Source organism: Methanobrevibacter sp. TMH8, assembly GCF_020148105.1.
Taxonomy (GTDB): Archaea; Methanobacteriota; Methanobacteria; order Methanobacteriales; family Methanobacteriaceae; genus Methanobinarius.
In genome coordinates this window covers 1-102,361 of sequence record NZ_JAHLZE010000001.1, presented here as the reverse complement: position 1 = coordinate 102,361, position 102,361 = coordinate 1, and the positions used below count along the sequence as shown (strand labels likewise).

General features: G+C 26.1%; 92 protein-coding genes and 6 tRNA genes. 77 read left to right on the top strand and 21 right to left on the bottom strand.

The annotated features are described in order from the left end of the window. From KQY27_RS00480 to KQY27_RS00475, 3 genes are all read left to right on the top strand, one after another. The coding region (locus KQY27_RS00480; RefSeq protein ID WP_224424610.1) for a carboxypeptidase-like regulatory domain-containing protein at positions 1-778 on the top strand (778 nt) is incomplete at its 5' end. A gap of 571 nt (positions 779-1,349) precedes the next feature. Next, positions 1,350-1,481 carry a hypothetical protein gene (locus KQY27_RS09190; RefSeq protein ID WP_255596572.1) on the top strand — a complete coding sequence of 44 codons (132 nt, stop codon included), beginning with the start codon at positions 1,350-1,352 and terminating at the stop codon, positions 1,479-1,481. A gap of 146 nt (positions 1,482-1,627) precedes the next feature. Continuing rightward, a complete protein-coding gene (locus KQY27_RS00475; protein ID WP_224424617.1) occupies positions 1,628-2,863 on the top strand; it encodes a phosphoglycerate kinase in 1,236 nt (411 codons plus the stop codon). Between the two features lie 150 nt (positions 2,864-3,013). On the opposite strand, the gene thiE is transcribed toward KQY27_RS00475, so the two are convergent. From thiE to KQY27_RS00460, 3 genes are all read right to left on the bottom strand, one after another. After that, positions 3,014-3,637, bottom strand: a complete 624-nt coding sequence (thiE, locus tag KQY27_RS00470) for a thiamine phosphate synthase (RefSeq protein ID WP_224424609.1) — start codon at positions 3,635-3,637, stop codon at positions 3,014-3,016. Between the two features lie 81 nt (positions 3,638-3,718). Continuing rightward, entirely contained in the window at positions 3,719-4,609 is an 891-nt protein-coding gene (gene thiM / locus KQY27_RS00465; protein ID WP_224424608.1) for a hydroxyethylthiazole kinase, read from the bottom strand. Between the two features lie 99 nt (positions 4,610-4,708). Continuing rightward, complete coding sequence (locus tag KQY27_RS00460) at positions 4,709-6,460, bottom strand: hypothetical protein (protein ID WP_224424607.1); 1,752 nt, start codon at positions 6,458-6,460, stop codon at positions 4,709-4,711. A 765-nt stretch (positions 6,461-7,225) separates the two neighbouring features. Here KQY27_RS00460 and KQY27_RS00455 point away from each other — a divergent pair. From KQY27_RS00455 to cobK, 23 genes are all read left to right on the top strand, one after another. Beyond that, positions 7,226-7,299, top strand: a tRNA-Thr gene (locus tag KQY27_RS00455). A 289-nt stretch (positions 7,300-7,588) separates the two neighbouring features. After that, a tRNA-Pro gene (locus tag KQY27_RS00450) sits at positions 7,589-7,663 on the top strand. A gap of 9 nt (positions 7,664-7,672) precedes the next feature. After that, positions 7,673-7,746 (top strand) — tRNA-Tyr (locus KQY27_RS00445). Positions 7,747-8,051: 305 nt separating this feature from the next. Then, a tRNA-Asp gene (locus KQY27_RS00440) sits at positions 8,052-8,123 on the top strand. A gap of 225 nt (positions 8,124-8,348) precedes the next feature. Then, positions 8,349-8,422, top strand: a tRNA-Lys gene (locus KQY27_RS00435). Between the two features lie 94 nt (positions 8,423-8,516). Then, positions 8,517-8,750, top strand: coding sequence for a DNA-directed RNA polymerase subunit H (locus KQY27_RS00430; RefSeq protein ID WP_224424606.1), 234 nt, complete (start codon positions 8,517-8,519; stop codon positions 8,748-8,750). An 836-nt stretch (positions 8,751-9,586) separates the two neighbouring features. Next, positions 9,587-11,128: a DNA-directed RNA polymerase subunit B'' gene (locus KQY27_RS00425; RefSeq protein WP_224424605.1), complete on the top strand. Its 1,542-nt coding sequence runs from the start codon at positions 9,587-9,589 to the stop codon at positions 11,126-11,128. 139 nt (positions 11,129-11,267) lie between these two features. Next, complete coding sequence (gene rpoB / locus KQY27_RS00420; RefSeq protein WP_224424604.1) at positions 11,268-13,079, top strand: DNA-directed RNA polymerase subunit B; 1,812 nt, start codon at positions 11,268-11,270, stop codon at positions 13,077-13,079. 85 nt (positions 13,080-13,164) lie between these two features. Beyond that, positions 13,165-15,765 carry a DNA-directed RNA polymerase subunit A' gene (locus KQY27_RS00415; RefSeq protein WP_224424603.1) on the top strand — a complete coding sequence of 867 codons (2,601 nt, stop codon included), beginning with the start codon at positions 13,165-13,167 and terminating at the stop codon, positions 15,763-15,765. 50 nt (positions 15,766-15,815) lie between these two features. Then, positions 15,816-16,973: a DNA-directed RNA polymerase subunit A'' gene (rpoA2, locus tag KQY27_RS00410; RefSeq protein ID WP_224424616.1), complete on the top strand. Its 1,158-nt coding sequence runs from the start codon at positions 15,816-15,818 to the stop codon at positions 16,971-16,973. Positions 16,974-16,986: 13 nt separating this feature from the next. Continuing rightward, positions 16,987-17,289 carry a 50S ribosomal protein L30e gene (locus tag KQY27_RS00405; protein WP_224424602.1) on the top strand — a complete coding sequence of 101 codons (303 nt, stop codon included), beginning with the start codon at positions 16,987-16,989 and terminating at the stop codon, positions 17,287-17,289. 13 nt (positions 17,290-17,302) lie between these two features. Then, positions 17,303-17,734, top strand: coding sequence for a NusA-like transcription termination signal-binding factor (locus KQY27_RS00400; protein ID WP_224424601.1), 432 nt, complete (start codon positions 17,303-17,305; stop codon positions 17,732-17,734). 302 nt (positions 17,735-18,036) lie between these two features. After that, complete coding sequence (locus KQY27_RS00395; RefSeq protein WP_224424600.1) at positions 18,037-18,843, top strand: class I SAM-dependent methyltransferase; 807 nt, start codon at positions 18,037-18,039, stop codon at positions 18,841-18,843. A 1,123-nt stretch (positions 18,844-19,966) separates the two neighbouring features. Then, positions 19,967-20,392, top strand: a complete 426-nt coding sequence (locus KQY27_RS00390) for a 30S ribosomal protein S12 (protein ID WP_042703270.1) — start codon at positions 19,967-19,969, stop codon at positions 20,390-20,392. A 19-nt stretch (positions 20,393-20,411) separates the two neighbouring features. Next, positions 20,412-20,972: a 30S ribosomal protein S7 gene (locus KQY27_RS00385; protein ID WP_224424599.1), complete on the top strand. Its 561-nt coding sequence runs from the start codon at positions 20,412-20,414 to the stop codon at positions 20,970-20,972. 102 nt (positions 20,973-21,074) lie between these two features. Continuing rightward, positions 21,075-23,270 (top strand): elongation factor EF-2, encoded by a 2,196-nt coding sequence (locus tag KQY27_RS00380; protein ID WP_224424598.1) that lies wholly within the window; start codon positions 21,075-21,077, stop codon positions 23,268-23,270. A gap of 355 nt (positions 23,271-23,625) precedes the next feature. Continuing rightward, positions 23,626-24,867: a translation elongation factor EF-1 subunit alpha gene (gene tuf / locus KQY27_RS00375; protein WP_224424597.1), complete on the top strand. Its 1,242-nt coding sequence runs from the start codon at positions 23,626-23,628 to the stop codon at positions 24,865-24,867. Positions 24,868-24,962: 95 nt separating this feature from the next. Beyond that, complete coding sequence (gene rpsJ, locus KQY27_RS00370) at positions 24,963-25,271, top strand: 30S ribosomal protein S10 (protein ID WP_224424596.1); 309 nt, start codon at positions 24,963-24,965, stop codon at positions 25,269-25,271. A 198-nt stretch (positions 25,272-25,469) separates the two neighbouring features. Further along, positions 25,470-25,554 (top strand) — tRNA-Ser (locus KQY27_RS00365). A 396-nt stretch (positions 25,555-25,950) separates the two neighbouring features. Continuing rightward, positions 25,951-26,400 (top strand): UPF0146 family protein, encoded by a 450-nt coding sequence (locus tag KQY27_RS00360; RefSeq protein ID WP_224424595.1) that lies wholly within the window; start codon positions 25,951-25,953, stop codon positions 26,398-26,400. A gap of 106 nt (positions 26,401-26,506) precedes the next feature. Next, the gene (locus tag KQY27_RS00355; RefSeq protein ID WP_224424594.1) at positions 26,507-27,481 is read left to right on the top strand and encodes a CPBP family intramembrane glutamic endopeptidase; all 975 of its coding nucleotides are present in this window, start codon (positions 26,507-26,509) and stop codon (positions 27,479-27,481) included. 453 nt (positions 27,482-27,934) lie between these two features. Then, positions 27,935-30,538 (top strand): cation-translocating P-type ATPase, encoded by a 2,604-nt coding sequence (locus KQY27_RS00350; RefSeq protein ID WP_224424593.1) that lies wholly within the window; start codon positions 27,935-27,937, stop codon positions 30,536-30,538. A gap of 132 nt (positions 30,539-30,670) precedes the next feature. Beyond that, positions 30,671-31,531 (top strand): precorrin-6A reductase, encoded by an 861-nt coding sequence (gene cobK / locus KQY27_RS00345; protein WP_224424592.1) that lies wholly within the window; start codon positions 30,671-30,673, stop codon positions 31,529-31,531. 867 nt (positions 31,532-32,398) lie between these two features. Here the strand turns inward: cobK and KQY27_RS00340 are convergent. Further along, positions 32,399-32,716, bottom strand: coding sequence for a multidrug efflux SMR transporter (locus KQY27_RS00340; protein WP_224424591.1), 318 nt, complete (start codon positions 32,714-32,716; stop codon positions 32,399-32,401). Between the two features lie 274 nt (positions 32,717-32,990). Here KQY27_RS00340 and rimI point away from each other — a divergent pair, with 274 nt between their 5' ends. The 8 genes from rimI (at position 32,991) to KQY27_RS00300 (ending at position 45,339) form a co-directional block, all read left to right on the top strand. Beyond that, entirely contained in the window at positions 32,991-33,476 is a 486-nt protein-coding gene (rimI, locus tag KQY27_RS00335) for a ribosomal protein S18-alanine N-acetyltransferase (RefSeq protein ID WP_224424590.1), read from the top strand. 440 nt (positions 33,477-33,916) lie between these two features. After that, positions 33,917-35,023 (top strand): glutamine-hydrolyzing carbamoyl-phosphate synthase small subunit, encoded by a 1,107-nt coding sequence (gene carA, locus KQY27_RS00330; protein WP_224424589.1) that lies wholly within the window; start codon positions 33,917-33,919, stop codon positions 35,021-35,023. A gap of 17 nt (positions 35,024-35,040) precedes the next feature. After that, positions 35,041-38,238, top strand: a complete 3,198-nt coding sequence (carB, locus tag KQY27_RS00325; RefSeq protein WP_224424588.1) for a carbamoyl-phosphate synthase large subunit — start codon at positions 35,041-35,043, stop codon at positions 38,236-38,238. A gap of 672 nt (positions 38,239-38,910) precedes the next feature. Further along, positions 38,911-40,965 carry an Ig-like domain-containing protein gene (locus KQY27_RS00320; RefSeq protein ID WP_224424587.1) on the top strand — a complete coding sequence of 685 codons (2,055 nt, stop codon included), beginning with the start codon at positions 38,911-38,913 and terminating at the stop codon, positions 40,963-40,965. Between the two features lie 543 nt (positions 40,966-41,508). After that, the gene (locus KQY27_RS00315; protein WP_224424586.1) at positions 41,509-42,756 is read left to right on the top strand and encodes an amidohydrolase family protein; all 1,248 of its coding nucleotides are present in this window, start codon (positions 41,509-41,511) and stop codon (positions 42,754-42,756) included. Between the two features lie 195 nt (positions 42,757-42,951). Further along, complete coding sequence (locus tag KQY27_RS00310; protein ID WP_224424585.1) at positions 42,952-43,383, top strand: universal stress protein; 432 nt, start codon at positions 42,952-42,954, stop codon at positions 43,381-43,383. 286 nt (positions 43,384-43,669) lie between these two features. After that, on the top strand, positions 43,670-44,506 hold the full coding sequence (locus KQY27_RS00305; protein WP_224424584.1) for a CBS domain-containing protein: 837 nt from the start codon (positions 43,670-43,672) through the stop codon (positions 44,504-44,506). Between the two features lie 404 nt (positions 44,507-44,910). Continuing rightward, positions 44,911-45,339: a hypothetical protein gene (locus KQY27_RS00300; RefSeq protein ID WP_224424583.1), complete on the top strand. Its 429-nt coding sequence runs from the start codon at positions 44,911-44,913 to the stop codon at positions 45,337-45,339. Between the two features lie 129 nt (positions 45,340-45,468). On the opposite strand, the gene larE is transcribed toward KQY27_RS00300, so the two are convergent. The 4 genes from larE to KQY27_RS00280 all read right to left on the bottom strand — a co-directional run bounded on the left by larE (position 45,469) and on the right by KQY27_RS00280 (position 49,530). Continuing rightward, the gene (gene larE / locus KQY27_RS00295; protein WP_224424582.1) at positions 45,469-46,521 is read right to left on the bottom strand and encodes an ATP-dependent sacrificial sulfur transferase LarE; all 1,053 of its coding nucleotides are present in this window, start codon (positions 46,519-46,521) and stop codon (positions 45,469-45,471) included. A gap of 181 nt (positions 46,522-46,702) precedes the next feature. Then, positions 46,703-47,341 carry a TfuA-related McrA-glycine thioamidation protein gene (locus KQY27_RS00290; RefSeq protein ID WP_224424581.1) on the bottom strand — a complete coding sequence of 213 codons (639 nt, stop codon included), beginning with the start codon at positions 47,339-47,341 and terminating at the stop codon, positions 46,703-46,705. A gap of 144 nt (positions 47,342-47,485) precedes the next feature. Then, positions 47,486-48,775, bottom strand: a complete 1,290-nt coding sequence (locus tag KQY27_RS00285) for a YcaO-related McrA-glycine thioamidation protein (RefSeq protein ID WP_224424580.1) — start codon at positions 48,773-48,775, stop codon at positions 47,486-47,488. 116 nt (positions 48,776-48,891) lie between these two features. Beyond that, entirely contained in the window at positions 48,892-49,530 is a 639-nt protein-coding gene (locus tag KQY27_RS00280; RefSeq protein ID WP_224424579.1) for a site-2 protease family protein, read from the bottom strand. 341 nt (positions 49,531-49,871) lie between these two features. On the opposite strand from KQY27_RS00280, the gene KQY27_RS00275 reads away from it, so the two are divergent. From KQY27_RS00275 to KQY27_RS00245, 7 genes are all read left to right on the top strand, one after another. Next, positions 49,872-50,459 carry an HIT family protein gene (locus KQY27_RS00275; protein ID WP_224424578.1) on the top strand — a complete coding sequence of 196 codons (588 nt, stop codon included), beginning with the start codon at positions 49,872-49,874 and terminating at the stop codon, positions 50,457-50,459. Positions 50,460-50,656: 197 nt separating this feature from the next. After that, a complete protein-coding gene (locus KQY27_RS00270; protein WP_342765731.1) occupies positions 50,657-51,694 on the top strand; it encodes an aminopeptidase P family protein in 1,038 nt (345 codons plus the stop codon). Between the two features lie 887 nt (positions 51,695-52,581). Further along, positions 52,582-54,804: an Ig-like domain-containing protein gene (locus KQY27_RS00265; RefSeq protein WP_224424576.1), complete on the top strand. Its 2,223-nt coding sequence runs from the start codon at positions 52,582-52,584 to the stop codon at positions 54,802-54,804. Positions 54,805-55,300: 496 nt separating this feature from the next. Then, a complete protein-coding gene (locus KQY27_RS00260) occupies positions 55,301-56,260 on the top strand; it encodes a hypothetical protein (RefSeq protein ID WP_224424575.1) in 960 nt (319 codons plus the stop codon). Positions 56,261-56,262: 2 nt separating this feature from the next. Further along, the gene (locus tag KQY27_RS00255) at positions 56,263-56,817 is read left to right on the top strand and encodes a hypothetical protein (RefSeq protein ID WP_224424574.1); all 555 of its coding nucleotides are present in this window, start codon (positions 56,263-56,265) and stop codon (positions 56,815-56,817) included. 17 nt (positions 56,818-56,834) lie between these two features. Further along, positions 56,835-57,095 (top strand): HNH endonuclease, encoded by a 261-nt coding sequence (locus KQY27_RS09305; protein ID WP_342765730.1) that lies wholly within the window; start codon positions 56,835-56,837, stop codon positions 57,093-57,095. A gap of 6 nt (positions 57,096-57,101) precedes the next feature. Next, complete coding sequence (locus tag KQY27_RS00245; RefSeq protein WP_224424573.1) at positions 57,102-57,386, top strand: hypothetical protein; 285 nt, start codon at positions 57,102-57,104, stop codon at positions 57,384-57,386. Positions 57,387-57,443: 57 nt separating this feature from the next. On the opposite strand, the gene KQY27_RS00240 is transcribed toward KQY27_RS00245, so the two are convergent. Then, positions 57,444-57,908, bottom strand: coding sequence for a hypothetical protein (locus tag KQY27_RS00240; protein WP_224424572.1), 465 nt, complete (start codon positions 57,906-57,908; stop codon positions 57,444-57,446). Positions 57,909-58,140: 232 nt separating this feature from the next. On the opposite strand from KQY27_RS00240, the gene KQY27_RS00235 reads away from it, so the two are divergent. The 4 genes from KQY27_RS00235 (at position 58,141) to KQY27_RS00220 (ending at position 59,786) form a co-directional block, all read left to right on the top strand. Next, a complete protein-coding gene (locus KQY27_RS00235) occupies positions 58,141-58,428 on the top strand; it encodes a TFIIB-type zinc ribbon-containing protein (protein ID WP_224424571.1) in 288 nt (95 codons plus the stop codon). A 447-nt stretch (positions 58,429-58,875) separates the two neighbouring features. Next, positions 58,876-59,169, top strand: a complete 294-nt coding sequence (locus KQY27_RS00230) for a hypothetical protein (RefSeq protein WP_224424570.1) — start codon at positions 58,876-58,878, stop codon at positions 59,167-59,169. Further along, positions 59,159-59,524, top strand: coding sequence for a hypothetical protein (locus tag KQY27_RS00225; protein WP_224424569.1), 366 nt, complete (start codon positions 59,159-59,161; stop codon positions 59,522-59,524). Before KQY27_RS00230 ends, KQY27_RS00225 begins: the two co-directional genes overlap by 11 nt. A gap of 124 nt (positions 59,525-59,648) precedes the next feature. Further along, complete coding sequence (locus KQY27_RS00220) at positions 59,649-59,786, top strand: hypothetical protein (protein ID WP_224424568.1); 138 nt, start codon at positions 59,649-59,651, stop codon at positions 59,784-59,786. Between the two features lie 14 nt (positions 59,787-59,800). On the opposite strand, the gene KQY27_RS09185 is transcribed toward KQY27_RS00220, so the two are convergent. Both KQY27_RS09185 and KQY27_RS00215 read right to left on the bottom strand, forming a co-directional pair. Continuing rightward, a complete protein-coding gene (locus KQY27_RS09185; RefSeq protein ID WP_255596570.1) occupies positions 59,801-59,932 on the bottom strand; it encodes a hypothetical protein in 132 nt (43 codons plus the stop codon). A gap of 138 nt (positions 59,933-60,070) precedes the next feature. Continuing rightward, positions 60,071-60,235: a hypothetical protein gene (locus KQY27_RS00215; RefSeq protein ID WP_224424567.1), complete on the bottom strand. Its 165-nt coding sequence runs from the start codon at positions 60,233-60,235 to the stop codon at positions 60,071-60,073. Positions 60,236-60,457: 222 nt separating this feature from the next. Between KQY27_RS00215 and KQY27_RS00210 the strand changes: the two genes are divergently transcribed. The 3 genes from KQY27_RS00210 to KQY27_RS00200 are packed head-to-tail and all read left to right on the top strand — an operon-like array spanning position 60,458 to position 61,882. Continuing rightward, a complete protein-coding gene (locus tag KQY27_RS00210; protein WP_224424566.1) occupies positions 60,458-61,285 on the top strand; it encodes a ParB N-terminal domain-containing protein in 828 nt (275 codons plus the stop codon). Between the two features lie 24 nt (positions 61,286-61,309). After that, complete coding sequence (locus tag KQY27_RS00205) at positions 61,310-61,675, top strand: DNA methyltransferase (protein ID WP_224424565.1); 366 nt, start codon at positions 61,310-61,312, stop codon at positions 61,673-61,675. A gap of 27 nt (positions 61,676-61,702) precedes the next feature. Continuing rightward, positions 61,703-61,882, top strand: a complete 180-nt coding sequence (locus tag KQY27_RS00200) for a hypothetical protein (RefSeq protein ID WP_224424564.1) — start codon at positions 61,703-61,705, stop codon at positions 61,880-61,882. On the opposite strand, the gene KQY27_RS00195 is transcribed toward KQY27_RS00200, so the two are convergent. After that, entirely contained in the window at positions 61,883-62,143 is a 261-nt protein-coding gene (locus KQY27_RS00195; RefSeq protein WP_224424563.1) for a hypothetical protein, read from the bottom strand. It lies immediately after the preceding gene. Positions 62,144-62,224: 81 nt separating this feature from the next. Then, entirely contained in the window at positions 62,225-62,494 is a 270-nt protein-coding gene (locus KQY27_RS00190) for a hypothetical protein (protein WP_224424562.1), read from the bottom strand. A gap of 720 nt (positions 62,495-63,214) precedes the next feature. Here KQY27_RS00190 and KQY27_RS00185 point away from each other — a divergent pair. Continuing rightward, positions 63,215-63,553 (top strand): hypothetical protein, encoded by a 339-nt coding sequence (locus tag KQY27_RS00185; protein WP_255596569.1) that lies wholly within the window; start codon positions 63,215-63,217, stop codon positions 63,551-63,553. 146 nt (positions 63,554-63,699) lie between these two features. Here KQY27_RS00185 and KQY27_RS00180 read toward each other — a convergent pair whose 3' ends face one another. Next, the gene (locus tag KQY27_RS00180; RefSeq protein ID WP_224424561.1) at positions 63,700-64,560 is read right to left on the bottom strand and encodes a hypothetical protein; all 861 of its coding nucleotides are present in this window, start codon (positions 64,558-64,560) and stop codon (positions 63,700-63,702) included. A gap of 416 nt (positions 64,561-64,976) precedes the next feature. On the opposite strand from KQY27_RS00180, the gene KQY27_RS00175 reads away from it, so the two are divergent. The 5 genes from KQY27_RS00175 (at position 64,977) to KQY27_RS00155 (ending at position 68,497) form a co-directional block, all read left to right on the top strand. Further along, a complete protein-coding gene (locus tag KQY27_RS00175; protein WP_224424560.1) occupies positions 64,977-65,906 on the top strand; it encodes a type II secretion system F family protein in 930 nt (309 codons plus the stop codon). A 148-nt stretch (positions 65,907-66,054) separates the two neighbouring features. Further along, positions 66,055-66,255 carry a class III signal peptide-containing protein gene (locus KQY27_RS00170; RefSeq protein ID WP_224424559.1) on the top strand — a complete coding sequence of 67 codons (201 nt, stop codon included), beginning with the start codon at positions 66,055-66,057 and terminating at the stop codon, positions 66,253-66,255. Positions 66,256-66,352: 97 nt separating this feature from the next. Further along, the gene (locus KQY27_RS00165; protein WP_224424558.1) at positions 66,353-66,601 is read left to right on the top strand and encodes a hypothetical protein; all 249 of its coding nucleotides are present in this window, start codon (positions 66,353-66,355) and stop codon (positions 66,599-66,601) included. Continuing rightward, entirely contained in the window at positions 66,601-67,050 is a 450-nt protein-coding gene (locus KQY27_RS00160; RefSeq protein WP_224424557.1) for a hypothetical protein, read from the top strand. Before KQY27_RS00165 ends, KQY27_RS00160 begins: the two co-directional genes overlap by 1 nt. 34 nt (positions 67,051-67,084) lie before the next feature. Beyond that, positions 67,085-68,497, top strand: coding sequence for a lactaldehyde dehydrogenase (locus tag KQY27_RS00155; protein WP_224424556.1), 1,413 nt, complete (start codon positions 67,085-67,087; stop codon positions 68,495-68,497). Between the two features lie 190 nt (positions 68,498-68,687). Here the strand turns inward: KQY27_RS00155 and KQY27_RS00150 are convergent, their stop codons facing one another. Continuing rightward, positions 68,688-69,371, bottom strand: a complete 684-nt coding sequence (locus tag KQY27_RS00150) for a TIGR00266 family protein (RefSeq protein ID WP_224424555.1) — start codon at positions 69,369-69,371, stop codon at positions 68,688-68,690. 342 nt (positions 69,372-69,713) lie between these two features. Between KQY27_RS00150 and KQY27_RS00145 the strand changes: the two genes are divergently transcribed. Beyond that, complete coding sequence (locus tag KQY27_RS00145) at positions 69,714-70,685, top strand: transcriptional regulator (protein ID WP_224424613.1); 972 nt, start codon at positions 69,714-69,716, stop codon at positions 70,683-70,685. Positions 70,686-70,759: 74 nt separating this feature from the next. Here KQY27_RS00145 and KQY27_RS00140 read toward each other — a convergent pair whose 3' ends face one another. Next, a complete protein-coding gene (locus KQY27_RS00140; protein ID WP_224424554.1) occupies positions 70,760-71,551 on the bottom strand; it encodes a hypothetical protein in 792 nt (263 codons plus the stop codon). 155 nt (positions 71,552-71,706) lie between these two features. After that, a complete protein-coding gene (locus tag KQY27_RS00135; RefSeq protein ID WP_224424553.1) occupies positions 71,707-72,045 on the bottom strand; it encodes a heavy metal-binding domain-containing protein in 339 nt (112 codons plus the stop codon). A gap of 408 nt (positions 72,046-72,453) precedes the next feature. On the opposite strand from KQY27_RS00135, the gene serA reads away from it, so the two are divergent. The 7 genes from serA to KQY27_RS00100 all read left to right on the top strand — a co-directional run bounded on the left by serA (position 72,454) and on the right by KQY27_RS00100 (position 80,244). Continuing rightward, positions 72,454-74,025: a phosphoglycerate dehydrogenase gene (serA, locus tag KQY27_RS00130; protein ID WP_224424552.1), complete on the top strand. Its 1,572-nt coding sequence runs from the start codon at positions 72,454-72,456 to the stop codon at positions 74,023-74,025. 672 nt (positions 74,026-74,697) lie between these two features. Next, entirely contained in the window at positions 74,698-75,129 is a 432-nt protein-coding gene (locus KQY27_RS00125) for a PRC-barrel domain-containing protein (RefSeq protein WP_224424551.1), read from the top strand. A 575-nt stretch (positions 75,130-75,704) separates the two neighbouring features. Continuing rightward, on the top strand, positions 75,705-76,469 hold the full coding sequence (locus KQY27_RS00120) for an aspartate dehydrogenase (protein ID WP_224424612.1): 765 nt from the start codon (positions 75,705-75,707) through the stop codon (positions 76,467-76,469). 108 nt (positions 76,470-76,577) lie between these two features. After that, positions 76,578-77,333: a tRNA(His) guanylyltransferase Thg1 family protein gene (locus KQY27_RS00115; protein ID WP_255596566.1), complete on the top strand. Its 756-nt coding sequence runs from the start codon at positions 76,578-76,580 to the stop codon at positions 77,331-77,333. A 215-nt stretch (positions 77,334-77,548) separates the two neighbouring features. Then, positions 77,549-77,977 (top strand): Mov34/MPN/PAD-1 family protein, encoded by a 429-nt coding sequence (locus KQY27_RS00110; protein WP_224424549.1) that lies wholly within the window; start codon positions 77,549-77,551, stop codon positions 77,975-77,977. 94 nt (positions 77,978-78,071) lie between these two features. Then, positions 78,072-78,797: a tRNA-binding protein gene (locus KQY27_RS00105; RefSeq protein ID WP_224424548.1), complete on the top strand. Its 726-nt coding sequence runs from the start codon at positions 78,072-78,074 to the stop codon at positions 78,795-78,797. A 223-nt stretch (positions 78,798-79,020) separates the two neighbouring features. Further along, on the top strand, positions 79,021-80,244 hold the full coding sequence (locus KQY27_RS00100; protein WP_224424547.1) for a tRNA(Ile)(2)-agmatinylcytidine synthase: 1,224 nt from the start codon (positions 79,021-79,023) through the stop codon (positions 80,242-80,244). A gap of 227 nt (positions 80,245-80,471) precedes the next feature. Here KQY27_RS00100 and KQY27_RS00095 read toward each other — a convergent pair whose 3' ends face one another. Then, the gene (locus tag KQY27_RS00095; RefSeq protein WP_224424546.1) at positions 80,472-82,091 is read right to left on the bottom strand and encodes an FAD-dependent oxidoreductase; all 1,620 of its coding nucleotides are present in this window, start codon (positions 82,089-82,091) and stop codon (positions 80,472-80,474) included. A 481-nt stretch (positions 82,092-82,572) separates the two neighbouring features. Here KQY27_RS00095 and KQY27_RS00090 point away from each other — a divergent pair, with 481 nt between their 5' ends. Beyond that, positions 82,573-82,953, top strand: coding sequence for a desulfoferrodoxin (locus KQY27_RS00090; RefSeq protein WP_224424545.1), 381 nt, complete (start codon positions 82,573-82,575; stop codon positions 82,951-82,953). A 199-nt stretch (positions 82,954-83,152) separates the two neighbouring features. On the opposite strand, the gene KQY27_RS00085 is transcribed toward KQY27_RS00090, so the two are convergent. Continuing rightward, entirely contained in the window at positions 83,153-85,909 is a 2,757-nt protein-coding gene (locus KQY27_RS00085; protein ID WP_224424544.1) for a U32 family peptidase, read from the bottom strand. Positions 85,910-86,167: 258 nt separating this feature from the next. Here KQY27_RS00085 and KQY27_RS00080 point away from each other — a divergent pair, with 258 nt between their 5' ends. Further along, on the top strand, positions 86,168-87,670 hold the full coding sequence (locus KQY27_RS00080) for an MmgE/PrpD family protein (protein ID WP_224424543.1): 1,503 nt from the start codon (positions 86,168-86,170) through the stop codon (positions 87,668-87,670). 27 nt (positions 87,671-87,697) lie between these two features. On the opposite strand, the gene KQY27_RS00075 is transcribed toward KQY27_RS00080, so the two are convergent. Next, positions 87,698-87,994: a rhodanese-like domain-containing protein gene (locus KQY27_RS00075; RefSeq protein WP_224424611.1), complete on the bottom strand. Its 297-nt coding sequence runs from the start codon at positions 87,992-87,994 to the stop codon at positions 87,698-87,700. A gap of 160 nt (positions 87,995-88,154) precedes the next feature. Continuing rightward, a complete protein-coding gene (locus KQY27_RS00070) occupies positions 88,155-88,985 on the bottom strand; it encodes a hypothetical protein (protein ID WP_224424542.1) in 831 nt (276 codons plus the stop codon). A gap of 365 nt (positions 88,986-89,350) precedes the next feature. Here KQY27_RS00070 and KQY27_RS00065 point away from each other — a divergent pair, with 365 nt between their 5' ends. The 13 genes from KQY27_RS00065 to KQY27_RS00005 all read left to right on the top strand — a co-directional run. Beyond that, the gene (locus tag KQY27_RS00065) at positions 89,351-90,217 is read left to right on the top strand and encodes a hypothetical protein (RefSeq protein WP_224424541.1); all 867 of its coding nucleotides are present in this window, start codon (positions 89,351-89,353) and stop codon (positions 90,215-90,217) included. Positions 90,218-90,303: 86 nt separating this feature from the next. After that, positions 90,304-91,182 (top strand): U32 family peptidase, encoded by an 879-nt coding sequence (locus tag KQY27_RS00060; RefSeq protein WP_224424540.1) that lies wholly within the window; start codon positions 90,304-90,306, stop codon positions 91,180-91,182. 69 nt (positions 91,183-91,251) lie between these two features. Further along, positions 91,252-92,178 carry a fumarate hydratase gene (locus KQY27_RS00055; protein ID WP_224424539.1) on the top strand — a complete coding sequence of 309 codons (927 nt, stop codon included), beginning with the start codon at positions 91,252-91,254 and terminating at the stop codon, positions 92,176-92,178. A 229-nt stretch (positions 92,179-92,407) separates the two neighbouring features. Continuing rightward, complete coding sequence (locus tag KQY27_RS00050; protein WP_224424538.1) at positions 92,408-93,262, top strand: citryl-CoA lyase; 855 nt, start codon at positions 92,408-92,410, stop codon at positions 93,260-93,262. 504 nt (positions 93,263-93,766) lie between these two features. After that, positions 93,767-94,852 carry a peptide-methionine (R)-S-oxide reductase MsrB gene (gene msrB, locus KQY27_RS00045; RefSeq protein ID WP_224424537.1) on the top strand — a complete coding sequence of 362 codons (1,086 nt, stop codon included), beginning with the start codon at positions 93,767-93,769 and terminating at the stop codon, positions 94,850-94,852. Between the two features lie 213 nt (positions 94,853-95,065). Then, positions 95,066-96,103 (top strand): hypothetical protein, encoded by a 1,038-nt coding sequence (locus KQY27_RS00040; RefSeq protein WP_224424536.1) that lies wholly within the window; start codon positions 95,066-95,068, stop codon positions 96,101-96,103. A 631-nt stretch (positions 96,104-96,734) separates the two neighbouring features. Further along, on the top strand, positions 96,735-97,244 hold the full coding sequence (locus KQY27_RS00035) for a nitroreductase family protein (RefSeq protein ID WP_224424535.1): 510 nt from the start codon (positions 96,735-96,737) through the stop codon (positions 97,242-97,244). 95 nt (positions 97,245-97,339) lie between these two features. Further along, complete coding sequence (locus KQY27_RS00030) at positions 97,340-97,684, top strand: hypothetical protein (RefSeq protein WP_224424534.1); 345 nt, start codon at positions 97,340-97,342, stop codon at positions 97,682-97,684. A 236-nt stretch (positions 97,685-97,920) separates the two neighbouring features. Continuing rightward, positions 97,921-98,283: a hypothetical protein gene (locus tag KQY27_RS00025; protein WP_224424533.1), complete on the top strand. Its 363-nt coding sequence runs from the start codon at positions 97,921-97,923 to the stop codon at positions 98,281-98,283. 106 nt (positions 98,284-98,389) lie between these two features. Beyond that, positions 98,390-99,061 (top strand): SdpI family protein, encoded by a 672-nt coding sequence (locus KQY27_RS00020; protein WP_224424532.1) that lies wholly within the window; start codon positions 98,390-98,392, stop codon positions 99,059-99,061. Between the two features lie 540 nt (positions 99,062-99,601). Beyond that, positions 99,602-99,916: an ATP synthase archaeal subunit H gene (ahaH, locus tag KQY27_RS00015; RefSeq protein WP_224424531.1), complete on the top strand. Its 315-nt coding sequence runs from the start codon at positions 99,602-99,604 to the stop codon at positions 99,914-99,916. Between the two features lie 10 nt (positions 99,917-99,926). After that, entirely contained in the window at positions 99,927-101,966 is a 2,040-nt protein-coding gene (locus KQY27_RS00010) for a V-type ATP synthase subunit I (protein WP_224424530.1), read from the top strand. 195 nt (positions 101,967-102,161) lie between these two features. Further along, the coding region (locus KQY27_RS00005) for a V-type ATP synthase subunit K (RefSeq protein ID WP_224424529.1) at positions 102,162-102,361 on the top strand (200 nt) is incomplete at its 3' end.

Here is a 102,361-nt window from a genome sequence, read left to right as displayed (position 1 = left end):
TGTTACTGTTAGTTGGATTGGTAATAGTACTTATGAAGGTTTTACTAATACTACTATTTGGGATGTAGTTAAGATAACTTCTAATTCTAGTATTATTGTTTCTAATGGTAAAGTAGGTAAGAGTTCTTCTATATCTGGTGTTGTTAGTGATGGTGGGGGTAATCATTTAGCTAATGCTCAGATTAGTGTTACTGTTGATGGTCACATGTATTATGTAACTACTGATAGTAATGGTGTGTGGAGCCTGAACATTATTCCAACTACTTCTGGTAATTTAACTGTTACTGTTAGTTGGGTTGGAAATATAACATACAATGGTTTTACTAACACTACTACATTGAAGGTATCTAAAATTGTTGTAAAATTAACTATTATTGAGAATGGTGATGGTTCTATTATTATAGTTGCTAATGCAACTTATAATGACGATGATTCGCCTGTAGTTGATTATCCTGTTGATTTTTACTTAGATAATGAAAAAATAGGGAATAATCGTACTGACAATAATGGTATTTCAACATTAACTATACTCTCAAATAAAATCAATAATGGACAACATAAAGTTAAAGTTATAGTATTAGCTGATAATCCTATCAATAATGCTGTTGCATTTGCTGAATTCACAAAAGAAAGCAATAGAACTAATAATACAAACAAAACTAGTAATAATCTAATATTTAGCGCCATTATGAAAAAAACAGGAGTTCCATTAAATATAGTTTTAGTTCTCTTATTAACTATATTTGGATTTGGTATTTGCATAAAACAAAAAAAATAAACAATTTGTTATGAGGATAAAATTATTATTATTTTTATCCTTTCTTATTCTTTTTTTAATTAAATTTAATTATAAAATAATCTTTAGTTTTAGGATTTAGATTAATTTTTTATTTTATATAATTTTTATAACTTTTTATAAAATTTTGTTTTGTTTTATTGATATATTTTTTATTAATTTTAATTCATCATAAATTTATTAATTTTATTATCTAATTTATTTATTAAAATTAAGAAAAATATTTTTATTAGAATATAATCTATATTTTCCTAATTATTATATTATAATACTTAATACTTTTAATTCTATATGAGAAGTAATTAGTATGATATATAAAAAAATTAAAATTACTATAAAAAGATATATTTAGATTAATGCTGTTTAAAAAATATAATATTTTATTTTTATAAAAAATTATATATAGGCTAAAAACATACAAATAAAATTAGAAAAGAGTATACTTATTATAAATTGATATGTGTATTCCTGTTTCTCAAGCTGAATCTGAAGTTGTTGAAGGTACTATAGCTAAATTAGAACATATTAACAAAAAACTATAGTTTTATATTGTGTGAGAACATCAACTGCTGATGATATACATGAGCAACTAAAATTTAAAAGATATGGAGTATGCTTTGATTCTAGAATTATTTTAGCTGATAATTCTAAAGAAACTCTCCTAAATTTAATTAGTAAAATTTAAATCAATAAAATTATTTAATAATTCAAATAAAATATTAGCAATTTACTAACTAATTATTATATTATTAAGTATATATTATTAATTGTTAATTAAAAATTTTATGTAGAAATTAAAATTATAATTTATATATTTTTTTTATGTGGGATATAATGGCAATTGAATTTAATACAATTGATGATTTTAATCTTGAAGGAAAAACTGTTTTAGTTAGGGTTGATATTAATTCTCCTGTTGATCCTAACTCTGGAACTATATTAGATGATACTCGGATGAAATTACATAGTGAAACTCTTAAAGAACTATCTGAAAAAGGAGCAAAAGTTGTTGTTTTAGCTCATCAAAGTAGGCCTGGTAAAAAAGATTTCACTACTCTTGAACAACATAGTAATGTTTTATCAAAAAATTTAGGTATTGATGTTAAATATGTTGATTCTATTTTTTCCCATGAAGCTAAAAAATCTATAAAATCTCTTAAAAATCATGAAATCCTTCTTCTTGAAAATGTAAGATTCTTTTCTGAGGAATCTATAAAAAAATCAGCCGATGAACAATCTAAATCGCTTTTGCCTCGAAATCTTGCACCTTTAGTAGATATTTTTGTCAATGATGCCTTTGCAGCTGCTCATAGATCTCAACCTTCTTTAGTTGGTTTTGCACCACTTGTTCCTTCTGCAGCTGGGAGATTAATGGAAAAAGAACTAAAAATAATTCAAAATGCTCTTGATAATGTTAAAAAACCATGTGTTTTTGTTCTTGGTGGGATGAAAGCTGATGATTCTATTGATGTTATGGAAAATGTTTTAAAAAATGGAACGGCTGATTATGTATTAACTTCAGGTCTTGTAGCTAATATTGTTCTTTTAGCTTCTGGAATTGATATTGGGAAGATAAATAAAAAATTTATTAAAGATAGGGATTATTGTTATTTAGTTAAAAAATCAAAGAAACTTCTTAAAAAATTTGGTTCTAAAATTGTTTATCCTAAGGATGTAGCTATTGAAAATGGAAATAAAGAAAGAGAAGATATTTCAATTGAAAACATTCCAAATTTCCCTATTTTTGATATTGGGATAGAATCTATTAAAGAATATGCAAAGATAATCAGATCTGCAAAAACCATTTTTGCAAATGGTCCAGCTGGTGTATTTGAAGATCCCAAATTTGCAATGGGAACTGAAGATCTTCTTAATGCAATAGCTAGTTCTGATGGATTTTCTATAATTGGTGGAGGACATATTGCAGCTGCTACTATGGCAATGGGATTTGAAGATGATGTCAGTCATGTTAGTAGTGGTGGTGGTGCTTGTATAAATCTTTTATCAGGTAAAAAATTAGCTGCAGTTGAAGCTTTAAAAGAATCGGCTAAAAAAATGAATGAATAATAAAGAAATATAGTAATGAAATATATGATAATGGTAAATGATATTAGGATAATTAATAATATTAATTGATAATAAATTTAATAGTTATAATAATAATTATAATAATAAGTATAATAATAATCATCAGCTGAATTAATCAGCTGAATTCTTTTATAATAATTCAAACTCTGTTTTTAACTTTTGAACAGTTTTTTTGGGATTGTTACTTTCCATAATGGCTGAAACAAGAGAAATTCCACCAATATTTGTATTGACTAATGATTCAATATTATCTTCAGTTAATCCTCCGATAGCTATTATTGGAATATTAACTGCATTAACTATTTCTTTTAAGTAATCTATTGTGATACAATCAGCATCTTTTGTTTGTGTGGGGAATATGGCTCCACTTCCAATATAATCTGCTCCATCCTTTTCTGCTTTTATAGTATCTTTGATTGTAGCTGCTGATATTCCTAATATCTTATTTTTTCCAATAATACTTCTAACAATATCTCCTGGCATATCGCTTTGTCCAACATGAACTCCATCTGCATTAATAGCTAATGCAATATCTAATCTGTCATTTATTATTAATGGAATATCATATTTTGAAGTCAACTCTTTAACTTTACTAGCTAATCTATAAAATTTACCAGTAGATAAGTCTTTCTCACGTAGCTGTACTACAGTAACTCCTCCTAAAATGGCCTGTTCTATTGTAGTTATAAACTCTTCTTCTGTTTTTCCAGCTCTATTTGTAACAAGATATAATGAATAATCAATATTTTTCATAATTTAATCTCTTCATATAATAATTAGTTTAATTTATTTCATTAATTTTAATATTTAATATTGAATTAATTAATTAATTAATTAATTAATTAATTTGATTTCATATAATTTTGTTTCTTTTAAGAGAAGTTTTTCATCCATATTATACAAATAATCGATTAACTTAGATCTAAATGTCCCAGTTCCAGTTTTTTCTTCTCTTACTATTTTTCCAGCTTCTTCACCAGCCACTCCCATAGCTATTGTAGCAGCTATTCCACCTATAAATGGATCATTTGCTCCACAAAAAGTCCCAACAATTGAACTAAGCATACATCCACTTCCTGTTATCTTTGGCATTAATGAGTCTCCATTTTCACAAGCAAAAACTGTTTTTCCATCGGAAATTATATCAATAGCTCCACTAGCTATTATAACTGTATCTATTTCTTTAGCTAATGCTTTAATTATCTTTGCATTTGATTTTAAATTTTCTTTTGTAGTTTCATCCCCTTCAGAGACATCTACTCCTTTACTTAAACTTTTATTTAAGGATTTTACCTCATCTAAATCAATAAGTTGGGCTATAGTTTTAATTTCAGACATATTTCCTCGAACAGCTGATATATTTGATTCTTTAATTAGTTTAAGCACAATTTTATTTCTAAGATTAGTTACTCCAACACCTACTGGATCTAAAACAATTGGTGTGTTGGTTTTTGTTCCATAATCGGCTCCAAGAAGCATAGCTTCAATTTGGCTTTTACTCATTTTACCAATGTTTATCACTAGGGTATCAGCTATTTCAACAAAATCTTCAATTTCTTCAGGATCATCAGCCATCATAGGTGATCCTCCAATAGCTAAAACGGCATTTGCACAATCATTAATTGTTACATAATTAGTTATACAATTTGTAAGTGGGATTTTTTCTTTAACATTTTTTAATGCAATTATAGAGTCTTTTATTATTTTATTATCATTGTTACTCATTTTAATCCTCAATTTTTAAATTTTTAATAAATCTTAATTTTTTTTATATGAAATAGCTCATAATATAATATTATATGAAATTTATAAATTTTGTATTTTCTAAATTTTTAGTTCTTTTTCTATTTCTTGGAAAGATTTCATTTTTGCAACTGATGCATAGTCCATTAATATTCTCATGTTTTTGATGGTTTTTCTTTTAAGATTTTTTCCATCCATGCTTATCATTGTTTTCCTTTTTGGATATTCTTGTGATGATTTTTCTTCAATTAGTTTTTTAATAGCTAATTTAAGAGTGATTTTCTCTTTTCTGTAGGCATTTATAATTTTGTAGATTTTTTTATTTAGAAAGAAGTCTAGTTCGTTTAACCCAATTATTTTAATTATTATTTTACTTTTTAATCCTAATTTTTTATTTAAATTTTCATTTAATATAATTTTTAGATTTTTTCTAACAAATGAATAATCCCATAAAAAGGGTTCTTGTTCATGATTTGATAAATTTTTAGTCAAATATGGTTTTATGTTTGTTTGTGGTAAGTTGTCCCCAAGAATTGGTATTTCTAATAGTTTTGGGTTAGATCTTTTCAGTATTTCATATATAAATTCCTTATAACCTTCTGGATTATTTTTTGTCGTTTCTAATGCGAAAAATATTTCGTTTTCTGTGTAAAACAGGGGGAAAAAGAAATTTTTATCTTGTAGGTATCGTTTTGCAAACCACCTATTACCACTATATATTGAATCCATATCATGTCTTTTATAAGCATCCATCCCATTTATATATAATAAATGTTGATCATTAATATATTTGCGTGATGAATCAAAGTTATTCGAGTCAAAATCACCTTTTCCGATGTAAAAAACAAGCATATAGTCGTTTATGGTTTTAGGACTTTTGTGTTTTCCTCCTGGTGGCTTGTTTTGAGTATGTGGGACATCAACTATTTTTGAAATTTTGTTAGCAATTATAACATCACCATTATCATCGTTGCCATTTACAAATGTTTCAAAGGCAATATTATTTTTTTTACATAGATTACTGAATATGCTTAAGGTTAAACGAGAATCAAAGCCTCCTGTAAGACCTAGAACTATTTTATTTAGTTGTGGTTTTAGATATTTTAGGTTTTTATCTGTAAAATTTATTAAGTCATTATAATATTCATCATAGAGCTTTTCTTTATTCTCTTTATATTTTTTTTTGAAAGATTTTGGAGCTTCAATTTTGATATTTGTATCTATAACAATATTCCCATTAATGAATTTTTTCTTATCATTTGGAAATAGTCTTTTAATTTCTTTGAATATTGTATTTCTTGGAAATTTCCTAACACTCAATTTATTGAAGATACTATCTTCTATAAATTTGATATCATAATGATTAACAAATTTTTTCTCTTTGAACTTTTCTATTCCATCTACAATTAACTTAGGGTCAGTTGATATAACCGAACAGTTCTCGTCTTCATAAAAAAATAATTGTCTGATACTGAAGATAGGGGTTTTAATAAATCCATTTCCGTTTTTATCAATTTTTATTAGTTGATAATCTCCAGTCAATTTAGAAGAATCGTTTAGTTTGTTAAAGAATTTTACTATATCATAGTCTCTTATTTCATTGTCAACATTTATTAACCCATTTACTAAAAGTATTCTGTTTTTATCACAGTAAAATGAATAGTTCTCTTTTTCATGGTCAATATGGGTGTAATTATAACAATATACAATAAAATTTTTTATTTCCATTTTTTTAAATGTTTTTGAAATTAATGTTGGAGCATTATTAGATTTTAAGTATTTATCATTAATCTTAAATGTGTTATTTTTTTTAGATATTATTATAAAATGCACACTATTCACCATTTCGCTTAATTTATTTTCTTTTCTAATATTTTTTAATTTAATTAGGACTTTATATTGAACAAAGATTTTCTTAATTTTAATGCATAATGATTAATAAATTTTTATAATTTTTTTTGCTTTTCATTAATGTTTATTAGCTTTGTAGTAATCTTCTTATAATTTTTTATTAATTTTCTACTTTTTTTATATTGAGCAACATATTATAAATAACATATTATATTATTATATAGTAAATTTAACATTATAATTTTTTATAATATTTTATTATTCATTTTGTTAATACTTTATTGGTTAATTGTTAATCAAAATAAATTACTGTAATATTTATTTATTAAGAAGTATGTCAAATGAGAGTTTAAACCATGCGATTATAAATGAGAATGGATTACTCTCAAAAATAGTAATTATAATAAAAATATTATTGATGATGCAGCTGCAAGAAGTACGTTTTCAAGTGTAACTAATATAGTTTAAATAATATTAAATAATATTAAATTATAATAGTATAAAATATAGAAAAGTTATAAAAAATATTTTATTATATTGGTTCAATAAATATTATAAAAATAATGTTTTTGTTCATTTATTTATAAATAAAAATATAATATTTTTTGTATTATTCTTTTTGATTTTTTTATGTCAAAATCTACTGAAATTATACCATCTTTAGAAAAGTATTTAAGTAGACATGAACCAAGATATTAATGTTGCATGATTTGTAATGTTTTGTGACATTTTGTTGATTAATTTTATGCCTCGGTAGCTCAGTCTGGTGGAGCGCGAGACTTGTAATCTCGTGGTCGCGGGTTCAATTCCCGTCCGGGGCTTTCATAATTTTTATAAAACATAATAGCTGTTTTAAAATAATGTTTATATATTTTCATTATTATATGATTTTATATATTTCATAGTTTATTTAATATTATAAAATAACTTTAGAATTATATGTATATATCATATGTATATATCAAAAGAAATGAAAAAGTATATATAATATTAAAATTAACATAGTATAACGTGATGGATGATAGGAACCTAAGTTTTTAAATGACTCTGATTTTGTTTCTGTATTCATTATTGTGAAATATTTTATAAATATCGTGATATTTTCAATATGGGACCATAGGGTAGCTTGGTCGATCCTTTGGGCTTTGGGAGCCTGAGACTCCGGTTCAAATCCGGGTGGTCCCATTTTCTACACCCGCCTTAGCTCAATTTGGCAGAGCGTTGGACTGTAGATCCAAATGTTGCTGGTTCAAGTCCGGCAGGCGGGATTTAAATACTTATATCATTATTAATTATTATAGTGAAGATAATAAAACTTTTAATGATTTTTAAACTTTAAAAGATATTAATATCTTAAAAAAACAATAATATCAGTATAATAATTAAAATTTCCATTAAATTATCTTTAAATTTCCAATAATAATTCGATTTTTAGAGATTTTAATAAAGTTTTTGTAGGAATTTAATAAGATTTTAATCAAAATTTATAATAAATCGAAAGCTTTATATATGAGTATTTTTATACTTTAATGATGAGTGGATTGTATCCATTGATTTTTCATTAATAATCCCTGCCCTGGTGGTGTAGGGGCTATCATGTGGGCCTGTCGAGCCCGCGACTCGGGTTCAAATCCCGGCCAGGGCGTTAAATATATATTTAAAGTATTAAACTGTTACATTTATATAGTAGTTAGTATTAATAATATAATTATACATATGAAGATAATTCATGTATATAATATTTAATACTTATGTAAATTTTAATACATTTTGTATATGTTTAGTATATTTGAGATAGTATACATATTTGAGATATGTATATTTGAGAAAGTATATTTAAATATAAATTATTTGTCGCATTTTTAATTTAGGGCCCGTAGCTCAGTCTGGCAGAGCGCTTGGCTTTTAACCAAGCGGCCGCGGGTTCAATTCCCGTCGGGCCCGTTCTAATTTTATATTTAAATTTCTAAGTTTCTTAAGACATGAATTCTTTTAGAGTCTTAATGTCTCTTAAATTTTCTTATCCGGAGGAAATATTGTGAGTAAAGATATCTTAAATCATGAACTTGTACCAAGTCATGTTATTTTATCTGAATCTGAAATAAAAAAAGTTTTTAAAGATTTAGATTTTGAAATTGAACATCTTCCTAAAATAAAAACAGATGATCCTGTTGTTAAAGCTATTGATGCTAAAAAGGGAGATATTTTAGAAATTACACGTGACAGCCCTACTGCTGGAACTTTTGTTACTTATAGATTAGTTGAAGGATAGTATATTTATTGTTAATTATCATAGTTAATTAATATTATTTGCCTATATTTTCTATTTTGGCGATTATCAACTATTATTAACTTTTTAACTATTTAATAACTTTTATTAGCTATTATATATTTATTAACTATTATAGCTATTATCAGCTATCTATAGTTACTATCAAGTATTTTATAGCTATTATAAGTAAGTTATTAAATATTTATGATATATTGGCTTTTTAGCTATCTATTAGTTAAGCTATCTATTAATTATTATAATTATTAGTAATTAATCATTAAAAATAATTATTCATTAAAAATATAAAATATTTATCATGAAAATAAGATTCATTTGGCAATAATTATTGAATTCTATATTTTTTATTTTACTGAATTCAATATCGTAACTTGATATTGAAATAAATTTCATAAAATTCTAATATCTATCTTTATAAAGATAGATATAATTTATCAATATTTAAACATATAAAAACTGATTTAAATCATATTATCATTATAATAAAATTATAATATAAAATTTATGCAAATTTAAAAATTATAATTTAAAAATTATAAATAATGCTGATAAATAAATTTATTAATTTGATTAAGTTTAAAATAATTAAATTTATTATAATGTTATTATAAATAACATAATATAATTTAATTATATGTGATATGATATTAAAGGGGTTTTGTTTGTTTTCTTTTATTGGTTGAAATGATGCATTTATTCGTATATTTGTATAAATTGTTATATTTTGATATAACCGATTATATACAATGCAATTGAATATAATTGTAAATAAAATTATTATAAAAATTTATCTATAGATTTTATTCTGGAGGAAGTCCATGAAGAGTAATACATGGGGATTGGTAGACGCATTTTTTGATAAATATGATTTGGTAGATCATCATATCAAATCATACAATGACTTTGTAAACAACCGTATACAAAATATAATTGACATAACTGAGCCTATTGTTTTGGAACAAGGGGAATATACTCTTGAAACAGGTAAAGTTGAGATACAAAAACCATTTACTAAAGAAGCAGATGGTTCAAAAAGTTTGATTTATCCTACTGAAGCTAGGCTTAGAAATTTAACTTATTCTGCACATATGTACCTTGAGATGGCATTAAATCATGGGGAAGAAAAAAATCCTCTTGAAAAAGTGTACATTGGAGAACTTCCACTTATGCTTAAGTCTGATATTTGTCATTTAAATGGCCTTAATCAAGAAGAACTTTTAGTTAAAGGTGAAGATCCTCAGGATCCTGGTGGTTATTTTATTGTTAATGGTTCTGAGAGAGCTGTTGTAACTATGGAAGAGATAGCTCCAAACAAAATTATTCTTGAACGTCTTGGTGAAGTTGAAGATAGACGTGCAAAAGCTATAGTTACCTCTATTAAAAGTGGTTTCAGAGCGAGAATCTCTCTTGAATATAGAAAACCTAGGAAAAGTGGAGTATTTTTAAGAATTTCTTTCCCTTATGTTCCTGGTGAAATACCACTTGTAATTTTACTTAGAGCTTTAGGAATGTCTACTGATGAAGATATTATCACTGCTATTTCTGATGATTTTAATTTCCAAATGGTAATAGCTGATGATATACAAGTTTCAGAAGCAGCATTAAAACTTGATTCTAAAGAGATGGAAGGACTATCTAAAGAAGAAAGAGAAGATTATTTACAGCAAGCAGCTATTAAATACATAGGTAATAGAGTTGCAAAAGGAATGACTGAAGAATATCGTATTAAACGTGCTGAAGATGTTATAGACAGATATTTACTCCCTCATATGGGTGTAGAAAGCGATAGAAGAGATGCTAAAGCGATTTATCTTGCTGAAATGTGTGAAATGTTACTTCAAGTTATTTATGAAATGAGAGAACCTCATGATAAGGATCATTACACTAATAAAAGACTCCGTGTTTCAGGAGATTTAATGGAAGATTTATTCCGTGTTGCATTCACAAGTTTAACAAGAGATATGAGTTATCAACTTGAAAGAAGTATTTCTCGTGGTAAAGAACCTTCAATTAAACAAGCTGTTAGATCTGATGTTTTAACAGAAAATATTAAGCATGCTATAGCTACAGGTAATTGGGTTGGTGGAAGGGCTGGTGTAAGCCAACTTCTTGATAGAACTAGTTACATGGGAACACTTTCACATCTTAGAAGAGTAGTTTCTCCTTTAAGTAGAAGTCAACCTCATTTTGAAGCTAGGGATTTGCACCCAACACAATTTGGTAAAATATGTCCTAATGAGACTCCAGAGGGACCTAATTGTGGTTTGGTAAAGAACTTAGCATTAATGTGTAAAATTTCTGAAGGTTCAGACTCAGAAGAAATTAAGAATGTAATTAAAGAAATGGGTATTATTCAATAATTATTAATCTTATAGATTTATTGTCAATTTTTCTTTTCTTTGTCAATTTATCAATATATTATTAATATTATTATTTTCTATCATTTTATTTACAATTATTGATTATAATTTATATTACTTTATTATTTGGAGGAGTTAGGTGAATAAAGCTAAAATATATATAAACGGGGAATTAATCGGAACTTGTGATGATCCTGATGATTTTGTCAGTGAGATGAGACAAAAAAGAAGATCTGGTGAAGTTTCTGATGAAATGAACATTACTTATTATAATGACACTGATGAGATTTACATATTTAATGATCCTGGAAGAGCTAGAAGGCCATTAATATTAGTTAAAGATGGTGTTCCATTACTTGAAGAAGACCATATTGAAAAAATGGAAAAAGGTGATATTAAATGGGAAGATCTTATAAAATTAGGCATCATTGAATATTTAGATGCTGAAGAAGAAGAAAACTCATATATTGCAATGGGATTAAATTATTTAAATGAAGATCACACTCACTTAGAGATTGATCCTTCAACAATGCTTGGTATCTGTGCAGGGATTATTCCATTTTCTGACCATAATTCTTCTCCAAGGAATACAATGGAAGCAGGTATGACAAAACAAGCACTTGGTCTCTATGTATCTAACTATGGGTTACGTACTGATACAAGAGCTCATCTTTTGCATCATCCACAAACACCACTTGTTAAAACACGAATTATTGATGCAACAAACTATGACAAACGTCCTTCTGGTCAAAACTTTGTAGTGGCTGTTATGTCCTTTGAAGGGTATAACATGGAAGATGCACTTATTTTAAACAAATCTTCGCTTGAACGTGGAATGTCAAGATCTTCATTTTTTAGGTCTTATGAGGCTTCTGAGAGAAGGTATCCTGGTGGACAAGAAGATAAATTTGAAGTTCCAGAAAAAGGTGTAAGAGGGTATCGTTCTGAAGAAGCATATCGTCACTTAGATGAAGATGGTATTGTAAACCCAGAATCTTATGTTGAATCTGGAGATGTTCTTATTGGTAAAACTTCTCCTCCAAGGTTCCTAGAAGAAATTGATGAGTTTGGAACTGTAGCAGAGAGAAGAAGAGAGACTTCTGTTACTGTAAGGCATGGTGAAAAAGGTATTGTTGATGCAGTTCTTCTTACTGAAACTGTAGAAGGAAGTAAATTAGCTAAAATAAGAGTTAGAGATACAAGACAACCTGAATTTGGAGATAAATTTGCTTCAAGGCACGGACAAAAAGGGGTTGTAGGGCTTATTTTATCTCAAGATGATGTTCCATTTACAGAAGAGGGTGTAGTTCCAGATTTAATCGTTAATCCACACGCAATTCCTTCAAGGATGTCTGTAGGTCAGGTAATTGAAATGGTAGCTGGTAAAGCAGGTTGTATGGAAGGGCAAAGGATTGATGGAACTCCATTTAATGATGATCTTGAAGGAGAGATAAAACAAGCTCTTAAAGATAATGGTTTTGAATCAGCTGGTTGTGAATCTCTCTATAATGGTATGAATGGTGAGAGAATAGAAGCTGAGATTTTTGTAGGAGTAGCTTTCTATCAGAAACTCCATCATATGACTACTGATAAAGTTTATGCTCGTTCAAGAGGTCCTGTACAAGTTCTTACACGTCAACCTACTGAAGGTAGGGCTCGTGAAGGTGGTCTCAGATTTGGAGAAATGGAAAGAGATTGTTTGATTGCTCATGGAGCAGCTCTCGCACTTAAAGAAAGACTTTTGGATGAATCTGATAAATATGAAGCTATTATTTGTGGTGACTGTGGTATGATATCTGTTTATGATAAAATAAGAGATAAAAAATACTGCCCAATATGTGGGGATGTTGACTCATACCCTGTTGAAATATCTTATGCATTCAAGCTTCTATTAGATGAACTTAAGAGTTTATGTATATTCCCTAAATTAGTTTTAGAGGATAAAGCATAGTAAGATTGTAGTTAAATTTATTAAAATTACTATATTATTAACGAATTATTAAGATTAATAATGAAATATTTAAGGAGCCAATATTTTGAAAGGAATAATAAAACAGATTTCTCAAATTAACTTTGGACTTATGTCTCCAGAGGATATTAGGAAAATGTCTGTTACTAAGATTGAAACTCCAGATACCTATGATGAAGATGGTTATCCAATTGAAAATGGATTAATGGATCCTCATTTAGGAGTCATCGACCCAAGTTTAAGATGTCGTGCTTGTGGTGCTAAAGGTGGAGAATGTCAAGGACATTTTGGTAGTATAGACCTGGCAAGGCCTGTTATTCATGTTGGATTTGGTGATACAATACATAAAATCTTACGTTCAACATGTAACTCTTGCGGCCGCATTCTTTTAACTGATAGTGAAATTGTAGATTATAAGGCAAGAATTGATGCTTTAAAAGAAAATGAAGAAAGTATCAATGATTTAATTAAAGAAATTTATACCTTGGCTAGAAGAGATAAATGTCCTCATTGCGAAGAAGAACAAGAAGACATTAAAATCGATAAACCTATTTCAATAATTGAAGGAGACTATAAATTAACTCCTAGTGAAGTTAGAGAAAAATTAGAAAAAATTACTGATGATGATGCTTATGTATTAGGAGTTAATCCTGAAGTAGCTAGGCCAGAATGGATGGTTTTAACAGTTCTTCCTGTTCCTCCAGTTACTGTTAGACCTTCTATTACTCTTGAAACTGGGGAACGTTCTGAGGATGATTTAACTCACAAGCTTGTTGATATTCTTAGGATTAACCAAAGATTAGTTGAAAACATGGAGGCTGGGGCTCCTCAGCTTATTGTAGAGGATCTATGGGAACTTTTACAATATCACGTTACTACTTACTTTGATAATGAAGCATCTGGTGTGCCTCCAGCTAGACATAGGTCTGGAAGACCTCTTAAAACATTAGCACAACGTCTTAAAGGGAAAGAAGGAAGATTTAGAAGTAATCTTTCTGGTAAAAGGGTTAATTTCTCTGCACGTACTGTAATATCTCCAGATCCTAATATAAGTATTAATGAAGTCGGGGTTCCTGAGATGATAGCTAAAGAAGTCACTGTTCCTGTCCATGTTAATGACTGGAATATTGATGAAATAAAAGAACATATTAACAATGGTCCTGATGTTCATCCTGGTGCTAACTATGTTATTAGGCTTGATGGAAGAAAAATAAGAGTTTATGATGAAACTAAGGAAGCTATTCTTGAGATGTTAGAACCTGGTTTTGTAGTAGAACGTCATTTAAAAGATGGAGATATTGTTTTATTTAATCGTCAGCCTTCACTTCACAGAATGTCAATGATGGCTCATGAAGTTAAAGTTCTTCCATATAAAACATTCAGACTTAATTTATGTGTATGTCCTCCATACAATGCTGATTTCGATGGAGACGAAATGAACATGCATGTTTTCCAAACAGATGAATCTAGAGCTGAAGCTAAATCTCTTATGAGGGTACAAGAACATATTCTCTCTCCAAGGTTTGGTGGACCAATTATTGGAGCTATTCACGATCATATTTCTGGTGCATATTTACTTACAAGAACTGGATCTACATTTACTGAAGAACAGGCTTTCCAAATTATAAGAAAGGCTAAACTCCCAATTCCCAAAAGAAAAAATAGAGATTGGGAAGGAAAAGAATTATTTAGTCTACTTCTACCAGAAAATCTTAATATGCAATATAAAGCAGAAATTTGTCAAAAATGTGATGAATGTATGCTTAAAGAATGTGAACATGATGCTTATGTTGTTATTGAAGATGGTGAACTTATTTCAGGTGCTATGGATGAGAAAGCATATGGTTCCTTTTCAGGTAAAATATTAGATACAATAATGAAAGAATATGGGCCAAATGAAGCAAGAAAATTCCTTGATGCTTCAACTGATTTAGCTATTTCTGGTATTATGAAAGTAGGTATTACTACTAGTACTAATGATGAAGAAATTCCTGAAGAAGCTAAAGAAAGAATTGAAGCTCATCTTGATAGTGCTGAGGAGAAAGTAGATAAATTAGTAGAAGCTTATGAAAATAATGAACTTGAAGCATTACCTGGAAGAAGTTTAGAAGAAACCCTTGAGATGAAAATTATGCAAGTTCTTGGTGAAGCAAGGGATAAATCTGGGGAAATTGCTGAAAGTTACTTTGGAATGGACAATCATTCTGTTATTATGGCAACTACTGGTGCAAGAGCATCCATGCTTAATTTAACTCAGATTACTGCTTGTGTAGGACAACAGTCTGTTCGTGGTGGACGGATTGATAGGGGTTACATTGAAAGAACCTTACCTCACTTTAGAAAAAATGAACTTGGTGCTAAAGCTCGTGGTTTTGTTCATTCAAGTTATAAAGAAGGACTTGATCCAATTGAATTTTTCTTCCATGCTATGGGAGGAAGAGAGGGTTTAGTTGATACAGCTATTCGTACTGCACAAAGTGGTTATATGCAAAGAAGACTTGTAAATGCTCTTCAAGATCTTAATGTAAGAGAAAATGGATTAGTTACTGATAACCGTGGAATGGTCATTCAAACCATGTTTGGTGAAGATGGTGTAGATCCTGCTAAAAGTGACTATGGTAAAGCTGCTGATTTAGATAAAATCATTGATGAAATGAGGGTAAAATAAGCTATTAATTTATGAGTATTGATTAGGTGGTTTTTGTGGAAGAATTAGGAATTGACAAAAAAATAATTGAAAAAGTAGAAAAGGTAGCTAAAAAGAAAAAAGCAGATTTTCCAGAAAGTTACATTCATGACATTGCAGAAGCTTATGTTAGAAGAGAACTTACTGATGGCGAACTTGAAAAACTTATAATTAAAGTAAGAAAAGCTTACGAACGAGCTAGAGTTGAAGCTGGAGAAGCAGTTGGTACAGTAGCTGCACAATCTGTTGGTGAACCTGGTACTCAGATGACTATGCGTACTTTTCACTATGCAGGGGTAGCTGAATTAAATGTTACCTTGGGCCTTCCAAGACTTATTGAGATTGTAGATGCAAGAAAAAAGATTTCAACACCAACTATGGCGATTTACTTTGATGAAGATCATAAAGATGATGAAGAATTTGTTAAGAAGTTAGCTAATCGCATTGGTAAAAGTACTTTAAATGATATATTAAAAGACTTTTATATCAATTATGCAGAGATGAAAATTGAAGCTGTTCTCGATGCTGAAAAAATTGAAGATAAAAGACTTGATTATGAAGAAATATTAGCTAATGTTGAAAAAGCTTTTAAAAGATCTAATAGAAAAGATAATGTGCTAGTTTTTGAACCTGCAAAACAAACTATAAGAGAACTCAGACTTCTTGCTGATAAAGTCCGTGATTTACAAATAAGTGGTATTAAAAATATCGGAAAAGTAATTATAAGAAGAGAGGATGAATGGATCATCCATACTGAAGGTTCAAATCTTGGTGACATTCTTAAAATTGATGGTGTAGATGGAGTTAGAACCACCACAAATGATATTCATGAAATTGAAACTGTTTTAGGTATTGAAGCTGCTCGTAATTCTATTATTAATGAAGCTCTTCGTACTCTTGAAGAACAGGGTCTTAGTGTTGATGTTAGACATATTATGCTAGTGTCTGATATGATGACTTCTGAAGGAATAGTTCGTTCCATTGGTCGTCATGGTATTAGTGGCGAAAAATCCAGTGTTCTTGCTCGTGCAGCATTTGAAGAAACTGGTAAACATCTTCTCCGTGCAAGTATTAGGGGAGAAGTTGATAAATTAACTGGTATAATTGAAAACATTATCATAGGACAACCTATACCCCTCGGTACCGGTTCAGTCGGTGTCGTCATGAAACCAAATAAATCAAAAAAATAATTAAAGGAGGCAGATGATGGACGTAGATAGAGGAATTAGAGTAGCAGTTGACACAGGTGATGTCACTTTAGGCTCTGAAAAATCAATCCAATCTTTAAAATTAGGAAAAGGACAATTAGTCGTAGTTGCTGAAAATAGTCCTAAAGAAATTTTAGAAGATGTAGAATATTATTCAAAACTTTCAGAAATTCCTGTTTACATTTACGATGGAACCAGTGTAGATTTAGGTTCTGTTTGTGGTAAACCTTTTACTGTGGCTACATTAGTCATAAACGATCCAGGAGATTCTACTATACTAGAAATAATGTCTAAGTAAGGGGTAGATTTTTGTGTCTATTAAGTTTAATGCAAATGAAATAAGATACATAGCTCTTTTTGAGAGTATGACTGGAGCAATGGTCAAAGATTGTATCATTGATGAAGATAATGGCAAAGTAACTTTTGTTGTTAAAAATGGTGATATGGGATTAGCTATTGGTAAAGGTGGAAGTACTGTGACTAAAGTTCAAAAAGCTGTTGATAAAGGTGTTGAAATCATTGAACATTCTGAAGATTCAACTGAATTTATAAAAAATTTAATGGCTCCAGCTGAACTCAAATCAATTAAAGTACTTCAAAAAGAAAGTAAAGAAAAAGTAGCTACTGTAGTTGCTGATTCTACTAATAAACGTATTGCAATTGGTAAAAATGGCCATAATATTGAAAGAGCTAAGTTGTTAGCTAAAAGACAACACAATATTAGTAACATCATTTTAAAATGATGTTTTTCAATATTTTTTCATTTTATCTTTATTTTTATTTATATTTTTTATAATTATTTTTTAGTATTTTTTATATTTTCTATATTTTTTAATTTATTTACATAATTAAATTTATTTTAAATAATTTTTAATAATTTATACATATTAATTTTATATATTGATTATACAATTAATTTTATACATCCATTTTATACATATTAATTTTATTAATAATATTAAATTTATTAATTGAATTTATTATCAGTAATTGAATTTATTTTTCATGATAAATTTTAATTATTAAAATATATATATTTATTATTATGAACAAAAAGAATATCAGTGAAACAAATAGAGCTGCTTGGAATCAAGCATTAGATTATCATAAAAAAGCAAGGAATAACTCATTACAAATAGGATTTAAAGATCCTAATTTCACTTCTTTTGATAGAGATTGTGATGAAATACTATTTGATAAATTAAAAACTATAGATCTTTCTGATAAAATTATTTCACAAATACCTTGTAATAATGGGAGAGAATTATTATCTCTTATGCATTTTGGGGCAAAAAAAGCAATAGGGTTTGATATTTCTGACGTAGCTATATCAGAAGCAAAACAATTAGCTGAAATATCAAAATTAAATGTGGAATTTGAAAGAATTGATATTTTAGAAATTGATGATAAGTATAATAGCTATTTTGATTTTATTTATATTTCTGAAGGATCACTTCAATGGTTTCCTAATCTAAATGATTTTTTTTCTGTCATATCACGACTTTTGAAAAAAGATGGGAAAATATTGATTTTTGAAATGCATCCATTTGCATATTTTTTTGAGAATGGATTCAATCCTAAAGATCAAAATTTTCATGAGATGACTTCATATTTCAATAAAGGCCCTTATAACTATGAAGATGGATTAGATTATGTTGGAGGAGTTAAATATAAAGCAAAAGAATGTTTTTGGTTTATGCATAAATTATCTGATATTTTAAATGCTATAATACAAAATAATATAGAGATAAATGAATTTGATGAGTATAACTTGGAAATGGCAAATAATGATTCAATACATTTTTTAGATAAGTTTCCACTTAGCTATATTCTTATAGGCAAAAAGAAATAATTTTATATAAATTTATATTTATAATTAAATTTATAATTAAAATATATAATATAATAAATCTATAATTAAATAATAATTAAATCTATAATTAAAATATATTATCTTGAGCTAAATCAAGATTTATATGGTAATTATTTATTATATTTTATTTTTTCATAAAAATCTTATGAAAAGATGGTAAAAACATAAGGTTTATAAAGGTCATTATCAATATATTATCATAATAGATATGGTTATGTTAAATAATAAAATACAATTTTCAAACTTAGTTTATCTAATTATCTTATAGATTTAATTAAGTTTAGACTATAACTTCTGTGTGCTTTTTTGTTATAGATCCAAATAATTGCATTTAAAAGAAATAACCTTTATTGACATCTTTTATTTAAAGATATGAGTGGCTGGCTTATATTTTGTATATTTATCTTATAATTGGTGTCTTATGAGTCAATTATCCTTATATTAGTGATAATAGTATCATTAGAGAAATAAAATTCTTATGATATATGATATCATCAAACCATTCTATAAATAATTTCCATTGATATATTTCCATTGATATTTGTATACATTAAGATTTAATTGATATTTAATTCTTATTTTTTACATTCAATGTTTGATAATCTAATTTGATAGCTAGTGTTATCGTTATTTATAGATGTTTGGTATTTAATTAGAACTATTATAATCATATTATACTTACTATGTCTATTAAATATTAATTTAAATTAATAATTAATTAACTTTAATTAATTAACTTGAAATTAATTAATGATTAGTACTTAATAACTGAAATAATTAATTAATGATTAGTACTTAATAACTGAAATAATTAATTAATGATTAGTACTTGGTTAATCGATCATTTGATTAATTAGTATGAATCAAATAAAATGTATTTTATAATCTATCTATTCAATATCTATTATTATATAATTTGATAGATAATGTATTGATAGAGTATATTTTAATATTAGCTAATATGTTAAAATAAATAATTTAAAATAAATTCGAAATAGATTTGAAATAAATTTTGGATTAAATTTTAAAATAAAATTTAAAATAAATAATGATTTACATATCAACTTTAAATCAATTAAAAGGATATACAGAGGAATAAATTATGCCAGGACTTTTTGCTGCAAAAAAGCTTAAAAAGAACAGACAAAACTTTAAATGGAAAGATGTGGATTACAAAAGAAAAGCTTTACGTTTAGATGTTAAAGCTGACCCTCTTGAAGGAGCTCCACAAGCTAGAGGAATTGTTATTGAAAAAGTTGGGATAGAAGCTAAACAGCCTAACTCAGCTATAAGAAAATGTGTCCGTGTTCAATTAATTAAAAATGGTAAACAATTAACTGCATTTGCTCCAGGTGATGGTGCTATTGGTTTTATTGATGAGCACGATGAAGTCATGATTGAAGGAATCGGTGGACCTTCTGGAAGATCTATGGGTGATATTCCAGGTGTTCGTTGGAAAGTAAGTAAAGTTAACAATGTGTCTTTAGAACAAATGGTTATTGGTAAAATAGAAAAACCAGTAAGATAATGTTAAAGAGGTTATTTTAATGAGTCAAGTTTTTGAAAAATGGGACCTAAAAGATATTAAAATCGAAGATTTAGGTTTAATAAATTATATATGCTTAGATGAAACTTTAGTTCCTCATACATTAGGTAGACATGTTAGAAGACAGTTTGCTAAATCTAAAGTTTCTATTGTTGAAAGATTAATGAATAAAATTATGAGAACTGAAAGGAACTCTGGTAAGAAAAATAAAGCTTACAATATTGTTAAAGAGTCTTTTGAAATTATAAACAAAAGAACTAAACAAAATCCTATTCAGATTCTTGTTAAAGCAGTTGAAAATACTTCTCCTCGTGAAGAAACTACAAGAATTAAATATGGTGGTATTGGTTACCAAGTAGCTGTTGATATTGCACCACAAAGAAGAGTAGATCTTTCTTTAGGGTTTTTAACCAGAGGAACTTTGCAATCTGCTTTCAAAAATAAGAGATCAGTAGCTGAATGTTTGGCTGATGAGTTAATTCTCGCTTCTGAACATGATACAAGAAGTTTTGCTATTGGTAAAAAAGAAGAGAAAGAAAGAGTAGCTAGAGCTGCACATTAATTAGTTTAACTAATTAGTTTAACTACTATTATATTAACTAATATATTTTATAATATATTTAACAATATATTTACAATTAAATTTTATATTTAGGTGATTGTTGTGAGTAGACGTACTAAAATGATTGAAAAGATTAAAGAATTAATGTATCAACCTAAATTTATCAGAAACATAGGAATTGTGGCTCACATTGACCACGGTAAAACTACTTTATCTGATAACTTACTTGCAGGCGCAGGAATGATTTCTGAGGAGCTAGCTGGTGATGCAAGAAGTCTTGATTTTGATGAACAAGAATCAGCAAGAGGTATCACTATCGATGCTGCGAGTGTATCTATGGTTCATAAATTTGAGGATAATGATTATTTAATCAACTTAATTGATACTCCAGGGCATGTTGATTTTGGTGGAGATGTTACACGTGCAATGAGGGCTGTAGATGGAGCAGTTGTTGTTGTTTGTGCTGTTGAAGGTATAATGCCTCAAACTGAAACTGTTTTCAGACAAGCTCTAAAAGAAAATGTTAGGCCTGTTTTATTTATTAACAAAGTTGATAGATTAATAAATGAATTAAAACTCGAACCTGAAGAGCTTCAAAATAGATTCCTTAAAATAATAGCTGAAGCAAATAAACTTATTAAAGGAATGGCTCCAGAAGATAAGAAAGATCAATGGAAAGTTGATGTTGCTGATGGTAGTGTTGCTTTTGGTTCTGCTTATCATAATTGGGCAATAAATATTCCTATTATGCAGAAATCTGGAATTAATTTTAAAGATATTATAGATTACTGTAATGAAGAAAGACAAAAAGAATTAGCACAAGAAGTACCAATTACTGAGGTTTTACTTGGTATGGTTGTTAAGCATTTACCAAGTCCTTTAGTTTCACAAGAATATAGGGTTCCAACTATTTGGGATGGAGATATTGAAAGTGAAGAAGGTCAAACAATGATTCATACAGATTCTGAAGGACCTTTAGCTGTAATGGTTACTAATGTTAGTATTGATAAACATGCGGGTGAAATTGCAACTGGAAGAGTTTATGGTGGAACTATTGAAAAAGGTAGTGAAGTATTCCTTGTAGGTTCTCATGCTAAAGCAAGAACTCAACAAGTTGGAGTATTCTTTGGTGCAGAAAGAGTTAATACTGATAAAGTTCCTGCAGGTAACATTGTTGCAATAACTGGTGCTAAAGGAGCAATCGCTGGTGAAACTATCTGTGATGCAGATAAAAAGATAAAAGAGTTCGAAGGTATCGAACATATATCTGAACCTGTTGTTACTGTTGCTGTTGAAGCTAAAAACACTAAAGATCTTCCTAAACTGATTGAAGTTTTAAGACAAGTTTCTAAAGAAGATCCTACTGTTCATGTAAATATTAATGAGGAAACTGGTCAGCATTTAATTTCTGGTATGGGTGAACTTCACTTAGAAATCATCACATACAGAATCAATGAGAAAGGTGTTGAAATAGAAACTTCTGAGCCTATTGTTGTTTACAGAGAAACTGTAGCTGGAAAAATTGATACTCCAGTTGAAGGTAAATCTCCTAACAAACACAACAGATTCTATATTACTGTTGAACCTTTAGAACAGTCTGTATATGATGCAATTGGTGAAGGAACTATTAAAGAAGGTAAAGTCAAAGGAAAAGAAATGGCTACAACCTTTATGGAAGCTGGTTTAGATAAAGAAGAAGCTCGTAGAGTTTGGGATGTCCATAATAGAAGTGTATTCCTTAATATGACTCGTGGTATCCAATACTTAGACGAAGTTAGAGAACTTTTAATTGAAGGTTTTGAATCAGCTTTAGATTCAGGACCAATAGCTAATGAAATAGCTATGGGAATGAAATTTAAACTTATGGATGCAAAACTTCACGAAGATGCGGTTCACAGAGGACCTGCTCAGGTTCTTCCTTCTATAAGAAAAGCAGTTTTCGCTGCAATCATGATGGCTCAACCTACTTTACTTGAACCAATTCAAAAAGTATTTATTAATACTCCTCAAGACTACATGGGTAATGCTACTCGTGAAATCCAAAACAGAAGAGGTCAAATTGTCGATATGGGACAAGAAGGCGACATGGCATCAGTTGAATCTAAGGTTCCTGTTGCTGAAATGTTTGGTTTTGCAGGAGATATCAGATCTGCTACTGAAGGTAGATGTTTATGGTCTACTGAAAATGCAGGTTTTGAAAGATTACCAAATGAATTGCAAAAACAAATAATTAGAGAAATAAGACAAAGAAAAGGATTATCTCCAGAACCTTATGGTCCTGAGCATTATATAGGATAAATTATATAGGATAATTTTCCAATTGTATTATTGGATAATCTTTTTAATTTTTATTTTTTTAATTTTTTCATATTATAAAAATTAAATAAATTATAATAAATTATAAAATTAAAGTAAATTTTAAAAAATAAATTCAAAAATAAATTCAAAATTAAAATTAATTTAAACTATTGTTTAGTTATAACTAATTAATATAATGGGTAAGTTTTTATATAGGAAAGTTCAAATTTAATTAAGTTAAACATTTAACTCAAATTTAACTTAACTAAAAACTTAACTAAATATTAGCTTAATATTCAGATAGAACTGAAAATATTAAGATAATATATTATTATTTAAAAATGAGGTTTTTATTATGGCAAAAGCAAAAGAACATATAAATTTAGCATTTATTGGTCATGTTGACCACGGAAAATCAACTCTCGTAGGGCACGTTTTGTTGCAAGCTGGAGCAGTTGCTGAACAGCAATTAGATGAAGGAGAAAACAAATTTAGGTTTCTCATGGATAAACTCGGCGAAGAAAGAGAAAGAGGGGTAACTATCGATTTAGCTCATGCAAAATTCGAAACTCCAAAATACGAATACACAATTGTGGACTGTCCAGGACACAGAGATTTCGTTAAAAACATGATTACTGGAGCTTCTCAAGCAGATGCTGCAGTATTAGTAGTGGATGTTGTTGATGGTGTTCAACCACAAACAAAGGAACATATTTATTTGTCTATGACTTTAGGAATTAGACAATTAATTATAGCAATTAATAAAATGGATCTTGTTGATTATGCTGAAGATAAATTTAACGCAGTTAAAGATGAAGTTTCTGCATTGATTTCAGGTATTGGATTCAAACCTTCTGAAGTTCCATTTATCCCTATTTCTGCATATGAAGGAGATAATATCTCTGAACCTAGTTCTAACACTCCTTGGTATAAAGGAAAAGCTTTAATACCATCTTTTGATGACTTCAAAGCTCCTGAAAAACCAACTAGCTTACCATTAAGAGTACCTATTCAAGATGTTTACTCTATTACTGGTGTAGGAACTGTACCTGTTGGAAGAGTAGAAACTGGTATAATGAAAAAAGGAGAAGATGTAATATTTGAACCAGCTGGAGCTTCTGGAGAAGTTAAATCTATCGAAATGCACCACGAAATGTTTGATGAAGCTGAACCTGGTGATAACGTTGGATTCAATGTTAGAGGTGTAGGTAAAAACGATATCAGAAGAGGAGACGTTGCTGGACATATCAAAGATGCTCCAACTGTAGCTAAAGAGTTTGATGCTCAAATAGTTGTTTTACAACACCCTGGTGTTATAACTGTTGGATACACTCCTGTATTCCATTGTCACACTTCTCAAGTTGCATGTACTTTCTTAGAATTAACCAAAAAATTAGATCCTAAGACTGGTCAAGTAGCAGAAGAAAACCCTGATTTCCTTAAAACAGGGGACGCAGCTATCGTAAAAGTTAAACCTACCAAACCTATGGTAATTGAAAACATTAAAACTATTCCTCATATGGGTAGATTTGCTATTAGGGATATGGGTCAAACTGTAGCTGCTGGTATGTGTATTAATATTGAGCCTGCTAAATAGATAGATGATTCAGCTTTGATTTAATTAATTAAATCAAAACTTTTTTTCTTTTATTTTAAGGAATTTTATATTTTTTATTTTTTTGGAGGGCGAGAATGCACCAAGCGAGAATTAAACTTACCGGAACCGACCCAGATAAACTTAACTTTGTTTGTGATCAGCTTAGAAAGATTGCTGAACGAACTGGTGTTGATCTTTCAGGTCCAATTCCATTACCAACTAAAAAATTAGTAGTTCCAACCAGAAAATCTCCAGATGGAGAAGGTAAAGCTACTTGGGAAAAATGGGAACTTAGAATCCACAAAAGATTAGTTGGAATTGGAGCAGATGAAAGAGCAATGAGACAAGTTATGAAGGTCAATGTTCCAGATAATGTGAGTATTGAAATAGAACTTAAAGGATGAGTTTAGCTATATTTATAACTAATTCTAAGTTTTTTGCTAATTAGATTAGCTATTAGTAACTATTATTAGTTATTATTAGCTATTTTATTAACTTTTTTCTAAGTTTTACTAATTTTAAATATATTGTAGTTTTCTAATTCAATTATATTGCTATATATTTTATTAATTATTTCAATTTATAATTATTTTAATATATATGCCGAGATAGCCTAGCCAGGTAAGGCGCAGGACTTGAGATCCTGTGGAGATTTTCTCCGCCTGGGTTCAAATCCCAGTCTCGGCGTGTTTTTTATTTTTTATTTTTTTCATTATTCTTATTTTTTTATTATTTTTATTATCTTTTGTTTTCAGTTTTCTTTTTTGTTGAAAGTTATTTTATTTTGAAAACAAAATTCTAATTAAATTATATATTTTTTGTTTATCATATCATTATTTAAATAACATTTATTGTTTACCATTGTAAAATTTAATTTTAATATTATTATTTCATTATTTCTATTGTTATTTCAAGTATTTTTATTTATATCTTATAAAAATACCTCTAATGATAATTTTATAATAATTATTAATAGTAAGGTTTAAATACAGATATTAACAATAATTAAAATAAATAATAATGATATTATTGTTAATATCATTGTTGTATTTGAGTTTATATTTTCATGATTATGAGGATACTATGTGGGATGATTTAGGAGAATACATAATTAATCACTGTAATACTAAGAATATTAATAGTGTAAGTAATGATATGCTCAGTAACAAAGTTAATAAGATGGATTCTTCCTGTAAAGTGGTTGAAATAGCTATTGGAAAGTTTTTTCATGTTTCAGATTATTTAAAAACGTATGATTCTAAAATTATAGAATTCACTGCTACAGATATTGACCCTGATAATTCTGATATTACATTTGATGATATAACTAATCCTAATATGGAAATTTATAATGGTGCTGATATAATATATTCAATTAGGCCCCCACAGGAATTACAACCTTTTATTTCTGATATTATTAAAAAAACAGGAGCTATTTTGATTATTAAACCATTATTTAATGAAGATTTAAATTTAAATTTATCTATGAAACTTATTAATTATAAAAAAGTAGTTTTTTATCAATCAATATAAGTTCAATCAATTTATTAGATTAATATAATGTATTGTTAGTTAAAATAATATTAAATTTTATATATTTGAGAGATTTTTTAATAAATAGATTTTTATAGGGATTGGAATGTTAAACAAATTTTTAAACAATGGTAATGAAGGTAAAAATAATTGGTGGAGATATCTAATTACAATTATCTTATCTTGGGGAGTTGCTGAAATTATAGCAGGATTTACCTTAGGATTTTTGATTGCTTCTTATTTTATTGCTTCTGGAAATTTTGATATAAATTATTTTATAAATTATATAATGGATTATGAATCTAATATTAATTTATTCTTTATAATGACATTTTTTTCATTTTCTTTTTCTATGTTGTTCCTATTTTTTTCTTTAAAACTTATCCATAAGAGAGATTTTATGTCTCTAGTTAACATTTCAAAAAAATATGATGAATTTTCTGGAAAAACTATAAACTGGATTAAAAGAGTAAGATGGAGACAAATAATAAAAGGAGCTTTGATTTGGTTAGTATTTCTTATTGTAATGCTTTTAATTTCAATTATTCTGGATCCTTCTGGGTTTAATATTAATTTTAATATAGGGAATTTATATTTAACTATATTATTATTTATATTGGCTATTCCTATTCAGGTATTATTTGAAGAGCTATTTTTTAGAGGATATATTAATCAAGGTCTCAGTTTAAAAATTAAAAGTCCAATAATTGTTATTTTGATTAGTTCTTTTGTATTTTCTCTTGGTCATATAATTAATGGTGGAACTGACCCTATTTTCATGGTTTCAAATATTGTTATTACATTTATGATGGGAATGATCTTTAGTGTTGCTACATTAGCTACTAATGGAATTGAATGGGCTGTAGGTGCTCATTTAATAAATAACTTCTTTGCTTTCATTATAAGTTCTTCTGAAGGAAGTTTTGGTAGTTTTGAAACTATAATTCAATCAACTAATCTAACTGATCCATTGATTGATTTTATATTTTCTGTTATAGCTTTGCTAATTTTTGCTATAATTCTGTTTTTCTACAAAAAAGAAAAGATTTTAAAAGGTTTGGATACTAAACACAATTTATAATTTTTAATTTTTATTTTACCTTTTATTTTTCAATTCATTAATTTTTAAACATTTTTTATTTTTTTCTATTTTTATTTATATATTTTATCTATTTAACTTGAATAATATTTATAAAATAATTATATATAATATATAATTAAAAATTATAAAATTATAAAATAAAAAATTGTAGAATTATAGAAATGAATGTTTTATAAAGTAATAAAATATATAATGTTTGATAATATAGAATTGTAGAGTTGTGGAATTATAGAAATGAATGATTATAAAATTATAAAAATATAAAAACTATGAAAAATATATTTATTTTGTATTCTTATTTTTAATAATATATCTTTAAGTTTTAGATTAATAAATTGAAAATAATATATGAAAATCATCCATGTTAATATTATATATTTCACTAAAATGTTCAATTTGGTATTTAATAAATTATAAGGAATCAGGGATTCAATGACTAGTTTAGAAAAGATTTTGGATAAATATAAAACTAATTTTAATGGTTTAACTCAAGAAGAAGCTAATGAACGTTTAGCTAAATATGGTAAGAATGAATTGGCTGAAGATAAAAAAGATCATCCAATTAAACTATTTTTAATGCAGTTTGTTGATATTTTAATTGCACTTTTAATAGTAGCTGCAATAGCTGCATTTTTTGTTGGAGAATGGGTAGATTCTGTTGTAATAGTAATTGTTGTTCTATTAAATGCAATAATTGGTTTTATCCAAGAATATCGTGCAGAAAAAGCTATGGAAAAACTTAAAAGTCTTGTTTCCACAGAAGCTGTTGTTAAACGTAATGGGGAATTTGAAAAAGTTCCTGGTAGCGAACTTACAATAGGAGATATTGTAGTTGTAGAAGAAGGAGATAAAATTCCTGCTGATATTATCATGATTGAAACAGTTGATTTAAAAATTGATGAGTCTTCTCTAACTGGTGAATCATTACCTGTTTTAAAGGATAGTAATAGTGATATTGGTGAAAAATTTAATGAAAATGCTATCTTAAATATTGATAAAAGTTCTCATGATGAAAATATCAGAAAAAGATTTGCTTATATGGATTCTAATGTCATTTCAGGTAGAGGTATTGGTGTTGTAATAGCTATCGGTATGGAAACTTCTATTGGTAAAATAGCTGAAATGATTCAGGAAGAAGAAAGTGAAACACCACTTCAAGAAAAAATTGCCTATTTAAGTAAAACATTAGGTCTAATAGCTATTGTTATCTGTTCACTTGTTTTTGCACTTCAATATTTCCAAGGGCATGATATTGTTAGTACATTCATGACTGCTGTTTCTTTAGCTGTGGCTGCAGTTCCAGAAGGGCTTCCTGCAATTCTTACTCTTACTCTTGCATTAGGTATGCAGAAAATGGCTAAATCTAATGCTGTTGTTAGAAAACTTTTAGCTGTTGAAACTCTTGGTTCTTGTACTGTGGTTTGTACTGATAAAACTGGAACTTTAACTCTTAATAAAATGACTGTAAGAGATGCTAGATTAAATAATCAAGAGAAAGCTCTTGAAATCTGTGCATTGTGTAATAATTCTTCAATAAAAGATGGAAAAATCATTGGTGATCCAACTGATGCTGCAGTAATGTTATATGGTGAAGACAATGGTTATATAAAAGGAGAAATTGAAAAAACTTATCCTCGTATTAAAGAGATTCCTTTAGATAGTGTTAGAAAAAGAATGACCACTATTCATGAAAAATTAGAGAGTAATGAAAATGATAATTCTTTATCTCCTGATGTAAATTTATATGCTTTTACTAAAGGTGCTCCTGAAATAATTCTAGATATGTGTAAATATATAGATAATAATGGAAACATTGAAATTATTGATGAAGAAACAAAGGAAACTGTAAGAAATAATATCAATGAGATGACAAATTCTGCACTTAGAGTTTTGGCACTTGCTTATAAAAAAATCGATATTTCTAATAAGGATTCAATAGAAAATCCAGAAGAAGTTGAAAAAGATCTTGTTTTTGTTGGGTTAGCTGGGATGATGGATCCTCCGAGACAAGAAGCTAAAGATGCAGTTGCATCATGTAAAACAGCTGGAATAAAAGTTGTGATGATTACAGGTGACCATCAATCTACTGCTTCTTCTATTGCAAGAGAAATCGGAATATTAACTGATGGTAAGGTTTTAACTGGGGCTGATTTAGAAGGACTTGATGATGACAAATTTATGGCCATGGTTCAAGATGTTCAAGTTTATGCAAGAGTTTATCCAGAACAAAAGGTTAGGATTGTAGAAGCTCTCCAAAAACATAAAAATGTTGTTTCCATGACTGGTGATGGGGTTAATGATGCTCCTGCACTTAAAAAAGCTTCAATTGGTGTAGCTATGGGTAGTGGAACAGATGTTTCTAAAGAATCAGCTGATATGATTATTCAAGATGATAATTTTGCAACTATCATTCAAGCTATTCGTGAAGGCAGGAAGATTTTTGATAATATAAAGCGTTTTGTTAAGTTCCAAGTTTCAACTAACGTTGGAGCTATTCTTACTATAGTTTCTGCCTCTATAATTGGCTTACCAGTTCCATTTAATCCAATACAAATACTTTGGATAAACATTATAATGGATGGGCCTCCAGCTCAATCTCTTGGTACAGAAGGTGCAGAAGAGAATATAATGGACAGAGCTCCTGAGAAGGGAAACATATTATCTAAAAATACTCTAATGAAAATAATTTTTGCAGGTATTGTAATGGCTGTAGGTACATTAGCTTTATATTTCTATGAATTAAGTACTACTGATAATATAGCTTTAGCTACTACAGTTGCTTTCACAGTATTTGTAATGTATCAATTATTTAATGCAATTAATAATCGAGCTAATTCAAAAGAGAAAAATAGCTTCTTTTGGATAGCTATTTTAGCTTCATTCATACTACAATTACTAGTAATTTATCTTCCTTATTTACAAGGAATATTTAGAACAACAGCTATTGGACCTATGGAATGGATATTGATTGTTATTGTAGCAGGAATTATTTTTATTTCTGATAGAATAGTTAATAGAATTGTTGGTAATGGATAATAATTCTAAAATAATTGAATTAATTAAATATTAAAAAATATCAGAAATAAACCAATAATGCTATGATTTGGTTATGTTTGATTAGTTAATTAAATAATTTATTTCAATGAATGACTTAATTAATGGTGGATTATGAATAGTAAAGTAGGTAAATTAGAGTCCAAGTTCTCTAATTTACGAGTTTTTTTAATGGGTGGAACTAAGGATTCTATTAATATAATTAAATTTTTAAAAGAAACCTATAATTCATCATATATATTAACTACAACAACTACCAATTACGGTGGAAAATTAGCTAAAGAAGCAGGATCTGATGATGTAGTTGATAAACCATTGTCTGAATCTGAAATATTGAATCTTTTGAATAATTATTTTGATGAAAATGGTTTTGATGTTTTTATCGATGCTACACATCCTTTTGCATCTCATGTAACATCAACAGCTATTAAAACTTCAAAAATAGCTAATATTCCTTATATTCGTTTTGAAAGGCCTGGAACTGATTATTCAAATTTTGAAAACCATAGTAATAATATATATTTTGTTGATTCTTTTGAAGAAGCAGGAGATTTAATATCTACTAATTTTTTTAATAATAATATTCTTCATTTAGCTGGAGTAAATACAATAGAATCTATTCTTTCATCTTCAAAATCAAAAATTGATAAAAAAAACTTTTTTGTCCGTGTGCTTCCAATTAAATCTTCTATTGAAAAATGTAACAATCTTGGAATTTATGGTGAAAATATAATTGCAATGCAAGGTATTTTCTCAAAAAAATTTAATAAGGCCTTAATGGAAGAATTAAATACTCAAGTTATTATTACAAAAGAAAGTGGGGATATAGGAGGAGTTCATTCAAAAATAGCTGCTGCTATTGACCTAAAAATAGCTGTTATATTAGTTAATAGACCAAAGATAAAAGAATTAGAAAATGAGTTCATTATTAATGATATAGATCAATTAAAAATTTCTTTAGAAAATATTTTATAATCTATGACTTTAAAATATTAGATTATAAAATATATGATTAATATATTTTTTAAATAGAATATTTTTTTTTAAATATAGTTTTTAAATAATGATTTTGTTAAATTATGTTATTTCTTCTAAAATTGAAAGAGTTTTTTTTAAATAGAATAGAGAACATTCAAAAATATAATATTTTGTTAAAATTATACTATTATTTATAAAAATAAATATTTAAAAAAAATAAAAAGAAACATCATTAGATGTTCTTTTTATTTGGTGTTTGATTGATCCGCCTCACAAACAATTATCTTTAAATCACATATAAAATTGAAAAAGAGATAGATAAATAACTCTTATAAAATTTATCACATTTTACAATTCTTATAGCTATGTAATTTAACTTCACTTCTTCTATTAATTCTGCATAGTATATAAAGGTTTTGTTTTAATTTTGAAAAATACCTTTGATTTGCGGTTTTTTTAGCAAATAAAGAGACCTTAAAAGGAATTTAATCAACATCATCAACATCTCTATGATTTACAGTTTATTTTATCAAAATCAGTTTAAAAATAGCTTATTTTACAAAAATACTACTTATAATGTCTTTTTTTAACTGAGTATATGATTTCATATTAATCTTTTCAGTGATAAATAGGGTAAAATCTATTTATATTATATATTATTCATTTTTTTACAAAAATATGCCTGTTTTCACTGTTTTTTAAATATTAAATCATTTTTATCCATTTCTCTAAAAAAGTTATATTTCTTATATTTTTTCCTACATTTTTTATAATTTATATAAATATAATACAATTATGATATTGCACATTTATTTATAAATTATATTATATTATAGATTTTATATATTATAGATTTTATTTTCATTATCCAGAAATTTTTAAACCAATTATTCCTCCGATAACTAGCATAATACAAAAAATTCTGATTAATGTTTTTGTTTCTCCTAGAAATATCATTCCTACAATAGCTACTCCAACAGCACCTATGGCTGTCCATATAGCATAAGCTGTTCCAATTGGTATTTCTTTTAGAGCAAAAGATAAAAATACTATACTTATAACCATAATAATTACAGTTGATATTGACATGATTGTATTAGTAAAACCTTCAGAGAACTTAAGTGAAAGTGCCCATCCGATTTCTGCAATTCCTGCAATTATGAGATATATCCATGGATTCATCCTATTATCTATATTTTTTATTTAATATAAATTTTTACATAATTTTCTATCTGATATTTATTAAAATATTTACAGTATTAGATTATTGGGGCATCTTAGAGTATTATATGACATTAACATGATATTAAAATTGTAGTTCGAAATATATAATAATGAAATATATAATAAGGAATAATATAATAAGGAATAATTACTAAAAATAAATTTATATAAATATATAAACAATTTACTAATAAAATGATGTTTTGGCATTAATTATTGTTTTGGCATTAGTATGATAATTCGAGAATTTCGCCCAAATGATCTTCGTAGAGTTCATGAAATAGAACATATGTCTTTTTCTAATCCTTATGATGTTAATATACTTAAACAACTTTTTGATTTTGGAACAGGTTTTTTAGTAGCTCAAATAGGGGATTATATAGTAGGTTATATCTTATTTTGGATTGTAGAAGAAGATAGAGGGCATATTATTTCATTAGCTGTAGATCAAAACTATAAAAGACAAAAAGTAGGTTCAAAATTAATCAATACAGCTATGGCTAGGTTTATTGATTTTAATATTTATAAAATAACATTAGAGGTCAAAACTCATAATAAGGAAGCAGTTGATTTTTATAAATCTATTGGATTTAAAATAGATAGGAAAGTTTCAAACTATTATGAAGATGGGTCTGATGCTTTTAAAATGTATTTTAACTTTTTTGAAGACACTGAAGATATTGATAATAATCATATTCTTGATGATATTGATAAATAATAATTTTCTGTTTTATTCATATATATTAATACTTTTATATCCATTTTATTTTTTTATTTTTTATTTTTATTTTCTATTATATTCTTTTTTTATTTCAGTAATATTTTTATAGAAATATGTTATATTTTTTCTATATTTTTTCTATAATTTTTAAAAATAGTATACTTTAAATTCTATTAATTGCAAAAGTATTTTAGATATATAATTAAAAAATAAGATAGGATAATATAATGTTAGAATAATATTATGTTAGAATATTTTATGAGAATATGTTATGTAGAATATTTTATGAATATTAATATTTTATCTAAATTAAGATAATTTCATAATTAATAAATAAAATTAATATAATTTAATATAATTTAATAAAATTCAATAAATATATTGAATTAATAAAATACATTGAATTGAATTATTTATATCTTCAATATGGTGATTTAATGGAAAAGGGAGTCAAAAATTCTGATAATCCTACTGCTAAAATAGCTTTAGAGGATGGAACTATAATTAAAGGTGAAGGATTTGGCCATGAAACAACAGCTACTGGTGAGATTGTTTTTTCAACTGGAATGACTGGATATGTTGAAGGATTGACGGATCCTTCATTTAAAGGTCAAATCATGATGTCAACTTATCCTCTTCAAGGAAATTATGGTGTAAGTGAAGAATGGTATCAATCTGGAAAGATTCAAGTTGAGGGATATATTGTAAGGGAACTTTGTAAGGAACCGTCTATGTATTCTTCACAAAAAACATTAGATGAGTTTTTAAAGGAATTTAAAATTCCAGGAATAAGTGGAATTGATACAAGAGATCTTACAATTAAAATTCGTGAAAAAGGAGCAATGAAATGTGCTATAACTACTGAAGAAATTGAGGATAGTGAATTAATAGCCCAAGCAAAAAATCAACTAAGTATTGTAGATATGGATTTAGTTCCTCAAGTTTCAACTAAAGAAATTATAACATTTGGTGAAAACAAAAAACAAAAGGCTGCTATCATTGATTGTGGTGTAAAGAGAAATATAATCAATGGATTTTTGAAAAGAGATATTGGAGTAGTTCTTTTCCCATATGATACTGACTATAAAACAATTCTGGATTATGATATAGATGGTTTAATGATTTCTTGTGGTCCTGGAAATCCTGAAAGAGTTACAGAAACAATTGATACTATGCAAAAAATATCAAATAGGCTCCCTATTTTTGGAATTTGCATGGGTCAACAGATTATAGCTAAATCATTTGGAGCAAAAATATATAAGATGAAATTTGGCCATAGAGGAGCTAATCAACCAGTTAAAGACCTTGAATCTGGTAAAGTCTTTATAACTTCTCAAAACCATGGTTTCACTATTGATACTGAGTCTCTAAAGGACACACCATTAAAATTAACTCAAGTTAATCTTAATGATAATACTCCAGAAGGATTTTCCCATGAAGAATTACCTCTTCATTGTGTACAATACCATCCTGAAGCAGGGCCTGGTCCAAATGATACGAGCTTTATATTTGATAAATTTAAAGAAATGATGGATGATTATTAAAGAAATGAGGATTATAGATGCCAATTGATAAGGATATTAAAAAAGTGCTTATAATCGGTTCCGGGCCGATTCAAATAGGACAAGCAGCCGAGTTTGATTATTCGGGATCTCAGGCTTGTAAATCAATAAGAGAAGAGGGAATTGAAACTGTTCTCATTAACAGTAATCCTGCTACTATTCAAACTGATATGGATATGGCAGATAAAGTTTATGTGGAACCTCTTACTCCTTCCATTGTAGCTAAAATCATTGAAAAAGAGCAAGTTGATGCAATTCTCCCAACTATGGGGGGGCAAACTGGACTAAATATAGCTACTGGTTTAGATGAAATAGGTGCACTTGATGGGATAAAAGTTATAGGGTCTTCTGTTAAAACTATTAAAGATGTAGAGGATAGGGATTTGTTTGGAAATTTCATGAATAAACTAAATGAACCAATTCCTAAATGTCACGCAGTTGAATCTGTTGATAAAGCTCTTGAAGCAGTTGAAGAAATTGGTTTCCCCGTTATTGTAAGGCCGGCTTTTACTTTAGGAGGTACTGGTGGGGGAGTAGCTAATAACAAAGAAGAACTCATTGAAATTGCTTCTCATGGTCTTGATATGAGTTTTATAGGTCAAGTTCTTATTGATGAATCTGTTCTCGGATGGAAAGAATTTGAATATGAAGTTATGAGGGATAAAAACGATACTTGTATAATTATTTGTAGTATGGAAAACATTGATCCAATGGGAATCCATACTGGTGAAAGTATTGTTGTTGCGCCTGCTCAAAACCTTAATGATATTGAAGCACAGCAATTAAGGGATGCTTCAATTAAGATTATAAGAGCTCTGGGAATTGAAGGTGGATGTAATATCCAATTTGCAGTTAATCCTATCACTAGTGAATATAAAGTTATTGAAGTTAATCCAAGAGTAAGTAGAAGTAGTGCATTGGCATCTAAGGCAACTGGATATCCTATAGCTAAAATATCCTCAAAAATAGCTATTGGAATGACTCTTGATGAAATTCAAAATGATATTACTAAAGAAACTCCCGCATCCTTTGAACCAGCTATTGATTATGTAGTATCAAAAGTTCCAAGATGGCCATTTGATAAATTTAAAGGTATAAATAGGAAAATTGGAGTTCAAATGAAATCTACTGGAGAAGTAATGTCTATTGGAAGAACCATAGAAGAAGCTCTTCATAAAGCTATTCGTTCTCTTGATATTGGCCTTTATGGATTTGAAGAAATTGACTTTAGTAAAGATGATTTAAAAAATCCTACTGATGAAAGATTATTCCAAATTTATGCTGCATTAAAGATGGGAATGCCTTTAAGTAAACTTCAAAAACTTACAAATATTGATACATTCTTCTTAAATAAAATTAAAAAAATTGTTGATTTTGAAGATGAAATTAATCTGGAATCTTTAAAAGATAAAGATTTCTTTTTAGAAGCTAAAAAAATGGGTTTTTCAAATGCTACTTTAGCTCAAATTGCAGGAATTGATGAAGAAGAAGTTAGAACAATTGGAAAAGAACACGATATTAAACCTTCCTATAAAATGGTAGATACTTGTGCTGCAGAATTTGAAGCTAAAACTCCTTATTACTATAGTAGTTATGATGGTGGAGATGAACTTAAAGTTTCTGACAAACGTAAAATAATTATTCTTGGTGCAGGACCGATTAGAATTGGTCAAGGTATTGAATTTGATTATTGCTGTGTTCACTCAAGTTTAGCTCTTAAAGATGAGGGAATTGAAACTATAATAATAAATAATAATCCTGAAACTGTAAGTACTGATTATGATATTTCTGATAAGCTTTTCTTTGAACCATTGACTTTTGAAGATGTTATGGCTATTGTCGAAAAAGAAAAACCAGAAGGGGTAGTAGTTCAATTTGGTGGACAAACTTCTATTAATTTAGCTGTTCCTTTAGCTAATGCTGGGGTTGAAATACTTGGTACTCCTTATGAAAGTATTGATAGAGTTGAAGACAGAGAAAGATTCACTGAAGTTCTCAATAAATTAAATATTCCTCAAGCTCCTTATGGATTAGCTATGTCATTTTCTGATGCAAGAGATGCAGCCAAAAAAATAGGTTTCCCAGTTCTTGTCAGACCTTCCTATGTTATTGGTGGAAGGGCTATGGAAATAGTTTATGATGATTATGAGCTTAAAGAATATATGGAAGAAGCTGTGAAGGTTTCTCCAGAACATCCTATTTTAGTTGATAAATTTCTAGAAGATGCTGTTGAAGTTGATGTTGATATATTATCCGATGGTGAAGATGTTTTCATTGGGGGAATAATGGAACATATCGAAGAAGCAGGAGTTCATTCTGGAGATTCTGCTTGTGTAATACCTCCTCAAACAATTCCTGAAGAAGTTCTTGATGTAATTCGTGATTATTCCAGGAAATTAGCTATTGAACTTGATGTTATTGGGCTTATGAATATTCAATATGCTGTAAAGTTAGATGAAGAGGATGAAGGTAGAAAAGGTAAGGTTTATATTATCGAAGCTAATCCTCGAGCAAGTAGAACAATTCCATTTGTAAGTAAAGCTATTGGTCAACCTTTAGCTAAAATTGCAGCATTATTAATTATTGGTAAAAAATTAAAAGACTTTGGATTAACTGATGAGATTAAAATCAATCATGTAGCTGTCAAAGAGTCTGTTTTCCCATTTTTAAAGTTACCTGAAGCAGATACAATTTTAGGTCCTGAAATGAAATCTACTGGTGAAAGTATGGGAATTGATGAAAACTTTGGTCTTGCTTTCTATAAGTCTCAATTATCTGCTAATATGGATTTACCTAAAGAAGGAACTATTTTCATCAGTGTAAAAGATGAAGATAAATCTAAAATTCAAGATATAACTGAAAAAGCTGCTGAACTTGGATTTAAATTAATAGCTACTCCAGGAACTGCAAGAGCTGTTGATGGTGTTGATATTGAGGAAATTAGTAAAATAAGTCAAGATTCTCCAAATGTTAGTGATAAGATATTAGCTAAAAAAGTCGATATGATTATCAATACTCCTTCTGGAAAAGTTTCTGCAGCTGATGGTTACAAAATTAGACGTTTAGCTATTGAACTTGGACTTCCTTATGTTACTACATTAGCTGGTGCTAGAGCTGCTCTAAATGCTATTGAAGCTATTAAAAATAGTGAATTAAAAGTTAAAGCTTTAGATGAATATATTGAAGAAAATAAATGATATATTCACTAATTCTTACTTTTATTATTTTTTATTTTAATTTTCTATAATTTTTTATTATTATTGTATAATTCTTATTTTTATTTTTTTAAGTTCAATTACTTAATAAATTAATATTTTTACTTTTTAACGTTATATTTTGTTACTTCTCTTTATTATTTTATTTTATCGTCTTATTTTATTATTTTATTTTCAATATTATTATTACTATTATTAAAATTATTACTATTATTAATATTATTTTTATTATTATTTATTAATATTTAGAAAAACAGAATATTGAAAAATTGAGCATGTATTTACTTTTTATTGACATATTAATGTTTTCTATATCTTAATTAACTTTATATATAATAGATTCTATAATAAATCTTATTATAATAATATTTATTATGCACAATATAATATTATTATTTACTAATAAATAAATTATATTCAAAACACTCCTATAATTCTTCCTTATTAATGAGAAAAAACTCCAGTTATTTTTTTAGAGAATATCATTATTTTAAAGTTAGAAAATATTTTACGTAATATTAATTTGAATTTAGGGTTTTTTCTGATTAATAAAGAAGAAACTCAGAGATTCGTTATTATTCGCATTATATTAATAACTATATTTCTTTTTGTTCTTAATTAATCTAAAAAAAAATAAATTATAGGAGTGATTAAATGCATAGCAAAAAGCTATTGAAGGTTACCATTTTAGTAGCAATATTGTTATTTATTTGTAGTTTACAAGCTGTTTCTGCAACTACAATAAATAGTAATTCTAATGATGGTATAAGTGGTGGCATAACAGCCACAGAAGATGGAGGTACTCTTTATTTGGATCCTGGAGTTTATAATAAAATAGGAAAAGACAATAAAATTACTATAAGTAAAAACATAACAATAAGAGGTAATGGTCCAACTAAAGATGTTATAATTGATGCAAAAAATAGTGGTCAAATATTTGTTATAAATGGTAATGTTAATGTAAGATTTATTAATATTACATTTATTAATGCAAATACTACTGTTAATGGGGGAGTAATCTTTAATAATGGAGGAACACTTGATATACAAAATTCAGTTTTTTCAAATAATACTGCGAGAAAAGGAGGAGCGATTTATTCAGTTTCAGGAATTGTAAATATAAATAATTGTGTTTTTGATAGGAATAAAGCAAATTTCACAACTACAGATACATATTCTGGAGCTATTCATCAAGATAGTGGAAGTTTTACAATTAAAAATACTAATTTCACAAATAACAGTGCTCTTCGTTCTGGTGCTATGAGGATTGTTGCTGGAACATTAATAATAGATAACTGTAATTTCATTGAAAATACAGCTGATCACAGTGCAGGAGCATTGTATGTTTATGGTGGAAATGTAACAATTGATAATACTAACTTTATTAAAAATTATGGAGCAAATGCTGCAGGAGCCATATATCAAACTAGAGATTCATTGTTAGAGATTACAAACACTAAATTTGATAATAATATAGGTGGTTCTTGGGGTGGTGGAGCTATATATAAAGATGATGATAGATGTGGTTTAAATATTAAAGATTGTAATTTTACAAATAATGGTGCTATTAATGGTGGAGCTATATATGCTGTAGATAATTTAAAAGTGATTGGATCTACATTTTTAGATAATATAAATACCACTATCTATGTTTATGGAGGAAATATAACTGTTAATTACAATAGTATAATTGATAATAATAATGATAAATCTGCTTTATATTTCAATAATAGTTCAGGGGGCAATCCTAATATTGATTATAATTGGTGGGGTAACAACAAATATGATTCTAATATTGTTGTAAATAATTATTATATAGCTAAACTTACAAATACCACTATTCTTAAGGATAAAAAAATAGGTGATACTATTGGTCTTAGATACTATCTAGTCTTAAATGGTACTAATGACAATACTGGTGTTCTTAATTTACCTAAATTTGAAGCTATAATAAAAAATAATGGTGTAATTATTAAAAATATATCTGATGCAAGAATATCTGAAATTTTTACAATTAAACTAACAGCTATTTCTAATAATTTTGCAATAAGTAATGATAATAATGATAATCCAGTAGTAAGTTTATCTATAATTATTAAAAATAAAACAAGTTTAAGTATTTCTACACCTACAATTTATGAAGGTAAAAAAACTACTATTAAAGCTGCAATCAAAAATTCAGCAGGTAAAGCGTTATCAGGTAAGAAAATTTCTATAAACATCAATGGAAAAACTTATATTGTCACTACTAACAGTAAAGGAATAGCTACTTTACAAGTTTCTGGTTTAAAAGCTGGAAAATTTAAAGTCAGATTTAATTATGCAGGAGATTCTAACTATCAGTCATCTACTGCAACTAGCACCCAAACTATTAAAGCAAAAGTAGATTTAGCTATTACTTCAATCAAAAAAGTTAAAACCTCAAATAAAAAAATAGCTGCATACAAAGTAACTATTGCAAACTTTGGAAGTTTAAAATCAAAAGCTACTACTTTAAAATTTTGGCATGTTAGACATGGAAAGGTAATTAAATCCAAATATGCTAAAGTGAAAGCTATTAGTTCAGGTAAAAAGATAACACTCATTGTTAAATATTATCCTGACAGAGCTTTACATAAATATTGTAAAAAAGAATGTTTCTTTGTAAATCCTAAGAAAACAATGAATGAAATATCCTATAAAAACAATTTAAAAGTAGTTAATTTTTAAATATTTAATATTAACTAGCTTTTTGACTTTTCAATAAGTACTATATAAGACCTTAGGTATCTAGGATTTTTAGTTCTAAAATTCTTTAGTTCTAAATTTAAATTTAATAGTTTAAATTTTCATAGTTCTAAGATTTTTATGGTAAGCTTTTATTGAATAGAAAAATTTAATAAATTGAAAATGGGAGTTTTAGATTTATTTTTAAAACAGATTATAATTTCTATAAATTAAATGATCTTAATTTTAATCTAAAACTCCTAAATTTATTTTAAATTTTAACTTTTAAAGTTAAAAGCATTAGTTTCTTTTTTAATAGCTTTAAATTCATTATTTTATTAACATTAAATAGCTTTAATTAAAATTAAATTAATTATTTTATTAAAAATTTTATAAAATATTTAAAAATATCTAGAATATATAGGATATATAGAATATCTAAATATCTAGAATATCTAGAATATTTAAAATATTTAAAGCATCGAATTTTAATAGAATATCTATTTTTACTAAATAATAAATATAAGATTAAACATAATATCTCTAATGATAACAATATCTAATGGAACAGTATTATTTGGTCCAGATTTAATAGCTAAAAACACAAACATCTTAATTGATAATGGTAGAATAATTGAAATTTCTAATGATGTTGTGGAAGGAGAAATTATTGATGCTACTGACTGTATAGTTTGTCCCAGTTTTTTGAATGCTCATACTCACATTGGAGACTCTATTATAAAAGATATTGGAGATGGAAAATCTATTGATGAAATTGTCAAACCTCCGAATGGATTAAAACATCTTGAACTTGAAAAATCTTCAGATAAAGATTTAATTGATTCTATGAAAGAAACTATGTGGAATATGCTTGAAACTGGAACAACTCACTTTATTGATTATCGAGAAGGGGGATTAAAAGGAGTTAACTTACTTAAAAAAGCTGCTAAAGATATTCCAATAAATCCAATCATTCTTGGAAGAGATGATAGTTTTTATGATGAAGACCCTAACTTATCTAAAGTTAAAATAGCTATTAAAAAAATTCTTAAAGTTTCAGATGGTATCGCTCCAAGTGGTTTTGGTGAAATAAGTGATGAAGTTGCTTTTTTAATTGTTTCTGAATGTAAAAAGAAAGGAAAATTATCTTCAATTCATGCAGGAGAATATGAAGCTCTACAAAAAGATTCTTTAAATAATACTGGAAAAACTGAAATTCAAAAAGCAGTTGAAGCAGGATTTAATCAGATAGTTCATATTACTTCTCCTTTAAATGATGATTTAGATTTAATTTCTAAAAATAACAAAAATGTTGTTTTATGTCCTCGTTCTAATGGTGCATTTTCTGTAGGAATTCCTCCACTAATGGAAATTTTTAAAAAAGGAATAAAACCTCTAATAGGAACAGATAATATAATGATAAACTCTCCTAATATTTTTAGAGAGTTAGAATATACTTTAAAGATCATGAAAGCATTCTATAAGGAATATATAGCACCTAAAGATATCCTTAAAATGGCTACAACAAATGTATGTATTGCTGGTTCATTAAATAATAATATTGATCTTGATAATAATCTGAATTATGGGGATAATAGTAATAAAGAAAAAATTATGGCTAAAAATGATTTTAAAACAAAAATTAACAAGTTAACCATTGAAAAAGACAATTTTGCACAGTTATTTATAGTTAAAAAATTATCAAAAAATCCTTATCTTAGTTTGATTAATAGATCTGAAACGAAAGATATAATATGTGTAATGAACAAAGATAAATTAGTATGTTATAATTGACAAATATTTTATTGGTTAAATTGTTATTTATTTTATTAACTAGCTAATATTTATAAAAACTATCCTAGGACTATTGAGGGATAGAATTTCAAAATATTAACATATAATCTTAAAAATTTAAAATCAACATATTATTAGATATTTAAGTAAATTTAAAACTTTTGTATATAAATTATAATCTGTGAGAGGGATAAAATGTATAAGAGAATTCTATTACCTACTGATGGTTCAAAGTTTGCAGAAAAAGCTGAAAAACACGCTCTGTTTCTTGCAGAGGCAAGTGGGGCAGAAATAATAGCTCTAAGTGTTATTGAAACAAGTTTTTCTATAGGACTTCCTTCTGATGATACGGTATTTCAGATAAATCAAATGCTTAAAAAAGAAACAGAGAAAAATCTTGAAAAAGTTGAAAAAATGAAAGATGACTCTGATAGTGATGTTAAAATAACATTAAAAGTTGCTGAAGGTTCTCCTGCAGATGTTATTTTAGATACAATTGAAAAAGAAAATATTGATTTAATTGTTATGGGTAGCTCTGGAAAAAGTGGCTTTGATAGATTTATAATGGGTAGTGTAGCAGAAAAAGTTGTTAAAGCTGCTCGATGCTCAGTTTTAGTTGTTTATTAGGGCTAATTCTATTTAACGTCCATATCATTATAAAAAAGTATCGTTTTCGTAATTTTATAATTATTTAAGAATTTATATATTATTATAATGTTATTTTATAATATTATTATTAAATTATATTATAAATTCTAATTTTATTATTTTAACATTTAAATTGTATAAAATTATGTTGAATTTTATTAAATTATATTTATAAACTATATTTATGCTTCTGAATGGTTTAAAATCTAGATCCGTATGTTTTAACAAATATGATTTATTATTATTTATTTAAAAGGTGTTTATCATGTTAATAAAAAAGATAGTTTCTAAAAATCCAGTTCATGTTTCTGTTCCTGGAAACCGTGAAAAAGCTTTAGAAATAATGAGAAAACAGAAAGTTTCTGGGTTACCAGTTACTAAAGAAGGAACGAAAGAATTAATCGGAATATTAACTAGGTCTGACTTAATTGGAAATCCTGATGAAGAACAAATAGCTCTTATTATGTCAAGAGATATTGTAACTGCAGAATTAGATGATAATGTATCTGAAGTAGCTTCTAAAATGATGGAGAATAATATTAGAAGAGTTCCTGTTGTTAAAGATGGAGATTTAGTTGGAATAGTAACTTCTTATGATATTGTTGCTTTAGCTATTTCTGAAATGGAAATTAATATTCCTGTTGAAGATTATATGATCAAAAACGTACCAACAACTTGGGAACAAACTCCTCTCAATGTTGCTTTTGAAGTAATGCAATTCTTTAATCTTAAATGTGTTGTTGCTTTAAATAATGATGCTAAAATGAGTGGAATTCTCACTGAAACTGATTTTATTAATGAAAGTGAAGTCGTATCTGAAACAAGTGTTCATAATTCTACTGTAGGTACAGAAGGGGACAAATGGTCTTGGGATAGTACTAGTGTTCTTTATGTAGAAAAAAATCATCTTAAATTCTCTGATAAAGTAGTTAAAGATGTTTCAACTTTGCAAGTAGCTACAGTTAACACAAAAACAAAAGTTTCAGACTGTGCAAAGAAAATGAGATCTAAAAATATTGAACAAATTCCTGTTACTGGTATTGAAGGAGAATTAGTTGGTTTATTAAGAGCTAATGACTTACTTGGAGCTCTTATTGAATAATTTCTTTTTATTAATTATTTATCTATTTTTTATATAATATTCTTTTTATATTATTTTTTACATAATATTTTTTATAAAATATTTCTATAATTTCTTATATATTTTTTATATAGTTATTTTTTACACAATATTATTTATAAAATACTTTTTTATATTTTTATAATATTTTCACTGATTTTATATATTAGAGATATTAAAAATATTTTTTGATATAATTAAAATTAATATTAAAATTAATAAAATATTTCATTAAGAATATCAACTAATAATAGATAATGTTAAAATAATATAATTCGAACTCTATAATAACATATTTATATACTATAGATATTTATTAGTTGAAATATTGAAAAACCATAGAATATTAGAAAGTATTATTTACTATTAATTACAAAATTATTATCATGGAAATTAAACCTTCACTGATAATTAAAGCCAACAACAATGTTATAATATTAGTAGCTAAATATAATCATCAAGTTGCTGAACATGACATTCAGTTAAAATTAGTCTTAGGATATTATTGGAGAAATAATTTACCTTTTGTTGAAAAATTTTTAGAGCTTTTAGGGACTGTAATAAAAAGGTCTTTAGCCCAAGTATATGACTTTAAAAAACTCACTGTAAAATTCAACATTGAGTCTAATGATGATTTAGAAGAATCTTCTATTTTATCCATTGATATAATAGAAGTAAGAGCTGATGACGTAGAATTAGAATTAGTAGGAAACTCAATTAATTTTGAAGGTATTGATAATAGAGGAGCTGTATCTAAAATGACTAGCTTCAGAAGAAAAGTAAATGAAACTATTCAAAAAGAGTTTATTTCTTGAAATTTGTTTTTTAAGATTTACTTTTTAAAAATATATTCCTTATTATAATTCTTTTTTCATACTAAAATACAATTTATTTTATTTAGTATTTTACTTAGTTTTTATTTATTTTCTATTTATTCTAAATTTTTATATCACTCTTCGAATTAATGGTAAAACCTTTATTAAAATATTTTGAGCATCTTCTTTATCTTTTACTTTACGAGCTACTATTTTTCCATTTTCGAAAAGAGTTATATTTTTTCCATCAATATCTATCATAGCTACTCCCATTTTTTCAGAACATTTTAATTTTCCTAAATTTTCAAGGTTTGGACAAGTTTTTGAGATGTCTATTTTATATGGAAGTTCATTTTCAAACATTATTTTGTTTGCTTCATCTTTACATGGTTTGTAAATTACTATTTCTTTTTTTTCAGAACTACTAGTTCCAACATCTAAAGTAATTTTTTCAAAATTAACAGCTTTTAATTCACTTTCAATTAATTGTAATGTTTTTTTGTTAAGAAGAGGATCTATATTTTCTGTTTCGATTTGAGCAGTATTTGAAATATCTCTAACTCTGAGAGTATCATCTTTTGTTAGGTTTTTAAGTAAATCTTCTGCATATTTTATTCTATTTATTTTTTTTCCAGTTATTTCTTCACCAGTTTTTATTCGAGTTGCTAAACAGGTTGTAGATTTAGAATATTCTATATTATTTTTATTTAAAAATTCAATTACTTCTTCTTTTTCAATTCCAGCATTTACTAATGGGCTTAAAATATTATTTTCGTAATTTACCATTATTCCAGGTCTATCTTCAAGTAAATCACTTATATTAGTTCCATCTACTATTGTTTCATAACCATTTTCATTTGCTGATTTTTTAATATTAGAATACATTATATTTCTACAAAGATAACATCGATCAGACTTATTTTCTTTAAATTTATCTATCTCTAGAAAATTTTGGTCAATAATTTCATGTTTGATCCCTATGGATTTTGCTATTCTTTTAGCATCAGCTAAAAAAGTTGTAGGCATTATTTCATTATTGAAAGTAATAGCTAAACACTTATTGGCTACCTTATTTGCGATATATGTAACCATTGTGCTGTCTGCTCCTCCTGAAAAGGCTATAACTATATTTTTACCTCTCATTATATTTTCAACTTTTTCAATCTTTTCATCAAAATCCATTATATCACATTTAATATAGGTATTAGATTCATATTAGGTAATATTAAGTTAATTTTAGGTTCATATTAGATTCATATTAGATTTTATATTAGGTTAATATAAGATTCATATTAGATTCTATTGGTTTATATTAGATTTAATATTAGATTTATTATTAAATCTATTTTAATTAAATATAATATTAAATTAAATTTTTAATATATTCTAAAACAGCTATTGCATCTTGTTTTTTAATATCAACACTTTTCACAATAAAATCTGTTAATTCCTTTTTTTTATTTTCATCAAGATTAGATTTATTTAAAATATTATGATAAGTTCTATTTGGATAGTAAATGGATTTAGCTATAGAAATTATCTCATTTTTTTCATCACTAGTTATAATATCTTTTTCGATAGCTTTATTAAGGTTATAATCAATATTAACAAGAGCTTCAGACACAGGTTCTCCAGTAAAACTGTCAAATGTTATGGCTACATCATCATCAGATTCAATATTCCCATTTGCATATTCATTATAAACATAACCTATTCCAATCATTCCTAAATCATTTAACTCAGAAGCTCTAAGTGCACCCATACTTGATCCACCAACTACAATTATTCCTTTATTCATAGCTTCAAGGATTTCTTTATGTCCAACTGCTGGATTTTGATGGAATACTCCGTCAATTATCCCAATAATATCTGGAGAATCGTTAATAGCAGTTAATATGTCTCCTCTTTTAACAGGTTTTCTGTAATCGGCATTTAATATTTTAGATGCTTCTTCAACAGATAAAGAAGGTCCAGTAAATATTATTATCTTTTTTTCATTCATTATATCTTTTTGTTTATGATTTATTGTTTAATTAATTTAGATTATTAGATTATTAAATTATTAGATTATAGATTATATTATTTATTTGAATTTCTTGTTTTATTCATTATATCTTTAATTGAATTTTTTCATTAAGTATATTATTTATAGATCAGACCTTTTTTCATAATCAATCCAACGTTTTCCTAATCTATCGTGATCTATTGCATAAGTTTCAGTTCCAGGAATGACAACCCTAACCACATGTATTCCAATTTCTTTTCTTGTCAAGTCTTTAAAAAGAACTTTTTCTATTCCATTGGATTTTAATTCATTTAAAGTTATTTCTATATCTTTTTTAAGGGATTTTGTGCTTTTATCTTCTATATCTGCAATATCAATTATATCTTCTTCAGCTTCATCATCAAAATAATGACTATTGATTTTTTTCATACGGATATATCCAGCTTTTCGCATGAAAACAGCCCGAGATGTATCTTCCCTTGTTCCATGAATTTGAGTAGCTCTGCTCTGTGCAACTTCAGTTAAAGCTCTAAGAACTGCAATCTCAGGATTTAAGTGTGTTCCAACTCCAAGAGTTAGTAATGCAGGATCTTGAAGTATAGTGTCATCAGCTGTAGCTGCAATAGTTGGAATATCAATATCAGCTGTTAAATCCATAATTTTTATATCAATAGATTCTTTTTTGAACTTTTCAAGTAGACTATTAATCAATGGATTTTCTATAGTATCTATAGCTATTTCTCGTTTATTTTTCTTTGTTAGCTCAAAAATACTCCATGCATCTCTTTCAATCACTTCTAAGGTTCCATGAAGAACTGCTTCTTCTAAAACATTTCCAGAAGCTAATCCATTTGTATTTCCTTTAAAAATAGCAGTTGCACCATCATCCTCATTTTTTACAGAATTTGAATTGTTTTGAACATATTTAGAGTTATTTTTTGGAATATATGGGTGATAAATGGCATTGGATGGGATATAATATTCTTCTTCACTAAATATGTCTGTAGCTGAAGTCCATTCTAACTTATTTTCTTTTTCAAAATCTAAATCTTTAACTTCATTTGATAAAATTAAGTCATTAGGATGAATAAATTTTTCATTATTCATTTCTTGAACAGTAGCTATTTTTGAATTAGTTTCATCTATCTCTTGTTTTTCAGCAGAATATCTTTCAAATCCTTCCATCATAGCTGATACTTTTGCTTGTTCTTCTTCAGCCCCTTTTCCAGCATATATGCTCACTCCGCCATATTGTGCAGTTGGCCTAATAGCTGAAAAAACAGGAATTCCTACTCTATCTAAATAAGTTATGTCTGTAATACGAGTTATACCTGCAATTTTTAGCTTATTTTCATATTTAGCTAATGTTTCAGAAGGTTCGATAGCTCGATGGGTACATGAAAAATAGTGAATTGGAATATCAGAAAACATTTTATCTCCATTATTAATTATGGATTTAATATAATTTATAATTTAAATAATTTATATAATATATTAATAATTCATACAATTAAAAATTCATAAAAATAAAAAAATAAAAATATTTATTAAAAGAAAACTCCTGTAAATGAGAAATAAACCATTATTCCTGCTACTGCAGCTACTGATAACCAGATTAAAGGATTCCATCTAAATATTTTAGCACCATCTAAAATACTGAATGGTATTAAATTGAACAATGCTAAAAACGCATTAATTGAGAAACCAAGCATACTAGTTTCGAACAATATAGTTACCCATTCTGGACTTGCTATTATTGGACTAAATAATCCTGGATTAGTCATTCCTAACCAAAGAGCTACAGCTAAAAATATCAGTGATAATAATATATTTGTTAAAGGTCCAGCTATAGATATTATTCCATTTTCACGGTCAGTCATATACTGGCCATAAATATGAACTGCTCCTGGGGCTGCAAATATAAATCCAAATGCTGAACTAATTAAAGCAACAAATAAACCAGGGGTCCAAGTTTTATATTCTGCCCAATATCCATATCTCATAGCTGTTATCTTATGAGCTATTTCATGAAGTATGAAACCTAAACCAACTCCTACCATAACCATAGGCAATATATTAATCAGTGCTGTAACATCTAAGCGTGAATAAAGTATTGAAAAGGCTAATGATATAACAAAGAATGATATGAATAAGTCTCTTATTTCATTAGAACTAAATTTAAACATGTTATTATCATTGATACTTAAGGGTTATATATTTTTTGTAATTATTATACTACTTTTTTGATTGGATTATATTTTGTTGAATTTAATTATAATTGATATTATTATTAATTTACAAAATTACATCATTTTATAAAAATTTCTTCATATTCATATATATTTATATATTCATAAATATTCTGATATTCAATTAAATTCTTTATATAAAAATATTCATATATATTCAATTATATTCTGATATTTAATTATATTTTTTATATAAAATTTATATATAATCAATGAAATCATAAAATATAATCATTAAAATCCTAAAATACTAATATTATCGATTCCAATATATTAATATGGATAATATTATCAATAAATCAAATGGAGATAAATCAAATAAGTTTAAAAAATCCAGTAAATCCAATGAACATGATGAACCTGAGGAATTTAATGGATTTGCTGAATCTAATGAGATGGATAATTCTAAAAATTCTACAACTTGTGAATTTTCTATTGATAGTAGCTATGGAGATTTAATAGGTGAAACAAAATATTGGGAAATATTTTTGGCTCCTTCTCAAAGATATTTGGGAACTTGTGTTATAAGTTTAAAAAGGGAAGTTGGGGATCTTAAAGACTTAAAAACTGAAGAATGGGATGATTTTGGATATTTAGTTGAAGCTATGGAGTTAGCTAATAAAGAAACATTTAATGCTGATTTATTCAACTGGAGTTGTTTGAAAAATTCAGTTTTTAGAAAGGATAATCCAATGCCACATATTCATTGGCATTTTATTCCTAGATATAAAAATCCTGTTGTTTTTGAAGATTTAGAATTTGATGATCCTGATTTTGGATTCTTTGCAAGAGCTATTACAAAGAAAATCCCTGAAAATGTACGGACTAAGCTAATGAAAATATTAAGTGATCATTTATATTTATAATGTATATCTGTGATGTATATTTGTTGTATATTTGTAAATTATGTTAATTAAAATATTAAAAGATCATTTATATTTATTCAGTTATATTTATTAATCTATATAAGGTGTCTACTTTGAAAAATAATCCTAAAAATTATCTTATTAATGAAAATAATCTGGAAACTAGTAAAACTACTGAAAAAAATGTAGATAATAGAATAAATAATGTATTAAAAATCATGAATAATGAAAGATATGATGGAATGATTATAGCTCAATTCAATAATATAAATTATCTTTCTAATTATAATCCTAGTAGTTTTGCAATTTGTCTTTTAAAAGAAGATCCTATTATTTTTACAACATCTTTGGATAAAGAACTAGCTGAAAACACATCTTATCTACCTGTTAAAGAATTTAAATCTCTTTCGGATTTGAAACAAGTATTTAAAGAAGAAAAACTCAAAAAGATAGGTATTGAAGGAAATCTTCCAATTGCATCATATAAAAAACTTGAATCTGATAAATCAAAAAAAGAAGATTGGGATTTATCTATTGTTGACTTTTTAGAAAAATCTAGAATGGTTAAGTTTCAAGATGAGCTAAATAATATAAAAGACGCAACAAAAATAGCTCATAAATCATTTTTAGAACTAGAAATTCGAGAAAAACAAGAAGAAAAAGTAACTGACTGGGAAATAGCTTATGAACTTGGATATTTAATGAGAAGTAATGGAGCTAGTGAAGAATCATTTGAAACTATTGTAGCTACTGGTCCAAATACATCTCTTCCTCATGCAAGATCTGAAAACAAAGAACTTGGTAATATTGTATTAATGGATTGGGGTAGTAAATATAATGGTTATTGTTCTGATACAAGTCGTACAATGATTGATGATAAAAACGAAAAACAAAAAGAGATTTTTGACATAGTTCTTCAAGCATATAATGGTGCTATAGCTGGAATAAAACCAGGGATAAAAGTCTGTGAAATTGATAAAATAGCTAGATCTATTATTGAGGAGTATGGATATGGGGATAAATTTATTCACTCTACAGGCCATAGTTTAGGTTTAGATATTCATGAAAGTCCTAGTGTTTCCAAAAAAGACCAAACAATTCTAGAAAAAAATATGGTTATAACTATTGAACCTGGAATCTATTTAGAAGGAGAATTTGGTGTTAGAATAGAAGACACTATAATTGTTGGTAAAAATAAAGGAGAAATTATTGGAAACCTCTCATATAATATTTAATAAATATATATTCTGTTTATTTTTGTTTATTTTATTTTTATATATTTTTTCTTCATTTAATAGATAAATGTAGCTATATTATAAGTTATATCATCTTATTTTATTTTTTATATTTTTCATTAACTATTTTCATTATTATTTTACTTGTCAATATTTTTATAGGAAAAAATATATTACAAAATCGATATATTTATATAGGTTTTTATATAAATAAATTGTATAGTAAAAATTGTATTACAATTTTCGAATATATTTGATGATTTTATTGGTATTTTTTTTAGTTCGTTTAACCCAGGTTAAACGATACGTTTTTGGATTTTTAACCTCTTTTTTGAACTTTTTTCATTGAGTTTTACATGTTTTGTGTTTAAAATATATGGAATATTAATACTTTTTTTTATTTTTATAATATTTTTGTATCTATTTTAAATGATTTATTGTTCTCTTTTGATTGTTTTGTAACTTTTTTTCATTTTTAGTACGTTTAACCTGGGTTTAACGAAGTAAATTTATCTTTCTTAAAATAAGAATTTATTAATCATGAAAAAATTAGCCGATATTAAATATTTGTGTAATTTTTTCATGATTATATAAGATTGGATGGAGTTATTATGCAATGATTTTTGAGTAAATGCTCTTTTTTAATGTATAATTATAATGGGAGATAGCTTATGGCGAGTTTTATTGTAATATTATGCATTATAACTGGTTTTAGTATAATCAAAAAAATTTGTAAATGTGATTTATTGAAAAGGATAAATGTGTTTTTATTAAGAATTTTTTAGATAATTATCACCCCATCTCTTAAATTTTTTTTTTAGGGACTACTTTATTCTTTTTTTATCACATTTTTAGAAATTCGAAAAAATTAATCCCTTAATGGGGAGGTGAATAAAATTTTAAAAAATAAGAAAATTATAACCTATACTTTAATCATGGCTAGTATTATTTTATTAGCTGTAATTAGTTTGCAAGCTGGTTTTGCAGCTACTACAAGTATCAATAACACAACTTCTGGTGGAATAAGTGGTGCATTAAGTAGTTCAAACCATGATGACATAATAGAATTGGATGAAGGAACATATGTGGGTAATAACAATACTAACATGACAATTAATAAAAATATAACAATTCAAGGTAAAACTAAAGATAAAGTCATACTCGATGCACAAGGACTATCAAGAATATTTACAATAAATAACAATCTGAATGTGACTTTCATAAATATAACATTCATTAACGGTAACAATACTGGAGATGGTGGAGCGATAGGTAGCTCTTACTTAACTTCAACAGTAATGACATTTACAAACTGTACATTCAGAGATAATCATGGAACTAATAATGGTGGTGCTATTTACAGTGGTGGTGGTACTGTTAATATTAACAATTCTACATTTATCAATAATACTTCAGAACGTAGTGGTGGTGCAGTATACTTTTTCATTGGTAGCGTTTTCAACTCTAACTTTATAAATAACAGTGCTAGTATTGATTCAGGAGCTATTCATTCAATAAATGAAATTTTTGTAGATAATTCTACTTTTGCAGGCAATAATGCGTCGACTGCTGGTGCAATATCTCTTACTAGGGGTAATATTAATAATTCTATTTTTGATAATAATTCTGCTGATGGTGTTGGTGCAGTTTATCTTAAGGGTGTTGATGCAATAATTTTTAATTCAACTTTCACCAATAATAAAGCAAAAAACTCTACAGCTGGAGCAGTGGGTATGACTGGTACTAATAATACTCTCATTAACTGTACATTTCATAATAGTAACGCATATACAGCGGGTGGAGCAGTAGCCCTTGGTGGCATCAATCATAGCATAATTAATTGTACTTTCAATGATAATCATGCAGAATCTGGTGGAGCTATTCGTAGTAGTGCTGGTGCTGATTCTAATATTATTATAGATGGATCTACTTTCATAAATAACTCAGCAACTTTAGGTGCTGCTATCTGTGCTTATGGTACTGTTACTATAATTAATAATAATATTATGGATAATGTTGGTGATGGTATTTATAGTGAGGGTAATTCCATTATAAATAATAATGAGATTATTGATAATAATGGTAAAGGTGTTTTTAATGATGGTAATGCTACTTTGAATGATAATATTATTACGGGTAATACTGGAGGTAATGTTGTTAATAATGGTGATTTATCTGGATTAGGAAATACTATCGATTATCAAACTAATCTAACAATAATTAATACTATTGTTTCAGCTAACAGAGTCACTACAATAGTGAAAGCTATTGATCATTTGGGTAATGTTATTGTTGGTGCAACAATTAATTTCTATGTTAATGGAAAATTAGTAGGATCTGCAATAACCAACAACGAAGGTATTGCACAATTCACTTATACAGCTAATGCAGGATTACAAAACATCGTAGCATTTATGTCTGAATTTAATGGTACAAATGATCTTGCAACTACTACTATTCATCTTGCAGCTAACACCAGCACAAGTGTTAATGTAGTATTAGAAAAGGGTACTGTTATAACTGTTTCTGCACTGATTATTAATGAAGGTAGGAAAACTAACATAAAAGTAACTCTAAAAGACATAAACGGAAATATACTCAAAAACAAGAAAATTTCATTAAAAATTAATGGAAAAACATACACAGCTATAACTAACAACAATGGAATAGCTGTATTTAAGATAGCTGGTTTAAAAGGCGGAAAACACACTTTAATAGCTAAATTTGCAGGAGATAATAACTACAAATCATCGACAACAAAAGCAGTACAGAAAGTCATTTCTAAATCTAATTTAGGAATTGTATCAATCAAAGAATTATCTAATAAAAGATTATCTACATGTAAAGTTACAATAGCTAACAAAGGAAGTTTAAAATCTAAAGCTACTGTTCTATCTCTTTATCATATGAGAAAAGGAGTTAAAATCAAAACCAAATATATCAAAATCAAATCAATAGCTCCAGGAAAGAAAATATCAATAATCGTCAGCTACTTTCCAGACAAAGCAAACCACAGATACTGTATAGCACATTTCCAAGTAGACCCAAAAAACAAAAACAAAGAAATAATATTAGCTAACAACAAAAAATCAATTAGCTTAAAACACTAAAAAACAAAACAATTAAAGGATAAATTAAATCTTTTATCCTTTCTTATATTTTTTTATTTATTATTTTTATTTTTTCTTATTTCCTCTAAAAAACTAATTTTAACTTTTTATAGCTTTTTCTAAAGATTTTTTACAATTGAAATTGAACTGATAGTATGCTATCTTTTATATATAATTTATTTTATATTAATAATTACACTAAGATTACATTGTTTGGTTAGCAAAATTAAAAAATTATCTAAAAAATAATAGTTAAAAATGGCTGAAAATATGGATTTGATAATTTATTACTATGATATAAACAAATAGTAAGACTTTTATTAAAAAATAATCAAAGAATAATATTAGATAATGTATGAGTCATAATACTCAAAATTATCCACATAATAATTATTGGATAAAAATAAGATAAGACCCTACATTCTAATAGCATTCAACGATTATTAGTATGTAAAAAAGAAGTATAAAAACTTATGGGTCTTAGGTGATGAGATCTATGAAAGAAAAAATTAGTTTAGCTTCTTATTTATTTTGGTTAGAAAATAAAACAACTAGAAAAATAGAACAATTAGACAATATCAATCGTGAAAATAAGGATGTATTTGGAGAAAAAATTGAAAATGATTTTCTGAAAATTTTGATTGATTTTTTGAACAATAATAAAGAATTTTCAGACAGCATTAATAAAAAAGATCTGGGTGTAGAAGATGTCTCTTTTGAAGAACGCATTTGCTTTGGAAGAGTTTATTATGGTACTTTTGGAAAGAATTGGAAAGCAAAGCATGTTGAAACTAAAAAAACACAAGATATGGATAAATATACTTCTCCTGAAGAACCATTTTATTATTTGTTTTTAATTCCAAAAAATTCAAATAAAGGAGTAGCATTATTTGAAAAAAAAGGTAGATTAGAAATTAAAGAAACTTTTCAAAGATTTTTATATAGGGAATTGGTTAAAATAGAGTTGAATAATTTGGATTTAAAGTTTGAGGAATTTTTGCCAAAAGAAGTCATTGTTGAATATATAAACAAGGGAAGGATCATGTCTTTAAATTTCTTAAATATCCCATCACATAATAAAAATCAAGAAAATATATTAAATCATCATTTAGATAAAGTAAAGGGAGAAATTTCGTGTTATTTCAAAATAGAAAAAGGATATAGCGATTATGCTAAAAAATTCATGGAAAAGTTAGTTGGTGTTGGTTTGGATGATAAAAATACAGATTTTTTAGGAATAAAAGATATGAATGTGAATAATACAATAGTAGATGTTAAAGTTGGGAAATCAAGAAGGAAGTTTCGTGTGGATGGAGAAGCAACAAAACCATTTATGGATATTACTGATGATATAGATGAAGATGATGGAGGGCACCCTAAATTTGAAGATATTCATGGAATAGCTAAAGATTATGCAATGGAACTAATGAGAATATTTAAAGGAGGATATGAATAATTATGGCGTTTGAAAGAATAACTCCACAGTATATTATTAAAGCACATTTAGATACAATTAGAAACAAGGATACTAATAAACTATATTGTAGCGATATTTTTTTATTATTTATATTGCCTTTAATTATTAGTGTAATTTTGATAGATTTTAATATTTTAATTGAAAAAGAAATGTCAGAAACTTTATTGACAATATTAGCAATTTCAACACCATTGCTTTTTAGTGCTTTAATACTCTTATTCGATATGGCACTAAATATACTTGATAAGAAATTAATAGATAAAGATGTTAAACTTCATGTTATTAATGATACTTTAGATAATATTTCTTTTATTATATTTTTATCAGTGATAATTATAATTATATTGGGGGTGTATTTGTTGCTATGGAATAATTTACATATAAATTCGGATAATATAGGGGATTATAAGTTTTTAATTCAAGTTTTCACATTTTTTACATATTCCTTAATTGGAATGTTTCTCTTAAATTTTTTAATGATATTGAAAAAATCACATATATTAATAGGATCATTTTTTCCACATAATAATGATTAAAATAAGTTAGTAAAAAAATAATAAATCATAAGCTACAAAGGAATGATAATCAAATTAGTAAAAAAAAGAGAAATAAAGTTTTTAAACGAGATAATTATCAATGTAAGCTATGTGGAACAACTAAGAATTTAACTGTTGATCATATAAAACCAAGAGCCAATGGTGGAACTAATGATTTGAATAATTTACAAACATTATGTTGTAGCTGCAATATTAAAAAAGGTATTGAAGAAAAAGATTATACAGATTTTAAAAGACCTTTGATTAATAAAGATTGATTATATATGAATCATATTATAATTAAATTAAAAAAATGTAAATGGTGTGGAAAAGAATTTATTAAAAAACATAATAGGGAAGAATATTGTAGCACAGAACATAGGAAATATGCAAGACAAGAGCAATTGAGAATAAATTCTAGAAAATTTTATCATAAATATAAAGATTTAATGGATGAAGAAATAAAATGGGGTTTAGGGTCTGTTTTTTTATCAGCTCATAGGAATAATAACTTTGTTTCGGAATCATTAGCAATAAAACGTGAAAAACAAAAATTAAATGTTGAATAAATTTTTAATTTTATATTTTTACAGAAATATTAAGTTAATTATTAAGTAATAGTTAACTTAAAAACTAACTCCTGTAAATACTATTCTTGGAGGATGTGTGTATTCGTAAATACTGAATTGAGCATCTAATCCTGCATAAAAATTATCTATAATTCCTTGTACATTTTTTAAAGTTTCATCAAAAGTGTTTAAAAATTGAGCACTATAAACTCCATTAAAGACAAGCCCTAAATAATGGTGACTCTCATGGAAAGCCTGAACAACCCCTACGATTTGAGCAGGTAGAGGATATAAAGTTATACCTAGAATAGCTTTTTGATATTGGAGAGATATATTGAGTGCATTAATAAATTCGGGAGATATCTCATAATTTTCTACAATATCTCCAACCTCTAATCCTTTTTTTTCTATTATTTTTTCAAAGACTTTAAATTCTATATAATTTGCTCCTTTTTCTTTTGTTTTTTCAAATTTCCCCATGTTTTTATCAAATTTCCATGTTTTTCTACTAAACAAACCCATTTTTAATCACCTAACTTTTCAAAATAGTCTTTATAAAAATTATTTAGTACCTAAATAACTGTTAATAATCTTTTTATAGAATTAATTAAATTTTAGAATATCCCAATAATACTAATTATAAAAGTATAAGATAGAATACTTTTCTGTTATTTATATTTTTTTAACTATTTATTTTTTTTCTAATTGATTAGAGTATATATTGAAGTTAGTATTTTAATTAATTTTGTTTAAAATGAAATTTAATAATATTACAAAATGTCCGAAATGCGGTAGCTCCGAGATTGATATAACATATAATCACCAAATCGGACGATTTACTCTAAGTTGTTTTGATTGCAATACTTATCATAAGATAACACCTAAACAAGCTGATATTAAATGTCCTAGATGTGAAAGTAAGAATATTTCTTATGAAGAGATTGAAACTGTTTGTGAAGATTGTGGATTAGTTTTACAAGGAGTTCCTCCTGTTTATGTTGGTTATACTAGAGTTGTTTTTGATTTTGGATTAAAATTATGAGTAGTTCGATGAATAGGAATTAAATATTTATTTTGGCGTGTTTTCAAACTTCGCTTAAATGTTCTATATTCTCCCAAGATTTTTTTATTCATCGAACTACTCATAGCCATATGGTTAAAAATACCTTAATGAATTTAAGTTGTTTGTTTAGTCTTTTTCAATGATAGATTAATGTTTTTGTGGAGATTAACATTAATCTATTTAAAAGACTATTATTATAAATGGTTCGATGGAATGGAGGTTTGATACTTTTTTCCTCTTAAGCCATCGAACTATTTATAGTGATAATTTTATTATTTTTTATTGCAGCTACATTAACTGATATTATATATTTTTTATTTACATAGTATTACTTTTTTAATTGTTCATTTATATATAAAAAATAAAATGTCTGTGTTTTTGTCTGAATAGTAATACTTTTTATTATTTTTTATGAGGTGTTTTTAAATGGATTTAATATTAATTGTAATAGCTAGTGTAATAGCTATATTAGTGAGGATTTGGATTGAAAAAGGATATATAATGCCTAAAATATATGTTAAAGATGGAGTTACTTATTTTCAACTTAATATTATAGGAACTGTATTCACTGCTTTAATATCGGTTTTTGTTTTATATCAAGCTCAGCCTGAATTATTTGGTACTTTTTTAGGAGCTTTAATAACTGCTTATACAATACATTTATTAGATAATGTTGTGACTAAAGCTATTCCTAATAGTGAGGGTGAAGATGAAACATGATAACTCCACATTAGAACCATTAACAACATTAATACCTTATAGAAGGAGGGTTTGGATTACAGGATTCCTAAAAACAACAATCAACAGTGGCCTTATAGCTACTGGAATAGTAAGCATATTTGCAGGAATAATTGACCACCCCCTATTAAGAGGTTATCATGAAATTGGAATAATAGTAGGATCAGTAGCAATAGGATTAGCTATTATAATTATATATTTTATTGATTATTATGATGAAAAGAAAAAGAAAGAGGAATTAAATATTATTGATACTAAGATAGAAAAAAAAGCTAAAGAAGTAGCTCGTGAATTAGTTGATAATGAATTAGAAAAAATATTAGAAGAATGTAAATAAAAAAATTTAAATGATGATATAAATTATAAAAATATTATTTTTTTGTTTTCATGATTAGGGGTAATTTAGGGTTGTAATAATATTATTGTAATTTAATCATTCCAAATAAAAGGGATGAATTAAAATGCAAACTAATCATGTATTTAAAAAAATAAATGAAATAAAAGAAAAAGTTAATGAGATCAATGATTATTGTAAAAATAAAGAATATTATAATGGTATCAGACAAGCAAAAATCGACCAAGTAATAGAAGAAATATGAGATATTGACAAGGATCAAAAAGAAGCATTAAAAATACTATTAGCAGATAGTGAAAATAGGGAAAATAATCTTGAAAATAGAATATCAAATAATGAAAAAGATATAATTGATCTAAAACTAGCTATTGTTGAAATTCCAAATAACATAATTAACAAAGTAGCTATAAATTACTAGCTATATTTGGAACAGGAATAACTATAATTGTTAGCCTAATTATTTATTTTAATGATATTATAATATTTTTAATGAGTATACCTAAATAAAAAAATGAAAAATTGTAGGATTTAAGTCCTACAATTTCCATCTCTTTGTTTGGTTCTGCATTCATTATGTAATTCACCACTAGTTGGTTTACTAGTTCTTGAATCATAATTACTAGTAGGCCACTGACTACAATTCCTACACCAATGCCAAGTATCTGATCCTTTTCGTTTACGATATTCGACCATGTTTTTTCCACCTCCTTATATTTATAATAATTATCTATTCTTTTATATTATTTACATATTTACATTTCTTTCGAATCATATTAACATTTATAATAAATTATAATTTTTTAATATAAAATGATTTTATTACAATTAAAATTTTTTTGGATTAGGGGGTTTAAAAAAATAGGGTTGTAATATAATTATATTGTAATTAAAATCATTTCCAATAACATAAAGGGAATGATTAAAATGCAAACAAACCATGTATTTATAAAAATAAATAAAATAAAATCACATCCAAAGAATCCAAAAAAGCATTCCAAAGAACAAATCAGAGGAATAGCTAAATTAATCGATGAACTTGGATGGGGTAGATCAATAGTAATCAGTAAAGACAATTATATATTAGCAGGTCATGGAGCTGTAAAAGCAGCACAACTATTAAAATTAGATGAAGTACCATATTTAGTAATGAATTGGAATCATGCCGATCCTGAAGCTATTGCTTATATGTTAGCTGATAATAAAAGTGCTGAGGAATCCGAATGGGATAAATTATTACTATATGCAAATATTGAAAAATTAGATAATAGTCATTTGGATATTAATTTATCAAGATTTCAAGCTGAAGAAGTAGAAGAATTAAAAACTGAATTAAATTCTCTTGAAGATTCTAAAACAGAAATAACTGAAGATGATTATGATATTGATAAAGAAATAGAATCAATAGTAAAACCAGGAGATATTTGGCAATTAGGTGAGCATTTATTATTATGTGGAGATTCTGAAGATAAAAAATCTCTAGATAAATTAATAACTAAAAATCAGATGGATTTGTTAATAACTGACCCACCTTATAATGTTGATTATGTTGGAAAAACTGAAGATGCATTAACTATTTCTAATGATAATAAATCAGATAGTGAATTTAGAATCTTCTTATATAATACTATTAAAAATGCAAAAAATGTTTTAAAACCAGGAAGAGTTTTTTATATTTGGCATGCTGATACAGAAGGACATAATTTCAGAGGAGCATGTCAAGATAATGAATTGAAAGTGAGATAATGTTTAATTTGGAATAAAAATAGTATGATATTAGGTAGACAAGATTATCATTGGAAACATGAACCTTGTTTATATGGTTGGAAAGATGGAGCTCCTCATTTTTGGAATAGTAATAGAAAACAAACAACTATTCTAGATTTTGAAAAACCTATTAAGAATTCAGAAAATCCAACAATGAAACCTGTATCATTGATAGCTTATTTAATTCAAAACAGCTCACAAAAAGGTCAAAAGGTCCTTGATTTATTTGGAGGTTCAGGAACTACTTTAATTGCATGTGAGCAATTACAAAGAAAATGTTATATGATGGAATTAGATCCTCATTATTGTGATGTAATAATTAATAGATGGGAAGAATTCGCAAAACAAAAAGCAGTGAAAATCAATTAAAAAACAATGCTAAATGTGTTGTTAATAATGGTTGATTATACTGAAATAATAAAAGACAATAAAACCTACCTATCACATTTACACACAGTACTAAACCAAGAAAAAAAGAATGAAATAAAATTATCTCCAAATGAAAAAGTTACTATCATAAAAGAAGCTAGAGCTATTCAAAAAGATATAATAAAATATGAAAGATATAATAAATAATTATATTAATTTAATTATTTTTAAAATATTTTCATCATAGATATGATTTCTCAAATTAGCCTCGCATTGATGAGGTATGAAAAAACCTTCAGGTTTTCTTCTCACTTCTAAAAAATCCCGTAAAAGCAAATGAGTATAAATATCATCAACAAGAATTATATATCCTTCTGCTTTATGAGTATAATACTTATTAAATCCAATTAAAATTTCTTGTTCAAGTCTAGTTTCAAGCTTTCTATCGATAATAGCAAATCCATCCATAGATAAAATTTCTCGGCTTATTTCTCTACTATTTGTATGTTCAATTTCTTCAAAATCTGTCTGATTGCTATGTGCAAGTAACTATTTAACAATGAATTCATCTCTATCAGATAATAATTGATATAAAACTTTTCTTATATCACGAATATTGTTTCTATCAAAATCCAAATGTGTTTCATAATTATAATGTTCAGAACTTTGACGAATGTCTCCACGATACTTAAATTTAAGCTCATCAACAGTTATTACTGCATTGAAAAATTCAATAATATTATCTCTGATTTTTTCACATTCATCATTTTCAACATTTATTCTGATATTTTCACATATTTCATTTAATCTTTCTGACATAATGTCTCCTCTTTAATTTATTATTATAGTTAAATTTAATATTTTTAAATTAATTAAATTTTTCAATAAAAATAAAAAAAGTTTAATTTTTAACAGAAAATTCCTGAAACTAATTCAATAAAACAATGAAATAATTCAGCAAAGACTATTGAAAACATACTTTTCATAATTCCATTTCGAAAATTATTTTTTTCTTTCATTTATAATCACATCCTGTAAATTGTGTAAGATGAAAATTCATCCTCATAAGAATGTAAAGTTAATAAAATTTCCAAAATAGTTAATTTAATTTCTTACAGTTTCTTACAGTTTTTTTCATATTTCTTACAGTTTCTTACATATTAAAATTATTTCTAAAAAGGTGTTAATAATGTTTAGTAGGCCTAATGCTGTTTTATAATCACCATATCGGGCAGAAATTGAGACATTTATAAGAGAGGGTAAACCTAACACTTTTATTGCTCAATGGTTGAAAAATAAAGAAGCTCATATTTCTGCTCATACTATTGGTAAATATAAGAAAAATGATTTTAATATTCAAGCTGAAGCTATTGAAAAATACAATGAAGAGAAAAGTAAAGAAACCCAAATTATGTTATTGTTTCTGGAACTAAAATTAAATCTACTACTTCTAAAGCTAAAAAACCAACTTTATGGTTAGCTATTGAAGATGCTTTATGTGGAAAATTCAATAATATGGATGAATTTTATGAATTATTAATGAAAAAAATATATAAATATTATTATAATGATTTATACCCTCAAAAACAAGCTATTAAAAGACTTAAACTTAACCTTGGTTTGAATTGTGCTGATATTTCACAAATAGCTTTTGCTGTTGCAGTAATGCTAAAATTAGATCCAATTTATTGGAGAGGTAAATTTAAATGTGGAGGCCATATATGGATCACTCTCAAAAATAGTAATTATAATAAAAATGTTTTTGATGGTGCAGCTGCATTCAAAGGTATTGAACAAGGACAATATCTATGTAGTGGAACACCGGTTGAATTAGTTAAGAATCCAGAATGGCTCAAAGTTGATGATGGAAAAATGTAATATTCTTCCATGATTTGAGTACTAGAAAATAGGAAAAATGAGAAGAACAAAAAATAATATACGATGCAAAAATTACATCAAGTGTTCCTAGTAGATATACAATATTAACCCCTCATGCAACTTCGGTTGTTTTGAGGGGATTTTTTTTATTTAAATTTGTCAAGGTAAGGATCTGCTATCCCATGAACCTCATTTTGCCACATAAAGAAATCCCTATAATTCGGATATTTCATTATAATATAAAATATTTCATCTGAATCTTTATTACCATCAAGCTTGTCTAAATGAGGACTATCTAATTTTTTTAATCCATTATCTATCATCCCATATGTTAAAAAAGAATTATATGCAAAAATCCCAAATAAAGTTATTTTTAACTTTTCTGTGCATGGGCGTTCGTTGTAATCTTCTATCATGTAATTTATAGTTTTAATAGTTCTTTCTAGATGGAAGAAATCAACATAGTTGTCAGATTCGAAATTATGTTTAAGTATATATTGGTGTATGAAAGGATTTGGCTTTGCAATAGGTCTACATTTTAAACAAAGTTCATTCCTAGGATTACATGACCAACAATTAATTTTGAATTCTAATGCAATATCTTCTAAATATGTAATTATATATTTTTCTAAAGATTCTTGCCTTTCACTATATTCTTTTTCTTTTTCTTTTTTTAATAAGATTTTTTCTTGATGTTTATTGAATATTTTAAAATATAATTGTAAAGTAAATACAAAAGTTGAAGAGAATAATATAAAAATAGCATCCAATATGCTTGGAATTTCGCTACGGAAAATTATGAAAATAATACTAGTAATATATGTTATAATTAAAGAAGAAATTACTAGGTTTCTATATACTGTATCGAAGTTATTTACATTCCTTTTTAATTCATATTTATTAAATATTTCTTTTGAAGCATAAAAAGTTATTATACTTCCTATTAAAATGAAAACAAATGTTATGAAAAATTTATTTGTTATTATATTAGTTATTATATTATTCATAATTTCATATATTGTTATAATGATTATATTAATTTTTTTACAATAATCTTTGACTGTTTAATTAAAAATTATCATTCATATCTAGACATAAATTAGTTTAACAAATGCAAAATTAGTTATTTTACTTTTATAAAACTATATTTTACTTATTTTTTTAGTATTTTTTTAAAAAAAATTTTTCAAATCCTTATAAATTTTTGATGTAAGGATAAATATCACCATATTAGATAAATATTTAGCTATCACAACAATATTTGTCTTTAAAATGAATAATATTTATTAAATACTTCTATTAATACTATAATTAGTAATATTAGTCAATTTTCATTAATAAATTCTAATAATCATTGTTTTCAATGATTTATTAGCTATACTATTAATTAAATTGATTTGTGACTATGTTTTATGGTGTTAGTATGGAATCAAATGAATTAATAATTTTTATTTCAGCTTTTATTGAGAAAAGAATTCCAGAAAAGTATTTGACAAATTTTCAAGAGATTTTATTGGTAAGTGGAATATTCACAGTAGCTTCAGAACTTTTAGCAATTATAATAATTGCTATTATCATTTTATCTTTTCTATCATTATTATTTTCGATTTTATTTTCTTTTAATATCTTTCTATGTGTTTTATTTGCATTTTTCATTCCTCCAGGAATTTTAATTGGAGTAATAATAATTAAATCTGAGAAAAGATCTGAAAAAATTGAAAATGCAAGTCCTGACTTTTTACGGCAACTTGCATCGATGTTAAGAGTAGGTCTGAGTTTTGAAAATGCAATGGAAGATTTATCAAGATATGGTTCAGGTCCTCTATATGATGAAATTAAAAGAGCTGTAATTGAAATAAAGATGGGTAGGGAATTTAATGAAAGTATCATAGCTATGGTCAAAAGACTAAAATCTAAAAATCTTGAGCGAACTTTTAAGATAATTCTTGAAGCTCGAAAAAGTGGAGGGAGTTTAGCTGATATAATCGATGATATATCTAATGACTTGAGAGCTATTATAATGTTAAAAAGAGAAAGAAGATCCAGTGTTATGATGGCGGTTATGTTTTTGGTGATTTCAGCTGTTATTGCAGCTCCTTTTGCTCTTGGTATGACTGGTATTTATTCTTCCTTTATGACAAGTCTTGGAAAAGGAAGTGAATTGGTTGAAACATCAAATATAGCTGCTGGTGCTTATATCATCATTCATTCAATATTAGCAAGCCTTATTATTGGTTTGGTTATGTATGGTGACTTTAAGAAAGGAATTAAATTTTCTATTCCATTAACTATTTCTGCATATGGTGTATTTTACATAGTAAGTAATTTTGGGTCTGCATTTTTGAATTTTTAAATTATTAGATTTAAAAAATTAAAAATTAAAAATTAAATTATTAGAGATTGGGGATTAAAGGTTAGAAATTAGAGATTAGGGACTAGGGGTTAAATTTTAGGAATTAGGGATTAAAAATTAGAAATTAATGGTTAATGGGATGTTAATAATGTTTTTAGCTAAATATTTAGATGATAAAGGTCAAGCAAGTGCTGAGATGATTCTTCTAATTGGGGGAATGATTGTAATTGTTTTAATAGCTATCTATTTTTACAAAGATTATCTTTTAGGAATTGGAGAAGAAATGAATTCTACTGAGATAGCTAAAATTAATCAATCTATTGAAAATATTTCTTCTAAATTTGATTAAAAATATTCTAAATTTAATTAAAAATTTCATATAAAAAATGTTGATGTTAAAAATACCAACAACTTTTTATGATATAAAAAATATAGTAGTGATATAAATGGAAGAAAGATATAAGATTCATAATAAATCTGTTATTTGGAGTGAAAATGGGGATTATTGGGTTATAATAATTTTGCCAGATAATATAAAAGTTGATAATTGGCATGGATATCCTCATATTCATATAGGGGATGAAAAGAAAAAAATTTCTATAAATAATTCATATAAAGCCTTTTTAAAAGTTAGGCTTCATATTAATCGAGAATCTGGAGTTAATTTAAACAAATTATTAGAGGAGTTAAGATAATGTATGAGATAAGGCTTGTCAGAACAATTAAAGGAAAAGATATTATTGATAGACTTAAAGCAGAATATGGTTCATTAGATAATTTAAAAAAATTACTTAAAGAAGATAAAAAAAATCAAAAATTCAATGTTCATTTAGAAGATTGGGATCATTATAAAGATATGCTTGATGAAGATATTAAAGAAAGAGTAATTCTGTTTACAGATAACTATCCTATTGGAAAAATTGAGTTAGAATTATTAAATATGATTAAATCCAATCATCCGGAATCAATTAGAGATTTAGCTAGGTTATTAAATAAAGATATTAAAACTGTCCAACCAAAGGTGAATAATTTAGCTAAAGAAGGTTTTATTGAACTAAAAAATGGTTCAAAAAACAATAAGATTCCGACTTTCCCTTATGAATATATGGAAATAGTTATTGGAGAAGCACCTATTCCTAAATGAATTATAATACATCTTTTTAATGAAGTGATTTAATATGAAAATGCTAATTAATGGAAAATTTGAAGATAAAGAAGAAACTTTCAATGTTATTAATCCTTATAATAATGAAACTGTTGATACAGTTCCTATTAGTGATAGAGGGGATGTAAAAAAAGCTATTTCTGCAGCTAATATGGCAAAAGGAGAAATTCAGGATATGTCTTCAAGAAAGGTATCTGAATGTCTTTACTCTGCATATGAATCTTTAAAAGCTGAACAAAAGAAAATAGCTAAAACCATTACTGAAGAAACTGGAAAACCTATTAAAGATTCTCTTGGTGAAATGGCAAGATCTGTTGAAACTCTTAAATTTGCTGCTGAAGAAGCTAAACGAATTTATGGTGAAACTGTTCCTCTTGATGCAGGAATTGGTGGAAAGGGTTTCTTTGCATTTACTCAAAAGATTCCTTTAGGTGTTGTAGCAGCTATAACTCCTTTCAACTACCCAGTAAACCTAGCTATTCATAAGATAGCTCCAGCTATAGCTGCAAAAAACACAGTGATATTGAAACCTTCTCTTCAAGCACCTCTTGCAGCTATGATATTAGCTGAAATAATTGATGCAGAGTTTCCAAATGGAGTTATTAATACTGTCACTGGATATGGTGGAGAAATAGGGGATGAATTAACTGTAAATGAAGATATTGATAAAATATCTTTTACAGGTAGTGTAGCTACTGGTTTATTAATCTCAAATCGTGCAGGAATGAAGAAAGTTACTTTGGAGTTAGGAGGTAATGATCCTTTAATTGTACTTGAAGATGCAAATATTGAAAAAGCTGTAAAAGCTGCAGTACTTGGATCTTATCTTTATTCTGGTCAAGTTTGTATGGCTGTTAAAAGGATTATCATTGATGAAAAGATAGCTGATGAATTTATTGATTTATTTGTAAAAGAAACTGAAAAATTAAAAATTGGAGATCCGATGGATCCTAAAACAGATATTGGACCTCTTATTGATGAAAATGCAGCTAAAATGGTGGAACAATCTGTTGTTGAATCTTATAAGAAAGGAGCTAGACCTTTAACTGGTGGTAATAGGGATGGAAATTTCTTTGAACCAACTATATTAGATAATATCACTCCTGATATGAGTATAGTTATTAATGAAACTTTTGGACCAGTTTCTCCAATTATTAGGGTAAATAGTGTAGAAGAAGCAATTAATGCAGCTAATGATTCAGAATTTGGACTTCAAGCTGGTGTTTTCACTGAAAGTATTAAAAATGGGCTGAAGTGTGCAAATGAAATTGAAACCGGTTCTGTATTTATTAATAAACAATCTACTTTCAGAACTGATAATATGCCATTCGGTGGATTTAAAATGAGTGGTATAGGTAAAGAAGGAGTCAAATATGCAGTAGAGGATATGACTAGAACAAAATTAATAGGGATGAATTTAAGATAGAATTATAATTTTTTTATAGAGTTATAATTTTTTCAGAGTTTTTATAATTCTTATTTTAATAAATAATAATTAAAAAATATTCATGTAAAATTCATGTAAAGAATAATAGCTTAACATGAATTTTAAAATTGAATTTATATTTAATTATTTAATTATCTAGTATTATTTATATTATTCCTTAAAAAGTTTTTTAACCATTATTATTTGGTAGATATGGAATAATAGTTTCAATAAAGTTAATTAAAGGCATAGTTTGTACCCAAACTTTTCCAGGACCTGTTAAAGTACTTAAAAATAAACCTTCTCCTCCAAAAAGCATATTTTTAGCTCCTTTTACTCGTTGAATATCAAAATCAACGGTTTCTTCCATTGCTGCAAGATGTCCTTGATCAATGACTAATTTTTCTCCTTCCTTTAAGTTGTATTCTAGTACTTCTCCATCGATTTCTAAAAAGACCATTCCATTTCCTGAAAATTTTTGAAGTATAAATCCTTCTCCTCCAAACACACCAGCACCTAATTTTTTTCTAAAATGCATTTCAATTTCAACATCTTTTTCTGAAGCTAAATAAGCACTTTTTTGAGCAATGATGTTTTTTGTTTCATCTAATTTTATTGGAATGATTTTTCCTGGAAAGCTACATGCAAAACCAATTTCTTGTTCATCTGCTTCTGCTGTAAAAAAGTTTAAAAAGAGTGAATCTCCAGCTAAAGCTCTTCCAAGTCCTTTAAGAATTCCTCCTCCTGTATTACTTTCCATTTTAATATTAGAACTCATCAATGCCATTGATCCACTTTCGTTTTTCATGACTTCTCCAGTATTTAATTTACAAACTACTATTGGGAAAGGTCCACCTTTAATTTCATATTCCATATTTATCAATCCTTTAAATTATATTTTATTTATTTTTCATGTTTATATACACTAATAAGCTTTATTAAAAAGTTTATTATTAATAATAATTAATATTAAGTATTATATAAATTTATCTAATTGAAAGAACAATATTTGGAAAAGGAATAATTGAAAAATAATTATTTAAAAAATTTAATATTTGAAAATAAATATTTGGAAATATACTCAATAATTAAAAAGTAATGTTTATATTATTATAAATTAAATATATTTTTATTTACAAAATTATGTTATAATAGTATCTTTTACTATTATGTTTTTAAACCTTTTTAAAATTATTTTAGAGGGTTTCACATGGAAATTGCAAATAGAAATCAAATTATACAGGAAATCAATCAGCTATTAACTGGAGGAGGTTTTGAAACTTCTCAAGTATACTATCAAAGTTGTTTTGACATGGCAGCTAGGAAAAAATTACTTTTACTTCTTTTAAAAGTCCTAGTTAATATTGATAGTGTTAATGAAACCCATGTTCAAGAAATTAGAAAAGTAGCTAATACATTCCTGGCATCACCACTTGTTATTGGACTTAAATCTAAATCAAGTCCTCTTGAAGAGGATGTTGTGTATGAAAGACATGGTCTTCCTGTAATTGGTGTTGATACTCTTAAAAATATAGTTTTATATGATGAACGCCCTGAATTTTTAGCTGATCGGGGAGGATACTTTGTTAATATTAATGGAAGTATTTTAAAAGAATATCGTGAAGAATATTCTCTTTCATTAAAAGATTTAGCTGATCTTGCTCATGTTTCAAGAGAAACAATATATAAATATGAAAATGATATGGTTCGAGCTAATCCTGAAACAGCTATGATTCTAGAAGATATTTTAAATATGAAAATCACTGTTGATATTGATATATTTGAAACTCCAAAATGTGATTTTGATCTTAATAAGGTAAGTTCTGAAGAAAATACTAATAGTGAAAAAACAAAAGACTTATCTAATTTAGGTTTTGGCGTTATTGAAACTAAAAAATCTCCTTTTGATGCATTAGCTATTGAAAATAATTCTAATGATAAATCTTCAGATGAATCTCCACTAATAGCTAGTTTGGAAAATAATAGAGCACCGAAAACTCTTCATAAAATGGCTATCAGTCTAAAAGATCTTTCACTGATAACAGACTCTGAATCTTTTTTTATTATTAATAATAAAAAAATTAAAGAATCTTTAGAAGGAATTCCAGTTATTAAATCATGGGAATTAAAAGAAGCTGGAGATTCTAAAGAATTTATGAGATTAGTAAAAGAAAGAAGAGATAATTAAAATAATTAGAAAAAGAGATAATTAAAATAAGAGATAATTAGAATAAGAGATAATTATAAATAATAAATATATTTTTAAATATTATTTAATAATTCAAAATCAAATTCAGCTTCTCTTTCAGAAGCTATTCCAATAGCTACCATATCAACATAATCTAATGTTTTTAAAAAAGTAAATGCTTCTTCAGGCATTTGTATTCCACAAGCTAGTATTTTATTAACAATTATTTTTTTATCAATAGCTTTTAGGAGATTGGCTAATTTTTCTCTTTCTTCTTTCATAAAAGATTCAGTATCCATCATATATCCAAGTTTATTAATTGGAACCATATAGAAATCGAAAAGATCTAAAATTGGAGAATCAATTAATTTTTTTGTTGTTTTAAATGGATATGCAGTTATAAGTCCTGCAAATGATCCTTGTTTTTTAATTTCAGTTAATATTTCTTCAAGAAGGTCCCAATCATAGCTATCGGTTATAAATTCATCAATAAGCATTATTGGACAATTAAACTCTGAAAGCATAGCTATGTCATTTTTCCAATCAACTTCTTTAGCTTTTTCATAATTTGGATTAACATAATCCACATTGGTCTTTCCAACTGTTCCAATAACTACTATGTCATCTTTATTTGTTTTCTGATAGCTTTCAATTAAATTGTTGTTGTTTACTAGATTTATTGCTTTTATTCCATGTTCATTTGATTTATTTATTATTTTAGCCACATTATCAGAATTTATTTCTAAATCAAGATGATATAATCGAGATCTATGTCCAAAATAGCTTTCCGCAGTAAATGGGGCAGAACCTAGGATAATTCTTGGAATTTCCTTACCTTTGAATTCTAGATTGTCTTGAAAAATCATATCACCTTTATTTAGAAGTTTTTAAATAGTTTTATTTTTGTATATTTATTATATTATTTCTAACTATTTCTAACTATTTCTAACTATTTCTAACTATTTCTAACTATTTTTAATTAATTTCTCATTAGTTCTAATCATTTTTATATCTTTATATATTATTCTTTTTCTACTACAACGGCTGTTCCATAAGCCAAAATTTCCTGCATATTTGTAGCTACTGCATCAGAATCGTATCGAACAGCTATTAAACCATTTGCACCTAGACTTTTAGCATGTTCTATTAATTTGTTAAGTGCTTTATCTCTGGATTCTTCCATCATCTGTTGATATTCTTTTATTTCTCCACCAATTATGGATCGAAGCTCCCCTCCAATCTGTCCACCTATACCTCTACTTCTAACAGTTAAACCATAAGCAAAACCTTTGGTTTCTGTAATTTTATATCCTGGAACATCATTTGCACTTGAAATCACGAATTCTTCTACTGATACCATTTTATCTTCCTATATTATTTTTATTCAATTGTTATCTATATTTATTAATATATTTATGTTTTTTATATATTTATTTTCCTTATATTTATTTTTTTTTATTAAGATTATTTGTATTATATATTTTTAATTTTTTTAAAGTCAACAATTATATAAATCAAAAAATCATTAAATATAATAGATTATAAAAATATAATATTATTTTAACAAAAATAACAGATCAAAAATAAATAATATATGTAGATTAATTCTATAATAAATCTACAATAGTCTCTAATAAAGTTTTTAATCAAAATTTTATTAATTAATTCTTTATTTAATAAGTTTAATAATATTAAATATCAAATATTAAATATCAGATATAAATATCAGATATTAAATCTTAAATATTAAATCTTACAGGTGAATTTAATGAAAGTACTTGTTGCCGATTCAATAAATCAAAAAGGTATTGATAATTTAAAAGAAGTAGCAGATGTTGTTGCTGATACAGATATAACTCCAGAAGAATTACTTAACACTATCTCTGAATATGAAGCAATTGTTATTAGAAGTAGAACAAAAGTAACTCGTGAAGTTATCCAAAGAGCAGACAAACTAAAAATTATTGCTCGTGCTGGTGTTGGAGTAGATAATGTAGATGTTGTAGCAGCTACAGAAAAAGGTATCATGGTAGTAAATGCTCCTGAATCAACTTCTATTACTGTAGCAGAACATACAATGGGAATGATGTTAACTGCAGCAAGGAAAATAGCTATTGCTGATAAATCTGTAAAGGAAAATAAATGGGAAAAAAGCAGATTTATGGGTGTAGAACTAAGAAATAAGACTCTTGGTGTAGTAGGAATGGGTCGAATTGGTTCTCAAGTAGTAAGTAGATGCAAAGCATTTGAAATGGATGCAATCGTTTATGATCCTTATTTGCCTAAAGAAGTAGCTAAACAAATGGGAGTTCAGTTAGCTGATTTAGAAACTGTATTGAAAGAAGCTGATTTCATAACAATTCATGTTCCTTTAACTCCTGAAACTAAACATCTTATATCCACAGCAGAATTTGAAATGATGAAAGAAGATTCTTTTATAATTAATTGTGCTAGGGGAGGAATCATTGATGAAGATGCACTTTTTGATGCACTTTCAAATGAAAAAATTGGTGGAGCTGCTCTTGATGTTTATGAAGAAGAACCTCCAAAAGATAGCAAACTTCTTGATCTTGATAATATTGTAGTTACTCCTCATATTGCAGCTTCAACTAAAGAAGCTCAAAGAGATGCAGCTATAATTGTAGCTAATGAAGTAATTGAAGTATTAAAAGGAGGAGCTCCAAAAAACGTTTTAAACATGCCTGTGGTTGATCAAAAAACCTATGAAGAAATAAAACCTTATTTGGAATTATGTAAAAAATTAGGAAGTTTTGTTTCTCAAGCTATTACTGGACAAATCAAGGAACTTGAAATAGTATATTGTGGAGAATTATCTGAAATGGCTAATCAAGATATTCTAACAAGGACAGTTCTTCAAGGAATTCTTAATTCTGTTTTAATTGATCCTGTTAATATGATTAATGCTCCAACTATAGCTAAAGAAAGGGGTATAACTATCACTGAAGGAAAAACTGCTGATGCTCAACGATATGATTCATTAATCAGAGTTAAAGCAATAAGTGAAAAAGATGAATTTTCTGTTGAAGGAACTGATTTACATGAACCAGTTATAATTAAAATAAATAATTATTGGGTGGATGTAAAACCAGAAGGACACATGTTCATATCTAAATATAATGATATTCCTGGAGCTATTGGAACTATTGGAACAAAATTAGGAGAATGCAATATCAATATAGGGACTATGCAAGTAGGAAGAGATATTGCTGGTGGAAAAGCAATAATGATCTTAACTATCGATCAAAAAATCCCTGATAATGTTATGGAAGAAGTTAAAAATCTTGACAATGTTTTCGATGCTGTTGGATTAGAGCTTTAGTCAATAAAGTTTTTTTTAACTTCATTGTCCTTTTTTATATGTTAATTCTACTTTTTTAAATCCAATTATGTTTCTTTATTTTTTATTATTTTTAATTATATTTTAATAATTTATTAAATATTTTCTAATTATTTTTAATTATATCTGAATAATTTTTTAACTATTTTTTACTATTTTTCTAATTATTTTTTTATTCTTTTTTATTCTTTCTTTTTTCAGATTTTTACATATGATATATATTTTCATATAGATTTTGTGATATAATATACTTAGTATTTTTAATATTTTCTTTATTTTTGGAGTGATTTACCTATTTAGTAACCAAAACTATTTATATTATCAATTAGAGAAATATAGAATATTAAGATTGAGATATATTATTTGTATTTATATTTGTTTCATATCATATGATAAAAATCATCAAATTTATAGATTTGAAATATGAATATTTCTTGTTACAATTAACATGCAATTAATATAGAATTAATATAGAATTAATTAATAAAAATTAATAGAATTAGTAGAATTATTAATATAAATTAATAGAATTATTAGAATTAGTAGGATTAATATGATTATTAAATAATCAATAATTAGTTTATTAATATAATTATAACTATATAATTGAAATTTAATCAATATCATACAAATTATTAGGATTTAGGTGAAAATATGGTGGAAGTTTCAAACCTTTATGATTTGGACATATATACTATTGCCGGGCAATATGTAGGAAGAGTTGTAGATGTAGTTCTTAATATAAGAATGGGAACAATTGCTAAGCTTCAAGTTAAAGCTTTAGAACCAGAAAATAAAAATGTTGGAATAAGAGACATTTTTAGAAATGGTTTACAGTTTGTTCCTGAAGAAAATGAGATGAGAGCTTTCCAAGAAGGAGTTCTTAATGTAGATTTTGATAAAGTTAGGGCTATTGGGGATATTATGTTAATTGATCCTCAAGATATTAGAAGACCTACTCCTAATCAACCTCAATCTCAATCTCAGGGTCAAACAACTACTCAACAAAGAACTCCAACTCCAAATCCAGCTACAAACCCTACTACAACTCAGAATCCAAATCAAAAATCACAATATCCAATGTAATGGACAAATTTAAGTAATCATATAAATTAACTAATATATAAATTCAAGTAATATATAAATTTATTAATATAATAATTTTAAATTTTATATTAATTGTTTTATATTTTATATTACATTTTGTTTATATTATGCTGTATATTCTGTATCTTATACTGTATTATGCTGTATAATGTTATATTGTATATTTATAATATTGAATTAATCAGATTAACTAATTAATTTTAATTTAAATAGTTTTTAGTATTATTTTTTTTGTTTTATGAATTTTTTATTATTATAGTACTTTTTACTAGTACTTTTTACTTAGAATTTTTTATTATTTTATATTTAATTATAAAATATAATTAATATAATTAAAAATATATAATTGGTATAATCTTTCAGTATGATTCATTATTTCAATTATAATAAACTATAATTAACTATAATTAATACTATAATATAACTATTATTAGTATAATTTAACATAATTTTTCATAATATAATTATTTTGAATAATTTTAAATAATTTTAAATATTGAAATTTTAAAGATTTTTTAAGTTAATAAATTATTTGTTTTAATGGAGGGATAAGAATAATAGTCGGAATATTGGGTTGTGGTGCAATAGCTAATATCATTGTAAATAATTTTTTGTCTAAAAATAGTGGGATTAATATTAAGTATTTTTATGATCACGACATGGAAAAAGCAGAAAATTTGGCTAGTATAGCTAATGGTATAGCTGTTTTAGATATTGAAGACATGATTGATAATGTTGATCTAGTTTTGGAAGCTGCTTCTCCTATTTCTGTAGAAAAATTCGGTTTAAATGTCCTAAATAAAGGTAAAAATATTATAATCATGAGTATTGGTGCATTGATGGATGAAAATATTAGAAAACGGATGATAGAAGCTGCTAATTCTAATAATGCTAAGATATTCGCCCCTTCTGGTGCTATAGTTGGTTTAGATGGAATCAAAGCTGCATCAATTGGAAAAATTAATAAAGCTACTTTAACAACAAGAAAACCTCCAAAGTCTCTTGGGAAAGCTACTGATGAGGAAGAGATTCTTTATGAAGGAAAAGCATCTGAAGCAGTTAAAATGTTTCCAGTTAATATAAATGTAGCTGCTGCACTTAGTATTGCTTGTAACATGGATGTTGATGTTAAAATCATTGTTGATCCTAATGTAGATAAAAATGTTCATGAAGTTATTGTTGAAGGAGACTTCGGACAATTTAAAACAAGAACTGAGAATTTACCTTGTGAAGTTAATCCTAAAACAAGTATGTTAGCTGCTTATTCAGCTATTAAATTATTAAAAAGCTTGAATGAGAATTTTATAATGGGGACATAATCTATATAATTTTTATTAGAAAGTTATTAGAAACTTATTGCTATGAGCTTGAATTTAAGTTTCTAATTTGATATATTTATTTGCTTGTCAATAAACATGAGGCATTTTATGAAAGAATATGAAATTTATAATAGTTTGAAAGTTCCAAAAGGATTTAAAATCATCTTAAGATTAGATGGTAGGAAATTTCACAGTTTAACTAATAATCTGAATCTAGAAATGCCTTATGATGAAAAATTTATTAATGCAATGATTGATACTTCTAAAGATATTTTTAATGAATTTTCTCCATCTTTTATTTACTCATTTTCTGATGAAATAAATATACTCTTGTCAGAAATTCCATTTTCTGGAAGAATTGAAAAATTAAACTCAGTTTTTCCTAGCTTAGCTTCAAGTGCTTTAACATTACATTTAAAAGATTTAGAAGAAAATTTCACTTTTAATAAAAATATTTCTACTATTCCTACTATTTCTTTTGATTCTAGAGTTATTCCAATAGCTAATAATGGAGGAATTGTTAAATACTTCAAGTGGAGGCAAGATGAAGCTTGGAGAAATTGTATTAATAGCTATGGATATTGGACATTAAGAAAAGATTTTTCAGCTAAAGAAGCTACAATGAAATTAAAAAATCTTAAATCTTCTGATATTCATGAAATTCTTTTTAAAAAAGGACTTAATATTAATAATCTTCCAATATATCAAAAAAGAGGAGTAGCTATTTATAAAACTAAAAAACAAATTAAAGGTTTAAATCCAAAAACAAATAAAGAAGAAAATTCCTTCAGAAACCTATTGTTTGTTGATAAAAAATTACCTATTTTTGATAAAGATTTTTTTAAAAAGATTGATATTATATAAGATATAAGATAATTATAATATTGTACTTTATTAATATCAAATAATAATATTATCAATATAATAATATCATATATTATATTTTCAATATATAATATATTCAATATTAATGAAAAAATCAATTTTATTTAGTTTTATTATTAAATATTATAAATTATTATAATATTATAAATATATATTTAAAAATTATAAATATTTAAAATTTTTATGGTGTGTAAATGGGCTTAAGTAACTTATTTTCAAAGATATTTGGAACTAATAGATTTAAATTTAATGAAGTTCACATAGATGAAGAAGTTATTGACTCAATATTATGGTATGCTAAAAGTTCTGATCCAAATGAATTTATGGCTATCTTTGATGGGAATGTTAAAAACGAAATTTTGCATATTACAGGTTTAGTATTTTTACCGGGGGAAACATCAAATGAAGGAGCTATTATTAATACTGGAATGCTTCCAGTTATGACAACTCAATGGGGTTCAGTTCACAGCCATCCAGGACCTAGTGCTTTACCTTCTGGTACAGATTTAGCTACTTTTGCAAAAACTGGCTTATTTCATATGATTATATGTCAACCATATGAAGTTGAGAATATCTTAGCTTATAATCGTTATGGTGAATTTGCTAAGTTTAAAATTATATGATTTTTTACATAAATATTCTATATATTATATATTGATTTAGAAATCTCAAAAAGATTTTTTAAAGGTTTTATATTACAATTTAAGAGGATTAAAAATGTGGGATACTACAAAAGATTACAGACTTTTACTTGGACAAAAAGCTATTACTATGTTTATTGGTACTGCTAGAAGTGGAAGTTTTAGAGGTCGTTGGAATAAAAAGATGGCTATTGAAAGTGCTGAAAGTATGGAAAGCGATTTTCAAACCATGAATTATTCTTACTTAGATCCTGAAGACTTAGCTAACACTCCTGAAATAGCTAATCTTCAAGAAAAAGGAGAACTTGTTGTAAGATACTTAGGAGGAGATGATTGGGCTCACCAATTCATGGCTCAAACTCCAAAAGAAGAAAAAGAAAAAGCTGAAGAAGCTATTGCTAAAGCAAGATTCTTCATTGACACGATCCTTGGATTAAAGGATAGAATATTATTTGGACCAATAAATGATCCTATTGTATCTATTGATATTAAAGTAGGGGAAATCATGAGTGTTAGTAAACATCCAAAAAATGATGGCCTTATGATTTGTAATGTAAATCTTGGAAAAAGAGCTATAAAAGTAGTAACTAATGATTTAATGGTTAAAGAAGGAAACAATGTGGCTATAGCAATGTTACCTCCAGAAACTTTCTCTGGAATAGCTAGTGAAGGAATGTTTTTAGGTGCTGGTGAGGGAATTTTAAAGGATGTTGAAGGAGAACTTGGGGCTATGCCAAAGGGAATTCCTTTAGAAGCATTAAACGAAAGTAGAAACTTACTCGAAGGCTATTTAAGTAAATAATTTATATTTTGTTCCTTATTTACTTATTTATTTAGTAATTTAGTTATTTCCTTATTTCTATATTTACTTGTTTGTTTCTTTATGTCTTAATTTCTTAATTTATTTATTTCATTATATTCTTTATTTACAGTGTTTATAGTTTTTATTTTTTAATTAAATATTTAAAGGTGGTTTTATTAAATATTTTTATGTAGGTATTGATGATACTGATTCTCCAGAAGGAATGTGCACTACTTACCTAGCTTGTTCTATAATTAATCAATTAAATGAAGAAGGAATAGTTATTGAAGGCCACCCCAGACTTATTAGATTAAATCCCTTTGCTAAATTTAAAACTCGTGGAAATGGAGGAATTTCTTTTAAAATTGATATGGGAAGATATTCCAATGAAAAAATTGAGTTAGCTAAAGAAATCATCCTTAAAAATGTGGAAGAACTTTCTCAGCTGTCTTGTGAAAATACTAATCCTGGTGTTGTTTTTTATAAAGATGAAATCACAGCTGAAATGAGAAACTATGCTATGAAAGCTATTTATTCGATTATATCTATAGAAGAAGCAGAAAATTTTGCTAAAAGGATTGGAGCTGAAATCCACAAGTTTAAAAAAGGAAGAGGAATTATTGGTTCTATTGCAGCTATATCCTGCCCTCTTGAAGATTATACTTATGAACTTTTAACATATCGTAATAAGGAAAATTATGGTAAAAAACGTCTGATTGATAAAAATTCTGTTTATGAAATGGATCAAAAGACATTAGACACCTTTGAAAATATTGATATCAATAATGAGTATATAGCTATTGAACCTAAAACTCCATGCCCTATTTTATATGGTATTCGTGGAGAATCAGTAGATGGGTTGAAATTAGCTAAAAATATTGTAAAAGTTAATGAACCTATTGAAAATTATTGTATTTTTAAAACAAATCAACATACTGATATGCATCTTCAAAATGTATCTAAAATAGAAGAAATGGAAAAGTATGGTTGTTATATTGTAAGTGGTTATGTAAAAGAAAATCCTCATGTTATTGAAGGAGGCCATGTTTTTTTCACCTTAGCTGATGATTCTGGTGAAATTGAAGCTGCAGCATATGAACCAACTAAAGAATTTAGAAATATTGTTAAAGAACTTATATCTGGGGATCAAGTTCAACTATTTGGTGGAATTGGTTGTGGTGGAACTTTTAACATAGAAAAAATTAGGATAATCAGCCTCAATAAAAAAAGATATTTTGAAAATCCCATTTGTGTTTGTGGAAAAAGAATGACTTCTGCAGGAAAAAATAAAGGATTTAAATGTAAAAAATGTGGCAATAAGCTTGCGGATGCTGAAAAAATATCTATTGAAGAAGAACGGGATTTGATTGAAGGTAATTTTTATGAAACTCCAGTATCAGCTAGACGTCATTTAGCTAAACCTTTATGTAGAATAGATCATGGATAAAAATAATGATAAAGATAATATATAGAAGTAAGATAAAAGAAAACTAGAAGTAAAATGAAAATAGAAAAAGTAAAAGACTAATAAAATTAATTAAATTATAATTAATTAAATTAAAATTAAATTGTTTTTATTTCAAATTTAAATGAAAATATAGATTAACTAAAAGAAAAAAATTAATTTTATTCTTTTAAGAGTTTTTATATAATTAATTATTCTATTAAATTAATTTATTTGAGGTATGACTTTAGATTATTGATTGTGGGTCCATGAATAGCATTACCTTTGTAATCAAACATAGAGCCATGTTGTGGGCAGTCCCAAGTTTTTTCTGCTGAATTCCAGCTAAGTCTGCATCCATAATGAGCACAATTTGCATGTAAGGCGAAAACATTAGATTCACTATCTTTATAGATAGACACTCCTCTTCCAGGAAGTTCAACTATTTTAGCTTCATCTATTTTTAATTTTGAGATTGCATCATTTACTATTTTTAATTCTTCATCATTCAAATCTTTTGTATTAAAATTACTTACACATTTTTTCTTTATTGATTTTTGATTTTTAAGTCTTTTTGGAGAGAGAATTTCAGCATAAGAGTTGTCTTTATTTGATATCAAGTCTGTTAACACCATTCCAGTTAATGTTGATTTTATCATTCCCCAACTACCAAATCCAGTAGCTACATAGATTCCTTTCTGAGAAGTTTCACCTATAATTGGCAACCCATCACTAGGTCTATTATCTTGGTTGGACCAGAAATATCCAATATCCTTTAATTCGAATTTTTCCTTTGTAAATTCAATTAACTTTTTGAAATTATCACTAGTATTCTTGCTATGTCCAGTTATATGATGTTCTCCTGCAATAATTAATAAATCTCCTTTTTTAGTTGGAGTTTTTCTGAATGTATGGAAAGGATTTATGTCTACAAACATTGCATCAGGTAGTTCTTCTTTAACATATACTCCGAGCATATAAGATTTAACTGGAGTCATATAGCTTAAAGTTGAATCTGGATCATAGATTGGAGAATTAGTAGCTATAACTACAGATTTTGCTAAAACATCTCCATTTTCAGTTTTTACTCTATTTATTTCTCCTTCTTCGATTCCTAATACTTTACATCTCTCAAATATATAGGATCCATCCCCTTTAATATGTTTTATTAAGGCATCAGAATATTTTTTTGGATGGAATTGAGCTTGATTATTATATTTAATAGCTTTATTTACAATATTTTCATAATTTTCTGGATTATTATCTCCATTATTATGGTATTCAATATTATTTTCTTTACTTTCATTGCTTTTACTATTTTCATTATTTTCATTATATTCATTAGGTAATTCTTCATTAAATGGTGTTAAAAATTCATTAGTTAAATCAACATCTATATTAAGTGTTTTCAATGCATCATATTCTTTTTTAATATCTTTAAAATTTTTTTTATTGCTAGAGTAGATATATAATGGCATTCTTTCATAGTCACAATCGATTTTATATTCTTTAATTATTTCAGATATTTTATCAAAAGCTAATATGCTTGCTTCTTTAAATTTTAGAGCTATTTCTTCACCTGATCCAGATAATATCTGAGCATAATTTATACTTGAGCATATTGATAGTTTAGCTGTAGTAGATCCAGTTACATCAGAAGCCATTCTTTTTGATTCTATAATTGCGACTTTAAAACCTTTATTTTTAAGCATTAATCCAGTTGTAATTCCTACTATTCCTCCCCCTATAATAGCCACATCTACTGTTGTTTCATTTTTAAGGGGGTGAAATTTTAAACTTTCTTCATTATCTAACCAAAATGATAAATGTTTTTTTCTAATAAAAATCAACTCTTTTAATATTAATTTAATATTAATATATCTTTATAATTTAATATAATTTTCTCTATTTTATCAATTATTGTATCTTTGAGATATCAATTAATTATTATTAATATACTAATTAAATTAATTAAAATAAATAAACTAAATAAATATATGAACTAACTTAATGAACTAACTAAACTAAATAAATTAATAAATGAACTAAATAAATATATGAACTAACTTAATGAACTAAGTAAACTAAGTAAACTAAATAAATTAATATAAATTAATATAAATTTATTAAGTTTATTAGAATAGTGAATAATAATACTAAATATTAAGATAATAATGGTGTATAGTTGGTGTAAATTTAGAGAATAATATATAGTAAAACAAACATAATTATAATAATATTTAAAAAAATTAGGTTAAATTATCACTTAAATTATCAATATGGAGGATATAATAGAATTAAAGCTCATTAAATAATAAATGAGATGATCTAATGTCAAAGTTAAACGAAATATACAAATGTAATGTCTGTGAAAAAGTAGTTGAAATAGTTGTAGAAGGAAAAGGACAATTAGTCTGTTGTGATGAAAATATGGAACTTCTAGACGAAACACGAGAAGGTGTTGCTCCTGAAAGACATATTCCTGTCATAGAAAAAGATGGGGATAATATAATCGTTAAAATAGGAGAACTCCCTCATCCAATGGTAGAAGAACACCATATCTGCTTTATAGAACTATTTGTTGGAGAAAAAGTATATAGAAAATATGTAGACACGGGAGATGAACCAAAAGCAGTTTTTGAAGTTTGTGCCGATATCGATAACCTCAGAGCTCGAGAATATTGTAATGTTCATGGTTTATGGAAGTCTTAATTAATAAAACTTTTTCATATTTATTTTTTGTTAATTTAAAACATATTTTTATATAAAATAATTATCTATAAGATTAATTAATTTATTAATCTATTAATTTAATTTTTTAATTTTTATATTAATAATAAGATTATTTTCTAATTCAGTTTATATTTATATCTTAATTAGTTTTTAATTTTATCAATTTTTTCCATTTTTTCTATTTTTTATCTTTTTCATGGATACGCCCGTCTAAAAAATTTCCTTTACTAAGATATGAATGTGTAAGAGAATGAACTTCTTTTTTAAGTGAGTTTAAATTCTTTTTGTTTGTATTTTTTAACCCTTCTAAATAAAGTGATATAATTCTTGATGTATAATTTTTATTTGAAAATCTACAATCTAATATAATTGAACTGAGTCCAAGGTTCTTTATTCTTCCTAATTCATCAATTAAACATAAACAATCTTTGTTTCTAAAGTGACTTTTTTTATTAAAATCAAATAAGACTTTATATTTGAATTTTTTTCGTTTTTTATCTTCTAATATTGCATAATCAGAAGCTTCATCGATAATAAGATTTTTTCCATTATTCAAATTAGAAAAATCATCTTTACTTTCCATTACTTCTAAATTTCCATGTACAATAAGCTCAAGATTAAAATCATCATCAGTTTCTAACTTTGATTTTAATTGATTTATTTCATCATGTGATATTTCTGAAGATAATATTGAACTATTAAAACCAGAATTACTTAAATTTTCACAAGCAAAACTATTCCAGACATTTAAATTGTGATTTCCATGAATATTTGAATTAAATAAATTTCCAATGCCTGGAACATCACTCATAATTCCTATATTAAATTCTTTTGCTTTCAAATCTTCATGTATTTCAATACATTTATTAATTTCTTCCTCTGATATAAAAGAAGGTAAAACCCAAACAAATTCAGTCGAATCGGATTTGATATAAGCATCAATTAAAATATCTTTAATATTTTTAAAATAATCTTTAGGATTATTATATAAATATGATGGATCAAAATAAATCTTTTTTATATGGTAATTTGAAGCGATTTCAACAAGTTCAATGTTATCAACAAATACAGAAATCCCTAATTCAGTATTAGATTGTTTTATTTCTTTAGCATTATATTTTTTGATGAAGTTAGTTAAATTATTTTTAGTTTCTTTTATTTGATTTCTATAAGGTTTATAATAATTTAATAAATGTTGACTAGCTTTATCTAATATTTCACGACGTATTTCATTTAATTTAGAGGTTGGAATAAAAAGATCATTTGGATAATCTTTTATATTAATTTCTTCTATGTAAAATGGTGTATTTCCTGTTTTAGAAAGCTGTTTTTTAACTTCTTCTAATCCAATAGGCCTATTAATAGCTTTTTCAAAAGTTTGTCGTGATTTATAATTGAATTCTATTTTATGAGATTCTTTTAAATAAAATTTAGCTACAATATTAACATGTAAATTATCATCTAAATAAATATTAAAAGTAATAGGTATTTTAGATTGTATATGTTCTTTTTTATGTTTTTTAAGTTCTTTATTAATAGAATGTGAATAACTAATGAATACTTTATCTCCAAGTCTAACATTTCTTGTTGTGTTGAAGATAATATAATCATCATTTTGTTCTATAATATCATCAATGTATATTCCTTTAATTTTTTTACCAATTTTAAAAGCTATCCCATCACCTATTTGAATATCAACAGGATTTTCTTTAGATATCTTGATTTTTTTAGTAGTTTTAATAAATTCCTCTGAATCATTTTCATCTTCTTTATTTTTGAAACCTTTAAAATTTTCAGTAGCTTTAGAATTATTATTACTAGTATATTTAGTATTTTTAGATTGTTTATTAGCTTTAGAATTATTATTACTAGTATATTTAGTATTTTTAGATTGTTTATTAGCTTTAGAATTATTATTACTAGTATATTTAGTGTTTTTAATTCTTTTATTAGTTTTAGAATTATTATTAGCTTTAAGATTTTCATCATCTATTTCTACAATTTCTCCAATGTAATAACCAATATGTCCTGAGCTTTTTCTCCCCATGACTTCTCCAGGACTTTGGTTTAGTAGATATCCTCTGGTAAACTTCCGATTAAATACAAAGTTTAAGTCATCTTTAAAATTACCTTCTTTTTTATCAATTATGTTTCTATAGCTATTTACAATGGTTCCAACATAGTCTTCTGACTTCATTCTACCTTCTAATTTAATAGAATCAATTCCAGCTTTTTGAAGTGTTTCAATATCATCTGAGACATTTAAATCATGTGTTGAAAGTAAGTAGCCATTATCAATATTATATCCTTTATATTTTAACTTATATTCTCTTCTACATGGTTGAGTACAAGCTCCTCTATTCCCACTTCTTCCATTATTTAATGAAGAGATATAACAATTTCCAGATATAGAATAACATAATGCTCCATGAGAAAAGACTTCTAATTCCATATTAATATCATTTTCTTTCAGTTTTGAATGTATATGGCTTATTTCATCAACACTGATTTCACGAGGAAATATAGCTCTAGAAACTCCATTTTTTGAAGCCCAAAGTATACTATAATAATTGTTCAGTCCCATCTGAGTTGAGGCATGGACTTTTATCTGTGGAAATACAGTATTAATTAATTTTAAAACTCCAAAATCTTGAACAATAACTGCATCAACACCAATTTTGTAAAGGTTGAATATATACTTCAAAAGATCTATTACTTCAAAGTTGTTTATTAATGTGTTTACAGTAACAAAGACTTTAACATTGTTTAAATGAGCATATTCAACACTTTTTTTAATTTCCTCTATAGAAAAATTTTCTGCATATGCTCTAGCTCCAAAATTCTGTCCAGCTAAATAAATAGCGTCTGCACCACGATTGACAGCTATTTTAAAAACATTGAATGATCCTGCAGGAGCTAATAATTCCATAACCATGTATTAAACCTCATATATTGTAATAGTGTAATATTATAATAGTGTAATACTATAATATTGTAATTATATAAAATAAATCTTTCATTTTTATATTATATTTTATAATTTGATATTTATAATAAAATTAAATTTACTAAATTAATGAAAATCAACAAAAAATTTAATCTTTAATAGCTACTTCTACCATATGTTAATATGTATTTATAGTAGTTTTTAAAATATTTTTAATAAATAAATATTGACTAATAAGGAATAAAAATGATTGTAAAAGAACTTTCTAAATTTATTGTAGATTTATCTTACAAGGATATTCCTAAAACCGCTGTTGATAAAGCTAAACTTTGTTTTTTAGATTTTTTAGGAGTAGCTAATAGAGGTTTTCATGAAAAAAGCACTAAAATAGCTATTGAATCTATTAATCAACTTTATGGTATTGATTTTGATAGTAATTTTGGGAAATCTTCAATTATTGGGGATGATTATTCAAATATAGTTAATGCGGGATTTATTAATGGTATTTCAGCTCATGCTCTTGATTTAGATGATGGTCATCGTATTGCTCAGTTACATCCAGGATGTGTTGTTTTTCCAACAGCATTAGCTATAGCCGAAGCAAATAATATCAATGGAAAAAAGTTTATTGAATCTATTGTTTGTGGGTATGAAGTAGCTATTGTTCTTGGGAGTTTAGCTAATCCCTATCATAGAAATCAAGGATTTCATACTACTGGAACAATTGGAACATTTGCAGCTGGTGCTACTGCATCTAAACTTTTAAATCTAAATTTAGAAGAAATTATTAATACTTTAGGTTTATGTGGAACTCAAAGTTCAGGACTTCTTGAATCAGATCATCATGGAACTATGGGGAAACAGTTTCATGTTGGAAAAGCTGTTTATAATGGAATCTTAGCTACATATTTAGCTAAAAATAGCTTCACTGGTGCTGAATCGATTATTGATGGGGATGAAGGTTTTTTAAAAGCAATGGCTATTAATATTTTTGACTCAAATAATAAAGAATTTGATTTTGATAAATATTTATCCTCTTATTTAAATGATTATATTGGTAAATTTCATATTAATGATGTTTATTTTAAAAAATATCCATTTTGTAGACATTTACATTCTTCTATTGATGGTGTATTGAATATAAATAATAAATTTGATTTCAATATTGTGGATATTGAAAAAATCATTGTTAAAACTTATAATATAGCTGCTGAACATGATAATTTTAGTCCAAAGACAAGAGAAGATATAAAACAAAGTTTACCTTATGCTATAGCTACAGCCATGATTAATAATGATTTAGATTTAGATATAATTGAAAAAGATGTTTATAATAATCTTGATATTCTTAATAATCTTAATGATTCTAATTCTAATTCTATTGATAATTTTAATAATAGTAATAATAATACTAATGATAATAGTAATAGCAATAGTAATGATAATGATGTTAGCTATTTTAAACAGATTTTTAACAAAATAACTATTGAAGAAAATGAAGAATTCAATAAATCTGTTCCTAAATACAGACCTTCCAAAGTTATTATTGAAACAAAAAATGAAATCTATGAAGATTTTGTTGAACTTCCTTTAGGTGAATCTGAAAATCCATTATCTAAGGAAGACCTTTTAGAAAAATTTAAGAATCTTAATTGTGGTTTTGGGATTAAAAAATTGAATTCAATTGAAATGGGCATTGATAATATAGAAGATAATGATATGTCTGCTTTTATGAAAATATTTCATTAATATAGATTTTATGAAATTATCATATAACTATTCAATTTCATATTTCCACTTTTTTATCCCACCGTCTAGATTGTATACATTTTTATAACCTAGATTAGCTAATTTTTTACATGCAGATTTACTTCTTCTACCACTTCTACAGTATACAATTATTTCACTATCTTTATCTTTTATTTTACTTTCTATTTCATCCTCTAAGTTTTTTAATGGTATAAGAATAGAATTAGGGATATGCTTTTCATCATATTCTTTTTTTGATCTAACATCTAATAATATTATATTAGCATTGTTTTCCATTTTTGTTTTTGCTTCTTCTGGTTTTATGTTTTTATAGCTAATATTTTCACCTGTGTATAGTTTTGGTTTCGTTTTATTTATTTTTTATTTTTTATTTTTATAAGAATATGATTACTAAAATTTATAAGAGCATGATTACTAAAAATTTTCCCATCTATAGAATTTCAGACTGTTTTATATTACCCTATTATCTTGATCCTAGGGGTATTCTATATGTTACAATGGCATATAATGGTTTGTAGCCATTTTTAGCATTATAACTAATCTCATGATAGTTTGGTTTTGTTGTAGTAAATGTTTTTGAATTATAATAGTTTTTAGATCCTACTTTCTTAACGAACATAATAGTTGCTTTTAATAGTTTATAATTGGTTGGATAATCTGCAAAACGTCCTAAAAATATGTCTGTCTGAATTAATTTTTTTGTTCCTGGAAAAATAGTATTATATCTAAGTTCAATTTGGTCCCCAGGTTTAGGACCTATTTTCTTAACATTCAAATCTCCATTATGTTTAGTTTTGAAGTATATTTTGTCTGTTGTTTTAGTAGCTATAGTTTTCTTATAATAAAATACAGCATAATATGGTTTATAATTGTTTTTTGGCCAATAACCAATTTTATAACCATATGGTAAATCTGAACCACCTTTATAGGTAAATATTTTTGAAGAATAATATGTTTTACCATTCATATTTTTTTTAAATTGAACTAGTATTTTAGTTGGTTTATAATCAGGCCAAGTATAAGATTTTTTTCCAGAAATTCCAAGTCCCATATAATTTGGACCATCTTGAGTATCTTTATTTTTAGAACTATTATAATTATAATATCCATAAATTAGACTTTTTTTACTTATACTTTTATTAAATGAAGAACCTGGATGTTTAGTGTCTCCATTATATTTAAAATAGAGTTTATTCGTTTTTTGGATTTTAGTATCTGCACTTACTGGAGATAATGCCAGTCCAGCAACACCTACAAAAAGTATTACTAATAATATTAAATTCTTTTTATTCATTTTCATCAACTTTTTTATTATTTTTTCTAAAACTTTTATTTTTTAGTTTATATAAGTATAGAACCAAAAATAATTGTTTTTTCATATATTATTTTATTTTAATTAAAATTTTTTAACAGTCTAAATTTCTACAGATGGAAAATCTTTCAGAAATATGAAAATTTAATATTTTGAAAGATGTTATTTATTTATATCTTTAAAATTATATTAATATATAATTATTATATTAGTATATGGATATTATTAATAATTATTTGGAATGATTAAAAATATTAAAAATATTAAAATAATTATAAATAATTATAAATAACTATAAAAATATTAAAAACTATTATAAAATTATTTAAAATTAAGGGGGTAATAAAATGATTGAAATTCCAGAAAGCAATACTATTGCAAACCAATTAAATGAAACAATTAAAGGAAAAAAGGTAGTTGGTGTTGTTACAAATAAATCTCCTCATAAATTTGCCTTTTTTTATGAAGATCCAAATGAATATTCTGATATGCTAAAAGGTAAATTTGTTACAAATGTTAATGTTTATGGAGGACAAATTGAAATATTATTGGCTGAAAATTCATCATATTCTGAAGAAGATAATGAAAATAATACTATCATTGTTTTAAGTGATGATGCTCAGATTAGATATATTGAAAAAGATGAAGATCTTCCTGAAAAACATCAACTTTTAATTAGGTTTGATGATTCTTCTTATCTAGTTTGTTCAGCTAAAATGTATGCTCAGCTTCATGTTTCATTACTTAAAGACTATAAAAATGAATATCATGATATAGCTAAAGAAAAACCATCTCCTCTTTCGGATGATTTTGATATTAAATACTTTGAAGATTTACTAGAGGAAGTTCGTCCAACTACTTCTCTTAAAGCTTTCATAGCTACTAAACAAAGAATCCCTGGTATTGGAAACGGGGCTCTTCAAGATATATTGTTCAATGCAAAACTCCATCCAAAAATAAAGATTAAAAAATTATCTAAAGATCAAATAGAGACATTATTTAATAGTATTAAATATACATTAGATGAAATGGTAAAAAATGGTGGTAGAAACACTGAAAAAGATTTATTTGGCAATAATGGAGGTTATGAAGTAATTCTTTCTTCTAAGACATTTAAAAGCCCATGTCCTTTTTGTGGTGGAAAGCTCAATAAAGAACCTTATTTAGGCGGAACTGTCTATTATTGTCCTAATTGCCAAAAATTAGATGATTAATATTATATATGAAATATATATGAACTTAATTAAAAATTTATTATATTAATTTAATTAAATATTTTAAAAAATCATAGGTAGTAATAATGAAAGAAACTAAGCTTTCTCTTAAAAAAATAGGAATAAATGAGTCAGATTGTAATTATTTCTCTAATAAAAGATTTTCTGATGGTGCTCAATATCGTTTTGAAGTTCCTGGAATTCAAAGTCCTTCAGCATTAAGATCTCTAATTTCTAGCTGTGAAGATAAAAATATCAGAATACATAGAGCAACTCAAACAAAAGGAATCATGTTTCTCAATGATGAAGAAATTGAAGAAATGGTTTCATTAGCTAATGACTCTAAAATCGACTTATTTTTAAGTGTTGGTCCAAGAGCTGTTTATGATACTAGTGCAACTGCTCAAACAAAAGAAGGTTCTAGAATTGGTTATCGTCTTCGTGGATATGATAATTTAGTTTATGCAATTGAAGATGTAAAAAGAGCTATTGATTTAGGAGTTAGGGGAATAGTTGTTTATGATGAAGGATTACTTTGGGCATTAGCTAAAATGAGAGATGAAAAAAATGGAGAAATAGCTAATGACACTAAATTCAAACTTTCTGCTCATGCTGGGGCCGGAAACCCTGCGTCTGCAAAGCTTTTTGAAGATATAGGGCTAGACTCTTTCAATCCTGTTCGTGATTTATCTATTCCTATGATTGCTAGTTTACGAGAAGCTATTGATATTCCAATAGATATCCATACTGAAAATCCAAAGTCAACTGGTGGATTTATACGTCATTATGAAGTTCCAGAAATAATTAAGGTTGCTTCTCCAGTTTATTTAAAAACTGGTGGTTCAATAGCTAAGCATCACAGCTGGGATACTACTGATAAAGAAGCTATACAAAGAGTAAAACAAGTAGAATTAGTTAAAAATATGATTGAAAGATATTATCCTGAAGCTATTGCTTCTAAATAGGATATTATGAATATTTAAATTATTAAAAATCTATATGTCTCATTTTTTATAATAATCCAATAAGATACTATGAATTTATCATCAAAAATAGAAAATGCTTTAATAAAGGCAAGTACAACTTATCCTAAAGATAGGCTAAATGCATTCAACCGAGCTATAGATGTAGAAACTAATGAAAATGCAATTTGGGCACTTGAACTTATGTTAAAAAATGCTAAAATAGCTAATAAAAATAAAATTCCTTTATGTGATGATACTGGAATTCCTCATGTTTTCATTGAACTTGGTAAAGATACTATAATTTCTTCTGAATTTTTAGAAGATATTAAAAAAGGAATAGCTAATGGTCTTAAAAATTTACCAGGTAGGCCAATGACAGTAAAAGGTGATGATTTAGAAAGAATTTCTCAATCAAAAGGTTTATACAATGAAAGTGAGAAATTAGTGCCTCCTTCTTTTTTAATTGATAATTATAATAATGAAAAATATGATAATTTAAAAGAACATGGCAATTTAGATCAATATGGCAATTTAGAAGACTATAATGATTTAGATAATAAAAGTAAAATACATCTCTTACTATTAGGTGGTGGCCCAGAAATCAGAGCTAATACTTATAGAGTATTCCATAAAAGAGACTCTAAAGAAGTTTTAAATGTGGCAATAGATAGATTAAAAGAAAATTTAGCTCTTTTGGGATGCACTCCTAGTATTCCAGCTATTGGGATTGGGAGAACTCATTTTGAAGCTAATTCTCTATTGATTAAATCGATGATTTATGGAAATTTAGATAATCAATCAGATATTGAAAAATATATAACTGATGAGCTAAATAAAACTAATATTGGGCCTATGGGTCTTGGTGGAAAGACAACTTCTCTTGGATCTTTTATAAAAATAGGTCCTCAAAGAGCAAGTGGAGTTAGAATTTTAGCTACTCGTCCATGTTGTTTTGTTGAACCAAGAGTAGCTACTGTTGAAATTAATTATATCTGATTAATTATTTAGAATAAAAAAGTACTCTAAATACTACTTATTTAGGATATTATAATAATATTTTTTTCTATAGAATAATAAAATACTCAAATACTACTTATTTAGGATATTATAATAATATATTTTTTAAAATAATAAAATACTTTAAATACTACTTATTTAGAATATTACAATAATATATTATTTAGAAAAAAAATAAAAATTATAAAATATTTATTGAGGGATATTTATGACTAATGGGGATAAAATTAAAGAAAACTCTATTAACAATGACCTATCTAAGATAAAAACAGCTATTACTGATATTGAGTCTAATAAAATAGTTACTAGGGGATATTCTCAAGAGGATTTAATAGCTAATATCACTTTTCCTGATATGGTTTACTTGCTCTTAAAAGGAGATTTACCTTCTCCTAAAGAGTCTAAAATGTTCAATCATGTATTAATATCTTTTTGTGATCATGGTGTAACTTCTCCAAGTACTCAAACTTCAAGATTAATTGCTTCTTCTGGATCTCCATTAAATGTTGCTTTATCTGGAGGATTATTATCTTTTGGTAAAAAACATGCAGGAGCTATTGAAGACTCTATGAGCTTATTCCAAGAAGCATTAAATGATGATATTTTTGATGTTTATAACTTTGAAAACTATGTTAATTCAAAAGATTTTGATAATTCAATTGATGAGATAGCTAATGATATTGTAGATATCTATTTGAATGATAATAAAAAAATTCCAGGATTTGGCCACAGATATCATACTAAAGATCCTAGAGGGGCTAAATTAATGGATATAGTTAGAGAAGAGGATTTCATTGGTAAACACACTAAATTAGCATTAGCTATTGAAAAAATTCTATTTGAAAAAAAAGGAATTCACATCAATATAGATGGTGCTAATGGAGCAATTCTTTCAGATATGGGATTTTCTAGTTCTTTAGGTCTTGGAATTTTCATGATTGGTAGGATTCCAGGAATACTTGCCCATGTAAATGAAGAAATCACGCAAAAAGAAGGTTTTAGAAAATTTTGCAATATAGATGATATTTCATATTGTGGATATGAAGATAAACATTTAGATTAAAAATATAATTTTCTATTTTTCTATTTTCTATCTTTTATTTTTTATTTTTAATTTTTATTTATTTATTATTTAATTTTCTATATTTATATTATATCTTATATTATATTTTATCTTATTTTTAATTCTTAATTTTATTCATTTATTATTTAATTTTCTATATTTATATTATATCTTATATTATATTTTATCTTATTTTTAATTCTTAATTTTATTCATTTATTATTTAATTTTCTATGTTTATATTATAGTTTATATTATATTTTATCTTATTTTTAATCTTTATGGATTGATTATTTAATTTATTATCTTTTATTCTTATTTTTTATATTATTTTTTTACTTTTATTTATTATTTTATAAAATAAAAAGAATTATTTACTTGTTTATACAAATATAATAAATAATATTTTATTAAATCATGTTTGTTGAGAGGATATATTTATTTAATATAATTTTTTAGTATTAGTGTAATTTTCACTTATTGAGTCTAAGGAGAATGATAACTATGTTAAGAAATAAAATGCCTGATAATCCTAATAAAAATATAAAATTTGATAAAGATAAGTTAAAGACTATTTATCTTGCAGGAGGATGTTTTTGGGGAATTGAAGCATATATTTCAAGGCTTCCAGGAGTAGCTAAAACAACAGTAGGTTATGCAAATGGAATAATCCCAAATCCTAGCTATGAAGAAGTTTGTAGTCTTGACACTGGACATGCTGAGACTGTAAAAGTTGATTATGACCCAAATATTATTTCTCTCAAGGGCTTACTTGAAAAATTCTTTAAAATTATCGATCCTACTACACTAAATCAACAAGGAAATGATATCGGCAAACAATATCGTACTGGAATTTATTATTCTACTGATGAGTCTGAAAGTTCTGAGAATGACTTATCTATTATAAATAATGTTCTTGGCGAAGAACAGTTGAAACAAAAGGAATTTAATAAGGCAGTTGTTACTGAAGTTAAACCTCTTGAATCATTTTATGATGCTGAGGAATATCACCAAAAATATCTAGAGAAAAATCCAAGAGGATATTGTCATATTGATTTAAGCAAACTTCCTGAAGATATTTTAGAAATTGAATCTACAAGTTCTGAACTTATTGATGATTATGATATAGGGGGATGTGGTTATGAGGACTTTAGTGAAGAAGAAAAAGAAAGAAAGTTAAAAGAACTTTCTCCTATTGAATATGATGTTACTCAAAATAATGCTACTGAAGCACCAGGAACTGGTAAATACAATAATTTTGTGGAAGAAGGTATTTATGTAGATGTAGTTAGTGGAGAACCATTATTCACTTCTATTGATAAGTTTGATTCAGGATGTGGTTGGCCATCATTTACAAAACCTATTGATGAAGATATTATGTCTGAAAGTAAAGATACTTCTCATGGAATGGTTAGAACAGAATTAAAAAGTAAGATAGCTAAATCTCATTTAGGACATGTTTTTGATGATGGTCCTTCTGAAAGAGGTGGAAAAAGATATTGTATTAATTCAGCATCTTTAAGATTCATTTCAGCTTCTGATATGGAAAAAGAAGGGTATGGTGAATATAGCTATTTATTTAAAAAATAATACTTTTAACATAATTTAATTAATAAAAATAAAAAATAATATAAAAAAATAAGAATAAAAGATAATAATAAAAGATATTAAATTAAAAATAAGTTTATAGTAAAAAATCAATAAAAAATTTAATATAAAATAAAATTCATATATATATATATATATATATATTATTTACTTTTATGATTTAAATTATATCAGAGGGGTATGTTGGGTGTTTAGATGTTTAAAAAGATATTTGTTGTTTTAATTTTAGTATTTTCAGTATTGCTAATTAGTGGAACTGTTTTTGGAGCTGAAGTTAAACATTCTGATTCTAGCTATAAATCTTCTATTTCTTCAAAATCTATTAAAATATCTCCAAATCCTATTAAAAATATATCTACAACTAAATCTACTTTTAAATCTGGAAATAAAATTAAAATAAAAGTCACTACAACTAAATCTGTAAAAAATGTTTATACTCGTATTTCAGGAAAAGGTACTTATAAACTTAAGAAAAGTAATAATAATGTATGGTATTACAATTTAAGAACTAAAGGCTATAAAACAGGAAAATATAATATAATTATTAAAGCTACTACTTATAAAAATAATATTTATAAAAAAAACAAATATTTTAAAGTAGATAATATTCCTCCTAAATTATATTCATTGAAATCTAATGTAAAAAGTATTAAAGCAGGTAATCCATTTCATATTGAAGTTATAACGGATAAAACTTCGAAAAAAGTGATTGCAAAAGTTAGAGGCAAAATTATTTATTTTAAATCAAATTCTATTTATAAAAATAATACTCAAGGTTATAATAATCATAATGCTATGAACTGGACTTTCAATGGAAAAATCAGCTATAAAGAAATTGGAAATTTGAATATTACAGTTTATGCTTATGATTCTATAGGCAATATAGTTAAAAAAAGTTTATACATAAAATCTATTCCAGTTTATGTTCGTTGGAATGGAACTGTACTAATGAATAACCCAACTAAAATATATTATTATTCTAATCCTATAAACTCTTATCAAAAAAGTATTAATGTCTTAAGTAAATATGTAAAAGTTTATGAAGGATATGCTGGAAGTAATTATATTTTAGGAATTACTTATAATAATGGTTACAAAGCTACAAAAGTTATTATTGCATATAAAGATCCATTTGTTGTTTATCATGAGTTGGGCCATGTTTTAAACTGGAAATGGAGTGAATATCAATGTGATCTTTATGCATATAAGAAAGTTGGATATTGGTTGGATTAATTTTACATAATATTTTACATAATATTATATTATAATATTTTTTTATATATTTTATTTATCAATACTTATTTTTTGAAATTTTATATTTTTTAGATATTGTAGATTTTTTTAGATATTTTACTATATTATAATAATAGTGGATATATAATTATAATTTATATAAATCTTCAATCATAATTTTATAATAATATTTAATTAGTTTTAATTAAATAAACTATATTAAAAATGATATGAAAATAGAAATCTTTAAATGAAATGTTGAAAATAAATATTTATGCTAAAAATTTGAGATTATTTTATAGCTAATTTTTACAATATTTTATAATTTTTATAATTATTTATTATGGAGGTGACATAAATGGCTAAGATAAAAGGAACCAATAAAAGAACAAGGCCGAAATCTCACTATAGAAAACGTGGAACAAAAAGAGGTCGAGGAATTAAGAAAATTTAATGATTTAGTTTAACTAAATCATATTATTATTTATTTTTATTTATTTTTATTAATAATAAAATAATTTGTATTTTAATCTTTTAGTTTAATTTAGTTTAATTTAGTTTAATCTAGTTAGTTTAATTTTAATTTAATCAATTTAATTTTTTGTTTTAATATTTTCATGAAGGAATTATTATGGAATTTTCAGAACTTATTGAAAAACGCTATAGTGTAAGAGGATATAAACCAGATCCTGTTGAGAAAGAAAAATTAGACAACATATTAGAAGCAGGAATATCAGCTCCAACTGGAGTCAATGCACAAGCTTTTAAAATATATGTAATTAATACAAAAAAACACAAAGAAGGTTTAGAAAAGATTTATAGTCAACCTTGGTTTGTTGAAGCTCCTGTAGTGTTGTGTTTAGCTATGGCTCCAGCTAAATGTTGGACTCGGCCATGGGATGGGAAAAATATCAGTGATATTGATGCAGGAATTATTATGGATCATATGATTCTTGCTGCTTGTAATCAAGGTCTCGGAACTTGTTTCATTGGTGCCTTTAAAAAATACGCTGCAGTAGATTTACTTGATCTTGATGAAGAATATGAACCTGTTTTATTCACTCCTTTGGGATATCCTAATGATAAAGGTAGGAACACTACTAGAAAGAGTTTTGATGAGTTAGTTGTATATAAAGACTGATTTTAATATATTTTCATAGTTTTTATTATTAGTATTTTTTTTATTTTATATCTAAATTATATAGTTTGATTAGTTGATTATTTATTTGTGAAAAAATGACTAAACCGATTATTTTAAAAGCAAAAAATTTTGATGATATGGAATCTATAGCTAAACCTTTCATTGATAATGGCTATAAAATTATGTCTTCTGATGCAAAACATATAATAGCTAAAAAAAGGAATTTTGGAATTTGGTATTTCCATGTTTTGTTTTTAGGGTTAATACTATTCATTGTTAGTTATAATTCTTGGATATTGTATCTTGTATGTCTATTATATATAGCTTATTTTCTTTTTTATCTGTTTAAAAGATCAAAAATAGTTCTTATCACCACGGAATCAAAGGATGAAGAGGGGAACTATGTTGAATTTGATGATATTAAGGATATTAATTACTAATATCATAATGCTTTTTATCCAAATAAAACAAGAAATATAATAAAAAAATTACATTAACATTACATATATAGTTAAATTATATATTATATTAATGATAATATCTATTTAATTTAATTATTAATAATTTAATATATAAAATAATTTAATAAATAAATTTAGGATTAAATTGATTTAAATTAATAATTAAATATTTTGTATTAAATTATTAGAAATATTTAGATTTTAGGAGGAATTTTTTGTCGTATAGTAGAATTCAACAGTTTTCAATCGTATTTGCATTTATTATGATAACTTGGGGGTTATTGCCGTTTTTCAATCTTGATAATACATTTTTAACATCCAACACAATTGCTTCAAGTACAATATTATTTTTAATAGGGATAGCTTATCCACTCATTGTTTTCAAACCTCAATGGAATAAAGCTGTCTTGATGATTGAAGGAATTGTTTTTGCGGCTGTTGGCTTAGCCTTCTTACAACCTTTATACAATCTTATTTTCTTAATAATAGGGGCATTTTTTGCTATTTTAGCTATTTTAGCTTATGCTAAAAAATTACCTTCAAGATTATTGAAATTTTTCTATAAAACTCCTAAATAATTGTTAAAATTTATAAATTTGAATTATATAATTAAATAATTATTAATAAAAATTTTCTCTAATTTTCATTGATTTAATTAGGTTTATTGATTTAGTTAGGTATTTTATGCGAATTATAAAATTTTTACTTCCTTTAGCTGTTTTAAATTTAATAGCTTTAATTTTAGTAACTTTTGGACTTCCAAATACAGTTCCTATGCAAATGAATTTGGAGGGTGCTGTGAATTCGTTTGGTTCTAAATGGTTTATTCCAATTTTTGGAATCATTCCAATTTTAATAGTCATTATATATATTATTTATATATATTATGGAAATAATGATTTAAACAAAAATATTAAGGATAAAATTATTCCAGCGATAGCTATACTTTTCATGATAATTAGTTGGGTTCAAATAGGATTTGTATTAGTTTTAACAGAATTTAATTCATTTATATCTAATTATTCTCTATTAATTGAAATAACTTCTTTCATATTCATTGTTTTATCTGTTTTATTTGTTTTCATAGGTTATTATATAGAAGATATCAAACCTAATAGAACTTTTGGTATTCGAACTCCATGGACTCTTAACAATGAAATAGTTTGGAAAAAAACTCATAAATTAGGTTCTTATACCTTCATGATTGCAGGATTTGTATTGTTAGTATATTCTCTTGCTACTTTTATTAGTGAAAACATAATTTATGCAATTATTGGTTTGATTATATCTATATTTTTAGCTGCAATTGTTCCAATAATTTATTCTTATTATGAATATAAAAATATAACAAATTAATTAGTTAAATTTACTTTTAATTGAAAATAAAAATGATTAGATGATTTTCTGTATAATTTTGTATTAATTTCATATTTTCAAATTTCATATGTTAATTTTGCATTATTAAAAATATTTGTATATATTTTTTATTTTTTCTAAAATTCAATATTTTATGAAATTTTATTAATATACTGATATATTTTCCATCTTAGTTAACTTTAAATTTTTTATATATTTTTCAAGATTTTCTTTTTTCAATTTTTTATTTAAATTATATTTTCGCTATTTTCTTTATATTTAGTTTTTTAAGAATATTTTTTTCTTTTAATCATTTTATAGTTATTATCAAAGATTTTATTTTTCAATCTATTTTTTTTTTCAATTTCCTCAATATTCCTCTAATTTTTTCTATTAATAACCCTTTATTTATTGCTTTTATTTGTTAATAAAATATAATCTTATTTTATTAATTTATTTGTCTGTTTTTTCTACTGGGGGCAAGTAGAAAAAGATATATATTATGTATAATATATTTTTCAACTACCATGGTGGTTAATTATGACAGCGATATCGGAAGCTATTACACAAATTAAAAAGGCTGAAAACGATGCTGATCAATTAATTGAAGACTCTAAAGTCAAATCGACTGAAATGATTGAAGATTCTAAAGTTAAATCTGATGAGATGATCCAGACAGCTAAGAACTCAGCTAATGAAGAAGTTAAAGATACTATTTTTAAAGCAGAAGAAAATGCAAGAAAAGAAGCTAATTCTATAACAGCTAAAGCCAAAAATGATGTAATGTCAATTAAAGACAAGTCTATGGCTAATGTTGATGAAGCTGCTTCATTTATTGTTAAAAATATTTTGTAGTGTGAGATGAATGTTCCAAACAGAGAGGATGCGTAAGCTTAAGATAATAACATTAGACCAATACACTAATGAAGTAGTTAGTGGACTACATGAAAAAGGTATTGTTCAAATTGATGATATTTCTGAACGTATTCAACAAAATCCTGAATGGGCACAACTTTTATCACCTTCAAAAGCAACTTCAAATACTGGAAAGATTTCTTCACTTTTAATGAAAGCCACTGGTTTATCTGAAACCTTTGGAAATGTTCTTGAAGGAAAAGGAAGTATTAAAGATATGGTAATGTCTTTTGTAAGTCCTGTAATTCCTGAAAAGAAAAAAGTGGATAAATTAGATACTGAAAGCTTAATAAATAATGCAGAATCAGTTCTCGATGAGATAGAGTCGCAAACAAAGGTTATAGAAGATAAGATTTCAGCGCTTGATAGTGAAAAAAGTGAACTTGAATCCAATAAAGAATTAGCTATTAAATTAAGTAATTTTAATATAGATTTATCTCTTTTACGTGATAGTAAGTACACAACTACGCTTGTTGGAAGGATTGATGTTGATAATGCTTTGAAATTTAAAGATGAAGCAAAAAATGTAACTGATAATTTACAGATATTAGAAGACTCTAATGTTATAAAAAATAATGAAGGTAAAAAAAATAAGAAGAATAATGATTCCTCTGAAATTCTTATTGTGATTACTTCAAATGAATATAAAGAAGAAATTTACTCTCTACTTCGAAAATTTGAATTTGAAAAATATGATGTTAGTGGATTAGAAGGAAATTCACAAGATATAATAAATTCTTCAAAATCAAGAATTACTGAAATAGAGAAAGAAAGAAATCAACTTTTTGATGAACTTAAAAAGATCGCTGATAAGTATGATCAAGATGTTTTAGTTTTAAAAGAACAGTTAGAAATTGAAAAAGAAAGAAATGAAATCTTTGCTACTTTTGGTCAGACCAATAATACAACTATGCTTGAAGCATGGGTTCCTTTAAAAGAGGTTACTGAAGTTACTGAAGTTATTAATAAATATAGTGATGGATATGCTGTTGTTGAGGCTGAAGAAATTGGTGAAGATGATTCTGATGTTCCTGTTCTACATAATAATAACTGGTATGCAAAACCATATGAAGTAATTGTAGATATGTATGCTCCATTAAAATATAATGAGATAGATCCTACAATTTTAGTAGCTATTACTTTGCCGTTTTTCTTTGGTTTTAATTTAACTGATGCTTTTTATGGTATTTTTGTTTCATTAATTGGTTTTATTTTATACAGAGGTATGGGTAAAGTCAATAATACTATGAGAAGTTTTGGTGCTATTTTCATGATGTGTGGTATATGGGCAATTATACTGGGACTTTTAACTGGAGGATTCATTGGAGATTTTGTTCCAAGATTCTTAGGATTTAACCTTCCAACAGTTATTCCTGCTATAGATGCATTTAAACAACCTCAAAATATACTTATAATGGCACTTATTGTAGGTGTTATCTATACAAATATAGGTTTCATTTTAGGTATGATTAACAATTGGAGATATGGTAATAAAAAAGAAGCTATTACATCTCAAATTGTGTGGTTTGTATTAGAAGCAGGTATTGTTTTCCTTGTACTTGGATTTATCATGCCAGGAATTGGTATTATTGGTATGGGTCTTGGTGGAGCACTAATAGCCTTAAGTATAATATTACTTTTATGGGGTGGAGGTGCTTATGGAATAATGGATATATTCTCATTTATGGGAGATATCTTGTCCTATGCTCGTCTTTTAGCACTTTGTTTAGCTACTGGTGGAATTGCTATGACTGTTAATATTTTAGCAGAAATGCTAAATGGGATGGTTCCAGGTATTGGAATTATAATTGCAATATTTGTATTCCTGTTTGGACATATAGTAAACTTTATGTTCCAAGTATTGGGTGGCTTCATCAATGCACTTCGTTTGAATTATGTTGAATTTTTCGCTCAATTCTTTATGGGTGGGAAAAATAATTTCAATCCTTTTAGTGCAAAAAGAACTTTCACAAAAATAAAAGATGACTAATATTTCAAATTAAATAAATTTTATTAATATTTATAATATTATTAACTAAATTTATTAAATTTATAATCATATTAAATATTTCATATTAAATAAATTAATCAATATATGTTAATTTTCAATATATGTTAATTTAATTATATTAATTGTATAAAAATTATATTTTAAATAATAAAATAAATAAAGGAGATAAAGATTATGGTAGACATTGCATTGGGTACTGCTCTTGCAGCAATTGGTGCGGGAGTAGCTATTGGATTCGCAGGTTTAGGATCAGGTTTAGGTCAAGGAATGGCAGCAGCTGGAAGTGTAGGTGCTGTAGCAGAAGATAAGGGTATGTTTGCTCAAGGTATTATTTTCTCTGCATTACCAGAAACTCAGGCTATTTATGGTTTCTT

Excerpts from the sequence above, each read along its gene's own strand:
- thiE (WP_224424609.1), bottom strand. The coding sequence starts at position 3,637 with ATGAAAAATATTGATTATTCATTATATCTTGTTACAAATAGAGCTGGA.
- thiM (WP_224424608.1), bottom strand. The coding sequence starts at position 4,609 with ATGAGTAACAATGATAATAAAATAATAAAAGACTCTATAATTGCATTA.
- KQY27_RS00425 (WP_224424605.1), top strand. The coding sequence starts at position 9,587 with ATGAAGAGTAATACATGGGGATTGGTAGACGCATTTTTTGATAAATAT.
- KQY27_RS00405 (WP_224424602.1), top strand. The coding sequence starts at position 16,987 with ATGATGGACGTAGATAGAGGAATTAGAGTAGCAGTTGACACAGGTGAT.
- KQY27_RS00395 (WP_224424600.1), top strand. The coding sequence starts at position 18,037 with ATGAACAAAAAGAATATCAGTGAAACAAATAGAGCTGCTTGGAATCAA.
- KQY27_RS00390 (WP_042703270.1), top strand. The coding sequence starts at position 19,967 with ATGCCAGGACTTTTTGCTGCAAAAAAGCTTAAAAAGAACAGACAAAAC.
- KQY27_RS00385 (WP_224424599.1), top strand. The coding sequence starts at position 20,412 with ATGAGTCAAGTTTTTGAAAAATGGGACCTAAAAGATATTAAAATCGAA.
- tuf (WP_224424597.1), top strand. The coding sequence starts at position 23,626 with ATGGCAAAAGCAAAAGAACATATAAATTTAGCATTTATTGGTCATGTT.
- rpsJ (WP_224424596.1), top strand. The coding sequence starts at position 24,963 with ATGCACCAAGCGAGAATTAAACTTACCGGAACCGACCCAGATAAACTT.
- KQY27_RS00360 (WP_224424595.1), top strand. The coding sequence starts at position 25,951 with ATGTGGGATGATTTAGGAGAATACATAATTAATCACTGTAATACTAAG.
- KQY27_RS00355 (WP_224424594.1), top strand. The coding sequence starts at position 26,507 with ATGTTAAACAAATTTTTAAACAATGGTAATGAAGGTAAAAATAATTGG.
- KQY27_RS00350 (WP_224424593.1), top strand. The coding sequence starts at position 27,935 with ATGACTAGTTTAGAAAAGATTTTGGATAAATATAAAACTAATTTTAAT.
- cobK (WP_224424592.1), top strand. The coding sequence starts at position 30,671 with ATGAATAGTAAAGTAGGTAAATTAGAGTCCAAGTTCTCTAATTTACGA.
- KQY27_RS00340 (WP_224424591.1), bottom strand. The coding sequence starts at position 32,716 with ATGAATCCATGGATATATCTCATAATTGCAGGAATTGCAGAAATCGGA.
- rimI (WP_224424590.1), top strand. The coding sequence starts at position 32,991 with ATGATAATTCGAGAATTTCGCCCAAATGATCTTCGTAGAGTTCATGAA.
- carA (WP_224424589.1), top strand. The coding sequence starts at position 33,917 with ATGGAAAAGGGAGTCAAAAATTCTGATAATCCTACTGCTAAAATAGCT.
- carB (WP_224424588.1), top strand. The coding sequence starts at position 35,041 with ATGCCAATTGATAAGGATATTAAAAAAGTGCTTATAATCGGTTCCGGG.
- KQY27_RS00320 (WP_224424587.1), top strand. The coding sequence starts at position 38,911 with ATGCATAGCAAAAAGCTATTGAAGGTTACCATTTTAGTAGCAATATTG.
- KQY27_RS00315 (WP_224424586.1), top strand. The coding sequence starts at position 41,509 with ATGATAACAATATCTAATGGAACAGTATTATTTGGTCCAGATTTAATA.
- KQY27_RS00310 (WP_224424585.1), top strand. The coding sequence starts at position 42,952 with ATGTATAAGAGAATTCTATTACCTACTGATGGTTCAAAGTTTGCAGAA.
- KQY27_RS00305 (WP_224424584.1), top strand. The coding sequence starts at position 43,670 with ATGTTAATAAAAAAGATAGTTTCTAAAAATCCAGTTCATGTTTCTGTT.
- KQY27_RS00300 (WP_224424583.1), top strand. The coding sequence starts at position 44,911 with ATGGAAATTAAACCTTCACTGATAATTAAAGCCAACAACAATGTTATA.
- larE (WP_224424582.1), bottom strand. The coding sequence starts at position 46,521 with ATGGATTTTGATGAAAAGATTGAAAAAGTTGAAAATATAATGAGAGGT.
- KQY27_RS00290 (WP_224424581.1), bottom strand. The coding sequence starts at position 47,341 with ATGAATGAAAAAAAGATAATAATATTTACTGGACCTTCTTTATCTGTT.
- KQY27_RS00285 (WP_224424580.1), bottom strand. The coding sequence starts at position 48,775 with ATGTTTTCTGATATTCCAATTCACTATTTTTCATGTACCCATCGAGCT.
- KQY27_RS00280 (WP_224424579.1), bottom strand. The coding sequence starts at position 49,530 with ATGTTTAAATTTAGTTCTAATGAAATAAGAGACTTATTCATATCATTC.
- KQY27_RS00275 (WP_224424578.1), top strand. The coding sequence starts at position 49,872 with ATGGATAATATTATCAATAAATCAAATGGAGATAAATCAAATAAGTTT.
- KQY27_RS00260 (WP_224424575.1), top strand. The coding sequence starts at position 55,301 with ATGAAAGAAAAAATTAGTTTAGCTTCTTATTTATTTTGGTTAGAAAAT.
- KQY27_RS00255 (WP_224424574.1), top strand. The coding sequence starts at position 56,263 with ATGGCGTTTGAAAGAATAACTCCACAGTATATTATTAAAGCACATTTA.
- KQY27_RS00245 (WP_224424573.1), top strand. The coding sequence starts at position 57,102 with ATGAATCATATTATAATTAAATTAAAAAAATGTAAATGGTGTGGAAAA.
- KQY27_RS00240 (WP_224424572.1), bottom strand. The coding sequence starts at position 57,908 with ATGGGTTTGTTTAGTAGAAAAACATGGAAATTTGATAAAAACATGGGG.
- KQY27_RS00235 (WP_224424571.1), top strand. The coding sequence starts at position 58,141 with ATGAAATTTAATAATATTACAAAATGTCCGAAATGCGGTAGCTCCGAG.
- KQY27_RS00230 (WP_224424570.1), top strand. The coding sequence starts at position 58,876 with ATGGATTTAATATTAATTGTAATAGCTAGTGTAATAGCTATATTAGTG.
- KQY27_RS00225 (WP_224424569.1), top strand. The coding sequence starts at position 59,159 with ATGAAACATGATAACTCCACATTAGAACCATTAACAACATTAATACCT.
- KQY27_RS00220 (WP_224424568.1), top strand. The coding sequence starts at position 59,649 with ATGCAAACTAATCATGTATTTAAAAAAATAAATGAAATAAAAGAAAAA.
- KQY27_RS09185 (WP_255596570.1), bottom strand. The coding sequence starts at position 59,932 with ATGTTATTTGGAATTTCAACAATAGCTAGTTTTAGATCAATTATATCT.
- KQY27_RS00215 (WP_224424567.1), bottom strand. The coding sequence starts at position 60,235 with ATGGTCGAATATCGTAAACGAAAAGGATCAGATACTTGGCATTGGTGT.
- KQY27_RS00210 (WP_224424566.1), top strand. The coding sequence starts at position 60,458 with ATGATTAAAATGCAAACAAACCATGTATTTATAAAAATAAATAAAATA.
- KQY27_RS00205 (WP_224424565.1), top strand. The coding sequence starts at position 61,310 with ATGATATTAGGTAGACAAGATTATCATTGGAAACATGAACCTTGTTTA.
- KQY27_RS00200 (WP_224424564.1), top strand. The coding sequence starts at position 61,703 with ATGGTTGATTATACTGAAATAATAAAAGACAATAAAACCTACCTATCA.
- KQY27_RS00195 (WP_224424563.1), bottom strand. The coding sequence starts at position 62,143 with ATGGATGGATTTGCTATTATCGATAGAAAGCTTGAAACTAGACTTGAA.
- KQY27_RS00190 (WP_224424562.1), bottom strand. The coding sequence starts at position 62,494 with ATGTCAGAAAGATTAAATGAAATATGTGAAAATATCAGAATAAATGTT.
- KQY27_RS00185 (WP_255596569.1), top strand. The coding sequence starts at position 63,215 with ATGAAAAAAATATATAAATATTATTATAATGATTTATACCCTCAAAAA.
- KQY27_RS00180 (WP_224424561.1), bottom strand. The coding sequence starts at position 64,560 with ATGAATAATATAATAACTAATATAATAACAAATAAATTTTTCATAACA.
- KQY27_RS00175 (WP_224424560.1), top strand. The coding sequence starts at position 64,977 with ATGGAATCAAATGAATTAATAATTTTTATTTCAGCTTTTATTGAGAAA.
- KQY27_RS00170 (WP_224424559.1), top strand. The coding sequence starts at position 66,055 with ATGTTTTTAGCTAAATATTTAGATGATAAAGGTCAAGCAAGTGCTGAG.
- KQY27_RS00165 (WP_224424558.1), top strand. The coding sequence starts at position 66,353 with ATGGAAGAAAGATATAAGATTCATAATAAATCTGTTATTTGGAGTGAA.
- KQY27_RS00160 (WP_224424557.1), top strand. The coding sequence starts at position 66,601 with ATGTATGAGATAAGGCTTGTCAGAACAATTAAAGGAAAAGATATTATT.
- KQY27_RS00155 (WP_224424556.1), top strand. The coding sequence starts at position 67,085 with ATGAAAATGCTAATTAATGGAAAATTTGAAGATAAAGAAGAAACTTTC.
- KQY27_RS00150 (WP_224424555.1), bottom strand. The coding sequence starts at position 69,371 with ATGGAATATGAAATTAAAGGTGGACCTTTCCCAATAGTAGTTTGTAAA.
- KQY27_RS00140 (WP_224424554.1), bottom strand. The coding sequence starts at position 71,551 with ATGATTTTTCAAGACAATCTAGAATTCAAAGGTAAGGAAATTCCAAGA.
- KQY27_RS00135 (WP_224424553.1), bottom strand. The coding sequence starts at position 72,045 with ATGGTATCAGTAGAAGAATTCGTGATTTCAAGTGCAAATGATGTTCCA.
- serA (WP_224424552.1), top strand. The coding sequence starts at position 72,454 with ATGAAAGTACTTGTTGCCGATTCAATAAATCAAAAAGGTATTGATAAT.
- KQY27_RS00125 (WP_224424551.1), top strand. The coding sequence starts at position 74,698 with ATGGTGGAAGTTTCAAACCTTTATGATTTGGACATATATACTATTGCC.
- KQY27_RS00115 (WP_255596566.1), top strand. The coding sequence starts at position 76,578 with ATGAAAGAATATGAAATTTATAATAGTTTGAAAGTTCCAAAAGGATTT.
- KQY27_RS00110 (WP_224424549.1), top strand. The coding sequence starts at position 77,549 with ATGGGCTTAAGTAACTTATTTTCAAAGATATTTGGAACTAATAGATTT.
- KQY27_RS00105 (WP_224424548.1), top strand. The coding sequence starts at position 78,072 with ATGTGGGATACTACAAAAGATTACAGACTTTTACTTGGACAAAAAGCT.
- KQY27_RS00100 (WP_224424547.1), top strand. The coding sequence starts at position 79,021 with ATGTGCACTACTTACCTAGCTTGTTCTATAATTAATCAATTAAATGAA.
- KQY27_RS00090 (WP_224424545.1), top strand. The coding sequence starts at position 82,573 with ATGTCAAAGTTAAACGAAATATACAAATGTAATGTCTGTGAAAAAGTA.
- KQY27_RS00085 (WP_224424544.1), bottom strand. The coding sequence starts at position 85,909 with ATGGTTATGGAATTATTAGCTCCTGCAGGATCATTCAATGTTTTTAAA.
- KQY27_RS00080 (WP_224424543.1), top strand. The coding sequence starts at position 86,168 with ATGATTGTAAAAGAACTTTCTAAATTTATTGTAGATTTATCTTACAAG.
- KQY27_RS00070 (WP_224424542.1), bottom strand. The coding sequence starts at position 88,985 with ATGAATAAAAAGAATTTAATATTATTAGTAATACTTTTTGTAGGTGTT.
- KQY27_RS00065 (WP_224424541.1), top strand. The coding sequence starts at position 89,351 with ATGATTGAAATTCCAGAAAGCAATACTATTGCAAACCAATTAAATGAA.
- KQY27_RS00060 (WP_224424540.1), top strand. The coding sequence starts at position 90,304 with ATGAAAGAAACTAAGCTTTCTCTTAAAAAAATAGGAATAAATGAGTCA.
- KQY27_RS00055 (WP_224424539.1), top strand. The coding sequence starts at position 91,252 with ATGAATTTATCATCAAAAATAGAAAATGCTTTAATAAAGGCAAGTACA.
- KQY27_RS00050 (WP_224424538.1), top strand. The coding sequence starts at position 92,408 with ATGACTAATGGGGATAAAATTAAAGAAAACTCTATTAACAATGACCTA.
- msrB (WP_224424537.1), top strand. The coding sequence starts at position 93,767 with ATGTTAAGAAATAAAATGCCTGATAATCCTAATAAAAATATAAAATTT.
- KQY27_RS00040 (WP_224424536.1), top strand. The coding sequence starts at position 95,066 with ATGTTTAAAAAGATATTTGTTGTTTTAATTTTAGTATTTTCAGTATTG.
- KQY27_RS00035 (WP_224424535.1), top strand. The coding sequence starts at position 96,735 with ATGGAATTTTCAGAACTTATTGAAAAACGCTATAGTGTAAGAGGATAT.
- KQY27_RS00030 (WP_224424534.1), top strand. The coding sequence starts at position 97,340 with ATGACTAAACCGATTATTTTAAAAGCAAAAAATTTTGATGATATGGAA.
- KQY27_RS00020 (WP_224424532.1), top strand. The coding sequence starts at position 98,390 with ATGCGAATTATAAAATTTTTACTTCCTTTAGCTGTTTTAAATTTAATA.
- ahaH (WP_224424531.1), top strand. The coding sequence starts at position 99,602 with ATGACAGCGATATCGGAAGCTATTACACAAATTAAAAAGGCTGAAAAC.
- KQY27_RS00010 (WP_224424530.1), top strand. The coding sequence starts at position 99,927 with ATGTTCCAAACAGAGAGGATGCGTAAGCTTAAGATAATAACATTAGAC.